Source organism: Streptomyces regalis (assembly GCF_001509475.1).
Classification (GTDB): Bacteria; Actinomycetota; Actinomycetes; order Streptomycetales; family Streptomycetaceae; genus Streptomyces; species Streptomyces regalis.
This window is the reverse complement of sequence record NZ_LLZG01000025.1, coordinates 56638-167652: the sequence shown is the minus strand read 5'-3', so window position 1 is coordinate 167652 and position 111015 is coordinate 56638. Positions and strand designations below refer to the sequence as shown.

Sequence of the window (111015 nt, the reverse complement as noted above, 5' to 3'; positions counted from 1 at the left end):
GACGAGCATGACCTTGCGCCGGTCGGCCCGGTCGGCGAGCAGGCCGCCCGTGACCAGACCGACCAGCAGCGACAGGCCCAGCACCAGGCTCATCAGGCCCACTTGGACCGACGATCCGGTCAGCGTGTAGATCTGCAGGCTGGCCGCCACCGAGGTGAGGTGCGTGCCGACCATGGAGATCGCCTGGGTGGCGAACACCAGCCTGAAGTCCTTGCCGGCGCGCAACGGCGCTACGTCGACGACCACTTCTCCCAGCTTCACGCGCGCCCCTGACCCTGTGCGGGGACGACGTACGGCGCGACGCTGCGGAGCTTCTCGCAGGTCTCCTCCAGCTCCCGGGCCGGGGTCGAGCCGGCGAGGATGCCGGCGCCGGCCCGCAGCCAGGTGCGGCCGTCCTCCTCGAAGATGCTGCGCAGCACCAGGGCCGCATCGAGGGCTCCGTCGCTGCCGGCCCGCAGCACCGCCCCGCTGTAGATGCCGCGCGGTTCCTTCTCCAGCCGGGCGATGCAGTCGTACGCCGGGGCCTTGGGGATCCCGGAGGCGGTCACGGCGGGGAACACCGCCCGCAGGGCGTCCCAGGCGGTGGCGGACTCGGCCAGCAGGCCGTGCACGCTGGAGCCGAGGTGCTGCACGCTGCCGCGTCGGCGGACGCTGAGCAGGTCGCGTACCGAGACCGTGCCCGGCCGGCAGACGGTGGCCATCTCCTCCTCCGCGAGCTTGACCGACAGCACGTGTTCGGAGATCTCCTTGGGATCGGCGAGGAGTTCGGCGCGCAGGCGCTCGTCCTCCTGCTCGCCGAAGCCGTGTGCACGGGTGCCGGCGAGCGGCTGGGTGACGACCTCGCCGTCCGCGCCGACCTCGGCGACGGTCTCGGGGCTGAAGCCGGCGACCCGCCGCCCGCCGAAGTTCAACAGGAAGGAGCGGGCGGGGGTGTTGTGCGAGCGGCCGTGGACGTAGGTGGCGACGAAGTCGACCGGGAAGGGCACGTCGACGGAGCGCGAGAGGATGACCTTCTGCAGGTCGGACGTCCGTATCTCCTCGATGGCCTGGGCCACCATGTCGGGGTAACGGCCGCCGGTGTCCGACACGTCGATGGGGCGGGGTACGGCGGTGCGGTGCGCGTCGGCGCGTTCGAGTAACCCGGTCAGCGCCTCCAGCGTCTCCTGGTCCGCGCTGCGGATCAGGGCGCCTTGCTGACCGAGTCTCACTTCGCTGTGCGGGACCAGCAGATGGAGCAGGTTGTCCTCGCCCGCCCGGTCGGGGCGGTCGGCGTGCAGATGAGAGAACTCGAACGCCATCCAGCCGTAGGCGTTCCAGCCCTCTACGGCCATCCGGTCCAGTTCCTCGTGGACTTGGCGCAGTGGATGCGGCCCGAGGGGGGCTGCGCTCTCTTCGGTGAGCCATCGGCGGCGGATTTCGGAGCGGTCGACCTGGATCTCGCCGAGCACTCCTCCGGCGAACCAGAGGTCGCCGTTCTGTTCGTAGATCACGTACTGGTCGAACAAGCCCGACTCCGCCAGTTGCGCCGCCAACTGGACGGGGTCTCCCGGCAGTTCCGTCTCCGCGCTCCGATAACGCAGCAAGGACCTACCTCCCTGGACTTAGGTTAACCTAACCTAATTCACGACAGACCCTAGCCCCCACGGCGCGGCGCCGTCCAGATCACCCCTCCAGGCTTGACCCCGATGCATGATTAGGCAAGCCTTTCCTAAACAGCAGGCGGGAGTTGAGCATGCTCGACGGGTGGGTGCCCTGGCCGGAGCCGTTGGCCGAGAAGTACCGCGCAGAGGGCTACTGGGAAGGCCGGCCGCTGGACCGGCTGCTGCGGGAGAGCGCCGAGCGCGCGCCCCGGCGGACCGCGCTCGTGGACGCCGGCGGCAACCGGTGGACGTACGCCGAACTCGACCTGCGCGCCGACCGCATGGCCGCGGGGCTGCGGCGGCTCGGCATCGGCGACGGCGACCGCGTGGTCGTCCAACTGCCCAACACCGACGCCTTCGTGGTGCTCTTCTTCGCGCTGCTGAGGGCGGGTGCGATACCCGTGCTCACCCTGCCCGCGCATCGCGAGAGCGAGATCGTGCATGTCGCCGAGGTGTCCGGCGCCATGGCGTACGCGATCCCGGATCTGCACGACGGCTTCGACCACCGCGTACTCGCCCGGGCCCTGCGCAAGGCGGTACCCGGCGTAGAGCATGTGCTGGTGGCGGGCGACGCCGCGGAGTTCACCGCGCTCGCCGACCTCGACGCCGCCCCGGTCCCGCTGCCCGAAGCCGACCCCGGTGACGTGGCCGTACTGCTGCTGTCCGGCGGCACGACCGGCAAGCCCAAGCTCATCCCGCGCACCCACGACGACTACGTGTACAACGTCCGCGCGAGTGCCGAGGTGTGCGGCTTCGACGGCGACACCGTCTATCTGGTGGTGCTGCCGACCGCGCACAACTTCGCCCTCGCCTGCCCCGGTCTGCTCGGCACGCTGATGGCGGGCGGCACCGTCGTGCTCTCCCCCACGCCCAGCCCCGAGGACGCCTTCGCGCTGATCGAGCGCGAGAGGGTCACCGCCACCGCCGTGGTCCCGCCGATCGCGCTGCTGTGGCTGGACGCGGTGGAGTGGGAGGAGGCCGACCTGTCCTCGCTGAGCCTGCTCCAGGTCGGCGGATCCAAGCTGGGCGCCGAGCCCGCCGCCCGGGTAGAACCGGCCCTCGGCTGCACGCTCCAGCAGGTCTTCGGCATGGCCGAGGGCCTGCTCAACTACACCTGGCTCGACGATCCGCCCGAGCTGGTCATCGGCACCCAGGGCCGCCCGCTGTCCCCCGCCGACGAACTCCGCGTGGTCGACGAGGACGATGACGACGTACCACCCGGCGAGCGCGGCGAGTTGCTCACCCGCGGCCCCTACACCCTGCGCGGCTACTACCGCGCCCCCGAGCACAACTCCCGCGCCTTCACCACCGACGGCTACTACCGCACCGGCGACCTCGTCCGGGTCCTGCCCTCCGGGCATCTGGTCGTCGAAGGCCGGGCCAAGGACCAGATCAACCGGGGCGGCGACAAGATCTCCGCCGAGGAGCTGGAGAACCACATCCTCGCCCACCCCGGCGTGCACGACGCGGCCGTGGTCGGCATGCCCGACGAGACGATGGGCGAGCGTACCTGCGCCTACCTCGTCCCGCGCGAACAGGCCCCGGCCCAGCAGGAGTTGGCCGCTTTCCTCACCGAGCGAGGGGTCGCCGCGTATAAGCTCCCCGACCGGGTGGAGGTCGTCGAGGCTTTTCCACGGACCTCGGTAGGCAAGATCGACAAGAAGGCGCTCGGCCGACTGATCGCCGATCGCCTCCGCGCGGAGGGCATTGGTGGCAACTGAGGCCGGTACGGCCCCTCTTGTACAGACGAACAAGACGAACAAGCAGTCCCCCAGGCGCCGGAACTCGACCCGCACTCTGGCCGTGCTCGGCGCCCTGCTCCTGCTGCTGACCGCCGTCATGCTCAGCCTCGCGGTCGGCTCGCGCGCCCTGGCGCCGTCCGTCGTGGTCGACGCGCTGCTGCACGACGACGGGTCGACCGCGGCCTCGGTGATCTGGGACGTCCGCGTGCCGCGCACCCTGGCCGGCATCGCGGCCGGCGCCGCGCTCGGCGTCGCGGGCGCGCTCATCCAGGCGCTCACCCGCAACCCGCTGGCCGATCCGGGACTGCTCGGCATCAACGCGGGCGCCGCCACCGGAGTGGTGCTGTCCCTCACCGCGCTGGGCATCACAAGCCTGTGGGCGTCGGTGTGGTTCGCCATGGTGGGCGCGGTGGTGGCGGGCCTACTGGTGTACTCGCTGGCCTCGGGCGGTCGCGGCGGCGCCACTCCGGAGCGGCTCGCCCTCGGCGGTGCGGTGGTCGCCGCCGTGTTCACCGGCATCAGCCAGACGCTGATGCTGCTCGACGCCCAGGCCCTGGACCAACTGCGGTTCTGGAGCGTGGGTTCGCTCGCCCGGGCCGACAGCGAGACCCTGACGACGATCACACCGTTCGTCGTGGTGGGCCTGGTGCTCGCACTGGCACTGGTCCGGCCGCTGAACGCGCTCGCGCTGGGCGACGACGGCGCCCGGGCGCTGGGCGCGCATGTGGACCGGACCCGCTTCCTCGGCCTCGCGGCCATGACGCTGCTGTGCGGCGCGGCGACCTCGGCCGTCGGGCCGCTGGTCTTCGTCGGCCTCGCCGTCCCGCACATCGCCCGCATGATCGCCGGCGCCGACCAGCGCTGGACACTGCCGCTGTCCATGCTGCTGGCGCCCGCCCTGCTGCTCTTCGCGGACGTCCTCGGCCGGGTCGCCGTACGCCCCGACGAACTCGACGCGGGCGTGGTCACCGCGGTGGTCGGCGCACCGGTGTTCATCGCCCTGGTCCGCTACCGCAGGGCGGTGACGTCATGACGACCCAGGCGCCGGCCGGCACCGGTCCGCGTACCCGTTCACATGTCGTACGGAGCCGCTCGCACCGCTTCTCCCTACGGGTGGACGTGCGCGCCATGACGGTCTGCGTGCTGGTGCCGGCCGCCACCGCCGCAATCGGCGTCCTCGCGCTCGGCACCGGCGAGTACACGATCACCCCGGCGGACGTGGTCCGCACGCTCCTGGGCAACGGCAGCCCGCGCACCGACTTCGTGATCAACGACCTCAGACTGCCCCGCCTGATCACCGGCATCCTGGTCGGCGCGGCGCTCGGCCTGAGCGGCGCCCTCTTCCAGAGCCTGACCCGCAATCCGCTGGGCAGCCCGGACATCGTGGGCTTCACCTACGGCTCGGCCACCGGGGGCCTGCTGATCGTCCTGCTCGTCGGCGGCACCGGCGGGCAGATCGCCGTCGGGGCGGTGGGCGGTGGCCTCGCGACCGCGGTGCTCGTGTACGTGCTGGCGTGGCGGCAGGGTATTCACGGCTACCGGCTGGTGCTGGTCGGGATCGGGGTGAGCGCCCTGCTCCAGGGGGTCAACGCCTATCTCCTGGCCAAGGCCCGGTTCACCCAGGCCGCGCAGGCGATGGTGTGGCTCAACGGCAGCCTCAACGGCCGGGGTTGGCAGGACGTCCGCCCGGCCGCCCTGGGCCTGCTCGTGGTGCTGCCGCTGGTGGCGCTCGCCGCGAGCCGGCTGAAGATCCTGGAGATGGGCGACGACGTGGCGGGCGGGCTCGGGGTGCCGGTCCAGCGCACCCGGCTGGTGATCCTGGTGCTGGCCACGGCGGCCTGCGCGGTGGCCACCGCCGCGGCCGGCCCGATCCCGTTCGTGGCTCTCATCGCCCCCCAGCTGGCCCGCCGCCTCACCCGGGCGCCCGGGCCCAACCTCCTCGCGGCCACCTGCACCGGAGCATTCCTCGTGGTCACCGCCGACTTCGCGTCCCAACGCATCCATGATTCGGCCCAGTTGCCGGTCGGCGTGGTGACCGCGGTCGTCGGCGGGGTGTACCTGGGGCTGCTGCTGCGCAGGCAGCGGCGGGTGGGGCGGATCTGACGTCAGTGTCCGTGGCCGGGCTCGTCCTCGCCCGAGTGCGCGTCCGAGGGCGCGTCCGTGGTAGCGGTCGCCGCTCCGGCCCGGACGGTGAACGCCGCCGTGTGCACCTCGCCTTGGTGCTTGAAGTCGAGGAACAGGCGGTACATGCCGCTGCTCGGTGCCGTGGCCATGAACGAGATCTCCGGGCCGGGCTTCGTCGTGCCGTCGCCGGGTTCGCCGTTGGGGTGGACATGGAGGTACGCGAGGTCGCCGGAGCGCAGGGCGACCAGGTGGCCGTAGGCGCCGAGGTAGGGCTGGAGGTTCGTGACGGGGCGGCCGTCTCGCGAGACCTTCAGCTTCAGCTCGCTCTCCTTGCCCGGGAGCAGGCCGCCGTCCAGACGGACCTCGTAGCCGTGGATCTTCGCGGTGGAATTCGGTGCGGGCAGCTTCTGCGGCTCGTAGGAGCCTGCGGCCGCGAGATCCGCCCCGAGCGTGAGGTTCTCGGCGCCCTTCTCGGCCGGGGTGAAGTCGGCGAAGACGCGGTAACCGCCCGCGCGGGGCAGCTCGACGGGGATGCTCCAGGTGCCGTCGGCGGCGCGGGTGGGGTGCAGGTGGCGGTAGGTGACCAGGTCGTGTGAGGCCACGATGAGGTGCAGTTCCTTCTCGTGCTCGCGCTGGTATGCGGTGACGGCTCGGCCGCCGCTGTCGCGGATGACGAAGCTCAGGTCGGAGCGGGTCCCGGCGGTGACGCTCGGGGTCCTCAGGTCGAGGGTGTAGCCGTCCTCGGAGATCTGCAGGCCGCCGGCCGGCTTCGTCTCGTGCCCGCCGTGGCCGCCGCCTCCCTCCGTTTTCGGTGCCGGCTCGCTGTGGCTGTCGTGGCGGGCGGGCGCGGGGTCCTCGACCACGGGGTCGAAGCCCGTGCCCACGCCGTACGCGGTGCCGAAGGTCGCGGCCAGTGCGGCGGCGAACGCGGTGATCTTCAGTCCGGCATGCATGGTGGTCTCCTGCGGGTCAGGTCTTCGATACGGGGCTCTCGATACGAGCTCTCATGCGGGCTCTCCATGCGAGGCTCTCAATGCAGCTCACCATACCCCTGGGGGGTATGAAGTCAACCCCACTCCGGCGCTTGCGTTCGGTACCCCATAGGGGTATACAGGACTCCAGCAAGGATACCCCCGCCCCGTATCAGGGGATCGCTCGGGGTCGCCCTGAACCCGGACTCCGCAGGAGGAACCCATGTCCACCACCACCTACGCCGTCTCGGGCATGAGCTGCGCGCACTGCAAGGCCACGCTCACCAAGGTCATCGGCGAGCTGGACGGCGTCACCGAGGTCGGTGTCGATCTCGCGAGCGGCCAGGTCACCGTCACCAGCGCCACCGAGCCCGACGACGCCCTGATCGCCGAGGTCGTCGACGAGGCCGGCTACGAGCTGACCGGCCGCGCAGCCTGACCCGCCCCCCGAACCGCCCGTGCCCGGCCGCCCCGGGCTCCGGGCCCACCCCGCACAGGAGCAGCGATGACCACCACCGCGTCCCAGCCCACCACCGAGGTAGAGCTCGCCATCGGCGGCATGACCTGCGCCTCGTGCGCGGCACGCATCGAGAAGAAGCTGAACCGCATGGACGGGGTGAACGCCACCGTCAACTACGCCACCGAGAAGGCGAAGGTCAGCTACGGCAGTGACGTCTCCGTCCAGGACCTGATCGCCACCGTCGAGGCGACCGGGTACACAGCAGAGGAACCCGCGCCTCCGGTGCGGGACGCGACCGAGAGCCGGGACGAGGACGACGGACTACGGCCGCTGCGGCAGCGGTTGGTCACCGCCGTGACGCTGGCCGTCCCCGTCATCGCGATGGCCATGATCCCCGCCCTGCAGTTCGAGTACTGGCAGTGGCTGTCGCTCACCCTGGCCGCGCCCGTCGTGACGTATGCCGCCTGGCCCTTCCACCGGGCGGCGTTCACCAATCTGCGGCACGGTGCGGCCACCATGGACACGCTGATCTCGGTCGGTACGTCGGCCGCGTTCCTGTGGTCGCTGTGGGCGCTGTTCCTCGGCACCGCGGGCGAGCCGGGCATGACGCACCCCTTCGAGCTGACGATCTCCCGCAGTGACGGCGCCGGGAACATCTACCTGGAGGCGGCGGCCGGCGTCACCGCGTTCATCCTGGCCGGCCGCTACTTCGAAGCCCGCTCCAAGCGCAAGGCGGGCGCGGCCCTGAAGGCCCTGCTGGAGCTGGGCGCCAAGGACGTCACCGTCCTGCGCGCGAACGGCACCGAACAGACCGTCCCCGTCACGGAGTTGAAGGTCGGCGACCGGTTCCTGGTGCGTCCCGGCGAGAAGATCGCCACCGACGGGACGGTCGTCGAGGGCTCCTCCGCGGTGGACGCCTCGATGCTCACCGGCGAGTCCGTGCCGGTCGAGGTGGCCCAGGGCGACCCGGTCACCGGCGCCACGATCAACGCGGGCGGCCGGCTCGTCGTCGAGGCCACCCGCGTGGGCGCCGACACCCAACTCGCCCGGATGGCCAAGCTGGTGGAGGACGCGCAGAACGGCAAGGCCGCGGCACAGCGGCTCGCGGACCGCATCTCCGCCGTCTTCGTGCCGATTGTGATCGCCCTCGCGCTGGGCACCCTCGGCTTCTGGCTCGGCAACGGGGCCGGGCCGGCCGCCGCCTTCACCGCCGCGGTCGCCGTACTGATCATCGCCTGCCCGTGCGCCCTGGGCCTGGCCACGCCGACCGCACTGATGGTCGGCACCGGTCGTGGCGCCCAGCTCGGCATCCTGATCAAGGGTCCGGAGGTGGTGGAGTCCACGCGCAAGGTCGACACGATCGTCCTCGACAAGACGGGCACCGTGACCACCGGCCGGATGACCCTGCTGGCCGTGCACACCACCGACGACACCGACGAGGCCGAAGTCCTGCGGCTCGCGGGCGCGTTGGAGCATTCCTCCGAGCACCCGATCGCGCGTGCCGTGGCCGACGGGGCGCTGGAGAAGCTGGGTTCGCTGCCGACGCCGGAGGACTTCGCGAACGTGCCCGGCCTCGGGGTACAGGGCGTCGTGGACGGCCACGCGGTGCTCGTGGGCCGGGAGCGACTGCTCGCCGACTGGGCCATGGAGCTGCCGGAGGAGCTCCGACAGGCCAAGTCCGAGGCCGAGGCGTCCGGTCGTACCGCCATCGCGGTCGCCTGGGACGGTGAGGCACGGGCGGTCCTGGAGGTCGCCGACGCGGTGAAGGAGACCAGCCCGGAGGCGATCCGTCGGCTGCGTACCCTCGGCCTCACGCCGATCCTGCTGACCGGCGACAACAAGGCCGTCGCCCACGCCGTCGCCCGCGAGGTCGGCATCGCACCCGAGGACGTCATCGCCGAGGTGCTGCCGCAGGACAAGGCCGAGGTCGTCAAGCGGCTGCAGGGCGAGGGCCGTTCGGTCGCGATGGTCGGCGACGGTGTCAACGACGCGGCCGCCCTGGCCCAGGCCGACCTGGGTCTGGCAATGGGCACCGGCACGGACGCCGCGATCGAGGCCGGCGACCTCACCCTGGTGCGCGGCGACCTGCGCGCCGCCGCCGACGCCATCCGGCTCGCCCGCCGGACGCTCGGCACCATACGGTCGAACCTGTTCTGGGCCTTCGCCTACAACGTCGCCGCCCTGCCGCTCGCCGCGGCCGGACTGCTCAACCCGATGATCGCCGGCGCGGCCATGGCGTTCTCCTCGGTCTTCGTCGTCGCCAACTCGCTGCGCCTGCGGTCGTTCCGGGCGGGGAGCTGATTCCTGAGGGGGGCACCGCTCAAGCGGCGCCCCCCTTTGCCTCTCGGCGGGTATCTCAGCCGAACGCCTTCACGGCCTGGTAGTAGGTCCACGCCGTGCTGTTGCAGGCGGTCTTCGTCCCGCCGCTATAGGTGGCGCACACGCGCTTGAGGTCCTCGTAGAAGGCGCTGTCGAGGCGGGACTTGTTGGCGTCGAAGGCACCCAGCGCCTTGTAGTTGCGGTAGCCGAAGTCGTGCCGGGCGCAGGACGTGGCGAAGGGGAAGCCGAAGGGGTTGTCGGGCGAGGAGGAGCAGTAGTCCGTGGACCAGTCGAACGCGTACGCGGCCCAGGCGGACTGATGGGCGCGGGCGGCGACCCAGGCGTTGTAGCTGGACACGCTGGTCTGGGTCCAACTGGCCAGTACCTGGGGCTTGTCGGCGGGAGCGGCGTCGGCGGCCGGGGCGGTGGCGACGACGGCCGCGAGGGAGAGGGCTGAAGCGGCAAGACCGGTGACGAGTGCGCGGCGCATTCCACACCTCCATGAGGCTGCGGCCCGCCCGTCGGGCCGCAGGTTCATGACAAGATGATGGACACCCGAACGGCCCTTTCACACCGCATGCGGCCTAATGCCCCCTTAACTCTTGGACATGCCAGGAGATCGGCGGATGAACCCGGCGGGGCGCCGCCGAGAGCCGTTCTCCGAGCATTCATGGCGCCCTCACGTCACGGCAGTTGAGCCCGCCCGCGGTCGAACTAGCTTCTACTGGTCACGATCCGACACGAGTGAGGTTTCGATGTCCGCACGGCACGCCCTCGCCGGCCTGGCGCTGGCCACGCTGCTCGCCTCTCCGACGGCCGCTCACGCCACGCCGTACGCCGGCTCCGGCGTACCGCCGCAGAAGACCCACTTCGGCCTCCAGGCCCACCGCGGCGGCATCGGCATGACGACCGAGTCGACCCTGGAGGGCTTCGGCAAGGCGCTGCGCCTCGGGGTCTCCGCCCTTGAGCTGGACACCCAGGTCACCAAGGACGAGAAGGTCGTCGTCACGCACGACCGGCAGGTCAGCGTACAGAAGTGCAAGGACACCGGACCGGTCACACCGGATGACCCGATGTACCCGTATGTCGGCAAGTACATCAAAGATCTGACGCTTGATCAGATCAAGACGATGGACTGCGGTTACCAGCGGCTGCCCGGCTTCCCCGATCAGGAGCAGATCAAGGGCGCCCGGATGGTCGAACTCAGGGACGTCCTGAACCTGGTGAAGGGCTACCGCGCGAAGGGCGTGACGCTCAACATCGAGACCAAGGTCGAGGCGGGCGCGCCCGAACAGACCGCCCCGCGGGAGCTGTTCGTGCGCCGGGTGTTCGAGGAGATCCGCCGCTCGGGCATCGAGCGCCAGGTCACCATCCAGTCCTTCGACTGGGGCGCGTTGAAGGCGATGCACAAGCTGGCGCCGAGGTGGCCGCTGGTCGCGCTCACCAACCACGACTTCCTCCAGGTCGGCAAGCCCGGCGCCTCCCCGTGGCTCGGCGGGATCGACGCCGACGACTACGACGGCGACTTCGTGAAGGCCGCCGCCACCGTCCCCGGCGTCAGGGCCCTCTCCCCCAACTACGGCTTCCCGCAGAGCGGCAAGGTCGGCGACCCGGGCTTCCGCTTCTACCCCGACCGGACGATGATCCGCGAGGCCCACGCACGCGGCCTGAAGGTCGTCCCGTGGACCTGCGACGACCCGGCCACGATCGAGGCGCTGATGGACCTGGGCGTCGACGGCATCATCACCAACTACCCCGATCGGGTAAGGCAGATCATGGCCGACCGCGGCATGCGCCTGCCCAAGCCGTACTACCCGCGCTAGGGCCTGTCCGGCGGATCAGGCTGGCTGCAAGGGACGGCACCTCATCAACGCAGGTGAGCGGGGCCTGGTGCGTCCAGCTGCAAGGCGGAGGAGGGCGCCGACGCGGAGCGTCGGCAACCGACGACAACGCCGCAGATGGGCGTGCCAGGCCCCGCGACGCCGGCATGATCCGCCGGACAGGCCCTAAGCCGCCCGGCTCTCAGCCGCCCCCTCCCTCCTGACGTCCACGGCCGTGACCGCCAGCGCCAGCGGCCCCGGAGCGAGGAACGCGAGCGGCATCAGCATCCAGGCGCACAGGGCGGCGGTCGCCACCGCGAGCAGCACCAGACCGCTGCCGCCCACATCCTGTACGGCGTCCCGGGCGGCCTCGCGCGCCGCCGCACGCCAGTCGGTGAGCGACGCGGGGCGGGCGCAGGCCCTGAGGCCCACGACCAGGGCGGCCGCCCCGATGGCACCGGCCACCACCGCGAACAGCGGCGCCCCCGGCAGCCCGGCCCCGGCCAGCGCCAGATCGGCGGCGAACAGCAGCGCGCCCGCGAGGGCGACGGCGCCTGCCGCGAGATCTCCGGCCCGCAGCCGTCGCCGTAGCAGCTCGAAATATCGCCCGGCGGTGGCCGGTTGCCCCTCCCCCGCGCCCCGCAGCACCGCGCACGCGGTCGACAGCGCGGCCGGGACCGTCACCACGGGCAGGCACACCACCGCTGTCGCGAGGCCGACGCTCAGCATGTCGGCGAACAGGGTCATCCGCGGCCCGAAGACCTCGCCCGGCTCACGCGAAGACACGTCACGCATCCCGCTCACCCCTTGAGTCCGGAGCTGGCCATGCCCTCCACCAGCAGGCGCTGGAAGGCGAGGAAGAACAGCACGATCGGCAGCAGCGCGATCACGGACATCGCGAACATCGGGCCGAACGCCGAGGTGCTGGAGGCGTCCACGAAGGAGCGCAGCGCGAGGGTCAGCGTGAACTTGTCCGGATCGAAGAGGTAGATCAGCTGGGTGAAGAAGTCGTTCCACGTCCAGATGAAGGTGAAGATCGCGGTCGTGATCAGCGCGGGGCGGGTGAGCGGCAGCACCACCTTGAAGAAGCTGCGGAAGGGGCCGCAGCCGTCGATGCGGGCCGCCTCCTCCAGCTCGCGCGGCAGTCCGCGCATGAACTGCACGATGAGGAAGACGAAGAAGGCTTCCGTGGCGAGGAACTTCGGCAGGATCAGCGGCCAGTAGGTGTTCACCAGGCCGAGCTGGTTGAAGATGATGTACTGCGGGATCAGCACCGCGTGGTGCGGCAGCATGATCGTCGCGATCATGAAGGCGAACAGCGGTCCGCGGAAACGGAAACGCAGGCGTGCGAAGGCGTACGCGGCGAGCGAGCAGCTGATGACGTTGCCGAGGACCGCGCCGCCCGCGATCAGCAGCGAGTTGGACAGCAGTCGCCAGATGGACACGTCGTTCACGCCGTCCAGGGCGGTGGAGTAGTTCGACCACTCCAGGTGGCTGGGCAGCAGGTCGAAGCTCGCGATGACCTCATCGGCGGGCTTGAGCGAAGTCGCCAGCAGCCAGGCCAGCGGGTACAGCATGACCAGCAGTGCGGTCAGGGAGCCGACATGCAGGGCGATCCGGCCCCAGGCAACCGGCTTACGGACAACCGGAGTTGTGGTGATGGTCATCGCTCCCCCTCGGAGGCGTAGAAGACCCAGGAGCGCGAGGTGCGGAACAGCACCGCCGTGACGCCGCCGATGACGAGCAGCAGCACCCAGGCCATGGCGGAGGCGTAGCCCATGTGGGAGGCGACGAAGCCGCGGTCGTAGAGGTAGAGGGTGTAGACGAGGGTCGAGTCGGCGGGGCCGCCCTTGCCGGCGCTGAGCGCGAAAGCGGGCGTGAAGACCTGGAAGGCCTGGATGGTCTGGAGCACGAGGTTGAAGAACAGCACCGGGGACAGCATCGGCACCGTGACGGACAGGAACTGCCGCAATTTCCCCGCTCCGTCGACCGCCGCAGCCTCGTACAGCTCGCCCGGGATCTGCTGCAGGCCGGCCAGGAAGATGACCATCGGCGCCCCGAACTGCCACACCGTCAGCAGTGCCACGGCGAGCAGCGCCCAGCCGGGCTTGTTGACCCAGCCGCCGGTGCCGAGCAGGTTGTCGACCGTGCCGCCGTCATTGAAGACCGCTCGCCAGACGAGGGCGATGGACATGGAGGCGCCCAGCAGTGAAGGGGCGTAGAACGCCGACCGGTAGAAGCCCTTGCCGCGTTTCATGGACTTCAGGGCGAGCGCGACGACTAGGGCGAGCGCGAGTTGCAGGGGCACGGCGATGACGACGTACGTCAGCGTGGTCAGCACCGATCGCCAGTAGCGCGGGTCCTCGGTGAACATCTGGACGTAGTTGCGCAGGCCCACCCAGCGCGGCGGGTTGAACAGGTCGTAGTCGGTGAAGGACAGGTACAGCGACACGGCCATCGGGAGCAGCGTCAGGACGATCGCGCCGAGCACCCACGGGGACAGGAACACCCAGGCGGGGCCCTGGCTTTCACGCTTGGGGCGACGCTTCGGGGCTGTGCTGGTTCCCGGTTTCCTGGCGGCGGGCGCGGGGATGTCGGTGGTGGTCATGACCTCAGCTCCGCCTTCGCCTCGGTGACGTAGTTCTCGGCCGCCTCGCGCGGCGACATGCGCTCGTAGGACACCTGGTCGTAGTCGCGCTGGAAGGTGGCCTGCAGGGCGTTGTCGCCCGAGGGCGGGGCCTGCGGCGGGTCCTTGAGGGAGCCCTCCAGCAAGGCCTGGTAGTCGGCGATCGTCCGGTCGAAGTCCTTGAGTTGCGGCTCGATCGCCTCGCGGACGGACTCGTTGACGGGGATGCCGCGGGTGGCGCCGAGGATCTTCGCCGCCTGCTGGTCGTTGATGAGGAAGTCGACGAGCTGTGCGGCCTCCTTCGGATGACCGGTGTTGGCTCCGACGCCCAGGAACATCGACGGCTTGAAGTACTGACCGGGGGTGCCGTCCTCGCCGGACGGCATCGGTGCGAGCGCGACGCCGCTCGGTATGAGAGCGAGGAAACCGCTGGCCGGGGCGTCCCAGTTGGCGTCGGCCGTGGCCTCGCCGCGCCCGAGCGGGGTGTTCTCGACGGAGCCGTCGAGCTGGGTGGTCTGCTCGGCGGGCGAGACGACTCCCGCGCGCCGGAGTTCGTCGGTGAAGGTCCACCAGCGGGTCAGGTCGTCGGCGGTGAAGCCGAGCCCGCCGTCCTCGGTGTAGAGGGACTTGCCCTGGCCGCGCAGCCAGACCTCGAAGCAGTCCTCGCTCTGGCCGGGGTCGGTGGCGCCGGGCTTACCGGTCTTCTTCGCCAGGGCCCGCATGGCGTCGGCCCACGCGCTCCAGGTCCAGCTCCTGCCCGGCAGCGGCACGCCGGATGCCTTCCACGCCTTGACGTCATAGGCGACGGTCTCCGTGCCACGGCCCTGGGGGATGGCGTACTGCGTGTCGTCCAGCCGGCCGGTGGAGAGCAGACCCGGGTCGATCTCACCGGTGCGCAGTACGGCCTTCTGCCTGGCGAGATCGAGCAGGACGCCGCCGGAGGCGTACTGGTCGATCTGCCGGTAGTCGAGCTGCATCACGTCGGGGGCGTCGCCGCCGGCGGCCTGAGTGGCGAGCTTCTGCTTGTAGGCCTCGTACGCCGAGAACGACGTCTGCACCTGGATGTTCGGGTGCTGTTTCTCGAACAGGGCGACGGCCTGCTCGGTGCGCTCCGCGCGGTCGGGGTTGCCCCACCACGTGTAGCGCAGCACGACCTTGCCGCCGCCGACCGACTCCCCGGATCCGCCGCAGCCCGCCAGCATCGCGCAGAGCGCTAGTGCGGCGGCCGACGCGCAGAACCCCTTTGTCCTGTGTCCGGGCATGCCGAGGTCACCTCTTCTCTCCTCGAAACCTTCTGTTGGCCCCCCTCGGCCCCCCTTGACCTGTTACTCGCCGCCGTACGGCAGCGTCGTCCCCGGCAGGTTGTACTCGTCCCGGCGGCCGCACATGCCGAAGCCGCCGAGCCTGGTGGGGGCGGCCTCGTACGCGGTCGCGTCGGAGAGATACGCCGGTTCGCCCGCCTCCAGCGCATCGAGCTGGGCGCCCGTGCGCTCGACGGTGGCCAGCGCACCCGCCCGCCACAACTCCCGCCAGTTCGGCACCTTCGCACGCACGAGGCGGGCGGCGGCGCGCTGGAATTCGAGATACGGGCCGCTGTCACCGACGACGAGCGCCTCGCGCAGGGCGAGATACCCCTCTACGGCGAGATCCCTGCGCCGGCGTGCTGCAGCCGCCGTCTCCGCTCCCGTACCGGGCGGGATCGCCGCAGCCGCCACGTACTTGTCGGGGTCGGCGAGCACCTCGGGCGGGAAGGTGAAGACGGCGTCCCCGGCCTCGGGCAGCCCGCTGTTCTGCATCAGCACCGTGATGCGCAGGTCGCCGCCCTGGACCATACGGTGCACGGTCCCGGGCACGAACCAGGCGATGGAGCCCGGCTCCAGGGGAATGTCCCGGTAGCCGTCGGGGCTCAGCGTCTGCACGGCACCCCGGCCGCCGGTGACGACGTACGCCTCCGTGCACACCAGGTGCAGATGCGGGCTGCCACCGCACACACCGTCGGCGGCCTCCCAGTCGTAGGCGCTGAGGTGGGACAGGCCTACGGCGCCGGGCAGCGGGTGGGGAAGGTTCGGCTTCACCACGGCAGCCCCTCCAGGTGCGCGGCCACCCGCTCCCGGTCCCAGGCGCCGTCGGCGAAGACGACGCGGTACCGGTAGGCGAAGGACTCGCCCGGCGGCAGCTCGAACTCCTCGAAGAACGCCCAGGAGAACGCCACCGTCGGGATCGGCTCGGAGCGTACGAACCAGTGGGACTCGTGGATCGCGGCGTTCCCGTCGAGGTTCTCGGGCGCGTGCGCGAAGACGAGCGTGGAGTGCCCGTCGATGTCGTCGTGCTCGGTGGTGAAGGCCAGCCACGGGCCCTGCGTGCCCATCAGCTTGCCCGCGTCCGCGCCGGCTCCCCCGTCGAGGTCGGGGCCGAAGGCGGTGCCGCCGGTGAAGTCCCGGGGTCCGCGCCACTGGAGTCCGGTGTAGCCGGCCATCTCGCGGCCGGCGGTGGTGGGCGAGCCGAAGGCCAGTGGCTCGGCACGGAGGTTGGTGAGCCGGATCGACCAGTCCAGGGCCCAGGCACCGGCCGCCTCGTCCACCGAGTGGACGGTCAGTCCGCGCACCTCGCTCGCCCACTCCTCGCCGCCGTTCTCCACCCAGGTGAGCTCCTCGGTGAAGGCGAGCCGGTCGTCCTCGGCCGCGAAGTCGGCGAAGCCGTCGTGCCGCATGGAGCCGACCCGCTCGGGCAGGGCGAGGTAACCCTCGCCGTGCACATAGCAGTTGCCGCCCCAGAAGTTCTGCCCGGACAGATGGCTCGCCGTCATCTGCAGGCCCTTGTGCCAGCGGTGGTCGCTGGGCCGGTAGCCGGTCACGGTGTGCCCGGCCAGGGTGCGCACGGGGTGGGCGTAGGGCTTGCGGGACTCGAAGGGCTCCGGGTCGGGGCGGTAGACGTAGCGGAGGATCTCCGTGCCGTTGGCCGCCTCGACGGCGATGTGGTCGCCGTGGACGTGGGTGACGCGGATGGTCATGCGCGCTCCTTGGGGGCCCAGTGGGGGTGGTCGCCGTGCATGGCCGGGTAGAAGGGGTCACCGGGCGCGATCTCGCCCGCGAGCACCGGCCGGCCTGTGAACGCGGCCTTGTAGAGGGCTACCGCGAAGTCGAGGGTGACCCGGGCGTCGGGGCCGCTGCCGGGCGGTCGGACACCGTTGTCGTAGGCGTCGAGGAGGGCGCCGAGCTGCGCCGTGTGCGAGCTGGGCAGGTCCGCCGAAGGAGTGCGCCAGGCGGTGGCGCGCTCGGAGGGGACGTGCGGGGCCGGGGTGTAGACCCAGTCGTCGTTGCGGTGGCCGTACAGGTGGGTGAGCTCGACCGTCGCGTCGGCGCAGTCGATACGGATGCGGCTCACCTCGTGCGGGGAGAGCACGCTGTTGACGACGGTGGCGAGGGCGCCGTTCTCGAACCGCACGAGGGCCGTCGAGACGTCCTCGCTCTCGGTGTCGTGGACCAGGCGCGCGGCCATGGCCCGGATCTCCGCCCACGGGCCGAGCAGATGCAGCAGCAGGTCGAACTGGTGGATGCCGTGCCCCATCGTCGGCCCGCCGCCCTCGGTGGCCCACCGCCCGCGCCACGGCACCGCGTAGTACGCGGCGTCACGGTGCCAGGTCGTCTGGCAGTGCGCGACCAGCGGGGCCCCCAGCTCACCGCCGGCGATCAGCTCACGGGCATGCACGGCCCCGGAGCCGTACCGGTGCTGGAAGACCACGGACGCGTACGCGCCCGACGCCTCCTCGGCCGCCGCGATGTCGTCGTACTCGGCGAGCGACAGACACAGCGGCTTCTCGCACAGCACCCAGGCGCCCGCCTTGAGCGCGGCGACCGTCTGCTCCCGGTGCAGCGACGGCGGCGTACCGATCAGGACCAGGTCGGGGCGTACGGCGTCCAGCATGTCGCCCGTCGAGGTGTACCCGGCGACGTCCTCGCCCGCGAGCTCCCGGAAGGCGTCCAGCCGGGCCTGGTCCACGTCGACCGCGGCGACCAGCTCCACCCGGTCGGCGTGGTGTCTCAGGGCGGGGAGATGGCTGCCGCTGACGATGGCGCCGGTGCCGATCACGGCGACGCGACGGCGGGCGGTGCTTGGGGACATGCAGTTCTCCTCGGACGGCCGGCGGACAGCCCGCTTCAGAAAGCGCTTGCACTTCGAGGCGACCCTAGGCAGGGACCGAATGTCAGGACAACCCCTCTGCGGCGACATGAGCAAAGCCTGACCCGTTCGGCTCGGCCCACGTTCCGCACGCTCCCCTTCTCGACCGCCGCTCAAACGAACGAAGATCACCGAAGGGTCCGGAGCCGAGCCGTGCTTCAACTCGGGCTCGGTGAGCGGCCGTTGACAGGGTGCGGGATCCGCGTCACGGTGATGACTCGTCGTGCCCAGGAGGTCACCCATGGCAGCAGCCGGCACCGATACCGATTTACTGATCGTTTCAGAATGAGGTTCGGAGGCGGCGGAGGCATATGAGGCTGCAGGCCAGTTCGAGCAGGCCCTGGTGGAGATCGGCGCGTCGTTCGTAGCGGGTGCGGAGCCGTTTGAACTGGTGCAGCCAGGCGAAGGCGCGCTCGACCACCCAGCGCACCTTGCCCAGTCCGGAGCCGTGGGCGACGCCGCGTCGGGCGATCAGGGGTTTGATGCCGCGCTTCCACAGCAGGCGGCGGTACTTGTCGAAGTCGTAGCCCCGGTCGGGGTGGCGACGGCGCCGTTCGGCGACCGGCATCGACCGCAGTCAGGTCTCCAGCGAGTTCACCGAACACGCCAAGGAGGAGATGCAGCACGCAATACGGGCCGCGGAACGGGTCTCGCAACTCGGCGGAGATCCAATCGTGATCTCCACCTACCAGGACATCATCCGGTGGCTGGGAAACTCCGACCCGACCATCCGGTGGCTCATGGATTCGATCCTCGAGGAAGAAGAGGAACACGCCGACGACATCATCTACCTCCTCGGCAGCTGATCATGCCCTGACGCCGATGAGTCCGGGCGAGGACGCATCCGGCACGCGGCCCGCTGCAGGCGGCGACCTCCCAGAGACGCGCTGTCGGCACCCCCACACTCCCCTCGGCTCCATCGGGCGTTCGCCAACCTCGTACACCCCAGGCTTGATGGCGGCGGACGGACGCGCAGACCGGTACAGCAACTCGCAGGCGGGACGTCAGCGTTCCCGGCGTGAGGTGAGCGTGAACTGGGCGCCGTCGGGGTCACGCAGCACGGCCTCCTGCTCGCCCTCCCCCAGGACGCTGCCACCATGCTTCTCCGCGGCCCGGGCGCACTGGCCCACATCGTCCACGGCGAAGTGAACCTGCCAGTGCGGCCGGACCGAGGGATCGGGCGGCGTCTCCACCGAGCCCGACTCGATGCGGGCCACGATGTCTCCTCGGCTGCGCAGTAGCACTTCGCCTCCCGCGTACTCGACCTCGCAGCAGCCGGGCAGTCCCGAGGCCCAGTCCAGGATCTCGCCGTAGAAGATGGCGGCGTCGAAGGCGTCACGGGTGTGGAGAGTGATGAACGTCGGTGCCGCCTGCCGCCACGCCTCCCACTCGGTGACGAGTTTGCCCTGCCATATCCCGAAGGTGGCCCCGTCGCGGTCGGCGAGCAGTGCAGCTCGTCCGGGAGGGAAGGAGAGCGGCCCGACTGCCACGGTGCCGCCGCGCTCCTGGGTGCGGGCCGCGGCCTCGTCCGCGTTCTTCACGGCGAAGTAGGGTGTCCAGGCCGCAGCCATCTGCCACATGGTGGCCACCGCTGCGATCCCCGCGACGGGCACCCCGTCCGCCAGCGCGGTCCGGAAATGGTCGCCCAGTCTGGCCTTGCGGCATCGCCAGCCCAGCACGGACCCGTAGAAGTCCTGCATGGCGTCGAGGTCGCGGCTGGTCAGGCTCACCCAACACGGCGCGCCGAACACGGAATGTGTGAAGACGACGTCCGCCGCGTCGGCGGAGTGTGCCGTGCCGTGATTCATGGCCATCGTGTCCTGGTCGTACGCCGGCAACCACTGCTCTCTACTTCAGTGTCCAACCCAAGTTCCAGTCCTGCACATCGCCTGGCGCCAGAGGAGCGCCTGTGGCGAGGTTCGCGGCTGCCACCCGCCCGGCGCACACCGCTCGTCCGGGGCATGTCGTTGGTACTGCTGTGGCAGCACAGCGACACAGCACAGGCGCGCAGTACACGAAGTTGCGGGCACAGCTGCAGCATGTCCTGGCGCGCAGCGAGTCGGCGTTCATGGTGCGCCTGGGCGTTTCCGCTGATGAGAACGGTGTGAACGGGCGATCATCGGCGGCCCAGTCGCCCGGTTCGGCGGGGATGGGCACGATGGAGAGTGACCGAATGGCCCACTCTCGCGGAGGTGAACCGCGATGACGCTGCCCGTACGACACCGGCCCGGCAGCCTGCTGGAGAGGTCGTTCCCCGGCTTCGGATGGGGTGAACCCATCGCCGCCGAGTTCGAGGATCTGTTCGAGCGCATGAACCGGCTGCTGCAAGGCGCCACCGCCGCTCCCGCCGCACTGGCCTGGTCGCCCGCGGCGGACATGCGGGAGACCGACGACGCCTACGTGATCGAGGCGGACCTGCCTGGCGTCAAGCGGGACGACATCGACATCGAGATGAGCGAGCGGGAGCTGCGCATCACGGGGGAGTACAAGGAGCGGGAGCGTGAGGGCGTCCTGCGCCGCAGTACCCGCCGCACCGGCCGTTTCGAGTACCAGGCCCTCCTGCCCGCCGATGTCAGGTCCGAGGAGGTCAGCGCCGGCCTGCACGACGGCGTGCTGACCATCACCGTGCCCAAGGCGCAGGCCACCAAGCCGCGGCACATCGAGATCACCGAGTCCTGACCCGCCCGGTGTGTGCCGCAGGGCCGTCGCACGGCAGGGCCCGCGTCTGGGCGCGGCTCTCCCACCTGCCGTGTGGCGGCCGAAACGCCGTACAGGAAGGTGTCGATACGAAGATGCTGATGCCCCACGTCAGGACAGCTGCCGCGGCACTTCGCACCTACCGGTCCGCATGGGCCGCTCTGCTGCGAGATCCGGTGAGCGCGCTCAGCTACCGTCGGCTCGACGACGCCGCCTACACACTCTGCGTCCTCATGGGACAACGCAACGCCGCCGACGCCGCGGCACAGGCCGAAAGTCTTCTCGCCCGCGCCTCGGCGGAGAAGGACAGGCACCGGGCTGAACAGGCGAGGACCGTCATTCGCTGACGTCCATGCTGGGCTCAAGGCCGGTCACCAAGGACACAGAGACCCAGGCCCCGGAGCTGGCCAGCGTTCGGCGAGTGGTGCTGGCTCGTCTACACCGTCCACGGCGATGTGATCGAAGTGCTGGATGTCGGCTGTGCACGGTGAGCCCAGACCCACTCCGGCATGGTTCCCCCAGGCCAGGGCGGCGGCCTTCCGCTTGTCCTCCGTTGCGGCGGCCCCAGCCACGACACACACGGATGTCACGGCGTATTGGGTCGGGACTCGTAGCGCAGGCTGTGGAACCGGCCGTTCTCCTCGCGCCCGGCAGGATCGCCGCCCAGCGCCCGCACCGCCGCGATTGCATACTGTCGTTCCCGCTCGTCCGTGAAGCGGCGCTGGGGATAGGTACGGGTGATATCGAGGGTGGTGCACAGACCGTGCGTGACCAGTGCCCGGACGACCGGGTGGTACGACACCGTCCGCAGCACGAACGCGCTGACCCATACCGGCCGCCGGGCGCAGTCCAACAGTGCCGTGAACGTTCGGTCGGTGATATAGCTGCCGCCGCCCGTCAGCGTGATGAGGCCGACCTCGGCGAGCGCGCGCCGCAGCCTGGGGCTGGGTGGGCCCTGTTCCAGGTCGTCGGTGAAGGCGGCGTCCAGGAGCCCCACCTCGAGCGCGTAGTGCACGGCGGGTGCAGCGATGTCCAGGCCGAAGACCGGCACTGCGTCCGGTCGGCGGCGCTCGGTGTAGAACTCCTTGTCCTGAGCCGCCAGTTCCGCCGTCGACATCGTTTGGCGAGCAGGGGAGGTGTACCGCTCGTACAGCTCCGCCAGCGTGATGTGGTGGTTGAGCAGCGCGGCGTTGATCCCGTACGAGCAGCACACGTCAAGCACCGCCGACCTGTGGGGGCGGCCGTCGTCGAGGGCGGCCCGTTCGGCTGCGGTCTGCCGGAAGACTGGCTGGGCATGGTGCGGGATCTCGTACTCCAGCGGAGCCAGCCGCCCGAAGTATGCGCGGGGGTCCGGGCTGTTGTAGATGTCGTCGAATCGCGACTTGCCGTTCGCCACGCTGTCGGTGCCGCCACAGTCCGACCCGGCCATGCCGTACTCCTCCTCGAACGCATCTGCAGCTCCATCGTGTCTCGCCTCCTGTGTCCCGGGATGTCCGCCACACAGGGGGCATGCACAGCTGCACTCGGTCACTCCGCGCCGCGGCTGCAAGGGCGACTGCGGAGGGTCTCGCTGCAGTAACCGTCGGCCGGACTGCGGACGCCGGGCAGCACCATGGTGGTCGGCCTGGCCCGTTGGACCGCTTGGTCGCCCACGTCATCGGGAATCTCTTGTCCGCAGCGCCTGCACCCCGTGCCCCAAGGGGCAGCCAGTACGCCGATCAAGTCTCGATCACTGCGTCGCAGTCTGGGCAGACCACGGACACGTACTGCGCGGGGTACCAGGGCGTCCCGCCATCCTCGGTGGTCAAGGGGCCTGCTTCCATGGCGAAGGTGTCCTTCCCGCACAGGGTTCGCGGCCCCGTGGCGGCGGGCTCCCCGGGAGCGGTGGGCGCCGCGTGCACCTTGCGGACGTGCTGTCCCTGGGTGCCCGGTATCCCAGGGGAGGGGTGCGCGGGCGCCGGATTGTCGAGCTCGTACACGACAACGATGGTGCCCATGTACCCACCATAGGAGCAGGACGGGCGGATCCCCCTGCAGCCTTGAGGCCGGGTGGCTGTGATCGGCGGGCGCCGCTCTCACGCCTGACCCGTGCGCGGCGGCGATCCGGGGCCGTCCGCCGGCTCGAGCCTGGCCACCTCGAATTCCACCCGAATGTCGTCAGCCAGTCGCAGCGCCCCCAGGAACGCGGTGTAGGGCTTGATCCCCCAGGTGGACTGCGTCACGGTTGCCCAGCCGCGCAATGGCCCGGCGTTGTTTCCCTTGCCGTGCACCGTCACGGGGTGGGTGCGTCCCTTGATAGTGAGCTCACCGGTGATCTCGAAGGACTGCGGGGTACCCGTGATACGGGTGGAACGGAAGGTGATCGTGGGGTGCTCCGCGGTGTGCAGCAGGGCCGTGCCCTCCAGCGTCCGTTTGATCTCGGCCCGGTCGGCGTCGGTGAGTGCCTTCAGCCCGCCGGTTCCTTCCCGGACCTCCAGCGAGCCCGTCTGGACCGTCACATTCACCGAGGACCTGTCAGGGTCACCGACATCCACTACGGCCTCGCCGGACCATCGGGTGGCTTCGATCGTGAGATCGTGGCCCGCGCGGCGTCCCAGTCCGGCACGGCCGGTCTTGATCAAGAGGCGGCCGGTCGACGGCCCGAGTCGGTACGTTCCGTCTGTCAGCGTCACAGCGCCGAGGGTACGGGCGGATCCGGCATACGGCGTCGACGCGGTCTGGTCGGCGTGTCCCCTATGGGGCGAGCTGGGCCGACCGCACGTCGCTGGTGGAAGAACGGCGATGTCGCCTGCTGCGAGTGCACCGGCTACCGCGTCTCCTGTCCGGCACATCCCGGGGAAGCAGGTGACACGGGTGGGCTACACGGAGGCGGGAGTCGTCGAGATTTCCAGTCGGACCGGCCGAGGGCAAAGGGATCGTCCATTCAGCCGCTGCCCGTCAACACGAGATCGGCCACCGCCTTGGGATCGTCGGACATCGGCGAGTGCCCGCAGCCCTTCAGACTGACGTGATGTGCTTGCGGCAGCCGCCGCGCACTCGTCGGGCCTGGTGCGGAGGCGTCAGCAGGTCATGCGTGCCCCACGCGATCGTGACGGGCACCTTGGGGCGAAGCTCGTCAGCCGATACGTGCGGACCGCCCGCCGTGTCGCCTCGAATCCCGGCGAGCGAGCCAAGTTGTGCAGCGCGTCGCGGGCGGCGGGTACGGGGATGGCCCACGGCCGCGCGGCAAGTTGCCAGAACGCGAGCGTGCGCCCCACTGGATTGCCCGCCACCAGGTGAGTACGACGACGGTCGACTGCGCGCGCCAACATGCCCGCCAACCGAAGCGAGCCGGTCGTGTAGACAGCTTCCGGTCGAGTCCACAGGCCGACCGGGGAGAGTGCCGTGGCGCTGCCGACGGCGTCGGCACGGCCATTTCGATCGCGACAGCACCGCCGAGCGAGTTCCCCACCACCGGTAGGTGCCCGAGGCCAGCGGCACGGAGCCAGGCAGTGACTGCTTCGGCCGGCGCCCCAACCGTGGGGGTCGTCCCCTGCGGAAGTGGAGGGCTGTCACCGAAGTCAGGCAGGTCGACGGACACAACCTCGCGCTCGCGGGAGAGGCGGTCAACAACCGGGCCCCACCCCTCCCGATCCAGTTGCTGGATCACCACGAGCACCGGCCCGCCGCCCCGGCTTCTGTGCGCAAGCTCCATGCCCAGACGCCGGTAGATGCCGGGGAGTCCGCAGCGGAGCCCGGCGGGTCAGTCCCTTTGTGTCCCAGCCCGGTCGTTCGCGCGGCCCGATGGGGGCCAGGTCCCAGTCAATGACGCAGGGCGCTGGGTCGGTCAGCTGAGCAGCGAGCGGGGCCGTGAGTTCAGGATGGTCTCGGCCTCGTCACTGATCTGGCGGACCACGTCCGCGGCGGGGCGGATGGCATCGACGAGGGCCGCTGACTGACCGTAGAGGATCATGCTCGTGTCGGGGTCGGGTGGGGAGTCGAAGGGGTTGACGTCTTCCGGGGGTGCGAATTCCTCTTTGCGGTCCCGCAGCGTTGCTTCCCGCTCCGCCCACTCATCGGTGAATCGGTTGCGACGCATGCGTGCGCCGATCGCCGACGGCCAGGGCAGTCCCGACACGATGTCGTAGGCCCGCGTCCATACGGTGTCGCTGCCGTCGCTCTCGATGATCAGGCGCTTGTGGATGTCGTGCACCTCGACCGCTTCGGGCGTGGCGAGGAACGCCGTGCCCAGCCAGGCTCCGTCCGCGCCGGCGGTGAGGACTGCCGCGAGCGTTCGGCCGTCGGCGATGCCGCCCGCGGCCAGTACGGGAATGTCGGGGTACCGCTTTACGACCCCGGCCAGGAACGGCAGCAGCCCCATCGTCCCGGTATGGCCGCCGGCCTCGGTGCCTTGTGCGACGAGGACGTCCGCTCCTGCAGCGACGGCCATCTCCGCATCGTCGTAGGTCTGGATCTGGCACATCACCCGGGCGCCTGCGTCCTTGGCCCGGGCGAGCCACGGCCGGGGGTCGACGAACGACAGTGCGACGACCTCTGGTCGCTGCTCCAACGTGGCGTCGAACAGCGGCTCGGTGAAGGGGAGGAATGGCGTGATGAAGCCGACTCCGAACGGCCGGTCGGTCGTGGCGCGGATGGTTGCGATCTCCGTGCGGATCCATTCCGGCCCTTTCCAGGGATGCGTTCCGCCGAAGGAGCCGAGCCCGCCGGCGGCGGACACCGCGGCGGCGAGTGTCCCGCCGCTGTGCAGGCCCATGGGGGCCGCCATCACCGGAGAGGCGAGATCGAACATATCGGTGAATCTCGTATGCAACATGGACTGACGCTAACGGACACAGCGAACCGGACGTGCTTGCAGCGCCGCGAGCGGTCGGCCAGGGTCCCGGACGAAGCGGCCCCCGAGACATTCGGGCGGTGGCCGGGCCTCGTCGCGGGGCTGAAGAAGCGGCTTCTCTGCCGCTGACACAAGCGTGTCCTGCCACATGCCGCGTGTATTGGTCGTGCGACCACACTCCAGCTCCCGCACGCGTGCCGAGATAGCGTCGTAGGCGGCGAGAACCACCGGAGTCGGCTGGAGAGCGCAGCTCAGGAAGCCGATCGAGACCCGCAACTTCGGACCAGACCGAGTGGACGACGACCGGCATCCACTATTCCAGGGCCAGATCGACTGAGAAGTTCCCCTGTTCGCCATCTCAACTCACATGGTCGTCGCAGATCACAGGCACCTCTCCGAACCAGATCGGTTGCGACGGGACAACTGTGACCGCGCGCCATCGCTGAGCGTCACAGTGGTGTGACCTCCGGCGATAGGTGGCCAGACGGGACTGGAAGTCCGCTGGTGAGCGGCCGGGCGCTCAACGGTGGTTGGCCATTTTTCTCAGAGATAGGTGGCCAACGCGGTCTCGACTTTGCCCCTGGCAGGTCCCAGCGGTGGGGTCTCCAAGTGACCGCTTTCAAAGGCCGGTTCCACAGCGCGGGGTAGAGGTGCCCGTCAAGGCGTCGGCGGGAGCCACACCTGAGGCAGCCTCAGTCCAGTTGGAAGACTCTGCCCGCTGACTGGCACCAGACCGGCAGGAGCGTCCCCCTGCGCACGAGAGAAATCGACTGGGCCGTCGCTGAACTCCATGTGAGCGAAGGTGATTGAGCCACCGGAGAACTGAGCTTCGTGGAAGCTGGTGTCGCCACCGGAGAACTGGGTTGCGTAGAACATGACCCCGCCGCCGGAGAACTGCGCATGAGCGAACGTGGTTGCGTCAGCGGAGAACTGCGCGCGACCGAAGCTGTCGTCGCCGCCAGAGACCACTGTCTTGGTGAAGTTGACCCAGCGGCCGGAGAACACTGCATCATCGAAGCTGACCTTGCTGCCGGAGAACTGCGCTCACCAAGGTCAACCCCGCCCGGGTGACCTGCTGGCAGAAGCTCTGCAAGCAGGCCGAGGACGAACTCCTCGACCCACGGGCGCTGGCCCTGCCCGACTGGGGGACCCTCATCGCGCTGGCCGACGCGCTCGTTGCAGCCTCCCACGACCACTACCGCGGCTGGGGAGACGTGGTCGTCTTCGCCGCGTGCACTGCCGCACGGATCGGCGAGGTCTCAGGCTGCCGTGTCGGGGACATCGACACCACCCAGTGGATCTGGACCGTACGGCGCCAGACCACACCCGCGCCCGGCGGGCTGACCGACAAGGGCACCAAGGGCAAGCGAGCCCGCAAGGTTCCCAGCGTCGAGGAGATCCGTCCCCTCGCCGCTCAGCGCGTCCTGTCCGCCGGCCCGAATCCCGATGCCCGCCTGTTCACCGGCCCGCGCGGCGGACGCATCTCCACCGCCGTCCCGCGCGACGCCACACACTGGGACGACGTGGTCACCAAGCTCGGCTACGAGCACCTACGCCGCCACGACCTCCGGCACACCGGACTGACCTGGTTCGCCGACGCAGGCGTGCAGGTCCACGTCCTGCGACGCATCGCCGGCCACGGATCCCTGACCACCACCCAACGCTGCCTCCACCCGGGCGTACACAAGATCACGGCCGCCGGGGCGGCGCTCTCCGCACACCTCAGCGTGCTCCGCACACCGCGCTCGCTGCCGAGCCCGATCGTCGTGACCCGCTGACCTGGGTCAAGGGCACTGGTCCCCAACAGATCCCCAAAAATGATCAAGGGCCGGTTTCGGATGCCTCCGAAATCGGCCCTGACCTGCGACTGTCTCCACAGGATTTGAACCTGCGACCCCTTGACCCCCAGTCAAGTGCGCTACCAAGCTGCGCCACGTCCCGGTGCCTGTCGCGCGGTGAACCGCGTGATCACGCATGCAGAACTTTACCCCACGCCGGGGACCGTGCCGAAAAGGGCGCCCGGCGCAGGTTAGGCGGCGCGATGGACAATCGGTGCATGGCCACCACACCGTCAGGACGGCAGACCGACGCACGGGACCGGGACAGCGAGGGCCGGGCACGCAACGCGCGCCCCCGGGACGGTCTCGGGCGCCCCCTCCCCTACGGCGCGGACGGCGTCGCCCGCCAGCCCGAGGGCGTCGTACGCACCCCGGAGCAGAGTGTCGCCGAGGCGCAGCAGCTGCTGGACGCGGGGAAGCCGTTCCATGCGCACGAGGTCTTCGAGGACGCCTGGAAGACGGGTCCGCAGGAGGAGCGGGCCCTGTGGCGGGGGCTGGCCCAGCTCGCGGTGGGCCTCACCCACTCGGCTCGCGGGAACGTGACGGGCGGGGCGAGGTTGCTGCGGCGCGGGGCCGGGGCTGTGGAGGAGTGGGCGTCGGGTGCCGGGAGGCAGCGGCCGTACGGGATGGATCTCGCGGGGCTGGTCGCGTGGGCGCGGGAGCTGGCGGGGGTCGTGGAGGAGGGCGACGAGACCGTGGACGCGCGGGCGTGGGCGCCGAGACTGAGCGGGCGGTCGTAGAGGGGGCGGGAACGCGGCGCGGGCGGCTCTGCCGCTCAGGGTGTGAGGCACGCGCGGGCGTAGATCGAGGGCGGATCGCGAGCGAGCCTCCCGGCCCCGGTGACACGTCGTCGCGGCAGGCACGCGCGGGCCTCCGGCAAGTGACGAGCCGGACAGTTTCACCGTGACGAGCCGGGCACCTTCACCGGGATCCGCCCACCGCGCAGGGCACGAAACCGCCCCCGCCGCCTCCGGCATGGACGCGGTGTCCGCGTTGTCAGTGGCGTGCGGCAGACTCGGGGCGTGCGAAAGATTCATGTCATCGGTATCGGCGCGGGCGACCCGGAGCAGCTGACGCTGCAGGCGGTCAGGGCGCTGGGGAGTACGGACGTGTTCTTCATCCTCGACAAGGGCGAGGTGAAGTCCGACCTCACGCAGCTGCGCCGGGACATGCTGGACGCGCACATACCCCAGGGGTCGTATCGAGTCGTCGAGGCGCGGGATCCGGAGCGGGACCGGTCGGCGGGGGGTGCCGCGTACTCCCCGGCCGTCGGGGACTGGCGCAGTGCCCGCGCCGGGATCTACGAGCGGCTGATCGCCGAGGAGCTGGGCGAGGGCGAGACCGGCGCCTTCCTGGTGTGGGGTGATCCCGCGCTGTACGACAGCACGCTCGGGATCCTGGAGGAGGTCCTGGCCAAGGGCGCGGTGGACTTCGAGTACGACGTGGTGCCCGGCATCAGCAGTGTCTCGGCTCTCGTCGCCCGGCATCGGACGGGGCTCAACCGGGTCGCCCGGCCCGTGCAGATCACCACGGGCCGACGGCTGGCCGAGGGCTTCCCGGACGGTGTGGACGACGTGGTCGTGATGCTCGACGCCCACCAGGTCTTCCGGCAGTACGCCGACCAGGACATCGACATCTACTGGGGCGCGTACATCGGCACCCCGGACGAGATCCTCGCCTCCGGCCCGATCTCCGAGGCCGCGCCCCGCATCGAGCAGCTGCGCGCCGAGGCCCGGGAGCGCAAGGGCTGGATCATGGACACGTATCTGCTGCGCCGGAATCCGAAGAAGCCGCAGGAACCACAGGAACCGCACGAACCACAGGAACCACAAGCGCCGAAGGTGCAGTAGGCCCAGGGGGCAGGAGAAGGAGGCGTAGGGGCCGCCTCGGGAGCGGGCATCCGCGCGGCACCCGAGCGGACCGTCCCCGCATGCGCCGTCGGGCCGCCGCGGTGATCGTGGCCCCGTGACGCTCGCCGAGGAAACCGCCCCGCCCGCCGCCTCACAGCCACCCGTGCTGGACGCACGCTGACACCGAACCTCACCGACGCGTCGCGACCGCCGCGAGGACGGGCAGCGGACTCGATCCAGCCGCCATCACCCAGGCCGCGACCAGCCCCGAAGGCCTGCACCGGCTGCCGTCGCCCATCGCCGCCCCGATCATCGACGCCTACGCCGACATGATCCAGACCGTCTTCCTGTGGACGGTGCCGGTCGCGGCGCTCGGCTTCGTGGTCGCCCTGTTCCTCAAACAGGTGCCGCTGCGCGACAGTGCGCGCATGGGGTCGACCGACATGGGCGAGGGATTCGCGTCGCCGCACGACGCCAACGCCCAGCGGGTGCTGGAGGCGTCCGTCGGGAAGATCATCGGCAGTCTGGCGCCCGACACCGCCCGCCGGATCATCGCGGACTCCGACACCCGCCTCGACGTGGCCGGCGCCTGGGCGGTGATCCAGGTCGAGCTGCTGACACGCCTGGTCGGCCACGCGAGCGTTCGGCCTGATCGCGGCCCGCCGCCACATGCCTCCGGAAGTGCTTCTTCCGGTCTTCGACCGGATGGTCGAGGAGGGCTACCTCACCCGCGACGGCTCCCTCCTGTCCCACACCGACGCGGGCGCCCGCGAGGCCCAGGTCATCGGCGAGGCATGGGGCGCCTGGCTCGAGGGCCGGGTGCATGAGGACATCGGCCGGCCGCCGGGCACGGACCTGCGCACCGCGGTCCACACGATCGCCAAGCGGCTGCTGGTGGAGGACCTGAGCGCCGGGTTGCCCGGCCGGGCGAAGGAGCCCGCGCTGAGCGGACCGCGCTGACAAGGCTGAGCGGGCCGCGCTGAAAACCTGGTGCGGTGTGCGGCGGTCCGCCGTGATACTCGCCGCATGTCCGCCGCGCCGGTCCGTTTCCGCGACCCCCTCAGCGAGATCTACGAGTTCACCGACTCGGTCCTGGTGCGCTGCCAGCGCTGTGAGGAGATCGCTCACTACGAACGCCACCCCGCCGTCGCCCCGGACGCGCACGGCGCGTCGTACCCGCAGCGGCGTCTGGTCTGCCGGTCCTGCGGGCTGACGCGCAACTCATCGGGGGCAGGGGGCCGGTGTGCGAACCCGGTTCTGTGGCTGCAGACCGAGACCCGGCACGGAGTGGTGTGGGCCTACAACCTCGAGCACCTGGACCTGCTCAGACGGTTCGTGGCCGCCTCGCTACGGGAACGGCCGCCCTGGTACGAGCATGGCCGGAAGATGACCTACGTCGCACGTCTGCCCGCGTGGATCAAGCGCGCCAAGAACCGCGACGAGGTGCTGCGCGCCATCGCCCGGATCCGCGCCTCGGTCGTCACAAGGTGAGGCCCAGCCGCTCCAGCACCCCCGCCACGTCCGGCACGGCGCTCACACCCGCCGGGAGCGGGGGACGCCGTACGACCACGACCGGGAGAGCGAGTTGGCGGGCGGCCGTGAGTTTGGCCGAGGTCGCCTCTCCGCCGCTGGCCTTGGTCACCAGTACGTCGATGCGGTGATCGCGCAGGAGTGCCGTCTCGTCGTCCACCGTGAACGGGCCGCGGGCCAGGAGCACTTCGGTGTGCGGGGGCATCGGTGGCTCGGGCGGGTCGACGGAGCGTACGACGAAGTGCAGGTCCGTCAGGTGGGCGAAGGCCGCCAGGCCCAGGCGGCCGGTGGTCAGGAACACACGGTGGGCGAGGCTCGGCAGCAGGGCCGCGGCCTCGTCGAGCGAAGCGACCTCGTGCCAACGGTCCTCGGGGCCCGGCCGCCACCCCGGGCGGCGCAGGACCACCGCCGGCACACGGCTCGCTGCCGCGGCGCGGACCGCGTTCGCCGTGATCGACTCGGCGAAGGGGTGGGTGGCGTCGACGACGGTGTCGACCTGCTCGGCGCGCAGCCAGTCGGCCAGGCCCTGCGCTCCGCCGAAGCCTCCGATGCGTACGTCCCCCGCGACCGCGCCCGGCCGTGACACGCGCCCCGCGAGCGAGGTGGTGACGCGGACCCCGGGGTGCGCGGTGAGTGCGGCGGCGAGTTCGCGGGCCTCGGTGGTGCCGCCGAGGATCAGGATGTGGCGGGGGGACATGGGGGGGAGCGTACGAGATGCCGTGCGCAGGGCGGCCCCTCGGGTCCGCCGCCTATCCGCCGCCTATCCGCCGCCTATTCAGGCGAACACTATGAACACAACGATCAGATCGTGGTCCCTCACCTCATCGCTCCCTAGCATCGCGGCGCACGGCTCGACGACGCGCCGACGAGAACGAGGAGCAGCGTCTTGGACTGGACGAGAACGCACTCACTGATCCGCAGAACTGTCCCCTCGCCCGAACGGCGGCGGACGACGCTGGCCGCCGTGCTGGCCGGTGCCCTCGCCGTCGGCATCCTCGTCGGCGCCTCGAACGCCCGGGGGGAGACGGCCGGACCCGCGCGCGCCGCATGCCCCGCCGCTCTGGCCGGTGAGGCCGACTGCTACACCGGCCGTGACGCCAACGGTGCGTACTACGCGATCGCCGTGCCCGCCCACTGGAACGGCTCCCTCGTCGTGCACGCCCACGGCGGCCCCGACCTCGGCACGTACTCCGACCCCACCCGCAGCCTCGACGATCTGAGCCGCTGGACGGTCATGGTGAAGGAGGGCTACGCCTGGGCGGGTTCGTCGTACCGCCGGGGCGGCTACGGGACGCGGATGGCCGCCGCCGACACCGAGAGTGTGCGCCGACTGTTCGTCGAGGAGTTCGGCACGCCGCGGCGGACGTATGTGCACGGCCAGTCGTGGGGCGGGAACGTCGCCGCGAAGGTCGTGGAGACCTACGGCAGACGGCAGGGGACGTACGACGGGGCGCTGCTCACCAACGGCGTCCTCGCCGGTGGCTCACGTGGCTACGACTACCGGGTCGACCTGCGCGTCGTCTACCAGTACTACTGCCGCAACCACCCCCGCCCGACCGAGCCGCAGTACCCGCTGTGGCAAGGGCTGCGCGCCGACTCGACCATGACGACCGCCGGGCTGCGCGCCCGGCTGCAGGAGTGCACCGGGTATGCGTCGGCGCCCGCTGAGCGGTCCGCGCTGCAGCAGCGCAATCTCGACGACATCCTGGCGGTCACGAAGATCCCGGAGCGCACGCTGCAGTCGCATCTGCGGTGGGCGACCTTCACGTTCCGGGACATCGTGCACCACCGCCTCGGGGGCCGGAACCCGTTCGGAAACCGGGGCGTTCGGTACTCCGGGTCGCATGACGACGAGGCGCTCAACGCCGGCGTCGAGCGGTTCTCCCCGGACCCGACGGCCGTACGCGATCTGTCCTACGACAGCGATCTCACGGGCAAGGTGTCGATGCCGGTACTCACTCTGCGTGCGATCGGCGACCCGACGGCGTTCGTGGAGCACGAGGCGGCGTACCGGGACACGCTGCGCGGGGCCGGCCGGGCCGGGCATCTGGTGCAGACGTTCACACGGGAGCGCGAGCACAGTGTGCTGAGCGACGCCGAGTCCGCCACCTCCGTGGCGGCCCTGGAGACATGGGTGCGGACGGGTGAGAGGCCCACGGTCCGGTCCGTCGCGGCCTCGTGCGCGGCGTTCGACCGTACCTATGGCACCGGTTGCTTCTACGACCCCGAGTACCGCCCCTCGTCATACGCCTCGCGGGTCGAGGCGCGGCCGGGCGGGCTGCGGTGGCCTGCCATGACGGCGGCTCAGGAGCGGGCCTGGAGCAGGATCGAGGGTGTCGGGATCGCTCCCTGAGCGGCGCCGAGCCGAGCGATGACTATCGTCGTCGCATGGGATCCGTACGTGCCGTCCTCATTGACATCGACGGGGTCCTCACCGTGTCGTGGCAGCCGTTGCCCGGTGCGGTCGAGGCGTTGCGGGAGATCCGCGCGGCCGGGCTCGGGGTCGCGCTGGTCACGAACACGACGTCGCGGACGCGGGCGTCGATCGCCGAGGCGCTGGCGGACTCCTGGTTCCCGGTGTCCGCGCAGGACATCCTGACCGCGCCCGCCGTCACCGCCGCGTATCTCGCCGAGCACTATCCGGGGGCGCGGTGTGCGCTGTTGAACAGCGGGGACATCGCGGAAGACCTGGGCGGAGTCACCGTCGTCGGCGGGGACGAGGGGGACGACGCCGCTCCGGACGTGGTGGTCGTCGGGGGCGCCGGGCCCGAGTTCGACTACGCGGCGCTCAACCGGGCCTTCGGGCATATGCAGCGCGGGGCGCGGCTGGTCGCCATGCACCGGAACCTGTACTGGCGTACCGAGCAGGGGTTGCAGCTGGACACGGGCGCGTTCCTGGTCGGTCTGGAGAAGGCCGCGCGGGTCGAGGCGGAGATCACGGGCAAGCCGTCGGCCGCGTTCTTCGAGGCGGCCCTGGCGCATGTGGGGGTCGGTGCCGAGGAGGCGGTGATGGTGGGCGACGACATCGAGTCCGATGTGCTCGCGGCACAGTCGGCCGGTGTTACGGGCGTGCTGGTCAAGACCGGGAAGTACCTGCCGGAGACCCACCGGGACGCGAGCGGTACGCCCGACCATGTGATCGACTCCTTCGCCGATCTACCCGGCCTGCTGGCGGAACTGCGGGAGTCAGCGCAGCAGTAGCTGGAGGCCGCCCACGACCGTCGCCGCGATGACCAGTTGCTCGAACAACCGCTGGTTGATCCGGTTCACAGCCCATTTGCCGAGCAACGCACCAGGTACGACGAACACCACGAGCGCCGTGTCAAGCAGGAGCGAGGGGCCGTCGATCAGGCCGAGTCCGGCGCTGAAGGGCACCTTGGAGACGTTGACGATCAGGAAGAAGAAGGCGGACGTCCCCAGGAAGCCGAGCTTGCGGAAGCCGGCCGACAGCAGGTACATCGACATCACCGGCCCGCCCGCGTTGGCGACCATGGTGGTGAAGCCGCCCAGGACGCCGTACGAGCGGGCCCTGACCCGGCCGGCGCGGGTGGTGACCGAGTCCGGTTCCTGCTCCTTCTCGGCCGTGCGGCGGCGCCACACCGTCACGGCTGCCATCAGCAGCAGGATCGCGCCGATCGACGTACGGACGATCCCGTCGTCCGCCCACATGAGGAACACCGTGCCGAAGACGACCCCGGCCGCGACCGCCGGGAACAGCCGCCACAGGGTGGGCCAGTGGGCGTGCCGTCGGTAGGTGAGGACGGCGAGCACGTCGCCGGCGATCAGGATCGGCAACAGCACGCCGGTGGAGGCGCGGGCGGGGAGAACGGCGGCGAAGATCGCGAGGCTGACCGTATTGGCCCCGCTCACGGCCGTCTTCGAGAAGCCGACGAGCAGGGCCGCGAAGGCGAGCGCGGCGAACTCCCACCCGGTGATGTGCCAGAGAGTCATCGTGTCCATGCGGAGACCGATGCTATGCGCACCTAACCGATGCCCGTAAGGAGCGTCTCGCCAGTTGGGAGATTGCTAGTGCCTCTCCACCAGCACTGCACTCCCCTGCCCCACTCCCACACACATCGTCGCCAGCCCCCGCTGCGCCCCCGTCCGCCGCATCCGGTGCAGCAGCGTCGTGAGGATGCGTGCGCCCGAGCAGCCCAGCGGATGCCCCAGCGCGATCGCGCCCCCGCTGGGGTTGACCAGGTCGGGATCGATGCCGAGCTGGTCCACGCACGCGAGTGCCTGCGCCGCGAACGCCTCGTTGAACTCGGCCTCCTGGATGTCGCCGATCGTCCAGTCGGCGCGGGCCAGGACCTTGCGGGTGGCGGGGACGGGGCCGATGCCCATCACGTCGGGGTGGACGCCCGCCGAAGCGCCTGCGACATAGCGGCCGAGGGACTCCAGGCCGAGTTCGTTGAGGGCTTCTTCGCTGACCAGGAGCAGTGCGGCGGCGCCGTCGTTCATCGGTGAGGCGTTGCCCGCCGTGACGGTGCCGCCCTGCCGGAAGACCGGCTTCAGCCGGGAGAGCTTCTCGTACGAGGTGTCCTCGCGGATGCACTCGTCGCTGTCGACCAGTACCCCGTCCGGGCGCCGAACCGGCAGGAGTTCGTCGTCGAAGTGGCCGTTCTTGCGGGCCTCGGCGGCCCGTTGGTGGCTGCGCAGCGCGAACTCGTCCTGCCGCTCGCGGGGGACGCTGTAGCGCTCGGCGACCTCCTCGGCCGTCTCCCCCATGGACAGCAGGCCGTGCAGGTCCTTCATCGCCGGGTTGACCAGACGCCAGCCGAGGCGGGTGTCGGCGGTCTCGATGCGGTGGGGCAGCGCCTCGTCGGGGCGGGGCAGGACGAAGGGAGCGCGGCTCATGGACTCGGAACCGCCGGCGACGACGATGTCGGCCTCGCCCGCCGCGATGGTGCGGGCGGACGTCGTCACCGCCTCCAGGCCGGACGCGCACAGCCGGTTGACCGTCGCGCCCGGCACCGTCTCCGGCAGGCCGGCCAGCAGTGCGGCCATGCGGGCGACGTTGCGGTTGTCCTCGCCGGCCTGGTTGGCGGCGCCCCAGTAGACGTCGTCGACACGCGCCGGGTCGAGTGCGGGCACCTCCGCGACGAGACCCCGGATCACGGTCGCGGCGAGGTCGTCGGGCCGTACCGAAGACAGCGCTCCGCGCAGTTTGCCAAGGGGGGTGCGGCGGGCGGCCGCGAAGTGGACGGGACGCACGACAGGTCTCCTGACCGGCAGTTTGAATCGACACGCATTTAATTAGCACCGCTAGTTTTGGACTATAGACCGACCCGCCGCACCCTGGGAAGATCCCTGGGCACCTTCACCGACGCAGCCGGAGAGGACGAGGAGACATGGCCGACACCCGCGAGCATGTCCTTGCTGGAAGCCGGGGACCGATCGTCGTACGCGAATGGCCGAACCCTCGGCCCCGCTACGTCGCGCTCGTGATCCACGGCTACGGGGAGCACGCCGGCCGGTACGCCGAGGTGGCGGACGTCCTCGTCGAGCACGGGGCGGCCGTGTTCGGGCCGGATCACGTCGGTCACGGGAGGTCGGCGGGCGAGCGCGTGGTGATCGAGGACTTCGAGGAGGTGGTCGCCGACGTGCGCGCCGTCGCGGAGCTGGCCCGGGCCGCGCATCCGGATCTGCCCGTCGTCCTGGTCGGGCACTCCATGGGCGGCCTGATCGCGGCCCGCTACGCGCAGCTCCACGGCGCCGGTCTCGCCGCCCTGGTGCTGTCCGGGCCCGTGATCGGCGACTGGGCGCTGCCCCGGCGGCTGCTCGCCCTCAACGAGATCCCCGACACCCCGATCAGCCCGGCGGCGCTCTCCCGCGACCCCGCGGTGGGTGCGGCGTACGCGGCGGATCCGCTGGTCTGGCACGGCCCGATGAAGCGGCCGACGGTGGAGGCGTTCGCCCGGATGCTGGACACCGTGTCCAAGGGCGGCGGCATCGGGCGCCTGCCGCTGCTGTGGCTGCACGGCGACGAGGACCGTCTGGTCCCGCTCCTCGGCAGCCGTGTCGGCATCGAGGAGCTGCGCGGGGACGAACTGACCGAGCGCGTCTACCCGGGGGCCCGGCACGAGGTCTTCCACGAGACGAACAAGACGGATGTGTTCGCGGATCTGATCCGCTTCCTGGACGGCGTGTTCGCACACTGAGACACATTGCGTTTTGCACCAGTTTGCCCTGGGCACCCGCGCCCGCATGGAGCCGTCGCAGCGCCTGGAGTGATTGCGGCGCCGCACCGCTCCGTACCGGCCAGGACACAGCCAGAAGAAGGAGGAGCTCGGTATGACTGTCGTCAAGAGCACGCTTCCCGAACCGGCTCGCCGGGTCGCCGGGGAGGCCCTGCAGAGCACCCTCGTCGATCTTCTCGGCCTCTCGCTGATCGGGAAGCAGGCGCACTGGAACATCGTGGGGCCGCGGTTCCGCTCGATCCATCTGCAGCTCGACGAAGTGGTGTCGGTGGCCCGCTCGTTCTCCGACACGGTCGCCGAACGCTCCGCGGCGCTCGGCCTGCCGCCCGACGGCCGGCCGGAGACCATCGCCGCGGCCTACACGCTGCCCGGCCCCAAGGAGGGCTGGCTGCGCGACACGGAGGTCGTGCAGCTGGTCGTGGACGCCCTCGCCTCGGCCATAGAGCGGCTGCGCGAACGTATCGACGCGACCGCCGAGCCGGACCCGGTGACGCAGGACCTGCTGATCGGCATCACGAGCGAGCTGGAGAAGCAGCGCTGGATGTTCGACGCCGAGAACTGGCCGCGCGACGAGTGACACGACCGTAGCGAAGGGCCGTACACCGTACGCGCGGAGCCGTACTCGCCAAGGAGGGACACCATGACCGACGCCCTCGAACTCGACGCGCTGTGGCAGGACTTCCACCGCGTGGTGAACATGACCTCGCAGGAGCTGGCCACCTGGCTGCGGGTCAGTGACGCGGACGAGGAGACCGAGCCGCTGCCGGACCAGGCCGGCACACCGACCGGGCAGCATGTCCTCGCGATCCTGCAGAAGCGGCGCACGGACCTCACGGACGACGACATCCAGACGATGTACGACGTCGTGGACACCGTCACCGCCGAGGCGGACCTCGAGAACGAGCCCGAGCCCGAACAGACGTGCCGTCGGCATCAGTTGATGACGATCGGCCACGATCCACTGAAGCCATGAGCGACGACAAGCGCGTCGTACGGGAACTCGTGCGCGCGCACGGACAGACCTTCGCCGAGGAGGCCGGCATCCCGCTGAAGGACACCTCGCAGCCGCTGTACCGGCTGCTGGTGCTGGCGCTTCCGCTCAGTGCCCGGATCCGTGGCTCGATCGCGCTCGACACCGCCCGCGCCCTGTACGAGGCGGAGCTGCGCGATCCACGCCGGATGGCCGACGCCGACTGGCAGGAGCGGGTGGACGCGCTGGGCCGGGGCGGCTACCGGCGCTACGACGAGCGTACGGCCACCCAACTCGGCGACGGCGCCGAGCTGTTGACCGAGCGTTGGGGCGGCGATCTGCGGCGGCTGCGCAAGGAGGCGGACGGTGACGTCGCCGAACTGCGCCGTCTGCTCCAGGAGTTCCCCGGCATGGGTCCGGCCGGCGCCGACATCTTCCTGCGCGAGGCCCAGCGGGTCTGGCCTGAAGTGGCGCCCTACGTCGACGGCAAGGCGCTCTCGGGCGCACAGCGGCTCGGCCTGCCCAAGGACCCGGACCGGCTGGCCGACCTCGCCGGGAACACCGAACCGGCCGTGCTCGCCGCCGCGTTGGTGCGTGCGGCCGTCGACAAGGAGGTGGCCGAAGACAGCCTCCGCCGGGCCGCATGATCGTGAAAGACTGCTCGCACACTTCGTTGGCGAGCACAGGAGGCCTGCGTGACCGGGACCGAGCCGGCCGTATCACGTATCGACACGAGCAGGCCGCATCCGGCCCGGGTGTACGACTGGTTCCTCGGCGGCAAGGACAACTACCCCGTCGACGAGGAACTCGGGCGGCAGATCGCCGCGATGCCGGGTGACGCTCCGCGGCATGCCCGTGCCAACCGCCGGTTCATGGAGCGGGCCACCCGGGTGGTCGTCCGGGAAACGGGGATCCGCCAGTTCCTCGATGTCGGTTCCGGCATCCCGACCGAGCCCAACCTGCACCAGATCGCCCAGTCCGTCGTCCCGGACGCACGGGTGGTGTACGTCGACAACGACCCGATCGTGCTCGCACACGCAGCGGCCCTGCTGCGCGGCACTCCGGAGGGCGTGACCGAGTATGTGCAGGCCGATGCGCGGGAGCCGGAGCGCATCCTCGAACAGGCCGCCACCGTCCTCGACTTCGACCGGCCCGTCGCCCTGTCCCTGATCGCGCTGCTGCACTTCATCGCGGACGACGACGGCGCCCACCGCCTCGTGGACACACTGGTCGGCGCGCTGGCGCCGGGCAGCTGTCTGGTGCTGTCGGCGATGACGGCGGACTTCGACCCGGAGAACGTCCGGCGGGGCATCGCGGCCTACACCGCAAGCGGGGTAACACTCGTGGCGCGTTCGCACGCCGAAATGGGACGCTTGTTCAAGGGACTTGAGCTGCTGGAACCGGGGATCGTCTCCCTGTCGGACTGGCGGCCCGACGCAGGCGAGAGCGAAGCAGATGCGGGCGAGAGCGAAGCGAAGGAAGAACCCGTGTCGCTGTACGGCGCAGTCGGCTTCAAGCGCTGATCCCGCACCGCCCCCGGATCCTCGCCGCACCGACCCCGCGCCCTCGCTCAGCCGAGCAACCACCCTCCGTCCACGCTCAGTTCAACCGCGTTGACCGACTCGTTGCGCAGCAGGAAGTCCACGGCGTCGACCACGTCGGCCATGGTGGCGAGCCGCCCGGTGGGGGTCTCGGTGCGCAGCACGTCGAGCACCTTCTCCGGCTTGGCCTGCCAGTAGGGGCTGTCCCCGACGACACCCGGGTGGACGGCGTTCACCCGGATCGGCGCGAGTTCGACGGCGAGGGTGTTCACCAGGCCGCCGATGCCGGCGTTGACCGTCGCCACCGTCGTCGCGCCCGGGTAGGGCCGTTCCTTCGCCTGCCCGCCGAACAGCACGATCGCGCTGTCGTCGTGCAGCCGGGACACCAGGGTGTGCACGACCTCGGTGTAACCGACGAGTTTGAGGGTGACGAGCCGCAGGGCGGCGTCGATGTCGTACTCGGTGACCTTGTTGTCGTCGCGGGAGACGCCCGCGATGACCAGGTGGTCGACGCGCCCGACATCGGCCAGTGCGGCGGCTATCTCCCCCGGCCGGCCGAGATCGAGGGCGATTCCGCCCGCGCCGAACTCCTTGGCGATGGTGTCGGCACGGTGGCCGTCACGGCCGGTCAGGACGACCTCGTCCCCGCGTCCGGCCCGCATTCGGGCGAACTCCAGGCCGATCCCGGACGTACCGCCCACGACGAGAACACTGCTCATGACTCCAGGACCTCCCTCAGGTACTCCCAGTCCCGTGTGAACCGGTAGGAGTGACGCGACGGCGGCTGCGGCGCCTGTGTCTCCAGCCAACGTAGCGGCCCCTGACCGGCGTTGGCGAACCCGTGCACGCACCCGGCGCCCGCCCAGGCCAGGTCGCCCGGCCCCAGCCGGTACCGCTCTCCGTCGAAGGTGGCGTCCGCGGTCCCCTCGAGGATCAGGTACGTCTCCTCGAAGGGGTGGTCGTGCGTGCCGGCGGCGCCGTCGGGGGCGTACTGCACCATGAACATCGTCGAGGCGACCGCGCCCAGGTCGCTGTCGACCATCATCTTCACGGTGATCCCGCTGTACACGAGCAGCGCGGTCCGCATGCTCGCCGACACCGCGAGCAGGTCCTGGGACTGCTTGCCAGGATCCATCTGGGCGGTTTCGAAGTGGCCGAAGGACCGGGTGCGCGGGTCGCGGACGTCGATGCGGACGGGATCTCTGACCGGCAGCTCGGGCACCGCCTGGGTGTCGTATCCGTAGCGGGCCCGTGGCACCGGGGCGAGCATGTCGGCCCAGCGGCCGGCGATGTCGCCGGCGCCGCGCCATGCGTGCGGGACGCCGGTCGGGAGGAGGCCGTAGTCGCCCTCTTCGAGTAGGTACGCCCCTTCGGGCACATCGAGGATCACGGCCCCGTAGAGCACATGGAAGCTCTCCTCGTACGAGTGCACATGGGCCGGGACGCGGCCGTCGGGCCGTATCCCGCAGAGGCCGAAGCCGGTGTGCACGCTGCCGTCGTCCTCGCCGACCAAGGTCCGCCGCCGGTAGCCGAGTTCGTCGTACGGCGGCTCCGGGACGTCGGCGGTCCGGCGCACAAGGTGTCGGGTCATGCCGCGCTTTTCGCCTCCTTCGCTGCGAGGAGCCGGTCGCGGGACTCCTGGACCAGGCGCCGGGCCCGGTCGACGTCGGCCACGAGCTTCCCGTCGCGCTTGCGGATCACGCCGTCGACGATGACCGTGTCGACGTTGGAGACGTCGGCCGACAGGGTCACCGCGGCCGCCGCGTCGTGCACCGGGGCCACGTTGAGCGCGGTGGCGTCGATGGCGACGATGTCGGCGCGCTTGCCGGGGGTCAGGGTGCCGGTGCGGTGCTCGAGGCCCGCGACGTGCGCGCCGTTCACCGTGGCGATCTCCAGCATCTGGCGTGCCGTCAACATGGTGTCCGGCACGGGGAGATTGGCGTTCCAGCAGTCGGCGTTGACCCGGGCGCGCTCGGCGCCGAAGGCCGCGCGGATCTGGGTGAACATGTCGCCGGGCACGGTGGTGACGACGTCGATGCTCAAGGACGGCCGCAGCCCGTACTCGATGGCCTTCATCACGGGCGGCCAGCCGTGCCCCATCTGCATCTCGACCTGCGGTGCGATCGAGACCGTGCCGCCGCTGTCGGCGACCATCTGCCACTCGTCCTCGTGGAAGTAGCAGCAGTGGACGTAGGTGGTGTCGGAGCCGAGGAGGCCGAGGCCGTGGAGCTGCTTGACCATGCCGAAGCGGCCCGCAAGGCGGCCCATCGCCACATGCACGGTGATCGGGATGTCGAGGTCGCGGGCGAGGGCCCACTCGGCAGTGACGACGTCGTCGGTGCAGAACCCGGGGCCGCGGGTGGCCAGTGCCATGGTCAGCAGGCCGTCGTCGGAGGCGAAGTAGGTGCTGCGGATCCGCCGTACGTCGTCGCCCGGTACCGCGATCTTGCTCTCGAACCAGTAGTCGGCGAGCGAGGTGTTGGCGCTGCCGTAGGCGTACTGGGCGCGGATGCCGGTCTCCGTGAGGGCCTGGATCGCGGCGTCCGGGTGTGCGGGCGTGTTGTTGATGTGCGACCAGTCGACGAGGGTGGTGATGCCGGCGTTCAGGCACTCCAGCGATCCCGCGAGGTTGCCGGCGTACACGTCCTCGGGGGTGTACAGCGGTGCGAAGGTGTCGAGGATGTCGACGAAGTAGTCGTCCAGGGTGGCATCGGGGGCGACATTGCGGATGGGCGCCTCCCAGGTGTGGCGGTGGGTGTCCACGAAGCCGGGGATCACGATCCGGCCGGTCATGTCGAGCACTTCGGCGTCTGCGCTGATCTCCCGGTCCACGGCCGCGATCGTCCCGTCCTCGATGAGGACGTCCCCCTGGGGCAGGTCCCCTATGTCGGGGTCCATCGACAGCACGTGACCGGCTCGCAGGAGTATCCGATGGGTCATCGTTCTTCCTCCCATGGGGTGTTCAGTACGCGGCGAGGTCCCGGACGGCCGCCACGACCTTCTCGACGGTGGGGATGACCTCCTCTTCGAGTGCGTCGGCGAACGGAAGGGGCACGCACTCCCCCGCCACCCGCCTGACCGGCGCGTCCAGCAGGCCGAACCCCTCGTCGGCGACGACCGAGACGAGCGTGCCGCCCCAGCCGCCCTGGTACGGGTTCTCCTCCACGGTGACGAGCCGCGAGGTCCTGCCGAGCGAGGCGAGCACAGTGCTCACGTCCAGCGGCACGAGGAAGCGCAGGTCGACGACCTCGGCCTCGATGCCGTCGCCGGACAGGAGCTCGGCGGCTTTCAGCGCGACCGGCACCATCGAGGCGAGGGCGACGAGCGTGACGTCGGCGCCCTCGCGGACGACGGTGGCGCGACCCAGCTCGACGACGTGGTCCGGCGGCGGAGGCGCGCCCTTGGTGGCGAGCAGCCCCTTGTGCTCGAAGAAGACGACCGGGTCGTCACTGCGGATCGCCGCCGCCATCATGCCGACCACGTCGGCGGGCGTCGCCGGTGCCGCGATCTTCAGGCCGGGGATCGTGAACGCCCAGTTCTCGGTGGCCTGGGAGTGCTGGGCCCCGAAGCCGAGCCCGCCGCCGTTGGCGGTGCGCACGACGAGCGGCACGGTGACCTGACCCCCCGTCATGTACCGCACCTTCGGGATCTCGTTGGCGAGGTAGTCCCAGCAACAGGCCAGGAAGTCGGAGAACATGATCTCGGCGACCGGCCGCATCCCGGTCATCGCGGCACCCATGGCGGCCCCCACTATGGCCTGCTCCGATATGGGCGTGTCCCACACCCGCTCGGGCCCGAACTCCTTCAGCAGCCCGACCGTCGTCTTGAACACCCCGCCCGCCTCTCCGATGTCCTCACCCAGGCACACGACGGCCGGATCGCGCCGCATCTCCCGCGCGATGCCCTCGGCGACCGCCTCCCGGTAGGTGATCACGTCCGCCACGCCGCACCTCCGTCGGCCCATACGTCGGTCAGTGCCTCGCGCGGATCGGGCGGCGGGGCGGCCTTCGCTGCCTCAACGGCCTTCTGTACGGCGGTGGTTGCCCGGTCGTCCGCCTCGTTGACCACGGCCTCCGCCACGCCCATCTCGACGAGCCGCCCGCGCGCCAGGTCCAACGGGTCGCGCTTCAGCCACCGTTCGACCTCCTCGGCCGGACGGTAGGTGGCCGGGTCGGCGCGGCTGTGCCCGAAGTGGCGGTAGGTCTCCGCCTCCAGCAGCGCGGGCCCGTCTCCTGCCCGGGCCCGCCTCGCGAGCCGGGCCACCGCCTCCTGGACGGCGACGACGTCGTTGCCGTCCACCAGCTCACCGGGGATGCCGTACGCGGGCGCCCGATCGGCGGCGGGCCGGGGTACCGCCGTGACGTCGGCGATCGGCGTGTACTCCATGTACAGGTTGTTCTCGCAGACGAACAGCACGGGCAGCTTCCATACGGCGGCCAGGTTGAGGGCCTCGTGGAAGGCGCCGATGTTGGTGGCGCCGTCACCGAAGAAGGCGACCGCGATCTGGTCGGTGCCGCGCAGCCGGGCCGACCAGGCAGCGCCGGCCGCCATCGGGAGGTGTGCGCCGACGATGGCGTAGGAGCCGAGCATGCCGGTGGACGCCTTGGTCAGATGCATGGAGCCGCCCTTGGCCTTGCACAACCCCGTTGCCCGGCTCATGAGTTCGGCGAGGCACTCCTCAGGAGTGGCGCCGCGTGCCATGGCGTGGTGGTGGCCGCGGTAGGTGGCGAAGACGTAGTCGTCGGGGCGCAGGGCGGCGCTCGCGCCGACGGCGATGGCCTCGTGTCCGGCGGCGAGGTAGGTGGTGCCCTTGACGAGGCCCTGCAGGAACAGGTCGTGGGCGGCCTTCTCCGTACGGCGGATGACGGCCATCTGCTCGTAGGCGGCGAGGAGTCCGGCCGGGTCCATCAGCGTGCCCCGTTGCCGCGGGAGGTGTCGAGAGGGGCTTGTGCGCTGCCCGTGTTCAGGTGGGACTGCGACTCGCGGCGGGTGTTGAGCTCGCCGCCCACCGTCCAGTACTTGCGGCCCGCCACCAGCAGTTCCTCCGCCGGGAACTTGGTGATGACCTCGCAGCCGTCGGCGGTGACGACGAGTTCCTCCTCGATGCGGGCGGCGGACCAGCCGTCGGCGGCGGGCCAGTAGGTCTCCAGGGCGAACACCATGCCCTCTTCGAGGACTTCGGGGTGGTCGAGGGAGACCAGTCGGCTGAAGATCGGCTTCTCCCAGATCGACAGGCCGACGCCGTGGCCGTACTGGAGGGCGAAGGCGGCGGTCTCGTCGGCGAAGCCGAACTCCTCGGCGCGCGGCCAGACTTGGACGATGTCGGCGGTGGTGGCGCCAGGTCGGACGAGGGCGATGGCCTGGTCCATGTACGCGCGGCAGCGGACGTAGGCGTCGCGCTGGGCGCTGGAGGCGCTGCCGACGGCGAAGGTGCGGTAGTAGCAGGTGCGGTAGCCGAGGTGGCTGTGCAGGATGTCGAAGAAGGCGGGGTCGCCGGGGCGGATCAGGCGGTCGCTGTAGACGTGCGGGTGGGGTGAACAGCGCTCGCCGGAGATCGCGTTGACACCCTCGACGTACTCGCTGCCGAGGTCGTACAGCACCTTGCTGACGACTCCGACGCACTGGTTCTCGCGCACGCCGGGGCGCAGGTAGCCGTACAGCTCCTCGTACGCCGCGTCGACCATCGAGCAAGCCTGGGTGAGCAGGGCGATCTCGTCGCCGGTCTTGATGCGGCGGGCCTCCAGGAAGACCTGCTGGCCGTCGACGACGTCGATGCCCTCGGCGCGCAGGGCGGTGAGGACCGGCATCTCGGCGACGTCGATGCCGAGCGGCTCGCCGGCCAGCCCGTGTTCGCGCAGCTCGGTGGCGATCTTCGCGGCGACGTCCTGGGCTATGCCCGCGTCCGGGTGGAAGGCGCCGCGGAGTGTGGAGATGCCGGCGCGAGCGCCGGTGGGCGGGCCGTCTTCCTTGCCGTCGCTGTAGTCGAGCCACGGGTTGTAGAGCTGGTGGTGCCGGGCGGCGGAGCCGAAGTCCCAGACGATCGGTTCGCCGCCGCGCACCAGCAGGGCGAAGCGGATCAGCTTGTCCATCGCCCAGGTGCCGATGTGCGTGGCCGTCATGTAGCGGATGTTGGCGAAGTCGAAGCTGAGCACGGCGCCCAGCTCGGAGCGGTTCAGGGTCTCGTGGAGACGGGCCAGCCGCTGCTTGCGCAGCCGGTCCAAGTCGACGCGCTCTTCCCAGTCGACGGCGTTGGGTCCGAATGTGCGGATCGCCATGGCGAACACCCCCGCTTCGGAGTGAACGACCGCCTGCGGCGAGTGTCAAGTGTCACTGAACACGAACCAGACGCCCACGGCCGGTACGTCACCATCATTGCGGTAGCGGTGCGGGGTCGTCGACTCGAAGCAGACCGCGTCGCCGGGACGCATCGTGTACTCGTCGAAACCGAGGGTGAGGATCAGCTCGCCCGAGGTCAGACAGCCGTACTCGGTGCCCGTGTGACGCATGAGGCCGCCGGAGCTGGAGGAGGCGCCGCCGGGCCGGTAGGTCACCTGCAGGAAGTCGACATCGGTGCCGGGGACATGGCCGAGACGCTCCCACACGACACCCGAGTCCAGCTCCAGCACCTCCCGCTCGCCCGGCGTGACCAGCGGGCCGATGCGGCGGCCGGGGTCGGCGGCGAAGGCGGCGAGGGCGTGGAGGACTGTGCCGGGTGCCGCCGTCACCGGGGGCAGGGCGGCGGCCTCCCCGGCGTCGAAGAGCGACTCGACGGAGATGCCGAGGGCGGTCGTGATTGCGTACAGCGTGCTCACGGACGGCTGGCTCTTGCCGGTCTCGATCTGCGAGATCAGGCTGGCCGAGACCCCGACCTCCCTGGCCAGCGCACGCAGACTCATCCCGCGCGCCAGGCGTGTCTGCCGGATGCGCGCGCCGACAGGCGGCACGGTGAGGGGCGACACGGGCGGATCCTCCCTGGCTCTCGCGGGCCACTCGACCTGGAAATGTGCAGCACCATTGAACAACCGAGGGTTGTGGCGCCGCCAGGGGCTCCTGGTCGACGGCGGTCGGGCAACGCCCTGAAGGGGCGCGGGACTGCATCAATATGCGGCTCCGCCACGTGGGCGCGACCAGCCACAAACGAACCCGCAGACGAGGGACGGCAAAACTCGGCACCCCACTATCGCGGCCCTGCCCGCGGAGCACCCCCCACCGGAAACACCGCCCGCACCTCCCAGCCCACGCCGCCCCGCGGCCCGGCGTGCAGTTCGCCGCCCAGTGCGGTCACCCGCTCCTTCAGGCCGACGAGGCCGAAGCCGCCGCCGTGCGCGGCCGCCGGGAGTTGGGTGCCGCCCCGCCCGTCGTCCGCGACCGACACCTCCAGGCGGCCCGCGTCGTCCCGCAGCCGGACCTCGATGTGGGCGGCGTCGGCCGCGTGGCGGCGGATGTTGGTCAGCGCCTCCTGCACGACCCGGAAGGCCGCGGCCTGCACCTCGTGGGGGAGGTCGTCGGACACCGCGGGGTCGCGGCGCAGGCTGACCTGCTGGACCGGGCTCGCGAAGCCCGCCGTCAGATCGGCGATGCCTGCCAGGTCGCCGGCCGGGCGGCGGTCGGCCTCCTCCCCGGTGTCACGCAGCACACCCACCGTGCGGCGCATCGAGGCGAGGGCTTCGGTGGCGGCGCGTTCGATGCCGGCCAGGACCGGGTCGAGCTCCTGTGGCTGGGTCTGCGCCATCATGCGGGCCACCTGCGTCTGCACGAGGATCCCGGTCACATGGTGGGCGACGAAGTCGTGCAGGTCGGCTGCGATGGCCACGCGCTCGGCGCGCCGGGTCTCGCCGACGGCGAGCGTGCGCCGGTAGTCCATGGTGCGCAGGTACACGGCGAGCCCGGCGAAGAGACCGACCAGGCCCAGGCCGGCCAGCATGAAGCCCAGCACGCCGGCGTCCAACGGCCCGAGATACCGAACCGGCAACAGCAGCAGCGCGCCCACGTCGAGGGCGCCGCACCCCCAGGCCCAGCGCGGCGGGCAGTGCCGTACCGCGACGAACAGCAGGCACAGCAGGATCAGGACCTCGCCGGGACCGAAGGTGTTCGCCTTGAAGGTCAGCAGCGAGCCCGCCGAGTAGAGGATCGAGGCGAGGGCGGGCACGGCCGTGCGCACCTGCGGTGTGAGCCATTCGGGCCGCCGCTCGGCCGGCCACAGCACGGCGGCCAGGCCCACGAGCAGCACCGCCAGGGCCGACCAGACGGGGCTCGCCGTCGGCAGGACGCTCGTCCCGTCGGAACCCGCGTAGAGGACGTCGACGACACAGGCGGCGAGCAGGATGCCGACGGCGAAGCCCCGGGCGCAGCCGCGGGGGGAAACGGACTTCATGCCGATCACGGTAGGCGAGGCCGTACGCGGCGGGATCGGCCGATCGGCCGAGGGGCCCACCGCTGACGCCGACCTTATGGCCGAGGCGCGCGCCCGGGCGCGGGGGCGAGGGTGGAGCCGCAACCTCACCACAGACATCAGGAGTACGCGATGCAGCGCAGCAGGTTCCTCGTCGGCGTCGTCGGCGGCGCCACCGCCGTCGTCGCGCTGGGCGGCCTCGGTACGTATCTGCTCTCCGGCACCGAGTCGACCAGCCGTCTGGACGAGTTCAGCACGGCATCGGTGGGCGGCCACCGGGCGCTCGCCGCGAACATCGTCGCGGACCGCACCAAGAGCCTGTTCCATCCGCTGCCCTGGGTCGGCGACAGGCTCACCGGCGTCACCTGCCCGACCGGCCTCAAGGCCGTGGCCGGCGCCACCATCACCTGCACCGGCAAGAAGAGCGACGGCGAGGTCGTCCGTATCCCCGTCCGTGTGACCAAGGCCGACGCGAAGAGCGTCACCTGGAAGTTCGAGCGCTGAGAAGGGCCACGACACACCATGAGCACCGTTCTGGCCGGGTACGGCCTCGTCAAGAAGTACGGCTCCACCACCGCCCTGGCCGGTGTGGACGTCGAGGTCCGCGGGCGTGACTCGCTGGCGATCATGGGCCCGTCAGGGTCCGGCAAGTCGACCCTGCTGCACACCCTCGCCGGGATCATCCGGCCCGACGGAGGCCAAGTGCTGCTGCGCGGCGAGCGCCTCGACAACCTGGGCGAGAACCGGCTGAGCGCGCTGCGCCGCAAGCGGTTCGGGTTCGTCTTCCAGTTCGGCCAGCTGCTGCCGGAGCTGCCCGCCGAGGAGAACGTCGCCCTGCCGCTGATGCTGGAGGGCATGGCGCGGAGGCAGGCCGTCGTCCGCGCCCGCCGCTGGTTCGCGCCGCTGGGCCTGGACGGCCTTGAGCAGCGCCGCCCCGGTCAGCTCTCCGGCGGACAGGCGCAGCGCGTCGCCATCGCCCGCGCCCTGGCCGTCGAGCCGGACGTGGTCTTCGCCGACGAGCCGACCGGCGCCCTCGACCAGCGCACCAGCACCGAAGTGATCCAGCTCCTGACCTCCGCGACCCGGGACACGGGCGCCGCCCTGGTGATGGTCACTCATGACGCCGACGTCGCCGCCCACTGCGACCGCGTCCTCCAGGTCCGGGACGGCCGGATCAGCAACTACAGCCAGTTCACGGTCGCCTGACCCGCCTTCCCCCCGGAGCCCTCCATGCGTTCCCCCGTCCTGCCCCTGACCTGGCACCTGACCAGATCCTCCGGCCGCCGCGGCCTGCAGAGCCACCTCCTGGCGGCCGGGGCCGCGGCCGTCGGCGCGTTCGTGATGCTGGTGATCATCGCCGCCACCCTCGGCGCCGGCACCCGCGCCGACCACACCACCTGGCGCACCCCGGACGCCGTACCGGCCAAGCAGGCCACCGCGGTCCAGGCACTCGCCACGACGTACGTCCGTCACGAGCCCGTCACGGTCGTCTCCCTGGCCCAGCTCTCCGGCCGCAAGCAGACCCCGGCGCCGCCCGGCCTGAGCTCCTTCCCGAAGCAGGGCGAGGTGTACGTGTCCCCCGCCCTGGCCGAGCTGCTGCACAAGCTGCCCGCGAACCAACTCGCCGGCCGTTTCCCGAAGGTGAAGTCCTACGGCACGATCGGCACCGCCGGTCTCGCCTCCCCCGACGAACTCGTCGCCGTCGTCGGCCGGACGCCGACCGACCCGGCCGTCTCGAAGGCCGCCGGGGACACCTCCTCCTGGTTCGACATGGCGCAGATGGAGCGCGCGGAGATCTCCGGGTTCGGCGGCGACACGGCGAGTATGTTCACCGCCGGCGACCAGGGAATCGCCGTCCTGGGTGTCGTCCTGCTCGCGATGCCCGTCGTCGTGCTGTCGGCAGCTGCCGGACGCCTCGGCGCGGCCCGGCGCGAGCAGCGGCTCGCCGCCCTGCGGCTGGCCGGCGCGACCCCGCGCCAGATCATCGCCATGACCGCCCTGGAAGCGGTGGCGCTCGGCGCGGCCGGGGCGCTGACCGGTGCGCTCACGTACGTGGCGTCGCTGCCCGCGCTCGCTCAGGTGCCGTTCGGTGTGGGCACCTGGTACGTCGACACGTTGTGGGTCGGATCGCCCTGGCTGGCGACGGTGGTGGCCGCAGTCACCGCCCTCATCACCGTCAGCGCGGTCTCGATGCTGCGCCAGGTCGCCACCTCGCCCCTCGGCGTCGCCCAGCAGGCCAACCCCCGGCGCACCCGCATGATCCGCCTCGCCTTCTTCGCGGCGGCCCTGGCCGTCATCTTCATGTTCAGCGGCGGGGGCCTGCAGGCGGAGCAGGCCGTCGCCCTGCTCCTGCTGTTCTACGGCGCTTTCTGGCTGTTCGGCCCCTGGGTGGTGGACCGGCTCGGCCGCCTGGTGAGCCGGTTCGCCAAGCGTCCGGCGACCCTGCTGGCCGGCCGTCGGCTCAGCGACGACCCGCGCGGCGCCTGGCGCACCGTCAGCGGACTGGTGCTGGCCGGGTTCGCCGCCGGGTTCTTTGCCGTCAGCCTCCTCGGCGCCGACACATCCCAGTACCGGGGCCAGGTCGCGGTGACCACGGGCCACGCCTTTGAAGCCCGGCACACCGCCGCCGAGGCGCGCACCCTGCTGCACCGGGCGGGCGTGACCGCGACCGTCACCACCGGCCCCACCGACGCCTACGACAACCTCCTCGGCGGCGGATCCGGCGTCATCGCCCACGTCGAGGGCGGCCAGGAGCAGCTGGACACGGCCGTCACCGCCCTCACCCCGCTCGGGGCAGGCCGGTTCCCCTACGGCCAGGACTACGCCGGCGGCTCGGACAAGGCCACCTTCGACCGCCTGGACGCCGTGACCATCGGCACCCTGGCGCTGAGCTTCCTCGTCGCCGCCACCTCCGCCGGCCTGACCGCCGCCGCGAACGTCCTCGACCGACGCCGCGTCTACGGCCTGCTGCGGCTGGCGGGAACCCCGCTGAAGGTGCTGGACCGGGCGCGGGTGCGGGAAACCGTCATTCCCCTGGTCGTCCTGGCCGGCGGCACCACCGCCATGGGGGCCTACGGCTCCTACCAGCTCAACAAGGCGGCCGGCGCCACGATCAACACTTCCGGGGCGATCGAACTCGTCGTCTGTGTCGTCGTCGGCGCGCTCGCCATGTTCGCCGCGATCTCCGGCAGCCGACCGCTGCTGCGGAAGGTGACGGCGGACCCCGCACAGACCGCCGACTGAGAGCCACTGACCGCCGAGGGGCCCACCCACACCTGGCTACACACAGCTGGGCGCGGGCCCCTGCGTGAACCCCGTAAGGCATGATCGGAGCCATGACCCTCCCGCCCCCGCCGGGCGCGCCCATCCGCGTCCTCATCGCCGACGACCAGGAGATGGTCCGCACCGGCTTCCGCTTCTTCCTCGACGCCCAGCCCGACATCACCGTGGTCGCCGAGGCAGCCGACGGCGAGGAGGCGGTGGCGCTGGCCCGGCGGGAGCGGCCGGACGTGTGTCTGCTGGACATCCGGATGCCGAAGCTGGACGGCCTGGCAGCGACACGGCTGCTGGCGGGTCCGGAGGTGGCGGACCCGATGCGGGTGGTCGTGGTGACGACGTTCGACCTCGACGAGTACGTGTACGGGGCGCTGCGCGGCGGCGCGTGCGGGTTCCTGCTGAAGGACTCGGGGCCCACCCTCCTCGCGGAGGCGGTCCGCGCCGCCGCGGCCGGTGACTCGCTGGTCTCGCCGTCGGTCACGGTCCGCCTGCTCAAGCACGTCACCGCCCCGCAGGCCGTCGCCGCCGCCCCGGCGAAGCCCGCCCCGCCCACGGAGCCCCTCACCGACCGCGAGCTCGACGTCGTCCGGCTGGTCGCCCTCGGCCGTACGAACGCCGAGATCGCCGCCGAGCTGTACGTCTCCCTGTCCACGGTCAAGACGCACCTGTCCAGCGTCCAGCTCAAACTGTCCGCCAGGAACCGCGTCGAGATCGCCGCCTGGGCCTGGCAGCACGGGTACGGGCAGCCCGGCGCCTGAGGCGCCGGCACTCCCGACGGCTCACTCGAACGGTCCGGCACCGCTGGTGGGCCGTCGGATCCGGTGGTGCGCTGAGGACACACGTCACGTTCTCAGGAGGCACTCCCGATGACCCGTCGTTCGTCCCGACTCGCCCGCGTCCTCTCCTCGGCCCTGGCGGCAGGCGCGCTCCTGGCCACGTCCGCCTGCTCGGACGACGGCGACCAGGACGGCTCACGGGCCTCGGGCGTCACCGCCTCACCGGTCGCCAGGAAGCAGCCGACCGCCTCTCCCACGCCCACCCTCACCGAGTCCGGCGCGGACGCCGCGCTGATCACCGAGGCGGACATCGAGGACGACTGGACGCAGGTCAAGGACACGGAGGCCGAGAACTGGCACGACAGCCTGCTCATCGGCAAGGTCGACGTCTCCGACTTCCTCACCGCCAAGGCGGACGCCGCCGACTGCCAGCGGCTCATGGACTCGCTCTACGACGACGACCTCCTGGGCAAGCCGTCCGGAGCGAACGCGCTGCGCGGCTTCACGCAGGACAACTCGCGACTGCTGTACCAGGTCGCCTCCTACGACCGGAGCGACCCCCAGGACTCCTTGGACTGGATGGCGAAACTGCCGGACGAGTGCGACCGGTTCACCATGACCGAGGACGGCGAGGAGCGCACCGTCCAGGTCATCGAGACCAAGCTGCCCGACGTGGGCGACGCCCGTGAGGGCCTGCGCGTGACGGTGCAGGGCATGACCGGGGGCGAGGAGGCCACGCTGACGCTGGATGTCGCCGCCGTACGCGTCGGCAACGACGCGATCACCGTCACGGCGGGCGGCCTCGACGGGGACGAGCACGACTCCGTCGAGCAGGCAGTCAAGCAGGGCACCCAGCGTCTGAAGGACGTCCTGGCCGGACGGACGCCCAAGCCGGCTCCGTCCGAGATCGAGTGACGGCCACGGCACTCCCCCTCTCCTGCGCCAACCTCCTTCACCGCTCTGCCGATTCCCGGGACAACGTGATCAACGGAACGGCACAATGGCGGCGATGGCCGGTTTCGGTCGTGCGTGCGAGGAGAGGACGAATCGTGAGTGATGGCCACACCCCGTCGGGCGGGTCGGCGAAGCTGAACACCGGTGTGGCGCACAACGCGCGCGTGTGGAACTACTGGATCGGCGGCAAGGACAACTACGAGGTCGACCAGCAGGTCGGCGAGCACGTCGCCGGGATGTTCCCGATCATCCGGGACATCGCCCGCGCGGACCGCGAGTTCCTCGGCCGGGCGGTGCGCTTCGTGGCCGAGGAGCGGGGCGTACGGCAGTTCCTGGACATCGGCACCGGGCTGCCCACGGCGGAGAACACCCACGAGATCGCCCAGCTCGTCGCGCCCGACTCGCGGATCGTGTACGTCGACAACGACCCGATCGTCCTCGTGCACGCCCGCACGCTGCTCACCGGCACCCGCGAGGGCGTCACCGCCTACATCGACGCCGATGTGCACGACCCGGACGCCATCATCGAACGCGCTGGGCAGACCCTGGACTTCACCGAGCCCGTCGCGGTGATGATGCTCGGTATCCTCAACTTCGTCCTGGACTACGACAAGGCCCGCGAGATCGTGCGGCGCGTCCTGGCCGCGGTCCCCTCCGGCAGCCTCCTGGTCCTGACGCACCCGACCTTCGACTCCGAACTCGGCGGCGAGGGCCAGATCCCCGCGATGAAGTTCTGGAACGAGAACGCCACGCCGCCGATCACGGCCCGCAGCGGCACGGACATCGCCGCCTTCTTCGACGGGCTGGAGCTGCTGGAGCCGGGCATGGTGTCCTGCTCGCAGTGGCGCGCCCCGGGCTCGCCCGCCCCGGTGCCGCAGTACGGCGCGGTGGCCGTGAAACCCTGACGCCCAGCAGGGACCGCCCGGACCGGCGCGGACCGGCCGAGCTCGCCGAGGAGAGCGTATGACCACCCTTGCCGACCCCGTCCCGGGAGGACGTCCCGGTGACGTCGAACGGGCCACCGCGCTGAGCGGTGAGCTGTCCGGGCGGGGCGTGCACGGGATTGTCCTGGCCTACGTCGACACGGCGGGCATCGGCCGGGTGAAGACGATCCCGACGGCGAAGCTCGCCTCGGCGGCGGCGTGGGGCGTCGGGATGTCGCCGGTGTTCGACACCTTCCTGGCGGGCGACTCCATCGTCACCACCGACGTCCTCGGCTCCCCGGACGGCGATCTGCGCCTCTACCCCGACCTGGACCAGCTGGCGGAGCTGTCCGGGCAGCCCGGCTGGGCGTGGGCGCCGGTCGACCGGATCACCCAGGAGGGCGAGCGGCATCCCGCGTGCAGCCGTACCTTCCTGCGCCAGACGGTCCAGGAGGCCACCGACCACCACGGCATCACCTTCATGGCGAGCATCGAGATCGAGTGGGCCGTCGGCCGACCGCCCGGCGCTGACGGCGAGTTCGTGCCGGCGGTGACGGGCCCGGCGTACGGCGCCATCCGCCAGGTCGAGTTGAGCGACTGCACGGCCGATCTGCTGGCGGCGCTCGCGCGGCAGGGCGTGGAGGTGGACCAGCTCCATCCCGAGTACGCGGCAGGGCAGTTCGAGCTCTCCGTGGCCGCGCTCGACCCGGTGGCGGCGGCCGACCGCAGCGTGCTGGTACGGCAGACGATCCGCGCGGTGGCCCAGCGTCACGGGCTCGCGGTGTCCTTCGCCCCCGCGGTCCTCGGGCAGGGCGTCGGCAACGGCGGCCATGTCCACCTCTCCGCGTGGCGCGACGGCGTGAACCTCCACGCGGGCGGTGACCGCCGCCACGGCATGCGCCCCGAGGCCGAGTCCTTCGCGGCCGGCATCCTCGCCCACCTCCCCGCCCTCACGGCGGTGACCGCACCGAGCCCGGCCAGCTATCTGCGCCTCAAACCCTCCCAGTGGGCCGGGGTGTTCACGGCCTGGGGCCGGGAGACGCGCGAGGCCGGTCTGCGCGTCGTCACCGGCACGGCGGGCCACCGTGCCCAGGCGGCCAACCTCGAGGTCAAGCCGGTGGACCTGGCGGCCAACCCGTACCTCGCCCTCGGCTGCCTGATCGCCGCCGGACTGGACGGACTGACGTCGGGCGCGCGGTTGCCGGAGGAGATCACCGGCGATCCGGCACATCTGGGCGCGGAGGAGGCGGCGGCCCGGGGCGTGCGCAGGCTGCCTACCTCGCTGGGCGAGGCCGTCGAGGAGTTCCGCGCGAGCGAGCCGCTGCGTGCCGCGCTGGGCCCGGTCCTCGCCGACGCCGTGATCGCCGTACGACAGGGCGAGCTCACCGCCGTCGCCGGGCTGGACGACGACCAGGTGGCCGCGACGTACCGCTGGAAGTACTGACATGAGCGCCACAGGCCCGGTCCACGAGGCCCTCGCCGCGCTGCCGCTGGTGGACCATCACTGCCACGGGGTCGTCACCGCCGGCCTGGACAGGGACGGCTTCGAGTCGCTGCTCACCGAGGGCGAGCCCTGGCCCGGCATCTCGCCCTTCGACACCCCGGCCGGCGTAGCCGTACGCCGCCACTGCGCACCCCTGCTCGATCTGCCGCGCCACGCCCCCGCCGATGCCTACCTGACCCGGCGTGCGGAGCTCGGCGCGCACGAGGTGAACCGCCGGTTCCTGGCCGCCGCCGGAACCGGGACATTCTGCGTCGACACCGGCTACACCCCGCACCGCATCACCACACCCGCGGAACTGGCGTACACCGCCGACGCGACCGCCTACGAGGTCGTACGGCTGGAAACGATCGCCGAAGCAGTGATGACCGAGGGAGTCGAGCCGGACGCCTACACCACCGCCTTCCGCACGGCCGCCGAGGAAGCCGTACGGCGTCCGGGCGTGGTGGCCGTGAAGTCGGTGGCCGCCTACCGCACCGGCTTCGACCTGGACCCGGCGCGCCCGTCGGCCGCGGAGGTCACCGAGGCGGCCCGGCACTGGTCGGCGGCCGGCGGCCGGCTGACCGACCCGGTCCTCGTACGGCACCTGCTGTGGACGGCGGTCGACCTGGGACTCCCCCTCCAGCTGCACACCGGATTCGGCGACAACGACATCCGCCTGCACCGTGTGGACCCCACCCATCTGACGGACTGGCTGCACCTCACCAAGGGCACGATCCCCGTCCTGCTCCTGCACTGCTGGCCGTACCAGCGCCAGGCCGCCTACCTGGCAGCGGTCTTCGAGCAGGTGTACCTGGACGTGGGCCTCACCCTGCACCATGTCGGCCCCGCCCGGTCCAGGGCGATCCTGGCGGAGGCCCTGGAGATCACCCCGTTCCGCAAGCTGCTGTACAGCTCCGACGCATACGGTCTGGCCGAGTTCTACCGGCTCGGCGCACTGGCGTTCCGCCGCGGCCTGGGCGACCTGCTCCAGGACCGGGTGGACGCCGACGAACTGAGCCTGCCCGACGCGCTGCGGATCGCGGCGTGGGCGGCCGGCGACAACGCCCACCGCCTCTACGGATTCCCCCCACCCGAACCCATTCCCGCCTCTGCCTCTGCTCCCGCCCCCGAATCCCGTCAGCACCGCGACTGAGCGTTCGCAATTCCCGGAAAGTATGATCAAGCAATGTCTGACATGACCGAAACCACGCCCGGCTGGCTGTCCCCCGACGAGCTGGAGATGGCACGCGCCCGCATGCCGATCCTGTACGTCGAGGCCGTGCCCGTGCGCGTCGACGACAGCGGCGAGGTCACCAGCGTCGGCCTCCTACTGCGCATGGGACCGGACGGAACGGTCAGCCGGACCCTGGTCTCCGGCCGCGTGCTGCACCACGAGCGCGTCCGCGACGCCCTCCTGCGCCACCTGGAGAAGGACCTCGGCCCGGTGGCGCTCCCCCGCGTCCCGACCTCCCTGCAGCCGTTCACCGTCGCGGAGTACTTCCCGACGCAGGGCATCACGCCGTACCACGACCCGCGCCAGCACGCGGTCTCCCTCGCCTACGTCGTCCCGGTCACCGGCGACTGCCGCCCCCGCCAGGACGCCCTCGACCTGGTCTGGTTCAGCCCGCAGGAGGCCCTGTCGCCGGCGGTGCAGAGCGAGATGCCGGGCGGGCACGGGGTGCTGCTGAAGCAGGCGCTGGCGCATGTGGGCTGTGTGATCTGACCGGCGAGGAGGGCCGGGGCATGCCCGTCGTCGTGGTCGGCGCCGGGATCGTCGGCGCGTCCGCGGCGTACCACCTGGCGCGCTGTGGAGCGCCCGTGACCCTGATCGACCGGGGAGCCGCACCGGCGACCGGGGTGACCGGCGGCTCCTTCGCGTGGATCGGGGGCTGTGGCGGTGACTGGCCCGGTGGCGCCGAGGATCTGCGGGCTGAGCCTGTCAGCCCGGCATGCATGTCCATCTTGATCAGGCGGATCAGTTCTCCGATCTGCGGCGAAGCGTCGGATGCCGTTTCATCGGCTGCTCTCCCGCATGCGTTCTGCAGCCGTTCGGGGTCGTGGCCCTCGGTGTTCCAGACTCGTTCGATGGATCGATGCCCCAGGTCGTGGCTTCCCCCGCGACTTGCGTGCCGATGACCATGATCCGTCGACGGCCCTCGCTCTTGAACTTCACGCGGTTGGTCTGGACACCGGGCCCGAGGACGAGTTCACCAGCCCCGACCGCTTACCAATCAGTGCACGCCGACTGCAGTCCCCAAGCCAACGTCGCCGAGCGCTCTCCCCAGTTGGAGGAGGAGTCGCTTGCGTCATCGCCGACGGGACGTCCGGGAGGCACGTCCAAGGCCGCCAGTGGGTCAAGAAGTCGGTTCGCCAGGGCTGGTCACGGCGTGAGATCTCGCGGCCCTGCGCCTGAGCTCGCGGATGGTGTCCTGCCATTGCCAGGAATCACTGGGAGGTCGTCGCCGGCCACGACCGCGCGTTCGTGGGCGTGCCGGCACAGCGGCGAGTGGCCCTTGCGCTGCCGTGACATGCGGTTCGGTCGGACGTGGGAGAGTCGACCGTGTGCCGGGAATGAAGGCACAAGGAACGCTGGGGCATTGGGGAGGTGACGGTGAGCGGAAGACCAAGGTTGTGGGTGGCCGGTGCTCTGTTGGGGGTCACTGCTTCGGTGCTGACCTGCGGGCTGGCCGTGGTCGCGGCGGTGCTCGTTCCGATGTGGTGGCCTCATCCGGCGGTGGCCGTCGTGGCGACGCTGTCGCTCCTCGGCGCGGGATTCGCGCTGATCTCCGTGTGTTTCATCCGTCTTGATCCTTGGCACCTAGGGGTGGCCGCGATCGCGGAGTGTCTGCTGGCCGTGGGGTTGCTGGCGTTTCTCGACCAGGCCATCCTCGATGTGTGGGGCAAGCCGCAGGAGACCGTCGTCACCAAGGTCGTCCGGCATGAGAGGAACGCGCCGACGGGGAAGGTCACCAGGTCCTGGTGGGAGTGCTCGCTGGAGGGACTCGACGGTACGGAACTGCGGCGGAGCCTCAGGGAGTCGGACTTCATCCCAGTGGCGAAGGCATGCCCCGCCGATGCGGAGGTAGGAGACCGGCTCGTGGTGTACGCGGTGTCCGGCGACTTCGCCAGACCGCAGACGAACGCGCCTGTCGGGGGTGTCTGGCTGGTGATCGCGTTCACCGCCACCGCCACGGTGGTAGCGGCGACGTTCACGTCCATCGGAATGACTCGCGCGGGTGCGCCGAAAGCGGAGCGGATATCGCGTCTCCTACGGGGCCGGGAAGACGATTCACCGCCGGCCCGCATCTGAGACGGACGGCACAGCCGGTCAGTCCCCGTCGTCGACCCACCGCACGCCGCATCGTCGGCATCTGCCGCCCCACCATGGGGGTAATCCCAGTCGTGCTCGGTGACGACGTCGCTGTCGGTCTCGCCGCACCGGCCGCAGGTCTGTGCGAAGTCACAGGGCGTGGCCCTGCGGTAGTACGTGGCATAGTCCGGCCGCTGCCCCTCCGGGAGGCCGTCCACCGCGACGAGGCGGTTCTCGTGCCGGACCCACGCGCATTCGTGGCCGCACCGGATGCAGGCCACGACCTTTCGGCACGCAGGATCCGTCGGCGTCTCGCGCCCGTACTCGTGCACGACTCCGGACCGCTGGAGGCGATCGCAGTGCGCACACCGCCACTCGTCGCCGCGTGTACGTGCGCCCCCGCACGGCAGAAAAAGCCCGACCCCTTCGCCAAGGTACCGATACAACCGGACGGCCTCGAGGGCGCGCATTCGGCTAGGTAGGGTCGCAGCACACCGACCAGGAGAGGGCATTGCATGGCCAGCGAGATCGTGATTGCTCAGACGACCATCGACGACGAGAACAAGGCGAAGGCGCTGGCGCACGGCGCGGTTGAGAGCCGACTGGCGGCTTGCGCCCACATCGACCAGCCGTTCACAGCGGTCTACCGCTGGAAGGGTGCCATCGAGACCGCCACGGAATGGCGCATCTCATACAAGACGACCACGGACCGACTGCCGGAACTTGAAGCGTGGGTGGCCGGGGAACACAGCTACGAGGTGCCGGAGTGGATTACCCTCCCCATCACCGGCGGGTCTGAGGCTTACTTGTCGTGGGTGGTCGACGAGTCGGCAGCGCAGTAGCCCTTGGGTGAGCGTCGGGCCGGGCTTGCGCCACGGACGCTCACGTTCGGCCGTTGCAGGCCGGATCAGGCAGCGAACTGCATCAGATGGTGGGCGAGTTCGCGCTCGCTTTCCGGTAGCCCGGCAGCGATGGCCTGGGCACGCTCTCTGCCCATGGTGTTCGGTCGAGCTTCTGCGGCGGCCGCGAACTGGCGTGACACATAGACCCCCTGGTCGACCTCGTCGCCGTGCTCGACCTCGGTTCTGCTCGTCGCCCTGAGCCCGCGCCAGGACCTGCCGAACTACTACGGCGGCTTGGCCTCCCCGCCCCCCACCCCGACGTCCGGATGATCACAGGCGGCCGGCCCCGTCGCGGTCGGACGCACCCGCTCCCGACGCCGAGGGTGCGGCAGAACCCGGACGGGACGCGGTGTGGGAGAGCCGGTAGGAGCGTACGATCGCGACCGCGCACGCGGCGATGAGTGCGGCGGCCCAACCACCCAGATCACGAATGGGCCGTATCCAGGACGCTCCGGCTTCCACACCGCGCGGCGGCACCCGCCCCTTCGGGTCGTACACGACAGCGAGCGCGTCACCCGGGCGGGTGGTCTGCCCGCAGCCCCGCCAGATGCGGACGCTGAGCGGGACGCCATCCCGGTCGGCCACCGAGCAGAGATAGCGGCCACGGCCGGAGCCGACCGCTGCCCCGCCCTCCACCGATGTCACCATCGCCGACTCCACGCGTCCCCGCTCCGCCAGGACCACGCCCGCAGCCGCCTGGGGCGTCTGGAGCGCCAGGCACACTCCGAGGACGGCGACGATGCCGATCAGTGCCCGTCCGGCCCGCACCACGCTGAGATAGAGAGCGAGCGCGGCGGCACACACCAGGCCGGCTTCGCCGTGCGCCATCCCGGGAACTCCGTACCAGGCACCGGCGATCGCGGTGCCGACGATGGCGCCCGCCGCGAGCACTCCGGCGAGGAGCCCTTCCCCGGTCAGCCACCACGGCGGCAGGCCGACGAACTCCGCCGGCCCCCAGACCACGGCCCGGACGTGGTCCATAAGATGCGGCTCCTGCGCGGGCGGGGGTAGGGGTGGTCGGCGCATGTGCGTATCCACTCCCGGCGTTCTTCCGTAGTCGCTCGGCATCCGTCTGCCGTCTCACATCCTGGCGGCGCGGACCGATGATCCGCATTTCCCAGTGCCGGACACACACGCATGGCCCGCGCTGCCGGGATGAAGCAGTGAGGCCACGTCGCCTTCACGATTCGCTTGCATTATGCAAAACGTGGTGGGAGAGAAAAAGACGCGCCCCCCGATTGGATATCACCCGTTCCCCGGACCGTCAGGCGTCGGGTGCGACCGCGACATCCACTGCCCAGCCCAGCGGGTGCAGCTCCTGATCGTCCAGCGCCGGGGCCAGCGGCTCTCCCCCTGCCTCGTTGAACGCGGTCAGCGCCTCGATGAGCGCCAGCCGCTGCGTCGGGGTGAGCCGTTCGACGATCGCGGCAATCTCGGAGCGGCGCCGGGCGGTGACGTCCTCGACGGTGCGCCGGCCCTCCTCGGTGAGCTGGAGCAGGGTCTCGCGGCGGTTTTCGGGGTTGGTCTGCCGGTCGGCGAGCCCGGCGGCGATCAGCCGGTCGACCATGCGCATCGCCGTCGAGGGCGCGACCTGGAGCAGGTCGGCGAGCGCGACGAGTTTGGTGGCGCCGCGTGTGGACAGCACGACCAGCATCCGGAACTGCGGCAGGGTCACCCGTTCCTCCACCGCGGCCAGTGAGCGGGCGGAGACCGCCACCAGCAGGCGCGACGCGGTCAGCACCGCACGGGTGACCGCATCGACGTCGTCCGTGGCCTCGAGGCGGGTCTCATGCTCCGGCATACATCCTTTCTATCGTGCCGAAGCCCCTGCTCACTCACTCAGCACGGGCAGATTTCCCTGTTCATGACCATCAACATGACCGTGGTAGCGCAGCAGGAGCATCGCTGCGTCGTCGTGGGCCGGACCGGCGACATGCTGGACCAGGTCCTCGCGCAGCGTCTGCAGGGCGTGGTGCGCGTCCGGATCCTTCAGTAAGTGCGCGCGCTCGGCGAGCGGGTAGAACCGGCCGCGGTCGTCGCGCGCCTCGGTGACGCCATCGGTGTACAGCAGCAGTTGCTCGCCGCGCGCGAAGTCCACCCGGAAGGGCTTGGGGCCCTGGGCCCCAAGCGCACCCAGGCCGAGGGGCCGTACTTGCCAATCGGCAAGTACGGCCCGATGAACTCCCATTCTGCGTCCGTCAGTTGCACGCGCGTCACGCCAGCAGATCTACCGCTCCAAACCCCACCGCGAGGGCGAGGGCCCGTCGACCACGAAGCCGACGACGACCCACGCCACCATGGCCCACGAGATGAACAGTGGCGGCGTCATACCGCGGCGGTCCAGCCACAGCACAGTCAGGCCGATCAGGAGAAGCGGCGGTCCGAAACTGAACACCGAATACCACCACGCGACGGTGGCGTCACTCATCTCGGGGTAGTCCCCCAAGTTCCAGACCCCGTCAAACCATGTTCCAGCATGGTCCGGGGCTGCTTCGACGAGGCTGCCCAGCATGTGCCCAACTCCGGCGAGTTCGTCTTCAACCGCTCGCCCGGCAAGGTCGGCCCCACCGACCGCCAGCGAGCTGGGTGTTCTGCCCAGGGAGGTTTTGGCCGGCCTGTGCTGGTGGCCAGTTGGGTTGAGATTCCCCATCGGTCACACTGAGTCAGTGTCGGCGGGTAGGTGACGGGTCCGCACCCAATACGAGCGAGCCGCCACCGTCAACGCGCATCCGTACACCGCGAATGCGGCCATGCCGATCCAAGTGACTAGGAGCGCGTCCTGCGGCGAGTGGAAATCGCCGCTCCGTATCGTCACCACGTCCATCGTGGCCAACGTCGCGTAGCCGAGGCCGAACACACCGTACGGGGCGAGGGTGGCGGCACCGATCAGGGCCGGTGCCAGGGGAAGTCGGCGTGGGACGCGACGACCGTGCAGGAACGGCGTCCAGCGGGGGAAAACCTGACCCCAGGGGCGGACGAGGCCCCACAGCAGGAAGACGCCGAGTGCGGCCAGCAGCATGGTGGCATCCAGGCCCCAGGACTCCAAGGTGAGCCAGATCCCCGAGGCACCGTTGCGCTTGGAGATCGCGCGCATCTCCGCGCCGGATATGCCGGCGAAGGTGCCGCCGAAGGCCCAGATCTGTTTCATCGCCGCATACGGGAGGAAGGCAACCGTGCCGGCACACGCGGCGAACTGAACGAGCCGGGGCGCGGCAGAGCGCGCCGGGACAGCGGCCGCGACGAGTAGGGGCCGATCGGAGCGGGCGGTGACCGCGAGCAGGAGCGCCCCGGCTGCCGCCAGCGCGTGGTTCGCAGCGCAGGCCCAACTGTCCACGCCCTGGCCGAACATCAGCGTGATCACATCCATGAGCAGGCCGAACGCGGCGAGCCCGGCCAGGCCGCACACCGTCCACAGCAGCGCCCGCAGCGCGGGCCGCAGCCCGTATCGGGATACCGCCGCACAGGTCAGCGCCGCCAGCGTCCCCACTGCCGTGACCGCCCACCCTGACGCAGACGGTCCCAGGATGCCGACCTGGTGGAACAGGTGAGTCCCGTTCAGTGCGCAGACCAGCCCGAATCCGGCGTACACCATTGCCCAGAGCAGCGCTGTCCAGTCCACTCGGCGCCACGGCTGCCGCCCCCACGTGCGCCGAGGCTCCTTCGTCCGTAGATCAGTGGTCATGTTCTGAACGTCGCATCGACGGGCTCGGCGCGGCGTCGCCCGCTTGAACGACCTTCCTCCGCCGCCCGAGGGAGCACCGGGTAGACCCAGGTATGCCTCACATAGCGTGATGCATCAACCGGCCGTACTCGGTGGGGGGCTTCTGGGAAGAAGTCGTGGAAATCAGCGTGCATTGCCCCACCGGCCGCCTGCGCGTCGAATCCCTCGACCAGGGTCCAGTCGACGTACTCCCGCCTCACAAGCCGGGCTGGTACGCAGCAGCGATGGCATCGACCGCTCTCTCGCTATCGCGGCCGATATGCCCAGGCCACAGCCTCAGAGCAGGAAGCCCTCCGACGACGGCTACAACAGGGGTGAACGACTCCGCCCAACCGTCTGAACTTCCGCTCAGCTGGGTCTCACAGCCGGCCGCCCAAGCGGCTCCCCTCCCGCAGGGACAACCCGGGGTCACCACGTCACCTGCACACCAGGCACTGTGTCACCGCGCGTCAAAATCGCAAGCAACCGTGCAGTGCTAGAGAGGAGCGGGACCTTGGCCGGAAGCCGTGCCATCAGCGTTCTCCGCGCGCCCGACCGCCACCCGCAGCGTCACCGCAGCCACAACTCCCGCAACCAGCCCCCAGGTCAGGGCGGCCGGGACGCCACCACCGATGCTGGCCGACAGGTACATCAGATCCCAGCGCACGCCCGATCCGTCCAAGGCCACCCGCACCAGCTGGCTCACCAGCAGCCCGAGGACGGTCACGCAGACCGCGCCCGCCGCCATCGCCGGGACAGTGGCTCGGGTGAGCAGTCCGGGCAACCGCCGCAGGGCCCACCACACCAGCACGAGCAGCATCATGTCGGCCACCCGGTACAGCAGCCAGTCGCCGAGCGGGGCGCCCGCCGGCCCCGCCCAGGCACCGAGGAGCAGCCACTGGCGCAGGAGGTCGCCCGGTTCGGCGAACAGCCCGCCGTCCGGGGAAACCGTCTGGATGGCGGCGGCGACCGGCTGATACGAGAGGACCATCAGGGACAGTGCGATCACCGCGGTCCCGGTGGTGGCGGCCAGGCGGGCTCCGCGCGCCGGGACGATCTCCTGCGGCAGCGGACCGGCACCCTTGGCGGTGACCCGCGCCGCGAGCACCGTCCCCGCCGCCGCGACCAACGCGGTCACCACCAGGATCTGCCGACCCGAGGAGATCACACTGGCCAGCTGCGGCAGGAAGCGGTAACTGCCGTGCCCCTGCGCGGCGATCAGCCACGGTGCCGAGACAGTCACCGCCAGGGTCCCGGCAACCAGGCCCCACGCCCACACCACAAGCAGCGCGGCAAGCATCCGGCCCCGCACCGGCGGCAGCCTTCGGACCAGAAGCAACGCCCCGGGCACGAAGAACGCGAAGACCGCAACGAACCGGATCTGCAGCGCGGTCGCGTACAGCGCGAGGTAGCGAGAGCCATCGGTCCCGGCCGTGTCCCCGATCCCGCCCGACGCCCCGGCGCTGTACCGAACCGCGGCCGGAGGGTCGTACGACCAGGGTGTGAGCCAGTGTTCGAGCTCAGCGGCGGCCCGGCCGCCCAGCGCGCCGGAGGCACCCGGCAGATGCAGTGCGTGTGCACTCGTCCCCGCCCACCACAGAAGCGCCGTAAGCAGCACTCCTCCGATCAGTGCTGGTATCGCCGCCCGCCGGTATGTCATGCGTTTCCCCCGCCTTGTCGCGCATCCCTTGAATCCCCTGGTCGGGTGGAGACTACGGGGCACTGATCACATACGGATCACGGTCGTACGCCGGCTTGCCCGGACGACGAGGACGACGACGCGAGCTCGACATCGAGGACGACCAGCCAGCCCTCGCCGGCGGTTCCGCCCTTCGCGCGGCCGGCATCGGCTGAGCCACCCCAGCGACAAAGCGGAGACGCACACTGGTCGTTCGAGGAAGCCTTCCAGGCAGCGAAGAACGAGGCCGGGCTCGACCACTACCAAGTCCGTCACTATCCGGCCTGGTACCGGCACATCACCCTCGCCATGGCCCCCAGGCCATGTGGCCGCCCTCCGGCCCTCCACCGGCGAAAAGGGGGGGCACCGAGGCGACCTGATCCGGCTGAGTCTGAAACGAGATCCGCCGCCTGCTGAGCAAATTCGTCCACACCGTGCGGCACGAGACTGAGCACATCCTGAACTGGTCGCACTGGCGACGACGCCACCAGTACCGAGCCCGCCTCAGCCACTACCGCCACCGCGGTCACCAACCGCCATAACCGCCGTGCAGTCTAGAAGTACGCATCGCACAGAAAGAGGTAGTACCGACGTGCCCGATTCCAGCCCCCTCGAGCTGATCCGCCTTTCGGACGAGGAGCAGAGCGTCTCCCTGCGTCAGTGGCCGAGTCGAGCTGTATCTCAACGCGCATGACCTCGGCAGCTGGGCCGAGGTTCTGGAGTCTGTCGCGGCCGGAAGGAAGGCTACCTGGCTGGAGAGCGGACGCTCCCCGCGGATCATGATCGACCCCACGGAGGAGACCGAGAGCAGGTGCACGGAGGTGAGCGCTTGCGACGTCACCGGCTCGCAGGTCTTCGTCACCGTGCCCATCGTGAATCAGCCCGATTGGGGCGCCCACCGCCAGCTGCTTGCGGCGGTCAGAAGCCGATTCCAGCTGGAGCAGTGAGAGGGCTGGGGATGGTGGCCCCTCCCGGACCTTCTGCTTCGTGCCCCTACGTCCGATCCGGGCATGCAGTGCCTCCAGCCCGGCCGCCCAGCGATGCACCTCGTATCACCGGATCCCGCCCCAAACTCGTCGTCTCTGCGTTCACCGACGCGCTGCACCGTCTGCAGCCACGCGGCACCGGACACAAACCGGGCAGGATGGCGCTGTATGTGCTGGTCCAGCAGGGGAAGATCCTTTACATCGGGTCCTCCAACTTCCCCGGCTACAAGATCGCCCAGGCCAACGAGATCGCCGCCCGGCACGGCGGCACCATCGGCCTCGTCAGCGAACAGTGCCTGTACAACCTCCACGAGCGCCGCGCCGAGATGGAGGTCATCCCGGCCGCGCAGGACTACGGGCTCGACGTCATCCCCTGGTCGCCGCTGCACGGCGGGCTGCTCGGCGGCGTCATCAAGATCAAGAAGGAGGTCGAGGGCGGACGGCGCGGCTCCGGGCGAGCCGCCGCCTCCCTCGCCGACCTGGCGGTACGGGCGAAGATCCAGGCGTACGAGACCTGCTCGACAAGCGCGGACTGGAGCCCGGCGAGGTCGCCCTGGCCTGGCCGCTCACATGACCGGGCGTGACCGGCCCGATCGTCGGCCCGCGCACCGCCGAAAGGCTCCAGTCCGCGATGCGAGCCGAACTGGCGCTGTCGTACGAGCTCCTCACTTCCCTCGACAAGATCTTCCCCGGCCCAGGGCCGTCTCCGGAGGCGTTCGCCTGGTAACCCGGGGGCCTCTTCACCGCTCCGCCGACGCCACATTCGCCGCCACCGGGAACGCCAGCCCGTTCGCGGCGCACGGCGTCAGCCTCCCCATGACCTTCGAGGCGACGGTCTCCCGCTCGGGCTCGGGGATCTCCGGGAGCGGTGCCGCGCCCAGAAACGCCTCGACCCAGGCATGGGCGGAGCTGCAGCGGACCGTGCGGGTGGCCCGGGTCACCCGCACGTTCCGGAACCCCGCCTCAGTGAGCAGGCGGTGGAGTTCCGCCGGGTCGGCCAGGTCGAAGATCGCGTGCAGGAACCGTACCGCCGGACCGGGTGAGGTGAGCGTCTCCGCGAAAGCGGACTCGAAGGGGTGGAATCCCGGCGACCGGTCGTCGCACCAGACGCTCAGCGCAACCCGGCCGCCCGGGGCCATCACCCGGTGCAGTTCGCGCAGGGCCGTCAGCCGGTCGGGGAAGAACTGCAGTCCCTGCTGGCAGAACGCGACGTCGAAGGCGCCGGCCGGCAGTCCGGTGTCCAGCGCGTCGGCCTGCTTCCAGGTGATCGGCGTACCGTTCGCCGGGGCGTGCCGGCGGGCCAGCCGCAGCATGTCCGGGTTCAGGTCGATGCCCGTCACGCTGCCCGTCGGCGCCACCAGGGCGGCTGCCTTGCGGGCCACGACACCGGTTCCGCAGGCCAGGTCGAGCACCCGCTCACCCGGTCGTGGGCCGACGAGTTCGACCAGCGTCTGTGCCCAGGGCTCGAAGAGCAGGGGGACGAGGTGCCGCTCGTAGTTCTCGGCGGTCGTGGACTTCTCCCAGGGAGCCTCGATCCGTGAGGTCATGGCGTCCGCTCCTCTCCCTGAATACCGAGTACCGCTCAATCCCGGAGGGCTGATCGCTGCGGTCGGTTCACTCTTCGAGAGTCGACCAGGCGGCAGGAGCGGACAAGGACAGTCCGTGAACCCCGGCGGTTCAAAAACAGAACTGGTCGTTCCTCCTGCCCGGACCGACACTGGTGACGTGCGGAGTTACGGCCAGTTCTGCCCCATCGCGCGAGGTTCCGGGCTCATCGCCGAGCGCTGGACCCCGATCATTCTGCGCAACGTGCTGCTGGGCTGCCGTACCTTCAACGAGATCGCGGCCGGTGCCCCCGGCCTGTCACGCGCGCTGCTGGTCCGGCGGTTGCGGGAGCTGGAGCACGCCGGGGTCGTCGCGGTCCGCCCCAAGCCGGACGGGCGCGGCTCGTACTACCTGCCCACCCCGGCGGGCCGGGAGCTGTGGCCAGTGCTCCAGGCGCTCGGCGACTGGGCGGAGCGCTGGATGGACGTCACCGCCGAGGACGCCGATCCGGACCTGGTGGTGTGGTCCTGGTGTCAGTCGTCGCTGCGCCGCGAGCTGCTGCCCGAGCGGCGGGTGGTGGTGCGGTTCGAGTTCTCGGCCGACGGCTCCGGGTCCCCGGGCGTCCCGGCGCGCGTGTGGCTGCTCCTCGAACAGGGCCGGGGTGAGGTCTGCGGGTTCGACCCCGGCTTCGGTGACGACCTGGTGGTCACCGTCACCGACCCGCTGGCGTTCGCGGGCTGGCACCTCGGCCTCCTCGAGTGGTCCACGGCGCTCAAGTCCGGTGCGATCCGGGTGCAGGGCCCGCGCGACCTGTGCCGGGCGCTGCCGACTTGGAACTCCTACCCGCAGACCCGGGCCCGCCACCGTGCCGAACACCGCCGCGCACCAGGCGGTCCGCAGCCGCCGCCCCCGGAAGCGGTGCGTCCCGGCTCGGACGCGCACCGCGACGCGCCCTGGCGCACGGTGCCGCACACCCGGACCCACTCCCCGGCCGTCCCCGGTTTCAGCGGCCGCCTGGTCACCCCGCGCGACGCCGACTACGACGACGTACGTGCCATGTGGAACGGTGCCGTCGACCGCCGCCCGCGCTACCTGGCCCGCTGTCTGTCCCCCTCCGACGCGGCCGCCGCCGTACGGTTCGCCGGGGAGCGGGGACTGGCCGTCACCGTACGGGGCGGCGGGCACGGGGTGGCGGGAAACGCGCTGTGCGACGACGGGCTGGTCGTCGACCTCGGCCCGATGAAGAGCGTGAGCGTCGACCCGGCCCGGCGCACGGCGACCGCAGGGCCCGGCACGCTCTGGGGTGAACTCGACGCCGCTACGCAGGCGTTCGGGCTCGCGGTCACCGGAGGGGTGGTCTCCCACACCGGGCTCTCGGGGCTCACGCTGGGTGGCGGCCTGGGCTGGCTGATGCGCCGCCACGGTCTGACGGTGGACAACCTGACCCGGGCCGAGCTCATCACCGCCGACGGACGACTCCTGACCGCCGACGAGCATGAGGAGCCGGAGCTGTTCTGGGGGCTGCGGGGCGGCGGGAGCGGGCTCGGAGCGGTCACCTCCTTCACGTACCGGCTTCACCCGGTGGGTCCGGAGGTGCTCGCCGGGCCGGTCCTGTGGCCGCTCGAAGACGCCCCTGCCGTGCTGCGCCGCTACCGGGACCACGTCGCCTCCGCACCGCCCGAGGTGGCCACCGTGGTGACGCTGCGCCGCGCGCCCGCCGCCCCCTTCCTGCCGGTCGAGCTGCACCGCCGCCCCGTGTGCATGATCACCATGCTCGCCCTGGCCGAGGGCGATGCGGCGGAGCGGCTGCTGGCCCCGCTGCGCAGCATCGGCCGCCCCCTGCTGGACCTGGTCCGCAGGCGCCCGTACGCCGGGCTGCAGTCGATGACGGATGCGGTCGTCCCGGCCGGCTGGCACTACTACTGGAAGTCGACCGGCCTGCGGGAGCTGAGCGACCCGGTGATCGACACGATGACCGACCACGCCGCCCGGGCCCGTTCCTCGCGCAGCTACGCGATCCTCTTCCACCTCGGCGGGGCGGTCGCCGAGGCCGACCCGGCGGCCACCGCCTTCGCCCACCGGGCCGTGCCCCATCACCTCAACGTCAACGCGGTCTGGCTCCCCCGGCAGCAGGAGTCCCTCGGTGCGCCCGAGCGGGCCTGGGCGCGGGACTTCGTGGCCGCCCTCGCACCGTACGGGGAGGGGGTGTACGTCAACTTCCTCGACCGGGACGACCGGTCCCGGCTGCCCGAGGCGTACGGCGACCGCACCCACGCCCGACTGGCGGAACTGCGCCGCCGCCTCGATCCGGACGGCGTCTTCGGGACCGGGTGAGCGGGCCGCGCACCGTTCACCTGCCGACCGCGGCAGCCAGGGCGAAACGAACATCAACACAAGCGCGCCGACCATGATCCGGTTCCGGGTCTTCGGGTCCACCGCGCCCAGCCTGCGCGTTTCACTTGCCACGGTGACCCCGACGACACCCGGATCATCGTCCGCCGCGAGCGCCCGCGCCCCGGCGCCCAACGGTCCGTATCGACCTCGACGAGGGCATGCAACACCAGGTATTCATGACCGATATCCCCTATATCCCCTACGGCGAAGCCTCGCTGCAACACCTGGACGTCCGCCAGCGCACACACAGGTCGAGGACCGCATCCGCTGCCGAAAGACCACCGGCTCGGGCCGCTTCCCATCCCGCCATTTCCCCCTCAACCAAGCGTGGCTGGAGCTGTCCCTGGCCGCCACCCACCTGCTCGCCTGGCCCCAGACCCTGCTACTGGAAGGAGAGTTGGCCACCGCCGAACGTAAGAAGTTGCCCACCGGCTGCTGCACGCGGCCGCCCGCATGACTCGCGGCGACCGCCGCCTTCGCCTGCGGATCGCCGCGACCTGGCCCTAGCGGCACGAACTCATCAATGCCTTCGCCCGCGTCACGGCACTACCGCGCGGTTCCCCTCGGCCGGGGCATACGGTGCCGTGGCTGGAAATGTAGGGATCTCCGGGATGCGCGGATCGTGGTCCCCGACCTCGCAGATGACCTCGGCCGCGGTGCGTCGCAGGCGCATCTCGTACGACCCCACCGCGTGCTCGGTGGCGTTGGTGACGAACTCGGAGACGGCCAGGACCGCGTCGCTGATCACCTCGCCGTCGAAGCCAAGCTGGTCGAGGGCACAGCGCAGGGCGGCACGAGCTTGAGCTGGGGCGTTGGGAGTGCAGCTGGTCCAACGCCAGACGACACAGGAGGTGGCGCCCAGGGCGCGGCGCGCGGTCATCGACGGCCTCCCCGGGCCGCGTGACGCCCACGTACGACGCGGCGGTGCCGACCGCGTCCAGGACTTACGCAATCGCGCGCTTCCCACAGCGCGAACGGGCCGACGGCCGTGAGGAACGGCAGCAACAGCACAGCGGTGAACAGAATCGGCGCCACGGCAGGGACCTCCCCGGTGATCGCGACTGGGTCGCGACCACCACACCGTGGGCCCATGAAGAGCGGAACCCCTCTCCGACCAGTGCCTTCAAGGACTTTCGCCGCGCCGTACGCATCAATTAGCTGACGGGCATGAAGGGATGCCGCAGCTCGGGCTCAACCGGGCCGAAGCCGGTACGCGGGCTGCCCACGGTCGGGCACCCTCTATCTCAACCGCTCGGTAAGCCCGGCTCCAGCCGTGCCCTGGCAACCCATCGGCAAATCCCTAGGCGAGTGTTTCACCGCTACCCCCGAGGAGACTGAAAGTGGGGGCGTACACGCTGTCGTGTTCCATGTCCGACCAGCACAGCCCGAGCGCGTCCATGAAGGAGACGAAGGGGCCTGCCTCAGCTTTGCGGGCGACGGCGTCGGCGATTCGGTCGGCAGCCTCATCGCTCGACATCGTGGTGCGTAGAGTTTCGAAGGCCGCGGAACGGCGGCGTGCGAGGAAGAAGGCGTAGTCGATCGGCATCCCGTCGATCAGCAGATCGAACAGCTGGGTGAAGAGGTAGTCGGCGACCTTGACCGACACCTTCGAGGAAGTGCCGATCACCGCTCTGGCTCCGCGCTTCAAAAAGGCGGAGGCGATGTCTCGTTCCTCGGAATCCTGCACGGCCGTTTCACAGCCGACCAGGACGATGAGCTTGCCCTTCCAGTCGTGCTCCAGTACGTCCGCCGCTGTGATCGCCTTTTCTTCGTCCAGGCGGAGGAGGGCCTGATCGCCCGAGGCGGTTGCGTGTCCGAAGAACAGCACCACGGCCGCTGGCATACAGGCTTCCAATAGGCCTTTCACGGTGGCTGTTTTGGTTGAGGGCATCTCGGCGATGAGGCCCACCCATCGGAGGCGGTCACGAGCGTGGCTCGCAATCTCCTGACTCCACTCCGTCTGCCGATCCGTCTGAGTGTCGGCCACCAGGATGACCGCCTTGGACCCGCGGGTCATTGACCCGCCTCGTACCAGCGATTGACCTCTAGTCGCCGAACTGACTGCGTTGCCGCCGGTCCACATCGCCGGCCAGGAGACGGGCAGGCGAGAGATCGGGAACTCCATGCCCAGCACGCTGTCCCGGAAAGGCAGGTACTCGAGACCGACGTCCGAGAACGCCACCACCCGATCGGCGCCGACGCGGTCGAGAGCTTCCAGCACGCCGGAGCCGACAGCCTCCTGCAGTAGACGGCCCACTGCCCGTCGGTGGTCGACGATATCCGCACTGCGCAGCTCGGGTTCCCGAACATGGTAGTCGTACCGCAGGTTTCGGATGGCCTGCTTGATGTTGGCGACCATCGCACCGTCCACGGGAGCGGGGGCGATGACACCCGCCTTCTTGCGGGAAGCGCAGGCCGCGTACAGGGTCCAATGAGCGAGATCGAGCGAGAGCTGGTACCAAGGTGTTTCGTTCTCGATCAGAGGGATGACGAAGGGGTTGGCCATCCCAACCCCGGCACGGTGCCGGACCTCGGGCGGCATCCGGTGAACGCGGTCGGCGAAGAGGGCGGCGATGGATCGTGCGGATGCGCCAATGCGCAGCAGGCCCTCCCGCAGACGAGCACGGTGACCGTCCACCGTTTTAGGCGTGGCGCACAGCCAGGCGTCGACGATGGCAGCCAACTCGGGGTATTGGTCCTCCGGGATGCTCGCGCCACTGTCCTGGTGCGGGAAAGTGATCCCGAGATTCTTGAGATGCTGCATGGCGAGGTACTCACCGGTACTGCGCACGATGAGCTCTTCGGCCAACTGTTCGACACTGAGCGGATCGGACGCTGCCCAGGGCGTGAGCCACAGATCATCAGAAGACAGGTCCGCGGGGGTGGCGTCGAGGGCCTCTGCTGTCGTATCCGGCACGCGGCCTCTCAGCAGATTGATCAGGACGCAGATGGACCCCACGCGCGGGTCTGGGACGACGGGGACAGGGGGAAGACGCTCGCCGACGATGTGCTCCCAAGCCTCGCGATAAGCGTCGTTGTAGGGCGACTCGGCCAACTCGTTGCGCAGGATCCGCATGTTGACGTCCTCCAGGCTGCTGGCCGTCCACTCGGTGCGAAGGAAACGCACGCTCGTGCCGCCGATCTGCGCTGCGGGGAGCTCCGCGGCGCCCCGCCCAACCGGAGACCGCACACCGAGGTGTCTCGCCCACTTCACCAGCAGCCTTTTGTCGTCGGTGACGACGTAAATCCGTCGGTAGACCTGGGCATCGACCAGTGATCGGACCTGCTTGGCTGTCGGCCGCCCGATCAGGCAGACTGCGAGCTCACGCCGCTCGCCCTCGGGCTGATTGCCACCCAGGACCCAGAGCCCCTCGTCCGTGGCGAACCCCAGGTAAGGGACGGGGTATCGGTTGGGGACCTGGGCGGTGAAGTTGAGAGGCACCGACGTGGGTTGCAGCAAGCACGAGATCCAGTGGAGATTTCCAGGGCCGAGCGGCGGGTAGATCACGTACGCGAAGGGTGACTCCGCGTACGAGTGCGTCTCGGCACCGTGCAGCAGCCGCTCACCCAGGATTGGTTCGGCGCTGAGGACGAAGTGGTGGGATCCCTTATCCATCTCGCCGGCCAGTAACTGCACCGCGCCTGTGCGCGGTTCCCGCCGCAGTGCCAGCTCGCAGTCCTGGTGCGTGGGACTCAGATCGAGGGCGTACACGCGCGCATCGCCGCGGCAGGCGAGGTTCAGCGATTCGCCCTTCCGAAGGCGGATGCGCTGCTCGGTGATCGAGGCGGTCGGTTGCCAGCCATCGCCGGTGCTGACAGCCATGGTGTTCGGGAATTCCAACAGCACGGGCTCTCCGCTGTGCCCGCGATCCATCACGAGGTCGGGGTGCGCGTGCAGCCCGAATCGATGCGGGGAATCAGGAGGGTGACACTGCTCCGCCCCGGGCTGCCGACGACAACCGCCGCGATGTTGAGCCGGCGCGCGCGATCCGCGTCCAGGAAGAAGTCCGCGGTCTCGAAACCGTCGGGAACCATCGCCATCCGACTCTCGGTGGATGGGAGGATCAGTAGCGGGATGTGGTCGTTGAAGGCGCGAAACCTCAGGCCGATCGGCTGCATCCTGTGCATGTCGGTGGATGAGACGACGATGTCACTGATGAGTTCTTGGCCCAGCGGTAGGAAGACCAGCTGTTGCGTGTCGGGCTTATCCGCACCTCCTTCCACTCAGGCGAGGCCGATCAACTCGAAGGGGTCGTCGTCGTGCAGTCCCTCTGTGGCGACCTGGGCCGTGGCGTCGTCGACGTCCGCGTCGAGCAGAACATCGTCCACGCGCGGTTTCCTCAAGAGAGACTTACGCAGACGCAGCCCGCCGAAGAGGGGTACCCCGTTCTCCACCACCAGGTGCACGAACATGCCGGTCGCCCGCGCGATCTCCAGCCTGCCCCTCACTGCCGCTGCCGTGTTGCTCGCAGGACCGACCGTGGCCGCAGTCCGCATCTCCACCCGCGCGCCGTCCGAGTTGGTGATCAGCACGATGAAGGATTTGGCTCGCAGCACTCGCGTCACCGCCACACTGCCCGGGTCGAGACGGCCGGCGCGGTGCTCGTTCAACATCCAGCGTCGGATACGAGCGGTGTCAGCGACCTCTTCCGCCACGATGTCCTCGGCCCGGAAGATGATGGCTCCGGCCTTGTCGAACCGGTAGGCGATGCCCCCATCCATCATGGCCAAGGCTGTAAAGCCTGGAGCGAGCTCACCGGCCGCCTTGGTCTCCATGACGAACTTGTTCGTGTTCTGCCATTCCAGCGATGGAATGCGAGCCCCCTGGCGCACGGTCAGCTTGCTTGCGCTGGGCGGGATCTCGCCCGATCTGGCCCACAGGGCACCTTTAAGAAGCCCGATGTCGCCGAGCTTCACATTGGTGTTCGGTAGCCAGGTAGCAAGATACTTGTACTGCTGGTACAGGCCCTCGCTGTACATGCGGGCGATGTTCGACCCCAACTTCCCACCCTCATCAACACGTTCGAGACACTCTCACCGTCTCGGCCTTGGCCCGATCGTACGGCCAGAGGCGCATCAACGCGCGGCGGTTACATGATCCGCCGGACAGAACCCAGTGCCAGCAGACGGCCCCCGAGGCGGCGTGTGTCTTCCGCCTCGGCGGCCGCCTGATGCCCGCGCCCACCCCATGGGATGGATGGCGAACCCGTGGCTACGAGGTTCCGGACTCGATGTAGCCCGTCGTCATTTCTCCCGTTACGACATTGGCGCGGAGGTCTTGCGGGGCCGCTCCGCCTCGGCGGCGAGTTGGTGCTGACGGGGCGGAGCGGGGTCGTGCACCGCCCGGCACCGGGCACTCCGGTCTCCGGCACCAGTCGGCGGCTCAAGAAGTGCCGCCTGCTGCGGTTGGCGGCGATTCGGGGCGCGGATCCAATGATGTTCCGCAGGAGATCCCGGGCCCTTCTACGGGCGGAAGCCCTGCGGTGGCACAGGCGCCGGGAGTTGAGACCGGTCGACGCACAGCTCCGTGTGCACGTAGCCGTGGATTCCGTCACTGGAGTCGCTGTCTAACGTGCGCCGCTCGTACGACTCGTCGTCGGCGTCGGTTCCCAGCAGGCGCCGCTCAGGCGCCCGCGGATCTCCTCGGCGACCTCGTCCGCGCCGGTCGAGAAGCATGTGCCACAGGCCTCTCCCAGTGTTGCGGATGTCCTGCGCAGGCCCCGCCGCTACAGCCGCCGCCTGCTGCGCGTCTTCTACCTCGCCGCGCACGTCGCCGCCCGATGCTGCCCGGAATCCAGGCGGTTCTACGAACGCAAGCGAGCAGAAGGCAAGCGGCACACCCAGGCCGTCCTGGCACTCGCACGCCGGCGCCTGAACGTGCTCTGGGCCCTCATCCGCGACGGTCGCACATTCGAAGCCAGCCCACCCGTTGCTGTTGCCGCGGCAGCGTGAAGCCATCACCTGGCGTCACGTCCACTGCTTGACAACCTCATTGGGAATCCTCCCCCGCTGACAGGCCGGGCCGCCCGCAGCGTCGAGGAGCAGCGGGAGCGAGGCGGCCACAGCCGTACGCTCAAGGCCCGGGCGGGCGCCTGATCTTGCACGTCCTTTGCGGCTCTGGCGGAGTTCATCCGCGAGCTCATCGTCACCGGCACCCACGAGGGCCTGGCCGCCGCCCGCGCCCGCGGCCGTACGGGAGGGCGCCCCACCGTCGTCAACGAGGACCTCATCCGCGCGGCCCGCGACATGCTGCCCAACCTGGCCAACAGCGTCACCACCATCGCCAAGATCCTCGGCGTCTCCGGCGGCACGCTCCACAACCACATCCCGGAGCGGAAAGAGCTCCGGAGCTCCCGCGTCCCGCGCCAATTGGAGGGAACCAGCCAGCCGGCCCCCACCGCTCGTTGTGGTGGGGGTCGGAGGCACGGGCTCTGAACGTGACCTTCTATTCGGTGCGCAGGGCCGTGGCGGTTCGGGTCCTGGCTGCCCATCCGGCGGGCGGGAGCGCGCCCAGGGTGGCGATGAGCAGGCCGCCGAGTGCGAGCGGGAGCAGTTCGGCTGCGTGGTAGACGGCGATGACGGAACCGGGGAGGCGGAGCCCCACGCTGTCGCCCATCGCGGGGATGACCCAGCCGTGCAGGGCCGTGCCGAGCGGCACGCCCAGGGTGCCTGCGACCAGTCCGGTGACGACGACCGAGGTGAGGACCATCGCGATGGTCTGCCGGGGGGTCATGCCGAGCGCTTTGTGGACCCCGATCTCCCGGACGCGCTCGCGGGTGTCGAGCAGCACGCCGTTCAGCACGCCGAGGGCGGCGACGGCGACGAGCATCAGCGTGAGGATCGCGGACAGCGCGTTGAGCGTGACGACCATGTCGCCGCCGGCGTCGAGCCCGCCGGCCCGGGCGGTGACCCCCAGTGGTGCCAGGTCCTTGTTCAGTGCGTCGACGTAGCCGGTCACGTCGGTGCCTGACGTGACCGCGATGTGATGGCTCGTCTCCGTCAGGTCGGGATGTGCGGCCGTGAGGGTCGTGGCGTCGGTGAAGACCTGCATGCCGTCGTTGCGGGGGTCGAGGACCTCGCCGACGATCCGGACCGTGACCGGCTCGGCCAGGCCGTTCAGGGTGACGGTGTCGCCGATGCGGGTGCCGGTGGCGGCCAGGAAGGGGGTCGGGACCACGGCCTCGCCGGGCCTGTCGATCCAGCGGCCCGAGACCATCGTGTAGCCGCCCCAGGAGGCGTCGCCGGTGAAGGCGATCACGTTGACGGTGCCGGTCAGGCCGGACACGGTCGCCCGTACCGTCGCGGCGCTGTAGTACTTCCCGGTTCCCGCGGCGGCCTCGATGGCCGCGGCGACTGCAGCGGGATCGGCCTTGGGCTGCTTCTCGGGGCCGGATCCGGGGCCCTGGGGTCCGAAGTCCGGCAAGGGCGCGGGCACGACGGCATCGGCGGCGTCGTGGGCCCTGGCCTTCATCACCTGGCCGAGCGAGGCGCTCATCCCCACGGTGAACGTGACGGCGACGGCACCGAACAGGATCGCCGTGCCCATGGCCAGCGCGCGGGCGGGCCGTGCGAAGGGCCGGGCCAGGCCCAGGGCGACCGGCTGTGGCAACGGCAGCCGTCCGGCCAGGCGGGCCGCCCACCGGCCGCGCCGCGCCGCAGCGGTACGCCCGACGGCGAGCGCATCGACCGTACGCAGCCGCCCGGCCCGCCAGGCACTCGCCCACGCGGTCACCGCGACCAGGCCGAGCACCCCGGCGATCACCGCCAGGTCGACCCAGGGGGCGACGGCCAGGGACGAGGTGCCGTAGACCTCTCCGGTCTCGGCCAGTACGGGGACGGCGAGCAGATGGCCGGCGAGGACACCGAGGGCCGTGCCGACGGCGGCCGGGATCAGCGCCTGGCCCACGTAGGCCCGCACGACCTGGGCCGGGGTGAAGCCGACGGCCTTGAGGATGCCGATGCGGCGCGTTCCCGTGCCGACGGCCGACGCGACGACGTTGCCGACGATGAGCACCGACATGACCAGGCCCAGGGCCCCGAACGCGATGAGGAAGGGGACGTAGACGGCGGTGTCGCGCTCGGCGGTCTTCTTGACGGTGAGCCATGACTGTTCGCCGACGGCCGTTCCCGGCGGCAGGGATTTGGTCACGGCCCTGCCGCCCGCGGTGATCTGCGCGGTGGTGCCCGCGTCGGTGAAGCGGTAGAGCATCTGGTAGCCGCCGCTGCCGGGCGCGGTGAGCGCCGGCATCTGGGACGGAACCACCCAGGCGTCGGCGGTCTGTGTGACCGAGCGGGCCACACCGACCACCGTCAGTGTCGGACCGCTGGACAGATCGGGGAAGGCGATCTGCATGCCCATGGTCGGGATGAGCGAGGAGTCGGCGGACAGCACGATCTCGCCGGAACGCGCGGGCCACCGCCCGTCGAGCAGTGCCACCTCGTCCACGTCCCGGCCGGGGTCGCCCCGGCCGACCACGGTCATCGGCCACCCGGGGCCCGCCCCGTCCGACCGCGGGGTGACCGTCGCCGTACGGAACGGCCCGGCCGCACTGCTCACCCCTTCGGCGTCCTTGGACTTCGACAACTGCCCGGCACTCACCTTGCCCGCGTCGAACTGCATGGACAGATGCGCTCCGTGCTGCCTGGCGAAGGCGTCGTCGAAGGGCGCGCCGGAGACCACGAGCAGCGATCCGCCGAGGACGGAGGCGGCCACCGCCATCATCGTGGCGAGCCCGATCACCAGTGTCTGCACCCGGCGTCGCCCCACCCCCGAGCGCACCACCTTGCCGAGCGCGCTCATCGGACGGCCTCCGAGGCGGTGACCTGCGACCCGACGGCCTGCGACCGGACGTCTTCGGTGATCCGGCCGTCGGCGATGCGGACCGTACGGTTCGTGCAGGACCGGGCCAGAGCCAGGTCGTGGGTGACCACGACGATGGTCTGTCCCTCGGCATTGAGACCGGTGAGGAGCTCGCTGACGTCCTGTCCGGCGGCCGTGTCCAGGGCCCCGGTCGGCTCGTCGGCCAGGAGCAGCGCCGGCCGGTTCATCAACGCCCGGGCCACCGCGACGCGTTGCCGCTCGCCGCCGGACAGCCGCCCCGGGTAGGCGCGGGCATGTCGGTCGATGCCCAGCAGTTCCAGGAGTTCCGCCGCCCGGCGGTCAGCCTCGCCACGTGCCATACCCGCGAGCCGCGCGGGCAGGACGACGTTCTCGGCGACGGTCAGATCGTCGAGCAGGTTGAAGAACTGGAAGACCATGCCGATCTTCGACCGCCGGTACAACGCCGATCCGGCTTCGCCCAGCCGGTCCACCCGCACCCCGTCCACGGTGACGGTCCCCGTATCGGGCCGGTCCAGGCCCGCGATCAGATTGAGCAGCGTGGACTTGCCGCTGCCGGAAGGGCCGAGGACCGCGACGGCCTCGCCGGGCCGCACGGTCAGCGACGCCTCGTGCAGAGCGGGCGGGCCGTCGTCGTAGCGGCGGCTCACCTCGCGCAGTTCGATCACCGGCGTAATCATGAAAGGCTCCTCGGATTCGGGCAGTTGGCTGCGTGAACGCTAGGAGCGGACCCGGCCCGCACGCGTCGCCCGCCCGGACCCATTGCCGTACCGCGCCGGGACGATCCCCGGGAACGTCATCCCTGCGATGTAGGCGGGCGATGTATCCGGTGCGGTGGGAATGACCACCGGGACGGACTCGGCGGGTCCGCGCGACCGCGACAATGAACCGGTGATGGACGCACGTACGACACCGGAGCGGATGCGGGCAGCCGCCCGCCGGACGGTCCGCGACGCCAGGCTTCCGAGCGGTCCACCGCTGCGGCCCACCCGGCGTGCCTGGCAGTTCGACGCGCTGGTGGCACTGGTACTCGGAATCGCCACCGTCTACTACGGCATCGACAACGTCGGCATCGTCGTGGTGCGTGAGATCGCACCCGGCGTGGAGCACGTCATGGAGCGCCCGTCCGGCCCCGGTGGCCTGGCCTTCATGGTCACCCTCGCGGTCATCGCCTCGGGTGCCCTGGCGCTGCGCCGCCGCTACCCGCTCGCCGTGCTGTGCGTCGTGACGGCCGCGACACTGGCGACGCCGCAGAGCGTCCTGCGGCTGACCTTCTACGCGTTCGTCATCGCCGTCTACAGCGCCGCCGTGTACAGCCCGTACCGGGTGGCGACCCTGGCGGCGCTGCCGGTGTCGGTCGTCCTGGTCGGCATCTCGGGGAACTCGGTGACACCAATCGTCCCCAACCAATACATCGCCTTGCTGATCCTGGTACCGATGGCCGTGGCCGCCGTCGGCCTGCGTACCTGGAAACTCAGAACCGACGAAGGCCGTATCCGGCTCTCCGCCCTGGAACGCGAACAGGCCGAGGCGCTGCGCCGGGCCGTCGAGCACGAGCGGGCCAGGATCGCCCGCGAACTGCACGACGTCGTCACGCACAACGTCAGCGTGATGGTCATTCAGGCGGGCGCCGCCCGCAAGATCATGAAGACTTCCCCCGAGCAGGCCGGCGAGGCGCTGCTCGCCGTCGAGGCGGGAGGGCGGGCGGCCATGACCGAGCTGCGCCACGTCATGGGACTGCTCACCATGGCCGACGAGGGCCAGGGGACGAACGAAGGTGCAGACCTGGCCGACACGGCGGCGGAGCTGGCCCCGCAACCCGGCCTGGACCAGCTGGACACGCTCGTCGGACGGGTCCGGGACACCGGACTGCCCGTCGATCTGACCGTGACCGGCCCGCCCCGTCCCCTCTCACCCGGCCTCGAACTCGCCGCCTACCGCGTGGTCCAGGAAGCCCTGACCAACACCGTGAAGCACGCCTCCGGCGCCACCGCCGCCGTGACCGTCGAATACGGCCCGGACCGGCTCCGGGTGGAAGTCACCGACACTGGTGGACGCCCGGGTGTGGGCGCGGCCACCGGAAGCGGCCGGGGCCTGATCGGCCTGCGCGAGCGCCTCGCCGTCTACGACGGAACCCTGAACACCGGTCGACGCCTGACCGGCGGCTACCGTGTCGAAGCGCTGATCCCCCTGGAGGCACCGTGACCGAGCAGCCGCCGAGTGTGCTCCTGGCCGACGACCAGACCCTGGTCCGCACCGGATTCCGGATGATCCTGGGCGCCGACGGCATCGACGTCGTCGCCGAGGCGACCAACGGAGTCGAAGCGGTCGAAGCGGTCCGCCGCACCCGTCCCGACGTGGTCCTGATGGACATCCGGATGCCCGAGATGGACGGCCTGGAGGCCACCCGTCGCATCCTCACCGGCGCCCCCGACGCACCCCGCGTCATCATCCTGACCACCTTCGACCTCGACCGGTACGTCTACGCGGCACTGTCCGCCGGGGCCAGCGGCTTCCTCCTCAAGGACGTCACCCCCGAGCAACTGACCGCGGCCGTCCGCACGGTCCGTACCGGCGACGCTCTCCTCGCGCCCGCCATCACCCGCCGCCTGGTACAGAGGTTCACCCAGCGCGGCAGCGACACCGCCGCCCTCCACCGCGACCTCGCCTCGCTCACCCCGCGCGAACTGGAGGTCCTCGGCCTGCTGGCCCGAGGACTGAGCAACGCCGAACTCGCCACCCGCCTCCACCTGGCCGAAACTACCGTCAAGACGCACGTCGCCCGCATCCTCGCCAAGCTCGGACTCCGTGACCGTGTCCAGGCCGTCATCGTCGCCTACGAGACAGGGTTGGTCAGCGCCGGCGAACGCGAGGCCGCCGAGCAGTCCACCGAGCAGACCTAGACCGAAGCCGAGGCTTGGCCAGCGCTGGCGCTGTTGTGCACGGACCAGGGATCAGCAGTCGGAACCTGCGCCAGTCCCGGTAGTTCACGAAGGCCCCCTCCGCCTGGAAGCCGCCGCAGACCTCCTACCGACAGCGGGTTCACGACGGGTTCGGGCGCACGGCTGTTCGTCTCACTTCTTTGTTCCAGGGGCCGGACGAGGGCCATGGTCACGGACAGCAGGGACGCGCGAAATGTGAGCCTGCACCTACGCCCGGAACGCGTACGACGACAGGAGTACGCCCCGCTCTCCGGACACAGGCCCCCGACCAGCGCAAGAACCCGTTTTCGGCCTTTCCCGGCACGCCCGCGCGGACCGTGCCCTTCCCCGCCCTCAACAGCCCTATGCTTCTACTCGTTTGTAGAAGGCCCACGACAAGACCGGGCCTCACACGCACCCGGGAGAGGACACGCATGGCTTCGATCGACCTGGACAAGGTGCTCGACAAGGCGTGGGCGGACAAGAGCCTGCCCGAGATCCTGGCCGCCCCGGTCGGGGCGCTCAAGGGGGTCTCCGACCGTGACGGCGAGCTGCTTCAGGAGGCGTTCGGGGTCAAGACCATAACCGATCTGGCCGAGTTGAAGTACGTCCGCTGGGCGCAGGCCCTCGCCGCGCTCGACGCGGCCAAGTAACCCTCCCCGCGCACAGCCGTGGTGCCGTGCACCCGCCCCGGTGCGCGGCACCGCACCTGAAAGAAACACACGCACGTTAAAGGAGTGGACGCCACGATGGTGTTCAAACGACTGCTCGGATCGCTCGGCGTGGGCGGACCCACGGTCGACACGGTTCTCGACCCGGGAGCCGCCCGCCCTGGCGGCGCGTTGACCGGCCAGGTCCACCTCAAGGGCGGGGACGCCGACTTCGACATCGAGCACATCACCCTGGAGCTGGTGGCCCGGGTCGAGGCCGAGCACGACGAGGGCGAGAGCGAGGGCGTTGTCACCTTCGACCGGTTCACCGTCGGCGGCGGCTTCCGGCTCGGCGCGGGTCAGCAGCACAGCGTCCCGTTCACCGTGATGCTGCCCTGGGAGACCCCGATCAGCGAGCTGTACGGGCAGGGCCTGGGCATCGTCCTCGGGGTCCGCACCGAGCTGGCGGTGGCCGGCGCGAAGGACAAGGGCGACCTGGACCAGCTGAACATCGGCCCACTGCCCCTGCAGGAGGCGATCCTCGAAGCGCTCGGCCAGCTCGGGTTCGGCTTCAAGTCCGCGGACCTGGAGTACGGCCGCATCGGCGGCACCGGCCAGCAGCTGCCCTTCTACCAGGAGATCGAGCTGACCCCGGCGCCGCAGTACGCGCACCAGGTCAACGAGATCGAGGTGACCTTCCTGGCCAACCCGGGCGGCATGGAGGTCGTCCTGGAGGCCGACAAGCGCGGCGGCTTCTTCTCCTCCGGCCACGACGCGCTGACCCGCTTCACCGTCTCCCACGACGGAGTCGAGCACCAGGACTGGAACAGCATCGTCGACGGCTGGATCCGGCAGCTGGTCGAGCACCGGGCCTCTCACGGCTCGCACGCCCCCTACGGGCACGGCGACCCGTACGCGCACGGCCACGGCCACGGCGGCCACTTCGGCCACGACGATCACCACCACCATGACGGCCACCGTTCCGGCCCCGGTATGGGCACGGCCATCGCTGCGGGGGCGGCCGGTCTCGCGGTCGGGGTCGTCGGCGGGATGGTCGCGGCCGAAGTGGTCGACGAGGTCGGTGACTTCTTCGAGGGCGAGGAGGAGGAAGAGGAAGGCTGACGGGTCCTGGGCGAGCCGATCCGCCGGTCAGCTGCTGACTACGCAGGAAGTGACCGGCGTCCCCCGGCTCGCCCAGTCGGCCGGCTCCAGCCAGGAACCGTCGGCGAAGCGGAGCCGGAAGGTGGCGAACCCGCGCGGCTGGCCCGCCCCTCCATCGATGCGGGCCTGGCCGAGGAGGAGGACCTCGGCGAGAGCCTGGAAGTCGTCGGCCCTGGCGGGCGACAGCCGACGGCGCTGGGACGCTGCCACACAGATCCGGTCACGCACGAACATGACAAGACGCGTTGGGGCGAGCGAGTGGCCGTACCACCGCAGCAGCAGCTGACCGGGGCAGGCTCCAATCGGCACCGATGTACAGCAGCCGGTTGCGGCCCGGCTTCAACCGCCTTTCCCCGCGGATTGTGGATCTCACGCCGGACGAAGGCGCGGGTTCCTCCCCCAGGATCACCGTCGCAGGAACCAGCAGATGGACGGCTCCCGCCTTCCTGATGAACCTCCCAGTTGAACCTCCCGGAAGTAGCCGGAACTTATCCAGCCAACAGCTAGTTTCTACGTTGCTGTAGATATCGAAGGGGCAACGGGCCGCCGTCAGGGCGGACCGGGCCCTTGACCGACCGTATGGAGTTCTCATGGCCCTGTGGGACCGCATCAAGGAGTCCGCGTCGACGATGCAGACGCAGCTCGTGGCGAAGAAGAACGACCTCAAGAGCGGCGCTTTCCGGGACGCCAGCATGGCGATGTGCGCGCTCGTCGCCGCCGCCGACGGCACGATCGATCCTTCCGAGCGCCGACGTGTGGCCCAGCTGATCGCCACCAACGAGGTGCTGCAGAACTTCGACGCCACAGACCTGCAGCGGCGCTTCGAGGACAACCTCAACAAGCTCACCACCGACTTCGACTTCGGCAAGGTGAGCGTGCTGCAGGAGGTCGCCAAGGCGAAGAAGAAGCCCGCCGAGGCGCGCGCCGTGATCCAGATCGGCATCGTCATCGGCGGCGCCGACGGTGACTTCGACAAGACCGAGCAGGCTGTCGTACGGGAGGCGTGCCACATCCTGGAGCTGCCGCCGCACGAGTTCGATCTCTGACCGACTGCGGGGCGTCTGTGCCGGGCAGGGCCGACGGGCGTCGCCCGGCACACTGTCCCCGGGTGACAGCTGGAGTGGTGACCATGGACGCCGGGCCGCCCCGCACGCGCAGTTCACTGCGGCACGTTCGCACCGCCGCGGTCCTGGCCAGCGCCGGGATGCTGGTCAGTATCGTGCTGTCGGCCCTTCCGCAGGAGTCGATCCCGCTGCCGTTCAGCGCGGGGCACCGCAAGGACGGGTACGCAGGCACCACGGGCGTCACCAATGAGGCCGAAGCCGTGTTCCGCCTGGTGGAGCGCGGCGGGCTCCCCGTGGAGAACGCGATCCTCTACCGCAGCAAGGTGACCTTCGAGGACGACCGGATCGACGGCGGCGCGGTCGCCGTGGCGGACCCCGGCAGTGTCCAGCTCGGCGGTGCGATCGAGGTGTTCCGTGACGCCGACGCCGCCCGCACCCGTGCCGAGCGGCTGCGCGCCTCCGCAGCCTGGTCCCCGCTCCACTCCGAGTACGCCTACCTCAACGGCCGGATTCTGCTGCGTGTCTCGCCATATCTGAGCCAGAGCGCGGCCGATGGCTACGCGGCCGCGATCGAGGCCACCGCACTCGCCCGGCCTACGCCGGAACCCAGGACGTCTGACCCGGCCGTCCGGGAACGACACCACCGTCGCCCACTCCCGGTTCGCCGGGACGTGCAGCAGCATCAGCGTGTCCGACTGCATGGTGGTCAGGCCTTTGCCGTACTTGCCGTTGTCGCCGTCGCGGCTGTCGGAGCCGACCACGAGGATGTTCTTCGAGCCCGGGCTGAGGTTGACGGGCCGGTCATCGCCGAGCTTGTTGTCCACGTCGGCGCCCTGAATGTTGCCGTCCAGGTCCCTGTATATACACGCGCCGACCCCGGCGACACCGAGGATCAGCGCCGCGAAGCCCCCGGCGGTCCACGCCAGGATCCGGCCGCGCCGCGTCAGCCGCTCCGCACTCGTCGACCTGCCGTCGGCCGGAGCGCGCCGCCGCCTGCCCGTACCACCCACCGGCGCCCCCTTCACACCCTGGCCGCACCCGACCGGTCAACCACTCATGAGCGTTCGGTGCCCGTGCGCACCGAACGGCGGAACTCTACATACATGTAGATATACGAGCGGAAGGCAGGTGCATCTCACCGCATCCGCAACCGAGAACGCCTGAGCGCATGTCTCCAGGCACGCCCGAGGGCACGACCAACCGAGGAGGACACACGTGAGCAGTAGCGAGGGCACGCGCCCGGCAATCGGACAACCGGCGCGGACGTGGGCCGGCCGGAACCGGGCGGCCAAAGTCAGCGCGCTCTGCGCGCTCGGCGGCGCAGCGTTCCTCGGGAACTTCGCAACAGGCATCGCCTGGATCAACCCCGGCATCTTCGTCGCCCTGGCTGCGCTGTGCGCACTGATCGCCATCCCTATCGGGCACATTGGCCGGTTCCGAGGCCGCCGCCTCGACGACGAAGGCCGCGGGCTCGCCTTGGCCGGCATCCTGACCGGCTGGCTGGTGCTCATCGTCTGCCTGCTCGCGACCCTGGCCTTCGTGGGGCTCATCGCCGGACTGGCCATCCTGGTGGACAACGCCTGATCCGGCGCCCTTGGTTCACAGGGGCGTGGCGGCGTACAGGATGAAGAACATGGTCACCGCGGAGTTCGCGGACGACATCGCGGAGACGGCCGCCCCCGCGGCCGCGCCCCACGCCGCCAGGCCCACGGCGGTGAACACCGAAGGCCAGCTGCGTACGAGGGGAGCCGGGCCGAGCAGGGCCGTCACCCGGCGTGGTACCGGCCCCGGCGCGGCGAGGCCCGCCAGCGTGGCCACCGGAGTACCCCGGGCGACCAGCGCCGCCTTGCCGATCGCGCGCGCCACCGTCCTGCGGCTGCCGACCGCCTGCGCCGCCTCCTCGTCCGCCCACCGTTCCGCCGTGTACGACACGGCCGTCCGCAACGGGCGCAGGAACGGGTTGGCACGCGCGGCCAGTTGGACGGCGAGCAGGAACCGGTGATGCCGGGCGGCCAGGTGCGCCCGCTCATGGGCGAACAGCGCCCGGCGCTCGGCCGGTTCGAGGCAGTCCAGCAGGGCCGTGGTCACCACCACCCGGTTCCGGCGGCCTCCCGGCAGCGCGTACGCGTACGGCACCTCGTCGGGCAGCACCGCCACCTCCGTACCCGGCAGCCCGGCCAGCGCCCGGTGGGCGCGGCGGCGGACCCGGCCGTGCCGCCACAGCGTCCGGCCGCAGGCCACGAGCACCGCGCACAGCGCGGGGATCGCCGCCTTGCCCGCGACCTCGTCGTACGGGACCGCCGCGCGTACCTCCGGATCGGACCAGCCGTCGGGCAGCGGGTTGCCGGGCAGCTGGGCGGTACCCACCACCATCACCAAGCCCAGGCACACGGTGCTGCACGTCGCCATCACCCCGGCCACGCCGGTCAACAGCCTGGTGGCGGTCCGCGGATGCAGATGCTGCTCGGCCAGGCGTGCGATCGGCCATGCCGTTAAGGGCAGCACCAGTGGCAGAAAGACGAAGACCCCCATGAGGTGTCAGTCTTCCCCTTCGCTCCGGGACTGACCCAGCAGTTCGCGCAGCAGCCGCTCGTCATCCGGGCCAAGGCCCGTCACGAAACTGGCCAGAACCGCTTCCCGGTCGCTCTCGGCATCCAGCATTTTGCGCATCTTCCGGGCGGCCAGGCCCGCCTGATCGGAGGCGGGCGTCCAGGAGAAGGACCGGCCCGCGCGCTCCCGGGTGACCGCACCTTTGGCCAGCAGCCGGGTCAGGATCGTGATCACGGTCGTATAGGCGAGGTCCCCGCCGAGCCGGTCCTGCACCCAGCCGGCGGTCACGGGGCCGTCCGCTTCACGGAGCGCCGACAGAACCTGCGCCTCCAGCTCACCCTGCCCCCGCCGCCGGGGACGCTGCCGGTGTTCTGCCACGCCCTGTCTCCCTTCAGCTGCCGCTTGCTTCCCGACGGGACATCGTATAGACGCCCAGGACGCCTCCGTGCCGCGCGACGAGTCTCTCCAGCCCACCACCACAGCATCTACAAAAGTGTAGAAGATAAGCTGCCCGGACACGTCCACCACAGGCAAGGATCGCCGGAAGGGGCACGGAAGACATGGGTGTCATCGCATGGCTGGCACTGGGACTTCTCGCAGGAGCGATCGCCAAGGCGATCCTGCCCGGACGCGACCCGGGCGGCTGCATCGGCACGACCGTCATCGGCATCGCCGGAGCCTTCGTAGGCGGCTGGCTCTCGGCGGAATTCCTCGACCGGCCGGTCCAGCGGGAGTTCTTCGACGCCGCGACCTGGGGCTCGGCGATCGCGGGTGCACTTGTGCTGCTGATCATCTTCCGCCTCCTGTTCGGTAACTCCCGGGACTGAACGACCCCTTCGAAGTGACCGCATCGGACCACCCGCCCGCGTGCCACCCTTCAACATCTTCTACAGGTGTGTAGATTGTTGGTCCGGGTCCGTGCCGCGGGCCTTGACCACACATGCCAAGGAGGAGTTCGCAGTGGGAGTTTCCCTGTCCAAGGGCGGCAACGTCTCGCTCAGCAAGGAGGCACCGGGCCTGACCGCCGTCCTGGTCGGCCTGGGCTGGGACGTGCGCACCACCACCGGCACCGACTACGACCTCGACGCCTCCGCCCTCCTGTGCGACGCGTCCGGCAAGGTCCTGTCCGACCGGCACTTCGTCTTCTACAACAACCTCACCAGCCCGGACGGTTCGGTCGAGCACACCGGCGACAACCTCACCGGCGAGGGCGAGGGCGACGACGAGGTCGTCAAGGTCAATCTCGCGGCCGTGCCCGCCGAGGTCGACAAGATCGTGTTCCCGGTGTCCATCCACGACGCCGAGGGCCGTGGGCAGAGCTTCGGCCAAGTCCGCAACGCCTTCATCCGCGTCGTCAACCAGGCCGGCGGCGCCGAACTCGCCCGCTACGACCTGTCCGAGGACGCCTCCACCGAGACCGCGATGGTCTTCGGCGAGCTGTACCGGGGCGGCGCGGAGTGGAAGTTCCGCGCCGTCGGCCAGGGCTACGCCTCCGGCCTGGCCGGGATCGCCTCGGACTTCGGCGTCAACGTCTGAATTCGCACGGGCCACGCCGTCGGGCCCGCCGCTGAGGAGCAGGCCCGGCGGCCACCTTCCGCAGGGCGGCTGTCCGTCGATGCCGACGCACCGCCCTTCCGTCCCGTCCCGTCAGGAGAGCGAGACCACGTGACCGGCCCGCCCCGCCTGCACCCGGAGGACCGAGCAGACTTCCAAGCGGTGCTGCACCTGGCGCTGAGCACCCCTGACATCCGCAGTGCACTGAACGCCGACCCCACCGGCCAGGCCGCCAACCGCCTGCGCACCACGGCGCTCAAGGCCGCCGACGAGATCACGGCGGCGGCCTCGGACGAATACCAGGAGTACGTCGCCGTGCGCACGGCCGCCCGGCGCAGCCCGCGCCGCCCAGCCGCCGACGGCACCCTGCTGCCCGCCCTCATGGTGCTCACGCCGCCCGTGTCCGCCACGTCCGCCGCGGTCCTGCTCGTCCTGGGCTACCTGCTCCAACTGGCCGATGTACAGGGCACGCTGCCCGGCTCGCTCGTCACCGCCGGCTGGGTACTCGCGCTCGTCGCGGCGGCCGGCACGCTCATCGCCCTCGCCGCGCTGCTGCACACCGCGATACGCCGACGCGGCGGCGCGCCGCACGCCGACCGGCTGGAGCAGACACGCCTGAACTGGCAGCAGGCCCTGCTGGACCGCGGCATGCTGCCCCACCTGCGTCAGTACATCCGGCAGGATCCGCTCCTGGGCCCCGCGCCGCCCGAGCAGCCGCCCCCCGGCGCCCCGCCCGCCGACCCCAACGGCGCCTCCTCGCACACTCATTAGCCCGCACCCCACAGCGCCGCCGCATCCGACGCCCGCACACCCGAAGGAGAAGCACCCCTGATGTCGGTCAACTTGAGCAAGGGCCAGCAGATCAGCCTCAGCAAATCCGACGGCAGCGCCCTGACTGCCGTCCGCATGGACCTGGGCTGGGAGGCCGCACCCCGCAAAGGCCTCCTCGCCAAGCTCACCGGCCCACGCGAGATCGACCTGGACGCCTCCGCCGTACTGTTCGCCTCGGGACAGATCGCGGACGTCGTCTTCTTCCAGCACCTGACCAGCGACGACGGCTCCATCCGGCACACCGGGGACAACCTCACCGGCGGGGCCGGTGCCGGAGGCGACGACGAGAGCATCCTCGTCGACCTGGCCCGCGTTCCCGCCCACGTCGACCAGATCGTCTTCACCGTCAACTCCTTCACCGGCCAGACCTTCACCGAGGTACAGAACGCCTTCTGCCGCCTGGTCGACGAGACCACCGGAGCCGAACTCGCCCGCTACACCCTCACCGGCGGCGGCCACCACACCGCCCAGATCATGGCCAAGGTCCACCGCACCGGCGGCACCTGGCAGATGAAGGCCATCGGCGAGCCCGCCACCGGCCGCACCTTCCAGGACCTGCTGCCCTCCATCGCGCCCCACCTGTAGCCACCGGCCGACCCCCGGGTACAAGTCCGGTCGCTCGCCGCTCTGCGCACCCGGCGCCTGCCGCCTCAGGGGCAGCCCACCAGAGCCCGAGACGCCACCGTCGCCACCCCGACTCCCCGTTTACGCTCGCGCCGTACCCGGCCCGGGCCAACCAGAAGGCAGAACCCGCATGTTCGGACTGAGCGAACTCGCGATCCTCCTCATCGTCGTCATAGTCATCCTCGGCGCCAAGCGCCTCCCCGACCTCGCCCGCTCCGCCGGCAAGTCGGCTCGCATCCTCAAGGCCGAGGCCAAGGCAATGAAGGAGGAACAGGCCGCGGCCACTCAGCAGGCGGAAGAGGCGGCTCCCCGCGTCATCGAGGGCGAGATCATCACCCCCGGCACCGGCATCACGACTGACCCCGCCCGGCACTCCGTACCTCACGCCCGGACGCCGGGTCCCGGGCAGTAATCACCGCAAGGCTGAAGGGACCCGGCCACGGCCGGGACCCAACAGCCAGGGCGCGCCGGTCGGCTCCGGCGGGGTGGGGATCACGGCTACTGGACGGTGAGCATGATGACGTACCGCTTGGCCCACACGCCGGGCGGGAGCCCGAAGTGCCAGGGGGCCGCGTCGAGATGAGGAGCGGGCCTGCTGAGTCCGGGCGGACGATCACGCCGGGGTACTCCTTGGCAACGCCGTCCAATGCCTCGTCGAGCAGAGCCGCGGCGTGGTCCTCCTCGGCCATGGGCGGGCTCCCCGGTCAGCAGCGGATGCGGTGCAGTCCTGTGCGCCGGGCGACGCCAGGCCCGTACGGCCTCGACCTCGCACCCGCGCACCGCGCCCTCCCGGAGGGCATACCGGACTGCGGCCGGAGCTGTGGCACCGCCGACTCCCAGAACTATGCGGCCGTTGGTGGCATGTCTGTTCTCCACCCGGCCGCGCACGACGACGACCGGACAGGGGGCCCGGGCCGCGAGGGAGAGGCTGACCGAGCCGAGCAGGAGTTCCCTGATCGGGCCCCTGCCTCGTACCCCGGTCACGACGGCATCGGCGAGACGCGCCTCGCCCAGCAGGGCCGCCACGGGATCCTCCGGCACCACGCCGGTACTGATCTCCAGCTCTGGCGCGTGCTGCCGGGCACGCTGGGCCGCTCGCGCCACGACACTCTCGGCGAGGTCGTGCTCGGTCACCACATCCGACACGGCGCCGGGAGTGTCCGCCAGGGCCGCACCCTCGTACCGCTCCCACAGCGAGGCGTGCACGATCCGCAGCGGGAGACCGTGACGGGCCGCCTCGTCCACGGCCCAGTCGACGGCGTGGAGGTTGGGCTCCGAGCCATCGACGCCCACAACCAACGGCAGCGCCATGGTTCCCACCGCCTTCAGCGCGCCGGGATGCCCTCTCAATTCTCCCTCCGCTCGCCCGGCGATGCCCGTACAAACCGTCCGGCCGGGCGCAGTCGGGAACGCTGGAATCCGGGTGTAGTGAGCAGTGGGGTGTCGGTATGTGGTGAGCAATCGGCCCTTCTTCCTCGTCGAGACGACCCGCTGGTGTGCGGTGAGCGGCAGGTCCCGGAGGGCCAGACGATGGGGTGACAGCCGTTGACTGCGCACAGCACATGTGATCGCTCTCGGAATCGAGCGCTCCGTCCAGAAATGGTGATCATTTGGCATGTGGGCCCTGTACTCGCTCTACGCGCCTGCCCTACGTTCTTCGTACCGTATTCACCAGGCACTTTCAGGGGGACCGTGCCCATTCAGGACGCCACGCAGGTCACTCGAAACGCATCGCACGCGCAGGCAGCGCAGACCGATGGACGCTTGATGCCGCCCGCCCGGTCCAAGAGCGCCGCCGTCGGCGGCTGGGTCGTCACCATCGCCTTGAATGTCGTCGCTCCGATCATCACGTACAACGCGCTCCGTGATCACGGCTGGAGTGAGTTCGCCGCGCTGCTGGCGAGCGGTGTCTGGCCCGTGCTCGACAACGCCGTGCACCTGCTGTGGCGGCGCCGCCTCGACGAATTCGCCGTCGTCACCCTGGTATTCCTCACGATCACGGCAGTGGTGCCGTTCGTCGGCGGGCACTCGGCGCGCGCTCTGCTGGTCAAGGACTCGGGTGTCACTGGACTGTTCGGCGTGCTGTGTCTGGCGACGCTGCTGGCGCCGCGCCCGCTGATGTTCTATTTCGGCCGCAAGTTCGCCACCGACGGCTCCGCCGGGAGCATTGCATGGTGGAACAGCCTGTGGCAGTTCGAGGGCTTCCGGAAGACCATGGCGACGATGACGGCGGTCTGGGGTGTGGCCTATTGCCTGGAGGCCATGGTCCGGATCGGGCTGGCGTACACGCTGAGCACCGACACGATGGTGATCCTGAGCCCGATCCTGGTCTACGGCGTGTTCGGCGCTCTCGCCGCCTGGACGGCCATGTATGGCAAGCGGGCTCAGCGCAAGGGCGAGGAGAGTGCCGCCGCAGCCTCCGCCCAGGACTGACTGGCCGATCGCTCCCGACAGCAACCATTGCCAGGGCCTGTCCGGCGGATCTTGCCGGGCCGGCGTGCCCAAGGCGGATGAGGCAGTTCTCGACGGGGTCCCGCTCATTAATCACTCGACCGCCCGTCCGACCTGCGGGAAACTCCCCGCGATGACTCAACGAACCGATACGCCTCCCACCTGGGACGAGCGCACGCAGCTGATCACGTTCCTGGACTACGCCCGTGACACGGCGCGAGCCAAGTGCGAGGGCGTGTCCGCACAAGACGCCCGCAGGGCCCCGCTCCCGAACTCACCGCTGATGACCCTGTGCGGGTTGATCAGCCATCTGCGGTGGGTCGAGTATCACTGGGTCCAAGTGATGTTCCTGGGGGAGGAACCAGCGGGTCCGCTCACGCAGGCGAGTGACGACGACCCCGACCCCGAGATGCGGACAGCTGTCGACATCCCGTTGGCCCAGCTTCTGGCCGAATATGAGGAGCAGAGCGACCGCTACCGTCGCCTGCTGTCCGGCCACGACTTGAACTCAAGGGCCGAGCGACCCATCAGCGACGGCCGCCACGTGGACCTCCGCTGGGTGATCCTCCACCTCATCGAAGAGATCTCCCGACACAACGGGCATCTCGACATCGTGCGAGAGCTCGTCGACGGACGGACCGGCGTCTAGGCCCCTTCGGCTGGTCACAAGCGGAGCCAGAGTCTGATCGAAGCGACGGTGACGGTGCCGTGGAAGACGTAGGCACGCTTGTCGAACCTCGTGGCCACAGCCCGGAAGTTCTTGAGGGCATTGGTCGTTCGCTCAACTTCGTTCCTCCTCTTGTAGATCGTCTTGTCGAAGCCGGTGGGCCGGCCGCCCTCGCTGCCCCGGCGCTGGCGGTTGGCCCGCTGGTTCCTGAGTTCGGGGATAGTGTGCTTGATCTGGCGTCGTCGCAGGTAGCGGCGGTTGCGGCGGGAGGAATACGCCTTGTCGCCGCCGAGATGGCCCGGCCGGGTGCGCGGACGCCCGCCATCGAGACGGGCAACTCGGATGTGTTCCATTACGGGGATGAGTTGCGGGGCGTCGCCCCACTGGCCCGGCGTGATCAGCAAGGCCAGCGGGCGGCGTCCGCCTTCACCGGCGAGGTGGATCTTGCAAGTGAGGCCGCCCCGGGAGCGCTGGTGGCCTTCTGGTGCACCGGCGCTGCGGTGCTCAGCGTGGCGCCGCTCGTGCCGATCGGCAGCGTCATCCTGAGCGGCGGCGGTAAGTCGGTCTCCATCTGGGGGCTGGCGGTCTTCGCGCTCTACGGGATGGCCGTCGTGATCGTGGGGCCTACCCGTTCGAGAAAATCAAGCATCTCGACGGCGACTGAACCACAGCACCAACGCCGTGCCCAGCCCTCGGGGCCGGATGGCGTCCGTCCCCGAGGGCTTCTCGCTCGGTCCGGCTGCCGGGCCGAGGTGACACGGCCAGGGGCGGGCGTTCGAGCACCCGCCCCTGGCCACGATCTCCGTCAATGCCGGATGCGGCGGGTCAGCCGGCTCGCCGCTCGACGCCCCAGGCCAGCAGCGCCGCGCCGGTGGCGATCCAGAAGCCCGGTGCGCCCGCCTGTGCGCCCTCCAGGAGGGTCATCGCCGTCGCGATGACCGCCACGGTGGCCGCGGTGGCAATGAGCAGCAGGGACGCCGCTTTTCTTCTCATCTCGCCCTTTCTCGTTCCTTGTTGATCGGCGGGAAACCGCAGCATCGGCCCCGCCACGGGTAGGCGTACGTGCCCCAGGGGTAGCTGGGGAATCCGGTGTTTGACGCGTGCCCCGCCCCGAATCGTCAGGCATTGGCCCCGGTTACGGGCGTTCGTGGCGAGGAGCTGGATCGTGCCCAGGATGACCTCGATCGCAACCGTGACGGCCGCGATCGCCGGCGCGGCGGGGAGGAAGATCACCCCTCGAAGAAGCCGATCGCACCGGTGATGATGTAGAGGTACCAGCCGTAGTCCGCGATCCGCCCTGTCCAACGCTTACTCAGGGTGGCCGTGACACGGATCCTCGACGAGCCGCTCCACCACGAGCTCGGCGACCAGTACTCACCGGTCAGCCTGCCCCACGAGTAGTACCAGGTCCGCTTCTTGTACCAGCGGCCGTCCAGGTCAAGGTGGTTGACCGGGTTGGCCCCGGCGTACTCGTAGGCGTTGCGGCTGCCGCCGAAGGCCGGGTCCGTCGACAGGAAACGGCCGGTCTCCGGGTTGTACAGGCGAACACCCATCAGCAGGGCGCCGGTCGCCGTCTCCGCCGAACGTTGCTCAGCACCGAGCCACCCGTACCGGACGGCCTCGGTCCCGACGCGCCGGTTGCCGTACTCGTCGGCACTCAGCGCGGTCGGCGCGACCGACGTGTCGAGCGGCAGCAGCAGGTTGACGTCCCCGTGCAGGTTGGTGAGTTGGAGGATCACGGCGCCCGATGCCCCCGTAGTCGCCGACAGGCCACCGGCGAGGCCGGCCACTATACGGGCAACGCCACCCGACTGGTCCGTGATCCACCGTGGGCTGTCGGAGACGTCGCCGTAGTGGTTGGTCCGCGAGCCCGTCTGCGTCCAGGTGCCCGAGGCATTGGACTCGGTCGTCCAGCCGCGGAAGCGGCCCGCCGAGTCCAGCATCCAGGTCTGGCGGGAGTCGCCCACCGTCTGCTGCCGGACGAGGTCGTTGGTGTAGTACGCAACCGTCCTCCCGCCGGGCATCGCGGTCGTACGGCCGAACGCGTCGTACGCGTAGCCGCAGGCCATGAGGCGGTTGGCGCTGTCGTGGGTGTGGTGACCGATGTGGCGCCGCCGGTGGTGCAGTCGGCGCCGTTGTCCGCCACCGCCGTGCTCAGCCCGGTGCGGTTGGTGCGCTCGTCGAAGGTGTACGTCCGGGTGGTGCGCACGTTGTCGTACGTGTCCTCGACCCTGGTGAGCCGTCCGATCGCGTCGAAGGTGTGCTCCTGCGACTCGCCCACGCGGGCCCCGCCGGAGTGTGTCGTCCACTCCTCGTGGATGTTCTCCGTGATGGTGTCGGACAACAGGACCGCGCCGTCGGAGTCCCGGGTGTACGTCTTCTGGTGGGGCAGACCGGCCTTCCCTCCGGTCCGGGTCATGGTGTAGCCGCCCGGGAGGGTCTCCTTCACGACCGTGCCGTCGACGTCGTACTGCGCGGTGAAGCTGCCGGCAACCGAGTCGGTCATCGAGGCGGCCGGGCCGCGCGGCTCGGACTCGTGATCGTAGGTGTACGTCACCGTCGACGGGGACGAGTCGGAGACCTTCACCGGCCGGTCGAAGCGGTCGTACTCGGTCGTCGTGACGCCGTTGTCCGCGTCGGTGCAGGAGACACCGAGTTCCCTATCCTCTCGCGGCAGACGCAGCGTAGGGAAGGTGTAGAAGTAGCGACCGATGATCGACCGCTGCGGCCGCACTCCGTCCTCGACCGGCTCCGACAACTGTCCGACGAAGCCGACGTCCCCCCGGTGACCGTTCACGACCTGCGCCACCTGGCCGCCACCCTCACCATCACCGCCGGCGTCCCCCTCACCGTGGTCTCCAAGACCCTGCGCCACTCCACCCTGTCGACCACAGCCAACATCTACAGCCACCTCACCCGGCAAGCTGCCCGCGAAGCCGTCGACACCATCGAGCAGACGCTCACGCGGGCCGAGCAGAATGCCGACCGGCAGGCCCGGCTGAGCAGGCTGCGATCACCACGCGACCACATCCAGCGGCTCCGCGAAGCCCTCAACCGGCACCGCTCCCCCGCCCCGCCCGGCTTCTCCGCCACCGCGAGTTTTCCCCAGATCCGGCCTGCGACCACAGTGCGACCACCAGCCCTCCAGGAACGCGAAAAGCCGCCCTCCCGCAAACGAGAGAACGGCTTCCGACCTGCATCAAAGCTGGTCGGGACGACAGGATTTGAACCTGCGACCCCTTGACCCCCAGTCAAGTGCGCTACCAAGCTGCGCCACGTCCCGGTGCCGTCTGACCTGGGGTTTCCCCTGGCCGAACGCGCATGGAAACAATACCGCACTCGGGTCGGTGGTCGCGCACTCCTTTATCCGGGCATCCGGGAGATCCGCGGCGTCCGGGAGATCCGGGGCGTCCGGGGCGGAGGATCATTTCCCCGTCGGCAGTCCCAACTCGGGGTAGGCGTCCAGCAGGCGCGACGGTGCGGCCTGGCGCCAGGAGTCGGCCAGGATGTCGCGCAGTTCGTCCTCGTCCTCGATCGCGGCGAGCCGGGCCCGCACCCAGGCGAACTGCGCCTCGTGGTCGGCGATCCAGAACTTCTCCGGCTCGGCCAGGACGAGTTCGTTGCGCTCCTCCTTGGGGCAGCGCACCGCGAGGGAGGTCTCGTCCTCGGGCAGCGTGGCGAACATCTTGCCCGCGACCCGGAACGTGGGCATGCTCCAGGCGATCTTCTCCGTCGTGTCCGGCAGAGACAGGGCGATACGGCGTACGTCTTCGGCATCCGGCATGAGAGGCACGGTAGCCGCCGGCACTGACAATCACCTGGTGAGAGGTGCCCCGGTAGACGTATTCATCGGCCCAACTCGGCTCCGGCGCCCCCTGCCCAGCTCCAACGGCGAGTGTTCCAGGCGGCACCGACAATCGGGCGACCGGTCACAGGTACTTGTAATAGATCGTCGTGGGCCGCAGAACTCCGGCCGGGCTCGCCGCGTAGTCGGGGATCACCCCGGCGCGGGTCCAGCCGGCCGAGTCGTACAGGCGCTCGGCGAGGCTGTCGGTCTCGGTGTCCAGGTGGAGGAGGGTGACTCCCGCGCCGATCGCCGCCTCTTCCGCGGTGGTGAGGAGTGTGCGGCCGAGGCCCTGTCCCCGCGCATCGCGGTGCACCATCAGCTTGACCAGCTCGGCCCGGTGGCGACTGTTCGGCTTGTCGGGGAAGTCGAGGCTGACGGTGCCAACGGTTCGCCCGCCCTCCTGCGCCACCCACACGGCCAGCCGCCCGGCGCCGACGCCGGCCGCGCGCTCCTTCCACCAGGCCATGGCCGCCGTAGGGTCCAAGGGCGCGAGGAAGCCGACGGAGGCACCGCTCTCCACGGTGTCCACCAGCAGGTCGACCAACTCCTCCATCCGGTCCAGCAGTTGCTCTTCGCCCAGTCGCGTCACGATCACGGCAGCACCACCGCCAGCGCATACCGCACCGCTCCGGGCCCCGGGCACCGGAACCGCGTCGGCCCCCACACCCGCATCCGCAGACAGTCCCCGGCACCGAGACGGTGCTCGACTTCCTGAACCGTCACGTCGAGCTCCCCTTCCAGCACCCAGATGTGCTGCTCCAACCCCGGTACGGGCGGCCGGTCGTACGCGATGTCGGCGCCCGCGGTGAGCCGTCCCTCGACGAGTTCGGCGCGCAGCCCGGCGTGCGGCGGCGACACCGACCGCCGTACGAAGCCGGAGGCACGGTCCTCCCACACCGGCTGCTCGGCCGCCCTCACCAACAGCGCGGGCTCGGACTCGACCTCGCTGAGCAGTTGGGACATGGTCCGGCCGTAGACGTGGCACAGCCGGTTCAGCAGCGAGGCGGTGGGGCTGATCTCCGCGCGCTCGGCCCGCGACAGGGTCGAGCGGCTGATACCGGTGCGTTCCGCCAACTCGCCGAGGGACCAGCCGTGCTCGGCCCGCAACTCGGCCAGGCGGGCGCCGAGGCGGGTGTCGACCGTGTCCGGGGCTGCACCATCACCTGCCTTCTGTTTCATATCCGGGACGCTATCCCACATATGAAACAGCGGCGTTACGGCAGGCTCACTCCCCCGCCGCCTCCCCGAGCGCCTCCAGCACCGGCCGGATCAACGGATGCTCCTCGGCACCTCGCCGTACGGCCGCGAAGACCCGGCGCGTGGGCGCGACCCCGTCCACGGGTCGTACGACGACGCCCGTGAGGTCCATGCCGCGCAGCGCCGAGCGCGGTACGAGCGCCACTCCCGCGTCGGCCGAGGCGAGGGCGACGACAGCGCGGAAGTCGTCCGAGGAGTGTTCGAGGCGGGGCTGGAAGCCGGCGTTCTCGCAGGCCAGGACGACCACGTCATGGCAGGGGTTGCCGGGGTACGGGCCGATCCACGGGTCCTTGGCCAGCTCGGCCAGCGGGACCTCGGCCGCATCGGCCAAGCGGTGGCTCACCGGGACGACCGCGTCGAAGGGCTCGGCGTACAGCGGTACGTGGGCCAGGCGCGGGTCGTCGGCTGGCGGCGCCCCCCGGTACTCGACGGCCACCGCGATGTCGACCTGCCGGTCCAGCAGCATCGGCAGGCTGGCGTCGCCCTCGGCGTCCTGGACGCGGATGCGGATGCCGGGGGCTGTCCTGGCGAGGCGGGCCACCGCCGGCGCGACGACCTGGGCGATGCCGGTCGCGAAGGAGGCGACGGTGACCGTGCCGGCCGCGCCCGAGCTGTACGCCGCGAGCTCGGCTTCCGCCCGCTCCAGCTGGGCGAGGACCGCGTTGGTGTGGCTGAGCAGGATCTCGCCGGCCGGGGTCAGCCGTACGCCCTTGGCGCCGCGCTCCACCAGGCGGTGGCCCGTCTCCTGTTCCAGAGCCGTGAGCTGCTGGGAGACCGCCGACGGGGTCAGATACAGCGCGGCGGCAGCCGCCGTGACCGTACGGTGGTCGGCCACCGCACGGAGGATGTGGAGCCGCCGCGCTTCGATCATGAGATCGATTATCGCAATATGTCCGGGCCGGCCGGACGTCAGGCTTCCAGTTCCGCCCGGGCCGCGATGAAGGCGTCGACGGCACGGTTGACGTCGTCCGTCGAGTGCGCGGCGGACAGCTGGACACGGATGCGGGCCTGGCCCTGTGGCACGACCGGGTACGAGAAGCCGATCACGTACACGCCCCGCTCCAGCAGCAGCTCCGCCAGCCGGCCCGCCTTGGCCGCGTCGCCGATCATCACGGGCGCGATGGCGTGCTCGCCGGGGAGGATCTCGAAGCCCTCCTCGGTCATCCGGCGGCGGAACAGCGCGGTGTTCTCGTTCAGCCGCACGCGCAGGTCGTCCGCCGACTCCAGCAGGTCGAGAACCTTGAGCGAGGCCGCCGCGATCACCGGGGCCAGCGTGTTGGAGAAGAGGTACGGCCGCGAGCGCTGGCGCAGCAGGGCGACGATCTCGGCGCGGGCCGCCACGTAGCCGCCGGACGCGCCGCCGAGTGCCTTGCCGAGGGTGCCGGTGATGATGTCGACGCGGTCCATGACGCCGTGCAGCTCGGGCGTGCCGCGGCCGCCGGGGCCGACGAAGCCGACGGCGTGCGAGTCGTCGACCATGACCATGGCGTCGTAGCGGTCGGCGAGGTCGCAGATCTCGCGCAGCGGGGCCACATAGCCGTCCATGGAGAAGACGCCGTCGGTGACGATCAGCCGGCGCCTCGCGGACTGTGCCTCCTTCAACTGGCTTTCCAGATCGGCCAGGTCACGGTTGGCGTAGCGGAAGCGGCGGGCCTTGGACAGGCGGATGCCGTCGATGATCGACGCGTGGTTCAGCGCGTCGGAGATCACCGCGTCCTCGGGGCCGAGCAGCGTCTCGAACACGCCGCCGTTGGCGTCGAAGCAGGAGGAGTACAGGATCGTGTCCTCCTGGCCGAGGAAGGCGGACAGCCGCGCCTCCAGCTCCTTGTGCACCTCCTGCGTGCCGCAGATGAAGCGGACCGAGGCCATGCCGTAGCCCCAGCGATCCAGCGCCTCGTGGGCGGCGGCGATCACCTCGGGGTGGTCGGCGAGGCCGAGGTAGTTGTTGGCACAGAAGTTGAGGACCTCGCCGGGGCGGCCGCCCGCGGTGACGCCGACGGTCGCGGACTGCGGGGTGCCGATCACGCGCTCGGGCTTGTGCAGGCCGGCGGCGCGGATCTCGTCGAGGGTGGCGCGCAGGTCGTCGCGCACGGAGTCGAACATCGGAAAGCTCCTGAAGGTGCTTGCGGTGGAGGGGAGTTACGCGGTGAGTTACGCGGTCCAGTCGAGGATGACCTTGCCGCCGCGGCCGCTCGCCGCGTCGGCGAACGCCGCCTCGAAGTCGCGGTAGCCGTACCGGCCGGTGATCACGGGGGCGAGGTCGAGGCCGCCCTCCAGCAGGACGGACATCGCGTACCAGGTCTCGAACATCTCGCGGCCGTAGATGCCCTTGATGGTGATCATCGAGGTGACGATCCGGGCCCAGTCGACCGGGAACTCCTGCGCGGGCAGGCCGAGCATGGCGATACGGCCGCCGTGCGTCATGTTGGCGATCATGTCGCGCATGGCCTCGGCGCGGCCGGACATCTCCAGGCCGATGTCGAAGCCCTCGCGCAGGCCGAGTTCGCGCTGTCCGTCGGCGATGCTCGACTCCGACACGTTCAGCGCAAGGCTCACGCCGATCTTGCGCGCCAGCTCCAGCCGTTCCTCGCTCACGTCGGTGATCACGACGTTGCGCGCACCCGCGTGCCGGGCCACGGCCGCCGCCATCAGGCCGATCGGACCGGCGCCCGTGATCAGGACGTCCTCGCCGACCAGCGGGAACGACAGCGCGGTGTGCACGGCGTTGCCGAACGGGTCGAAGATCGCGGCGATGTCCAGGTCGACGGGCACGCGGTGCACCCAGACGTTGGCGGCAGGCAGGGCGACGTACTCGGCGAAGGCACCGTCGCGGCCGACGCCGAGGCCGATGGTGGCCCGGCACACGTGGCGCCGTCCGGCGAGGCAGTTGCGGCACTTGCCGCAGACGAGATGGCCCTCGCCGCTCACTCGGTCACCCACGGCGATGTCCGCGACGTCACGGCCGGTCCCCACGACCTCGCCGACGAACTCGTGCCCGACCACGAGCGGGGTGCGGATCGCCTGCTGGGCCCAGCCGTCCCAGGACCGTATGTGCAGATCGGTGCCGCAGATCCCGGTGCGCAGCACCTTGATCAGTACGTCGCCGGGTCCCACGGCGGGTTCCGGAACGTCCGCGAGCCAGAGCCCGGGCTCCGCCTTCTCCTTGACCAGCGCCTTCAACGCTACGGCTCCTGAGGGTGAGTCCCGGCTGCGGGCCGCGGGCATGCCGAGGGAACCCGCAACCGGGGAGAGGGGTGGAATCGCGTAGCAATCTGCCGCACCACGGGGCCCCGGTCCATCGAGGATTTCTTAAGCGGCGCCACAGCTTTCCTTCACGCCCTCCCCTTCACGCCCTCCGCGAGCACTCCCTCGCGCTCGCTGTCCACCCTCGAGGTACGCGATCAGCTCCGGAGCCGACGGCGGCACTTCCCGTACGCCGCCTCCCGTACGCCACGACTCGGTCGCCCCGAACCCGGCCGTCACCGCCGAAGGGGTACGAGCGGTCAATTCCCTTGTCCAGCAAGGCACTCGATGCCTACAACGGCAGTCCGTCCGCCGCCCGGCGCTCCAGCCGTACCACCAGCTCCGCCGCCGACGCCTTGATCGTCTCCAACCCGGCCTTCCCCCACGGCCGCGGCTCCACGTCGGCGACGCACACCGTGCCCAGCGCCATCCCGGTGGAGTCGATCAGCGGGGCGCCCAGGTAGGAGCGGATACCGAACTCGTCGACGATCGGGTTCCCCGCGAACCGCGGATAGTCGCGAACGTCCTCCAGGACCAGCGCCTTGTGTCGGACGACCACATGGGGGCAGAACCCATGGTCGCGCTCCATATGGCGGCCCAGCTGCGGCTTGGTGTCATCGGCTCGCGCAAGGCTCACGGCGTGCCGCACATGCAGGCCGGCGAAGAACTGCACGTCCTCGCCGATGAAGTTGACCATCGCGTACGGCGCCCCGGTGAGTGCGGCGAGATGGTCCGCGAAGACGTCGAGGGCCGGGTCCGCGTGCTCTCCCAGGCCCAGTATCAGCAGTCGTTGTGCGCGGGCAGGGGCCTCCTTGTCCTCGGGGGTGAGCAGTAGGCGAGCGATCGGGCGGGGTGGGCCGTAGCTCATGGGCGGATTCCGTCGCTGTGGGCGTAGGTCATATGCGGCTCCGTCCTGGGGTGTGCGGGTGTCACATGTGGGCGCCGTGGCTCGGCGCGTGTGCCGGCGTATGGGCGATGAGGTGCCGTACGAGGGTCAGCAGGGTCTGGACACCGGAGCTGGAGATCCGGGCGTCGCAGCGGACGACGGGGATCTCCGGGTCGAGGTCGATGGCGGCGCGGACCTCCTCGGCGTCGTACCGGTAGGCGCCGTCGAACTCGTTGATCGCGACGATGAATCCGAGGCCCCGCTGTTCGAAGAAGTCGACGGCTGCGAAGCAGTCCTCCAGTCGCCGGGTGTCTGCGAGGATGACCGCGCCGAGCGCGCCCTCCGAGAGCTCGTCCCACATGAACCAGAAGCGTTCCTGTCCGGGCGTGCCGAACAGATACAGGACGTGTTCCGGATCGAGCGTGATGCGGCCGAAGTCCATGGCGACCGTCGTCTCGACCTTGTTCTCGACCCCCTCCAGGCTGTCGGTCGCGGCGCTGACCGTGGTGAGCAGTTCCTCCGTGCTGAGCGGCGCGATCTCGCTCACCGCGCCAACGAAAGTCGTCTTGCCGACCCCGAACCCTCCCGCCACCAAGATCTTCAGTGCGGTGGGGAACGGGTCAGAGCTGTCGTCGTAGTCCATCGAGCACTGCCTCCAGAAGAGCCCGGTCTGTCGGGTTGTGGTGGAACTCGGGGGGCTTGGTGGTGAGCGCCCCGCCGTCGACGAGGTCCGACAGCAGCACCTTGGTGACCACCGCCGGCAGCTTCAGGTGGGCGGCGACCTCGGCGACCGAGACGGGGGCGCGGCACAGGTCGAGCGCCTGTTCGTGCTCGGGGCCCAGGTAGCCGAGGGGGGTCGCCCCGGTGGCCATCACCTGCGACATGAGGTCGAGCGCGACGGTGGGCCGGGTACGGCCGTTGCTGACCGTGAAAGGCCGCACCAGCCGTCCGGCCGCGTCGTCGAGCCAGGGCCCGTCGCCGGCCGCCGTCACGTTCAAGGCCTCATCGCCGGCGGTTCGACGGAGTGCTGGCGGGGTGCGGTCACCAGATAGGGGCGGACGCTCTTGACCAGCATCGCCATCTCGTAGCCCAGCACCGCCGCGTCGGCCTCACGACCGGCCAGCACGGCGAGACAGGTGCCGGAACCGGCCGTGGTCACGAAGAGCAGGGTCGAGTCGAGTTCGACGACGACCTGCCGCACGTCCCCGCCGTCACCGAAGCGGACCCCGGCGCTGCGGCCTAGGGAGTACAGGCCTGAGGCCAGGGCGGCCATGTGGTCGGCGCTGTCCGGGTCGAGGCCGTGAACCGACTTCACGAGCCCGTCGCAGGAGAGGAGTACCGCACTGCTGGTGTGCGGTACGCGCTGTACGAGGCCGCTCATCAGCCAGTCGAGATCGGACACATGGGCGGTCGGCGCTTCGCTCGCCATGATGGATCGACTCCTTGAGGTACGAAGGTCTGCGGGAGCGCTGGGGGTGGGGGTGGTCTTCCAGGCGGACTTCGAGCTGGTCAGGGACGTGGTCATCCGGCTGGTGCGCTCCCGTCGTGCCGGGTGGTGTGGTCGGTGCCGGGCGCGGACCCGGGGTACGTCTCAGTTATGTGGGTCGGGTCCATGGGCGATACGTCCATGGGCGGCCGGGGGGTCACGTCGGTGTGGAGTGCGTCCAGGGAGGTCGGGTGCAGGCGTGTGGGCTGCGGGTGGCCTGTGTCGAGGCTCGTCGGCTCCAGACGGATCGACGCGGGACGCACGGAGTCCAGGCGAGTGGGCTCAGGGGACGTGGGCTCCGGGCGCGTCGGCTCGGGGTCGGGCGACCTCAGGTCAGAGGTCGTGTGTGGCGAGCGCGTGTAGGCGGCTGCGGATGCGGATGTGGTCGGCTGCGCGCTGGGCGTGTGTGCCGAGTCCATGTGGCCCGCGCCCATGTGCCCCGGGACCACGTGGCCGGAGATCATGTGGCCAGACGTCGTGTGGCCCGACACCGTGCGGTCTGACGCCGAGCGGCCTGACGCCGTGTGCGGCGCGTCCATGTGGCCGGCGCCCATGTGCCGCGCATCCATGTGTCCTGCGTCCGTATGCAGCGCATCTGTGTGCCCGCCCCCGTGGCCCGGCTCCCCGCGTCCGGATTCCCCGCGCCCCAACTCCGCGGACCCGTCGGCCATGTGCTCGGCATCCATATGCCTGCCACCCATGTGCCCGGCATCCATATGTCCGGCCCCCACGTGCCTGGCATCCATCCAGCCGGCCTCCACGTGCCCGGCATCCATGTACCCGGCCCCCACATGCCCGGTCTCCACGAGTGCCGCATCCATATGCGCCGACTCCATGTGCTGCTGCGTCTCCGCAAGCCCGACCCCCCGTTGGAAGGCCGCCATCAACCCGGGGTCGTGCCCGGCGAGGTACTCGGATTCCTGGCGCGGGGCGGGGCCGTCGCGGAGTTGGGGGACGATGTGTTCCTGGGCCCGGCGACGGGGCAGTTGGGGCTTGCCCATGGTTCCGCGGACGGTGTTGTTGCGCGGGGTCGGCGGTGTGACGTTGTTCTCCTCGAGGCGCCGGCGTTCGTCGGGCCTGATGCCGGGCACGGCCTCCGCCGGGTTGGCACGCCCCTCGTGGGCGCCGCGTACGGGCAGCGGTGCCGGTCCGCTGCCGTTCGCGCCGGGCGCCGCGCCGCCACCCCTTCCGCCGGTCTGCGGCTCCTGCCGACCCGGCGTCCCCGGTGCCGCCTCGCCCGCACCCCGCAGCTCGCCATGCTGCCCACCCCGCTGCCCGCCCTCCGATGCGGCCGACACGGGCTGCCGCTGCTGCTGGGGCGGCACCGGCACCGACGCCTGCTGCGGACGGGTCTGCGCCGGGGAGTACGGCGGTACGGACGTTCTCGTCGCCTCATGCCGCGGAGTCGGCGACGGTTCCTGCTCCTGCGACCGCGCCGCGCCTGACCGGCCCTCCGATTCCGTCCCCAACAACGCCTGCGGCACCACGAGAACGGCCTGGACACCGCCGTAGATATTGGTCTGCAGGCGCACATGGATGCCGTGCCGCTTGGCGAGCTGTGACACCACGAACAGCCCGATGCGCCCGTCTGCCAGCAGGCTGGCGACGTTGACCTGGTCGGGGTCGGCGAGCAGGGCGTTCATGCGGTTCTGCTCGCCGACGGGCATGCCGAGGCCACGGTCCTCGACCTCCACGGCGAGCCCCGAGGTCACGAGGTTGGCCCGGAGCAGCACTTGAGTGTGCGGGGCGGAGAACACCGTGGCGTTCTCGACGAGTTCGGCCAGCAGGTGGATGACGTCGGCGACGGCGTGCCCGCGCAGGGTGCCGTCGATCGGCGGCACGAGCTTGACCCTGGAGTACTGCTCGACCTCGGCGATGGCCGAGCGCAGCACCTCGGTCATGGAGACGGGGTTGCTCCACTGCCGACGGGAGACGGCGCCGCCGAGCACGGCGAGGTTCTCGGCGTGGCGGCGAATGCGGGTGGCAAGGTGGTCGACGTGGAAGAGGCCCTTGAGCAGGTCGGGGTCCTCGATCTCGTTTTCCAGCTCGTCGAGGATCGAGATCTCGCGGTGCACGAGCGACTGAAGACGCCGGGCGAGGTTGACGAAGACCTCGAGCTTCTGTTCGCTGCCCGCCTGGCTGGAGAGCTGGGAGGCCTGGACGACGGCGGTGACGGCCCCGTCGTGGGCGCGGGCGAGGTCGGCGGCGAGCAGTTCGAAGTCGTCGGCGTCCTCCGGCGGACCGCTGCGCGCCTTGCGCTTCGGCGGCCCGTCGCCGCGCCGCAGTGTTTCGACGACGGTTCGCAGATCGGCCTCGCCGCGCGCGCTGCTGCGCCGCAGGGCGCCGATGCGGTCGCTCACGGACTTGGCGGTGCGGTTGGCGGCCACTGCGGCGATCAGGATGCCCGCGAGGGTCACCGAGACCGCGCCGGCGAGCACGCCCCACAGGGTGAGGCTCGGCCGTGCTCCGGTGGTGCGCACGACGAACAGCACGGCCGCGCAGGCGCTGAGAGCCACCGCGATGGGTGGCAGCACGGCCAGACGCAGCAGTTGGGGCCGTATATGGGTCTCGGGCAGCGCGGGTGCGGTGCGGGCGGACGGGCGCCCGTGCCGCCCGCCCTCACGGCGGTCTGCGCGTGCGGCCGGGGCGCGGAGTTGAGACATCAGGGTCCTCGTACTGGTCCGTCGGTCGGGGCCTGGGGTGTAGGCGCGGGTCTGCGCGGCCCCGGGCATGCGCCATCGCGATGTCGGTCGACAGAGCCGACGAAATTCGGCTCAGTGTCGCCCGACGGACACTGACAGTAGTCGCCTCCGCATCATGTGCGGTGGGCAGTTGACAAAGTCCGACAGGCAGCGTCCCGCTCTGGTATGAGGTCTCGTACGACAGACCGATAACCCGCTCCGCCGTTCGCCCACAAGGAGCAACTGGGCGATCAGACCTGGTCAGAAGTGGTCACGAAGAAAAGTCGAGGGGCGGGGCGCTTCATACGCCCCGCCCCTCGGCGACCCGCCGTTCCCTCGCCCCTGACGGCCCCGGCCGGGACGTTTCAGCGCCCCGCACCCCAAGCCCTTCGACCCCCAGAACGTCACCGCCCGTATCGGCGCACACTGTTCTGCGGGCGCACAGAAGCACTCCCACGCGCCCCGCGCGAACCGCCCCGCAGGGGCGCTCGGAGCCTATGACCGCGCCCACGGTTTCGCTCTGCGTCAGGCAAAAACCGGCCCCGACGCGCACTCGGCAAAACTTCGCCCCGACAGGAAGGGGCATGCCCGCACGAAACCCGCGCCCACCTGCCTCCCCCGTCATCTTCTTCGCAGTCCGGCAAGAGGGCCGCTGGCCTCCCGGCCCGGCATGACTGTTCTCCCCTACAGTCAGCCGATGAGCCGAGCCGGAGTACCCGTGACACTTGCAGAACTGATCAGCCAACTGACCGAGAGGGATGACGGTCTGACCGTCTTCGCCAGCGAGCCCTGGACTGCGCAGAGCGAAGCGACGGCTGTCCCCAACCGGGAAGGCACCAGCCGACCAGACGCAGAGGGCCGCACCTACCTCCTGGAAACCGCCCTGATCCGCGATGTCCTGGAGACCTGGCGTGCGCACCATGACGGGGCCATTCCTTCCCCGCAACAGGCATGCGAGGCAGTCATCCACTACGCCGAGAACGACACATACCTGCACCCGGACGAAGACCTGCCCTGATCACCCCGCCCGGGACTCGCACTCCTGGTGGGCCCACCTTCACGTCGCCCAGGGCTGGGCATTTTCCGCGCAAGCCCCTCCCCACTTGACCAAAGACATGGAGGCACCCCCGGAGGCATACCTCGCCCTGGGCTCTGCCCCCGGACGCGGGTCCCTCCCCGGACGCGCATCTCCTCCCGGACCCGCCCGGACACCCGCGCACACGCCCCACCGCGCACAGGTACCGCCCCCGCTCAGCCGCCCACCGGCCTCACACGTTCAGCCGCCCCGGTCGGGCTACCCGCCCCGGTCCGGCCGTACGTTCCACCGCCACCGCGTCAGGGCCGGTCTCAGCAGCCACCCGCGAGGTGAAGACCGCTCTAGGCGACGACTGCGCCGTCCGGACCCGAAGCGACCGGCGGCCACGCCGACCAGCCCTCGGCGGGCGCCTCTGCCGCCTCACGCCACCACGGAGTCACGGGCGGCACCGAGTCAGGTTCGAAGGGCTCACCGCAGCGCGGGGCCGCCATCGTGACTCCGGCCTTGTGCGTGGCCCGCATCGTCCACTCCCCCGGCTCCGCCCACGGATGCGTCGCCAGGTTGAAGGTGCCCCAGTGGATCGGCAGCATGACGCCCACAGTCGGATCGTCGCCCTGAAGGTCGAGGTGGGCCCGGACGGCCTCGTCCGGCGTCATGTGGATGTCGGGCCAGAAGTCCGAGTAGGCGCCGAGCTGGATCATCGTGGCGTCGAACGGGCCGTGGTCGGCACCGATGTCCTTGAAGCCGTCGAAGTAGCCGGTGTCACCGCTGTGGAAGATCCGGTGCTCGTCCGAGGCGACGACCCAGGACGCCCAGAGTGTGTGCTGTGTGTTGCGCAGTCCGCGGCCGCAGAAGTGGCGGGCCGGGGTGGCGGTCAGGGTGAGTCCGCCGACCTTGGTCGTCTCGTGCCAGTCCAGCTCGCGCAGCCGGTGGGCGGACACACCCCAGTGTTCGAGGTGGGCGCCTACGCCGAGCGGAACGGCGAAGAGCGTGTCCGTGCCGGCCAGTGCCTTGATCGTGGGCAGGTCGAGGTGGTCGTAGTGGTCGTGCGAGATGACGACGACGTCGACCGGGCCGAGCGCGGCGAGCGGCAGGGGCACCGGATGCAGCCGCTTGGGCCCGGCGAAGGGGAAGGGGGAGCAGCGCTCGCCCCACACGGGGTCGAAGAGCACCCGGTGGCCGTCGATCTCCGCGAGGACGCTCGAGTGCCCCATCCAGGTCAGGCGGAGCCCGCCGGCGGGCGGCTTGGCCAGGTCGGCGTAGGTGGTGGGGTGCACCGGCACGGTGCCCTTCGGGGCACGGCGGGGACGGGTGTCCTTGTCGAAGAAGACCTTCGCGAACTCCGTCATCGAGCCCGAGGGTCTGGTCCGGGCGGCGCCTCCGGGGTTCTGGAACACCCCGTCCCGGAAGTGCGGGGATCTGCGGATGCGCGCCATGCGCTCACCGCTCGGGTCCACGCCGAAGGCCTCGGGCCGCAGGGCACGGAGCCCGGAGCTCGGGAAACGGAAACCGGCCACGGTACCTCCAGATGGAGTCGGTGAGAAAGTCCATTATGGTCAGCCCCTCCGACAACCCCGTACGGCCCCCGATCCATTCCGAACGTTGACATGTCCCCGCCCGCACTTCGATACTGACTCATCGTTCAGTAGCCGCGCGCGGCACGCGGCCGCCCTCACCCCCTCCCCCGGAGACCCCATGACCACCCCCCTGCTGTCGCTCACCTGGACCGACCACGTCACCGGCCGCCAGGGCTTCCTGGTCGTCGACCGGCTGGTGCGCGGCGTGTCCAGCGGCGGGCTGCGGATGCGGCCGGGCTGCACGCTGGACGAGGTCACCGGGCTCGCCCTCGGCATGAGCATGAAGGAGGCCCTGCACTACGACCCCGAGGCGCGGTACGTCCCCCTGGGCGGCGCCAAGGGCGGCATCGACTGTGATCCCCGTGATCCGGAGGCGTACGGGCTCCTGGTGCGCTACCTGCGGACCATGCGGCCGTACATCGAGAGTTTCTGGACCACCGGCGAGGACCTCGGTCTCACCCAGGACGTGGTGGACCGGGCGTCCGCCGAGGTCGGGCTCGTCTCGTCCATCCAGGCCGTGTATCCGCTGCTCGACGACGAGGCAGGTGCCCGTCGTCGGCTCGCGGACGCGTTCGCGGTCGAGGTGGACGGCATCGGGCTCGACGAGCTGGTCGGCGGCTGCGGGGTCGCCGAGTCGGTGCTCACGGCGCTGGATCGGGCCGGTGTGCCGTACTGGAGGACGCGCGTCGCTGTACAGGGTCTCGGAACCATGGGCGGGGCCACGGCGCGCTTCCTCACGCGCGCGGGGCTCACGGTCGTGGCCGTCGCCGACATCAAGGGCACCATCGCCAACCCGGCGGGCCTCGACATCGAGAGTCTGCTGGCGGCACGGGACGCGTACGGCACCGTCGACCGCGCAGCGCTGCGTCCAGGCGACCGTGAACTGCCGGGCGACGCCTGGCTGGCGGTCGAGGCGGAGGTGCTGGTGCCGGCAGCCGTCTCGTACGTGATCGACGCCACGAACCAGGGGCGGATCACCGCCCGCTGGATCGCTGAGGCGGCCAACATGCCCGTACGGCCCAAGGCGGAGGAACTGCTGGCCGCGCGGGGTGTCACGGTGCTGCCGGACGTCGTGGTCAACTCGGCCACGAACGCCTGGTGGTGGTGGACGTTGTTCGGCGACATCGGCCCTGATGCGGACGAGGCGTTCGCTCACACACAACGCTCGATGCGCGCCCTCACCGACCGCACACTGGCTCGCGCCGAGGCCGACGGGACGACACCACGGGCCGCCGCGCACGCCATCGCGGCCGACCGGCTGCCGGTGATCGTCGAACGTTTCGGCCGACACCGGTGACGCCCTCAGGAACGGTCACCCGACCGTGACCACAGGAACGGCTCATGACGAGGCTTTAGGGTGACCGCGTGGCAAGAGTGCGGTTGAGCGTGGCGGAGCGGCGCGAGGAGTTGCTGCGGGCCGCCGTCGAGCAGATAGAGGCGCGGGGCGTGTCCGCGGTCAGGATCGCCGACGTGGCTTCGGCGCTCGGGGTGAGCAACGCCCTGGTGCTCTATCACTTCGCCACGAAGGAGAAGCTGGTCGCGGCCGCGTTCGCGCACGCGGCGGAGGGCGACCTGGCCCGTCTGCGCAGGCTCCTCGGCCGTCGTACGACGGCGCTGCGACGGCTGCGGGCGGCAGTGCGCTGGTACGCGCCGACCGGCCAGGCCAAGGGCTGGCGGCTGTGGATCGAGGGCTGGGCGGCGGCGCTGCGCGAGCCCGCGTTGCAGAAGGTCACACGGGACCTCGACCGGCAGTGGAAGGCCGCCATCACCGAGGTCATCGCTCAGGGCGTGGCCGCGGACGAGTTCCGCTGCCCCGACCCCACCGGAACGGCCCTGCGTCTCACGGCCCTCCTCGACGGGCTCGCCGTGCAGCTGACGTCGTACCCGGGCGCGGTGTCACGCGCGCGTGCCCAGGAGTGGGTGGACGAGGCGCTCGCCCGGGAACTGGGGCTGGAGCGGGGGGCGTTGACGGCGTCGGCGCGGTGAGGTCGTCGCTCGCCGAGCGGTCGGTTCGCGACGGCCACGACAGCCGT

109 protein-coding genes, 2 tRNA genes and 10 pseudogenes (1 of these 121 only partly in view) are annotated in these 111015 nt (G+C 70.5%); 57 read left to right on the top strand and 64 right to left on the bottom strand.

Translation table 11 applies throughout. The features are described from left to right. Together entS and ADL12_RS06285 are read right to left on the bottom strand one after the other, a co-directional pair. Positions 1-261: the beginning of an enterobactin transporter EntS gene (entS, locus tag ADL12_RS06290; protein ID WP_079051863.1), read on the bottom strand. Its footprint begins 1035 nt before the window's first position; the window shows 261 of its 1296 coding nt (coding positions 1-261); it begins with the start codon at positions 259-261; its stop codon lies beyond the left edge, outside the window. Continuing rightward, positions 258-1583 (bottom strand): salicylate synthase, encoded by a 1326-nt coding sequence (locus ADL12_RS06285; RefSeq protein ID WP_062699375.1) that lies wholly within the window; start codon positions 1581-1583, stop codon positions 258-260. The genes entS and ADL12_RS06285 overlap by 4 nt, the downstream gene beginning before the upstream one ends. A 149-nt stretch (positions 1584-1732) precedes the next feature. On the opposite strand from ADL12_RS06285, the gene ADL12_RS06280 reads away from it, so the two are divergent. Genes ADL12_RS06280 through ADL12_RS06270 form a run of 3 tightly spaced genes read left to right on the top strand, consistent with a single transcriptional unit; the run spans position 1733 to position 5485 of the window. Next, entirely contained in the window at positions 1733-3361 is a 1629-nt protein-coding gene (locus ADL12_RS06280; protein ID WP_062699373.1) for a (2,3-dihydroxybenzoyl)adenylate synthase, read from the top strand. Continuing rightward, complete coding sequence (locus ADL12_RS06275; RefSeq protein ID WP_062699371.1) at positions 3351-4415, top strand: FecCD family ABC transporter permease; 1065 nt, start codon at positions 3351-3353, stop codon at positions 4413-4415. The genes ADL12_RS06280 and ADL12_RS06275 overlap by 11 nt, the downstream gene beginning before the upstream one ends. Beyond that, on the top strand, positions 4412-5485 hold the full coding sequence (locus tag ADL12_RS06270) for a FecCD family ABC transporter permease (RefSeq protein WP_062699369.1): 1074 nt from the start codon (positions 4412-4414) through the stop codon (positions 5483-5485). Before ADL12_RS06275 ends, ADL12_RS06270 begins: the two co-directional genes overlap by 4 nt. Positions 5486-5487: 2 nt before the next feature. Here the strand turns inward: ADL12_RS06270 and ADL12_RS06265 are convergent, their stop codons facing one another. Then, positions 5488-6459 (bottom strand): hypothetical protein, encoded by a 972-nt coding sequence (locus ADL12_RS06265; RefSeq protein ID WP_062699367.1) that lies wholly within the window; start codon positions 6457-6459, stop codon positions 5488-5490. Positions 6460-6700: 241 nt separating this feature from the next. Between ADL12_RS06265 and ADL12_RS06260 the strand changes: the two genes are divergently transcribed. Then, on the top strand, positions 6701-6916 hold the full coding sequence (locus ADL12_RS06260) for a heavy-metal-associated domain-containing protein (protein WP_062699365.1): 216 nt from the start codon (positions 6701-6703) through the stop codon (positions 6914-6916). A 66-nt stretch (positions 6917-6982) separates the two neighbouring features. Then, positions 6983-9238: a heavy metal translocating P-type ATPase gene (locus ADL12_RS06255; RefSeq protein WP_062699363.1), complete on the top strand. Its 2256-nt coding sequence runs from the start codon at positions 6983-6985 to the stop codon at positions 9236-9238. A gap of 55 nt (positions 9239-9293) precedes the next feature. Here ADL12_RS06255 and ADL12_RS06250 read toward each other — a convergent pair whose 3' ends face one another. Continuing rightward, entirely contained in the window at positions 9294-9746 is a 453-nt protein-coding gene (locus ADL12_RS06250; protein ID WP_062699361.1) for a phospholipase, read from the bottom strand. A gap of 265 nt (positions 9747-10011) precedes the next feature. Between ADL12_RS06250 and ADL12_RS06245 the strand changes: the two genes are divergently transcribed. Next, entirely contained in the window at positions 10012-11079 is a 1068-nt protein-coding gene (locus ADL12_RS06245; RefSeq protein WP_062699359.1) for a glycerophosphodiester phosphodiesterase family protein, read from the top strand. A 183-nt stretch (positions 11080-11262) separates the two neighbouring features. Here the strand turns inward: ADL12_RS06245 and ADL12_RS06240 are convergent, their stop codons facing one another. From ADL12_RS06240 to ADL12_RS06205, 8 genes and pseudogenes are all read right to left on the bottom strand, one after another. Beyond that, positions 11263-11871: a hypothetical protein gene (locus tag ADL12_RS06240; protein ID WP_062699409.1), complete on the bottom strand. Its 609-nt coding sequence runs from the start codon at positions 11869-11871 to the stop codon at positions 11263-11265. A gap of 5 nt (positions 11872-11876) precedes the next feature. Next, the gene (locus tag ADL12_RS06235) at positions 11877-12743 is read right to left on the bottom strand and encodes a carbohydrate ABC transporter permease (RefSeq protein ID WP_208614481.1); all 867 of its coding nucleotides are present in this window, start codon (positions 12741-12743) and stop codon (positions 11877-11879) included. Beyond that, on the bottom strand, positions 12740-13684 hold the full coding sequence (locus ADL12_RS06230; protein WP_062699358.1) for a carbohydrate ABC transporter permease: 945 nt from the start codon (positions 13682-13684) through the stop codon (positions 12740-12742). The genes ADL12_RS06235 and ADL12_RS06230 overlap by 4 nt, the downstream gene beginning before the upstream one ends. Further along, positions 13681-14964 carry an ABC transporter substrate-binding protein gene (locus ADL12_RS06225; protein WP_062699356.1) on the bottom strand — a complete coding sequence of 428 codons (1284 nt, stop codon included), beginning with the start codon at positions 14962-14964 and terminating at the stop codon, positions 13681-13683. Before ADL12_RS06225 ends, ADL12_RS06230 begins: the two co-directional genes overlap by 4 nt. Positions 14965-15027: 63 nt before the next feature. Beyond that, a complete protein-coding gene (locus ADL12_RS06220) occupies positions 15028-15780 on the bottom strand; it encodes a cupin domain-containing protein (RefSeq protein ID WP_062699353.1) in 753 nt (250 codons plus the stop codon). Next, entirely contained in the window at positions 15774-16712 is a 939-nt protein-coding gene (locus ADL12_RS06215) for a DUF6807 domain-containing protein (protein WP_062699351.1), read from the bottom strand. The genes ADL12_RS06220 and ADL12_RS06215 overlap by 7 nt, the downstream gene beginning before the upstream one ends. Further along, on the bottom strand, positions 16709-17824 hold the full coding sequence (locus ADL12_RS06210; RefSeq protein ID WP_062699349.1) for a Gfo/Idh/MocA family protein: 1116 nt from the start codon (positions 17822-17824) through the stop codon (positions 16709-16711). Before ADL12_RS06210 ends, ADL12_RS06215 begins: the two co-directional genes overlap by 4 nt. A 337-nt stretch (positions 17825-18161) precedes the next feature. Further along, positions 18162-18422 (bottom strand): annotated as a pseudogene (locus ADL12_RS06205) (transposase); the annotation flags it as partial. Between the two features lie 76 nt (positions 18423-18498). Here ADL12_RS06205 and ADL12_RS49720 point away from each other — a divergent pair. Beyond that, positions 18499-18687, top strand: a complete 189-nt coding sequence (locus ADL12_RS49720; protein WP_244187790.1) for a hypothetical protein — start codon at positions 18499-18501, stop codon at positions 18685-18687. Between the two features lie 198 nt (positions 18688-18885). Here the strand turns inward: ADL12_RS49720 and ADL12_RS06200 are convergent, their stop codons facing one another. After that, a complete protein-coding gene (locus ADL12_RS06200) occupies positions 18886-19689 on the bottom strand; it encodes a VOC family protein (protein WP_062699405.1) in 804 nt (267 codons plus the stop codon). A 394-nt stretch (positions 19690-20083) separates the two neighbouring features. Here ADL12_RS06200 and ADL12_RS06195 point away from each other — a divergent pair, with 394 nt between their 5' ends. Both ADL12_RS06195 and ADL12_RS06190 read left to right on the top strand, forming a co-directional pair. Beyond that, complete coding sequence (locus ADL12_RS06195) at positions 20084-20560, top strand: Hsp20/alpha crystallin family protein (protein WP_062699345.1); 477 nt, start codon at positions 20084-20086, stop codon at positions 20558-20560. A gap of 113 nt (positions 20561-20673) precedes the next feature. Beyond that, complete coding sequence (locus ADL12_RS06190; protein WP_062699343.1) at positions 20674-20925, top strand: DUF5133 domain-containing protein; 252 nt, start codon at positions 20674-20676, stop codon at positions 20923-20925. Between the two features lie 239 nt (positions 20926-21164). On the opposite strand, the gene ADL12_RS06185 is transcribed toward ADL12_RS06190, so the two are convergent. The 6 genes from ADL12_RS06185 to ADL12_RS06165 all read right to left on the bottom strand — a co-directional run bounded on the left by ADL12_RS06185 (position 21165) and on the right by ADL12_RS06165 (position 26414). Further along, complete coding sequence (locus ADL12_RS06185) at positions 21165-22007, bottom strand: hypothetical protein (protein WP_062699342.1); 843 nt, start codon at positions 22005-22007, stop codon at positions 21165-21167. A gap of 289 nt (positions 22008-22296) precedes the next feature. After that, a complete protein-coding gene (locus ADL12_RS06180) occupies positions 22297-22575 on the bottom strand; it encodes a hypothetical protein (protein WP_062699340.1) in 279 nt (92 codons plus the stop codon). Between the two features lie 78 nt (positions 22576-22653). Beyond that, a complete protein-coding gene (locus ADL12_RS06175) occupies positions 22654-23250 on the bottom strand; it encodes a YceI family protein (protein WP_062699338.1) in 597 nt (198 codons plus the stop codon). A gap of 443 nt (positions 23251-23693) precedes the next feature. Beyond that, positions 23694-24272, bottom strand: coding sequence for an alpha/beta fold hydrolase (locus ADL12_RS58330; protein WP_425265067.1), 579 nt, complete (start codon positions 24270-24272; stop codon positions 23694-23696). Positions 24273-24404: 132 nt separating this feature from the next. Further along, positions 24405-25391: an NAD(P)H-dependent flavin oxidoreductase gene (locus ADL12_RS06170; protein WP_063806618.1), complete on the bottom strand. Its 987-nt coding sequence runs from the start codon at positions 25389-25391 to the stop codon at positions 24405-24407. A gap of 675 nt (positions 25392-26066) precedes the next feature. After that, entirely contained in the window at positions 26067-26414 is a 348-nt protein-coding gene (locus tag ADL12_RS06165; protein WP_062699333.1) for a hypothetical protein, read from the bottom strand. Between the two features lie 29 nt (positions 26415-26443). On the opposite strand from ADL12_RS06165, the pseudogene ADL12_RS06160 reads away from it, so the two are divergent. Further along, positions 26444-27187: pseudogene (locus ADL12_RS06160) on the top strand (tyrosine-type recombinase/integrase); the annotation flags it as partial. 96 nt (positions 27188-27283) lie between these two features. On the opposite strand, the gene ADL12_RS53745 reads toward ADL12_RS06160, so the two are convergent. After that, positions 27284-27343: transfer RNA gene (locus ADL12_RS53745), tRNA-Pro, on the bottom strand. A gap of 122 nt (positions 27344-27465) precedes the next feature. Here ADL12_RS53745 and ADL12_RS06155 point away from each other — a divergent pair. The 4 genes and pseudogenes from ADL12_RS06155 to ADL12_RS06140 all read left to right on the top strand — a co-directional run bounded on the left by ADL12_RS06155 (position 27466) and on the right by ADL12_RS06140 (position 30588). Next, positions 27466-27987 carry a DUF309 domain-containing protein gene (locus tag ADL12_RS06155; protein ID WP_062699331.1) on the top strand — a complete coding sequence of 174 codons (522 nt, stop codon included), beginning with the start codon at positions 27466-27468 and terminating at the stop codon, positions 27985-27987. A 282-nt stretch (positions 27988-28269) separates the two neighbouring features. Beyond that, complete coding sequence (cobF, locus tag ADL12_RS06150; protein WP_062699403.1) at positions 28270-29097, top strand: precorrin-6A synthase (deacetylating); 828 nt, start codon at positions 28270-28272, stop codon at positions 29095-29097. Positions 29098-29271: 174 nt separating this feature from the next. Beyond that, positions 29272-30057 (top strand): annotated as a pseudogene (locus tag ADL12_RS06145) (MFS transporter); the annotation flags it as partial. Positions 30058-30123: 66 nt separating this feature from the next. After that, positions 30124-30588, top strand: a complete 465-nt coding sequence (locus ADL12_RS06140; protein WP_062699329.1) for a hypothetical protein — start codon at positions 30124-30126, stop codon at positions 30586-30588. On the opposite strand, the gene ADL12_RS06135 is transcribed toward ADL12_RS06140, so the two are convergent. Further along, complete coding sequence (locus ADL12_RS06135; RefSeq protein WP_062699327.1) at positions 30578-31324, bottom strand: cobalt-precorrin-6A reductase; 747 nt, start codon at positions 31322-31324, stop codon at positions 30578-30580. The genes ADL12_RS06140 and ADL12_RS06135 overlap by 11 nt on opposite strands. Positions 31325-31513: 189 nt before the next feature. Here ADL12_RS06135 and ADL12_RS06130 point away from each other — a divergent pair, with 189 nt between their 5' ends. Both ADL12_RS06130 and ADL12_RS06125 read left to right on the top strand, forming a co-directional pair. After that, positions 31514-32980 carry a DUF6351 family protein gene (locus tag ADL12_RS06130; protein ID WP_244187788.1) on the top strand — a complete coding sequence of 489 codons (1467 nt, stop codon included), beginning with the start codon at positions 31514-31516 and terminating at the stop codon, positions 32978-32980. Between the two features lie 35 nt (positions 32981-33015). Then, on the top strand, positions 33016-33828 hold the full coding sequence (locus ADL12_RS06125) for an HAD-IIA family hydrolase (protein ID WP_062699325.1): 813 nt from the start codon (positions 33016-33018) through the stop codon (positions 33826-33828). Here ADL12_RS06125 and ADL12_RS06120 read toward each other — a convergent pair. Both ADL12_RS06120 and ADL12_RS06115 read right to left on the bottom strand, forming a co-directional pair. Then, positions 33814-34587 (bottom strand): sulfite exporter TauE/SafE family protein, encoded by a 774-nt coding sequence (locus ADL12_RS06120; RefSeq protein ID WP_062699323.1) that lies wholly within the window; start codon positions 34585-34587, stop codon positions 33814-33816. The two genes, ADL12_RS06125 and ADL12_RS06120, sit on opposite strands and share 15 nt — an antisense overlap. Before the next feature lie 66 nt (positions 34588-34653). Next, positions 34654-35841: a thiolase family protein gene (locus tag ADL12_RS06115; protein WP_062699321.1), complete on the bottom strand. Its 1188-nt coding sequence runs from the start codon at positions 35839-35841 to the stop codon at positions 34654-34656. A gap of 137 nt (positions 35842-35978) precedes the next feature. On the opposite strand from ADL12_RS06115, the gene ADL12_RS06110 reads away from it, so the two are divergent. From ADL12_RS06110 to ADL12_RS06090, 5 genes are all read left to right on the top strand, one after another. Further along, on the top strand, positions 35979-36788 hold the full coding sequence (locus ADL12_RS06110; RefSeq protein WP_062699319.1) for an alpha/beta hydrolase: 810 nt from the start codon (positions 35979-35981) through the stop codon (positions 36786-36788). 133 nt (positions 36789-36921) lie between these two features. After that, entirely contained in the window at positions 36922-37404 is a 483-nt protein-coding gene (locus tag ADL12_RS06105; protein WP_062699317.1) for a Dps family protein, read from the top strand. Between the two features lie 63 nt (positions 37405-37467). Further along, complete coding sequence (locus ADL12_RS06100; RefSeq protein ID WP_062699315.1) at positions 37468-37800, top strand: DUF3140 domain-containing protein; 333 nt, start codon at positions 37468-37470, stop codon at positions 37798-37800. Next, complete coding sequence (locus tag ADL12_RS06095; RefSeq protein WP_062699313.1) at positions 37797-38444, top strand: HhH-GDP family DNA glycosylase; 648 nt, start codon at positions 37797-37799, stop codon at positions 38442-38444. Before ADL12_RS06100 ends, ADL12_RS06095 begins: the two co-directional genes overlap by 4 nt. Before the next feature lie 48 nt (positions 38445-38492). Beyond that, the gene (locus ADL12_RS06090) at positions 38493-39320 is read left to right on the top strand and encodes an SAM-dependent methyltransferase (RefSeq protein ID WP_062699311.1); all 828 of its coding nucleotides are present in this window, start codon (positions 38493-38495) and stop codon (positions 39318-39320) included. A 47-nt stretch (positions 39321-39367) separates the two neighbouring features. On the opposite strand, the gene ADL12_RS06085 is transcribed toward ADL12_RS06090, so the two are convergent. The 8 genes from ADL12_RS06085 to ADL12_RS06050 all read right to left on the bottom strand — a co-directional run bounded on the left by ADL12_RS06085 (position 39368) and on the right by ADL12_RS06050 (position 47712). Beyond that, positions 39368-40057: an SDR family oxidoreductase gene (locus ADL12_RS06085; protein WP_062699309.1), complete on the bottom strand. Its 690-nt coding sequence runs from the start codon at positions 40055-40057 to the stop codon at positions 39368-39370. Next, positions 40054-40929, bottom strand: a complete 876-nt coding sequence (locus ADL12_RS06080) for a cupin domain-containing protein (protein WP_062699307.1) — start codon at positions 40927-40929, stop codon at positions 40054-40056. Before ADL12_RS06080 ends, ADL12_RS06085 begins: the two co-directional genes overlap by 4 nt. Beyond that, positions 40926-42278: an amidohydrolase family protein gene (locus tag ADL12_RS06075; protein WP_062699305.1), complete on the bottom strand. Its 1353-nt coding sequence runs from the start codon at positions 42276-42278 to the stop codon at positions 40926-40928. Before ADL12_RS06075 ends, ADL12_RS06080 begins: the two co-directional genes overlap by 4 nt. Before the next feature lie 22 nt (positions 42279-42300). Beyond that, positions 42301-43281: an alpha-ketoacid dehydrogenase subunit beta gene (locus ADL12_RS06070; RefSeq protein WP_062699303.1), complete on the bottom strand. Its 981-nt coding sequence runs from the start codon at positions 43279-43281 to the stop codon at positions 42301-42303. Continuing rightward, entirely contained in the window at positions 43269-44246 is a 978-nt protein-coding gene (locus tag ADL12_RS06065; protein WP_062699301.1) for a thiamine pyrophosphate-dependent dehydrogenase E1 component subunit alpha, read from the bottom strand. Before ADL12_RS06065 ends, ADL12_RS06070 begins: the two co-directional genes overlap by 13 nt. Next, positions 44246-45613 carry a M24 family metallopeptidase gene (locus ADL12_RS06060; RefSeq protein WP_062699399.1) on the bottom strand — a complete coding sequence of 456 codons (1368 nt, stop codon included), beginning with the start codon at positions 45611-45613 and terminating at the stop codon, positions 44246-44248. Before ADL12_RS06060 ends, ADL12_RS06065 begins: the two co-directional genes overlap by 1 nt. 45 nt (positions 45614-45658) lie before the next feature. Beyond that, positions 45659-46297, bottom strand: coding sequence for a helix-turn-helix domain-containing protein (locus ADL12_RS06055; protein ID WP_062699299.1), 639 nt, complete (start codon positions 46295-46297; stop codon positions 45659-45661). Between the two features lie 218 nt (positions 46298-46515). Continuing rightward, positions 46516-47712, bottom strand: a complete 1197-nt coding sequence (locus tag ADL12_RS06050) for a sensor histidine kinase (RefSeq protein WP_062699297.1) — start codon at positions 47710-47712, stop codon at positions 46516-46518. A 150-nt stretch (positions 47713-47862) separates the two neighbouring features. Here ADL12_RS06050 and ADL12_RS06045 point away from each other — a divergent pair, with 150 nt between their 5' ends. From ADL12_RS06045 to cutA, 12 genes are all read left to right on the top strand, one after another. Further along, positions 47863-48234 (top strand): DUF4333 domain-containing protein, encoded by a 372-nt coding sequence (locus tag ADL12_RS06045; protein ID WP_062699295.1) that lies wholly within the window; start codon positions 47863-47865, stop codon positions 48232-48234. Positions 48235-48252: 18 nt separating this feature from the next. Beyond that, positions 48253-48936, top strand: a complete 684-nt coding sequence (locus ADL12_RS06040) for an ABC transporter ATP-binding protein (protein ID WP_062699293.1) — start codon at positions 48253-48255, stop codon at positions 48934-48936. 24 nt (positions 48937-48960) lie between these two features. Then, positions 48961-50973 (top strand): FtsX-like permease family protein, encoded by a 2013-nt coding sequence (locus ADL12_RS06035; RefSeq protein ID WP_062699291.1) that lies wholly within the window; start codon positions 48961-48963, stop codon positions 50971-50973. Between the two features lie 92 nt (positions 50974-51065). Then, positions 51066-51764, top strand: a complete 699-nt coding sequence (locus tag ADL12_RS06030) for a response regulator transcription factor (RefSeq protein ID WP_062699397.1) — start codon at positions 51066-51068, stop codon at positions 51762-51764. Between the two features lie 108 nt (positions 51765-51872). Beyond that, positions 51873-52697, top strand: coding sequence for a hypothetical protein (locus ADL12_RS06025; protein ID WP_062699288.1), 825 nt, complete (start codon positions 51873-51875; stop codon positions 52695-52697). Between the two features lie 134 nt (positions 52698-52831). Then, positions 52832-53641, top strand: a complete 810-nt coding sequence (locus ADL12_RS06020; protein ID WP_062699286.1) for an SAM-dependent methyltransferase — start codon at positions 52832-52834, stop codon at positions 53639-53641. 58 nt (positions 53642-53699) lie between these two features. Then, on the top strand, positions 53700-55103 hold the full coding sequence (locus tag ADL12_RS06015) for a glutamine synthetase family protein (RefSeq protein WP_062699284.1): 1404 nt from the start codon (positions 53700-53702) through the stop codon (positions 55101-55103). 1 nt (position 55104) lies between these two features. Beyond that, positions 55105-56295: an amidohydrolase family protein gene (locus ADL12_RS06010; protein ID WP_062699282.1), complete on the top strand. Its 1191-nt coding sequence runs from the start codon at positions 55105-55107 to the stop codon at positions 56293-56295. Between the two features lie 42 nt (positions 56296-56337). After that, complete coding sequence (locus tag ADL12_RS06005; RefSeq protein WP_062699280.1) at positions 56338-56865, top strand: NUDIX hydrolase family protein; 528 nt, start codon at positions 56338-56340, stop codon at positions 56863-56865. Positions 56866-56885: 20 nt separating this feature from the next. Further along, positions 56886-57278 (top strand): FAD-dependent oxidoreductase, encoded by a 393-nt coding sequence (locus tag ADL12_RS57645; RefSeq protein WP_279617127.1) that lies wholly within the window; start codon positions 56886-56888, stop codon positions 57276-57278. 475 nt (positions 57279-57753) lie between these two features. Then, on the top strand, positions 57754-58452 hold the full coding sequence (locus tag ADL12_RS06000; RefSeq protein ID WP_159053090.1) for a hypothetical protein: 699 nt from the start codon (positions 57754-57756) through the stop codon (positions 58450-58452). Between the two features lie 515 nt (positions 58453-58967). Further along, positions 58968-59294 carry a divalent-cation tolerance protein CutA gene (gene cutA / locus ADL12_RS05995; RefSeq protein WP_062699276.1) on the top strand — a complete coding sequence of 109 codons (327 nt, stop codon included), beginning with the start codon at positions 58968-58970 and terminating at the stop codon, positions 59292-59294. 330 nt (positions 59295-59624) lie between these two features. Here the strand turns inward: cutA and ADL12_RS05990 are convergent, their stop codons facing one another. The 6 genes and pseudogenes from ADL12_RS05990 to ADL12_RS05965 form a co-directional block, all read right to left on the bottom strand. Further along, positions 59625-60335 (bottom strand): hypothetical protein, encoded by a 711-nt coding sequence (locus ADL12_RS05990; RefSeq protein WP_062699274.1) that lies wholly within the window; start codon positions 60333-60335, stop codon positions 59625-59627. 283 nt (positions 60336-60618) lie between these two features. Beyond that, positions 60619-61155, bottom strand: a complete 537-nt coding sequence (locus ADL12_RS05985) for a MarR family winged helix-turn-helix transcriptional regulator (RefSeq protein ID WP_062699272.1) — start codon at positions 61153-61155, stop codon at positions 60619-60621. Between the two features lie 30 nt (positions 61156-61185). Continuing rightward, positions 61186-61500 (bottom strand): annotated as a pseudogene (locus tag ADL12_RS05980) (SpoIIE family protein phosphatase); the annotation flags it as partial. Positions 61501-61581: 81 nt separating this feature from the next. Further along, on the bottom strand, positions 61582-62004 hold the full coding sequence (locus ADL12_RS05975; RefSeq protein ID WP_341846344.1) for a DUF6463 family protein: 423 nt from the start codon (positions 62002-62004) through the stop codon (positions 61582-61584). Positions 62005-62007: 3 nt separating this feature from the next. Beyond that, positions 62008-63036: a hypothetical protein gene (locus ADL12_RS56140; RefSeq protein ID WP_244187787.1), complete on the bottom strand. Its 1029-nt coding sequence runs from the start codon at positions 63034-63036 to the stop codon at positions 62008-62010. A 514-nt stretch (positions 63037-63550) separates the two neighbouring features. After that, a complete protein-coding gene (locus ADL12_RS05965; RefSeq protein WP_062699265.1) occupies positions 63551-64714 on the bottom strand; it encodes a hypothetical protein in 1164 nt (387 codons plus the stop codon). Between the two features lie 180 nt (positions 64715-64894). Between ADL12_RS05965 and ADL12_RS58325 the strand changes: the two are divergent. The 3 pseudogenes from ADL12_RS58325 to ADL12_RS05960 all read left to right on the top strand — a co-directional run. After that, positions 64895-65149 (top strand): annotated as a pseudogene (locus tag ADL12_RS58325) (hypothetical protein); the annotation flags it as partial. A 242-nt stretch (positions 65150-65391) separates the two neighbouring features. Beyond that, positions 65392-65679: pseudogene (locus ADL12_RS58320) on the top strand (DUF5959 family protein); the annotation flags it as partial. A gap of 200 nt (positions 65680-65879) precedes the next feature. Continuing rightward, positions 65880-66445: pseudogene (locus ADL12_RS05960) on the top strand (aldo/keto reductase); the annotation flags it as partial. Between the two features lie 13 nt (positions 66446-66458). Here ADL12_RS05960 and ADL12_RS05955 read toward each other — a convergent pair. Further along, positions 66459-67265: a class I SAM-dependent methyltransferase gene (locus tag ADL12_RS05955; RefSeq protein ID WP_062699263.1), complete on the bottom strand. Its 807-nt coding sequence runs from the start codon at positions 67263-67265 to the stop codon at positions 66459-66461. Between the two features lie 178 nt (positions 67266-67443). On the opposite strand from ADL12_RS05955, the gene ADL12_RS55425 reads away from it, so the two are divergent. After that, positions 67444-69597: an FAD-binding protein gene (locus tag ADL12_RS55425; protein ID WP_159053089.1), complete on the top strand. Its 2154-nt coding sequence runs from the start codon at positions 67444-67446 to the stop codon at positions 69595-69597. A 598-nt stretch (positions 69598-70195) separates the two neighbouring features. On the opposite strand, the gene ADL12_RS05945 is transcribed toward ADL12_RS55425, so the two are convergent. The 4 genes from ADL12_RS05945 to ADL12_RS05930 form a co-directional block, all read right to left on the bottom strand. Next, the gene (locus ADL12_RS05945; RefSeq protein ID WP_062699261.1) at positions 70196-70537 is read right to left on the bottom strand and encodes an ATP-binding protein; all 342 of its coding nucleotides are present in this window, start codon (positions 70535-70537) and stop codon (positions 70196-70198) included. 420 nt (positions 70538-70957) lie between these two features. Then, complete coding sequence (locus ADL12_RS05940; RefSeq protein WP_062699259.1) at positions 70958-73504, bottom strand: CHAT domain-containing protein; 2547 nt, start codon at positions 73502-73504, stop codon at positions 70958-70960. A 26-nt stretch (positions 73505-73530) separates the two neighbouring features. Further along, the gene (locus tag ADL12_RS05935) at positions 73531-73881 is read right to left on the bottom strand and encodes a hypothetical protein (RefSeq protein ID WP_062699257.1); all 351 of its coding nucleotides are present in this window, start codon (positions 73879-73881) and stop codon (positions 73531-73533) included. After that, positions 73882-74637 (bottom strand): hypothetical protein, encoded by a 756-nt coding sequence (locus tag ADL12_RS05930; protein ID WP_062699255.1) that lies wholly within the window; start codon positions 74635-74637, stop codon positions 73882-73884. Positions 74638-75333: 696 nt separating this feature from the next. Here ADL12_RS05930 and ADL12_RS56135 point away from each other — a divergent pair. Further along, positions 75334-75609: pseudogene (locus tag ADL12_RS56135) on the top strand (IS110 family transposase); the annotation flags it as partial. A gap of 493 nt (positions 75610-76102) precedes the next feature. On the opposite strand, the gene ADL12_RS05920 reads toward ADL12_RS56135, so the two are convergent. Together ADL12_RS05920 and ADL12_RS05915 are read right to left on the bottom strand one after the other, a co-directional pair. Continuing rightward, positions 76103-78457, bottom strand: coding sequence for an ABC transporter permease (locus tag ADL12_RS05920; RefSeq protein ID WP_208614480.1), 2355 nt, complete (start codon positions 78455-78457; stop codon positions 76103-76105). After that, entirely contained in the window at positions 78454-79176 is a 723-nt protein-coding gene (locus ADL12_RS05915; protein ID WP_062699253.1) for an ABC transporter ATP-binding protein, read from the bottom strand. Before ADL12_RS05915 ends, ADL12_RS05920 begins: the two co-directional genes overlap by 4 nt. A 241-nt stretch (positions 79177-79417) precedes the next feature. Between ADL12_RS05915 and ADL12_RS05910 the strand changes: the two genes are divergently transcribed. The 4 genes from ADL12_RS05910 to ADL12_RS05895 all read left to right on the top strand — a co-directional run bounded on the left by ADL12_RS05910 (position 79418) and on the right by ADL12_RS05895 (position 83189). Next, positions 79418-80701 carry a sensor histidine kinase gene (locus tag ADL12_RS05910; protein WP_062699389.1) on the top strand — a complete coding sequence of 428 codons (1284 nt, stop codon included), beginning with the start codon at positions 79418-79420 and terminating at the stop codon, positions 80699-80701. Beyond that, on the top strand, positions 80698-81399 hold the full coding sequence (locus tag ADL12_RS05905) for a response regulator (RefSeq protein ID WP_062699251.1): 702 nt from the start codon (positions 80698-80700) through the stop codon (positions 81397-81399). Before ADL12_RS05910 ends, ADL12_RS05905 begins: the two co-directional genes overlap by 4 nt. A 452-nt stretch (positions 81400-81851) precedes the next feature. Beyond that, positions 81852-82070 (top strand): hypothetical protein, encoded by a 219-nt coding sequence (locus ADL12_RS05900; protein WP_062699249.1) that lies wholly within the window; start codon positions 81852-81854, stop codon positions 82068-82070. 96 nt (positions 82071-82166) lie between these two features. Then, a complete protein-coding gene (locus ADL12_RS05895) occupies positions 82167-83189 on the top strand; it encodes a sporulation protein (protein ID WP_062699247.1) in 1023 nt (340 codons plus the stop codon). A 27-nt stretch (positions 83190-83216) separates the two neighbouring features. Here ADL12_RS05895 and ADL12_RS05890 read toward each other — a convergent pair whose 3' ends face one another. Further along, positions 83217-83537, bottom strand: coding sequence for a hypothetical protein (locus ADL12_RS05890; protein WP_341846343.1), 321 nt, complete (start codon positions 83535-83537; stop codon positions 83217-83219). Positions 83538-83818: 281 nt separating this feature from the next. Here ADL12_RS05890 and ADL12_RS05885 point away from each other — a divergent pair, with 281 nt between their 5' ends. From ADL12_RS05885 to ADL12_RS05875, 3 genes are all read left to right on the top strand, one after another. Then, positions 83819-84274 carry a tellurite resistance TerB family protein gene (locus ADL12_RS05885; protein WP_062699245.1) on the top strand — a complete coding sequence of 152 codons (456 nt, stop codon included), beginning with the start codon at positions 83819-83821 and terminating at the stop codon, positions 84272-84274. Positions 84275-84336: 62 nt separating this feature from the next. Continuing rightward, a complete protein-coding gene (locus tag ADL12_RS58830) occupies positions 84337-85401 on the top strand; it encodes a hypothetical protein (RefSeq protein ID WP_159053088.1) in 1065 nt (354 codons plus the stop codon). Between the two features lie 106 nt (positions 85402-85507). Further along, the gene (locus ADL12_RS05875; protein ID WP_062699241.1) at positions 85508-85876 is read left to right on the top strand and encodes a DUF4190 domain-containing protein; all 369 of its coding nucleotides are present in this window, start codon (positions 85508-85510) and stop codon (positions 85874-85876) included. Positions 85877-85891: 15 nt separating this feature from the next. Here ADL12_RS05875 and ADL12_RS05870 read toward each other — a convergent pair whose 3' ends face one another. Continuing rightward, positions 85892-86824, bottom strand: a complete 933-nt coding sequence (locus ADL12_RS05870; protein ID WP_062699239.1) for a M56 family metallopeptidase — start codon at positions 86822-86824, stop codon at positions 85892-85894. A gap of 6 nt (positions 86825-86830) precedes the next feature. Beyond that, entirely contained in the window at positions 86831-87220 is a 390-nt protein-coding gene (locus ADL12_RS05865; protein WP_062699237.1) for a BlaI/MecI/CopY family transcriptional regulator, read from the bottom strand. A 182-nt stretch (positions 87221-87402) separates the two neighbouring features. Between ADL12_RS05865 and ADL12_RS05860 the strand changes: the two genes are divergently transcribed. The 5 genes from ADL12_RS05860 (at position 87403) to tatA (ending at position 90263) form a co-directional block, all read left to right on the top strand. After that, on the top strand, positions 87403-87669 hold the full coding sequence (locus ADL12_RS05860) for a GlsB/YeaQ/YmgE family stress response membrane protein (protein WP_062699228.1): 267 nt from the start codon (positions 87403-87405) through the stop codon (positions 87667-87669). Between the two features lie 133 nt (positions 87670-87802). After that, positions 87803-88378 carry a TerD family protein gene (locus ADL12_RS05855; protein WP_062699226.1) on the top strand — a complete coding sequence of 192 codons (576 nt, stop codon included), beginning with the start codon at positions 87803-87805 and terminating at the stop codon, positions 88376-88378. A 129-nt stretch (positions 88379-88507) separates the two neighbouring features. After that, positions 88508-89167: a hypothetical protein gene (locus ADL12_RS05850; protein WP_062699224.1), complete on the top strand. Its 660-nt coding sequence runs from the start codon at positions 88508-88510 to the stop codon at positions 89165-89167. A gap of 60 nt (positions 89168-89227) precedes the next feature. Then, the gene (locus ADL12_RS05845) at positions 89228-89812 is read left to right on the top strand and encodes a TerD family protein (protein WP_062699222.1); all 585 of its coding nucleotides are present in this window, start codon (positions 89228-89230) and stop codon (positions 89810-89812) included. 169 nt (positions 89813-89981) lie between these two features. After that, positions 89982-90263, top strand: a complete 282-nt coding sequence (gene tatA, locus ADL12_RS05840) for a Sec-independent protein translocase subunit TatA (protein ID WP_062699220.1) — start codon at positions 89982-89984, stop codon at positions 90261-90263. A gap of 86 nt (positions 90264-90349) precedes the next feature. Here tatA and ADL12_RS05835 read toward each other — a convergent pair whose 3' ends face one another. Further along, positions 90350-91201 carry a universal stress protein gene (locus ADL12_RS05835; protein ID WP_244187786.1) on the bottom strand — a complete coding sequence of 284 codons (852 nt, stop codon included), beginning with the start codon at positions 91199-91201 and terminating at the stop codon, positions 90350-90352. A gap of 342 nt (positions 91202-91543) precedes the next feature. Between ADL12_RS05835 and ADL12_RS05830 the strand changes: the two genes are divergently transcribed. Together ADL12_RS05830 and ADL12_RS05825 are read left to right on the top strand one after the other, a co-directional pair. Beyond that, complete coding sequence (locus ADL12_RS05830; protein ID WP_341846342.1) at positions 91544-92284, top strand: VC0807 family protein; 741 nt, start codon at positions 91544-91546, stop codon at positions 92282-92284. Between the two features lie 151 nt (positions 92285-92435). Further along, positions 92436-92951 (top strand): DinB family protein, encoded by a 516-nt coding sequence (locus ADL12_RS05825; RefSeq protein WP_062699216.1) that lies wholly within the window; start codon positions 92436-92438, stop codon positions 92949-92951. Between the two features lie 14 nt (positions 92952-92965). On the opposite strand, the pseudogene ADL12_RS05820 reads toward ADL12_RS05825, so the two are convergent. From ADL12_RS05820 to ADL12_RS05810, 3 genes and pseudogenes are all read right to left on the bottom strand, one after another. After that, positions 92966-93487: pseudogene (locus tag ADL12_RS05820) on the bottom strand (IS5 family transposase); the annotation flags it as partial. A gap of 307 nt (positions 93488-93794) precedes the next feature. Then, positions 93795-93962: a hypothetical protein gene (locus ADL12_RS53735; RefSeq protein ID WP_159053087.1), complete on the bottom strand. Its 168-nt coding sequence runs from the start codon at positions 93960-93962 to the stop codon at positions 93795-93797. 236 nt (positions 93963-94198) lie between these two features. Next, positions 94199-95038 (bottom strand): RHS repeat-associated core domain-containing protein, encoded by an 840-nt coding sequence (locus ADL12_RS05810; protein ID WP_062699209.1) that lies wholly within the window; start codon positions 95036-95038, stop codon positions 94199-94201. Positions 95039-95065: 27 nt separating this feature from the next. Between ADL12_RS05810 and ADL12_RS56120 the strand changes: the two genes are divergently transcribed. Both ADL12_RS56120 and ADL12_RS49685 read left to right on the top strand, forming a co-directional pair. Continuing rightward, on the top strand, positions 95066-95395 hold the full coding sequence (locus ADL12_RS56120) for a hypothetical protein (RefSeq protein ID WP_244187785.1): 330 nt from the start codon (positions 95066-95068) through the stop codon (positions 95393-95395). Further along, on the top strand, positions 95284-96213 hold the full coding sequence (locus tag ADL12_RS49685) for a tyrosine-type recombinase/integrase (protein ID WP_341846341.1): 930 nt from the start codon (positions 95284-95286) through the stop codon (positions 96211-96213). Before ADL12_RS56120 ends, ADL12_RS49685 begins: the two co-directional genes overlap by 112 nt. Here the strand turns inward: ADL12_RS49685 and ADL12_RS05800 are convergent. The 12 genes and pseudogenes from ADL12_RS05800 to ADL12_RS05745 form a co-directional block, all read right to left on the bottom strand. Further along, positions 96176-96252, bottom strand: a tRNA-Pro gene (locus ADL12_RS05800). The two genes, ADL12_RS49685 and ADL12_RS05800, sit on opposite strands and share 38 nt — an antisense overlap. Before the next feature lie 141 nt (positions 96253-96393). After that, the gene (locus ADL12_RS05795; RefSeq protein WP_062699205.1) at positions 96394-96753 is read right to left on the bottom strand and encodes an MmcQ/YjbR family DNA-binding protein; all 360 of its coding nucleotides are present in this window, start codon (positions 96751-96753) and stop codon (positions 96394-96396) included. 145 nt (positions 96754-96898) lie between these two features. Next, positions 96899-97411 (bottom strand): GNAT family N-acetyltransferase, encoded by a 513-nt coding sequence (locus tag ADL12_RS05790; RefSeq protein ID WP_062699203.1) that lies wholly within the window; start codon positions 97409-97411, stop codon positions 96899-96901. Continuing rightward, the gene (locus ADL12_RS05785; protein WP_062699201.1) at positions 97408-97995 is read right to left on the bottom strand and encodes a helix-turn-helix domain-containing protein; all 588 of its coding nucleotides are present in this window, start codon (positions 97993-97995) and stop codon (positions 97408-97410) included. The genes ADL12_RS05790 and ADL12_RS05785 overlap by 4 nt, the downstream gene beginning before the upstream one ends. Positions 97996-98041: 46 nt before the next feature. Then, a complete protein-coding gene (locus ADL12_RS05780; protein WP_062699199.1) occupies positions 98042-98944 on the bottom strand; it encodes a LysR family transcriptional regulator in 903 nt (300 codons plus the stop codon). A gap of 38 nt (positions 98945-98982) precedes the next feature. Then, positions 98983-100176 (bottom strand): glycine C-acetyltransferase, encoded by a 1194-nt coding sequence (locus ADL12_RS05775; RefSeq protein WP_062699197.1) that lies wholly within the window; start codon positions 100174-100176, stop codon positions 98983-98985. Positions 100177-100224: 48 nt separating this feature from the next. Then, the gene (tdh, locus tag ADL12_RS05770) at positions 100225-101253 is read right to left on the bottom strand and encodes an L-threonine 3-dehydrogenase (RefSeq protein WP_062699195.1); all 1029 of its coding nucleotides are present in this window, start codon (positions 101251-101253) and stop codon (positions 100225-100227) included. Positions 101254-101608: 355 nt separating this feature from the next. Continuing rightward, positions 101609-102184, bottom strand: coding sequence for a GAF domain-containing protein (locus ADL12_RS05765; protein ID WP_062699192.1), 576 nt, complete (start codon positions 102182-102184; stop codon positions 101609-101611). A gap of 61 nt (positions 102185-102245) precedes the next feature. Further along, on the bottom strand, positions 102246-102845 hold the full coding sequence (locus ADL12_RS05760; RefSeq protein ID WP_062699190.1) for a GTP-binding protein: 600 nt from the start codon (positions 102843-102845) through the stop codon (positions 102246-102248). Beyond that, a complete protein-coding gene (locus ADL12_RS05755) occupies positions 102823-103194 on the bottom strand; it encodes a DUF742 domain-containing protein (protein ID WP_062699188.1) in 372 nt (123 codons plus the stop codon). Before ADL12_RS05755 ends, ADL12_RS05760 begins: the two co-directional genes overlap by 23 nt. 2 nt (positions 103195-103196) lie before the next feature. Continuing rightward, complete coding sequence (locus tag ADL12_RS05750) at positions 103197-103631, bottom strand: roadblock/LC7 domain-containing protein (protein ID WP_062699186.1); 435 nt, start codon at positions 103629-103631, stop codon at positions 103197-103199. 1013 nt (positions 103632-104644) lie between these two features. Further along, positions 104645-106351, bottom strand: a pseudogene (locus ADL12_RS05745) (sensor histidine kinase); the annotation flags it as partial. A gap of 736 nt (positions 106352-107087) precedes the next feature. Here ADL12_RS05745 and ADL12_RS05740 point away from each other — a divergent pair. Beyond that, positions 107088-107387 (top strand): hypothetical protein, encoded by a 300-nt coding sequence (locus tag ADL12_RS05740; RefSeq protein WP_062699184.1) that lies wholly within the window; start codon positions 107088-107090, stop codon positions 107385-107387. 359 nt (positions 107388-107746) lie between these two features. Here ADL12_RS05740 and ADL12_RS05735 read toward each other — a convergent pair whose 3' ends face one another. Continuing rightward, a complete protein-coding gene (locus ADL12_RS05735) occupies positions 107747-108922 on the bottom strand; it encodes an MBL fold metallo-hydrolase (RefSeq protein WP_062699183.1) in 1176 nt (391 codons plus the stop codon). Between the two features lie 178 nt (positions 108923-109100). Between ADL12_RS05735 and ADL12_RS05730 the strand changes: the two genes are divergently transcribed. Continuing rightward, positions 109101-110279 carry a Glu/Leu/Phe/Val dehydrogenase dimerization domain-containing protein gene (locus ADL12_RS05730; RefSeq protein WP_062699181.1) on the top strand — a complete coding sequence of 393 codons (1179 nt, stop codon included), beginning with the start codon at positions 109101-109103 and terminating at the stop codon, positions 110277-110279. A gap of 68 nt (positions 110280-110347) precedes the next feature. Then, entirely contained in the window at positions 110348-110968 is a 621-nt protein-coding gene (locus ADL12_RS05725) for a TetR/AcrR family transcriptional regulator (RefSeq protein WP_208614479.1), read from the top strand. The last annotated feature ends 47 nt before the right edge of the window (positions 110969-111015 follow it).

What these genes read in the sequence shown, in the direction of transcription:
- ADL12_RS06095 (WP_062699313.1), top strand. Translation starts at nt 37,797, where the DNA reads ATGAGCGACGACAAGCGCGTCGTACGGGAACTCGTGCGCGCGCACGGA.
- ADL12_RS05825 (WP_062699216.1), top strand. Translation starts at nt 92,436, where the DNA reads ATGACTCAACGAACCGATACGCCTCCCACCTGGGACGAGCGCACGCAG.
- ADL12_RS57645 (WP_279617127.1), top strand. Translation starts at nt 56,886, where the DNA reads ATGCCCGTCGTCGTGGTCGGCGCCGGGATCGTCGGCGCGTCCGCGGCG.
- ADL12_RS06010 (WP_062699282.1), top strand. Translation starts at nt 55,105, where the DNA reads ATGAGCGCCACAGGCCCGGTCCACGAGGCCCTCGCCGCGCTGCCGCTG.
- ADL12_RS06050 (WP_062699297.1), bottom strand. Translation starts at nt 47,712, where the DNA reads ATGAAGTCCGTTTCCCCCCGCGGCTGCGCCCGGGGCTTCGCCGTCGGC.
- ADL12_RS53735 (WP_159053087.1), bottom strand. Translation starts at nt 93,962, where the DNA reads ATGAGAAGAAAAGCGGCGTCCCTGCTGCTCATTGCCACCGCGGCCACC.
- ADL12_RS06015 (WP_062699284.1), top strand. Translation starts at nt 53,700, where the DNA reads ATGACCACCCTTGCCGACCCCGTCCCGGGAGGACGTCCCGGTGACGTC.
- ADL12_RS06045 (WP_062699295.1), top strand. Translation starts at nt 47,863, where the DNA reads ATGCAGCGCAGCAGGTTCCTCGTCGGCGTCGTCGGCGGCGCCACCGCC.
- ADL12_RS06140 (WP_062699329.1), top strand. Translation starts at nt 30,124, where the DNA reads ATGTCCGCCGCGCCGGTCCGTTTCCGCGACCCCCTCAGCGAGATCTAC.
- ADL12_RS06240 (WP_062699409.1), bottom strand. Translation starts at nt 11,871, where the DNA reads ATGCGTGACGTGTCTTCGCGTGAGCCGGGCGAGGTCTTCGGGCCGCGG.
- ADL12_RS05810 (WP_062699209.1), bottom strand. Translation starts at nt 95,038, where the DNA reads ATGGCCTGCGGCTACGCGTACGACGCGTTCGGCCGTACGACCGCGATG.
- ADL12_RS06225 (WP_062699356.1), bottom strand. Translation starts at nt 14,964, where the DNA reads ATGCCCGGACACAGGACAAAGGGGTTCTGCGCGTCGGCCGCCGCACTA.
- ADL12_RS06185 (WP_062699342.1), bottom strand. Translation starts at nt 22,007, where the DNA reads ATGGCCGGGTCGGACTGTGGCGGCACCGACAGCGTGGCGAACGGCAAG.
- ADL12_RS05965 (WP_062699265.1), bottom strand. Translation starts at nt 64,714, where the DNA reads ATGACATACCGGCGGGCGGCGATACCAGCACTGATCGGAGGAGTGCTG.
- ADL12_RS06255 (WP_062699363.1), top strand. Translation starts at nt 6,983, where the DNA reads ATGACCACCACCGCGTCCCAGCCCACCACCGAGGTAGAGCTCGCCATC.
- ADL12_RS05870 (WP_062699239.1), bottom strand. Translation starts at nt 86,824, where the DNA reads ATGGGGGTCTTCGTCTTTCTGCCACTGGTGCTGCCCTTAACGGCATGG.
- ADL12_RS06245 (WP_062699359.1), top strand. Translation starts at nt 10,012, where the DNA reads ATGTCCGCACGGCACGCCCTCGCCGGCCTGGCGCTGGCCACGCTGCTC.
- ADL12_RS05765 (WP_062699192.1), bottom strand. Translation starts at nt 102,184, where the DNA reads ATGAGCTACGGCCCACCCCGCCCGATCGCTCGCCTACTGCTCACCCCC.
- ADL12_RS06135 (WP_062699327.1), bottom strand. Translation starts at nt 31,324, where the DNA reads ATGTCCCCCCGCCACATCCTGATCCTCGGCGGCACCACCGAGGCCCGC.
- ADL12_RS49720 (WP_244187790.1), top strand. Translation starts at nt 18,499, where the DNA reads ATGCAGCACGCAATACGGGCCGCGGAACGGGTCTCGCAACTCGGCGGA.
- ADL12_RS05730 (WP_062699181.1), top strand. Translation starts at nt 109,101, where the DNA reads ATGACCACCCCCCTGCTGTCGCTCACCTGGACCGACCACGTCACCGGC.
- ADL12_RS06195 (WP_062699345.1), top strand. Translation starts at nt 20,084, where the DNA reads ATGACGCTGCCCGTACGACACCGGCCCGGCAGCCTGCTGGAGAGGTCG.
- ADL12_RS05775 (WP_062699197.1), bottom strand. Translation starts at nt 100,176, where the DNA reads ATGTTCGACTCCGTGCGCGACGACCTGCGCGCCACCCTCGACGAGATC.
- ADL12_RS05985 (WP_062699272.1), bottom strand. Translation starts at nt 61,155, where the DNA reads ATGCCGGAGCATGAGACCCGCCTCGAGGCCACGGACGACGTCGATGCG.
- ADL12_RS06170 (WP_063806618.1), bottom strand. Translation starts at nt 25,391, where the DNA reads ATGTTGCATACGAGATTCACCGATATGTTCGATCTCGCCTCTCCGGTG.
- ADL12_RS05780 (WP_062699199.1), bottom strand. Translation starts at nt 98,944, where the DNA reads ATGATCGAAGCGCGGCGGCTCCACATCCTCCGTGCGGTGGCCGACCAC.
- ADL12_RS06180 (WP_062699340.1), bottom strand. Translation starts at nt 22,575, where the DNA reads ATGGGCACCATCGTTGTCGTGTACGAGCTCGACAATCCGGCGCCCGCG.
- ADL12_RS05955 (WP_062699263.1), bottom strand. Translation starts at nt 67,265, where the DNA reads ATGACCTCACGGATCGAGGCTCCCTGGGAGAAGTCCACGACCGCCGAG.
- ADL12_RS06005 (WP_062699280.1), top strand. Translation starts at nt 56,338, where the DNA reads ATGACCGAAACCACGCCCGGCTGGCTGTCCCCCGACGAGCTGGAGATG.
- ADL12_RS05945 (WP_062699261.1), bottom strand. Translation starts at nt 70,537, where the DNA reads ATGACCGCGCGCCGCGCCCTGGGCGCCACCTCCTGTGTCGTCTGGCGT.
- ADL12_RS06030 (WP_062699397.1), top strand. Translation starts at nt 51,066, where the DNA reads ATGACCCTCCCGCCCCCGCCGGGCGCGCCCATCCGCGTCCTCATCGCC.
- ADL12_RS05845 (WP_062699222.1), top strand. Translation starts at nt 89,228, where the DNA reads ATGTCGGTCAACTTGAGCAAGGGCCAGCAGATCAGCCTCAGCAAATCC.
- ADL12_RS05910 (WP_062699389.1), top strand. Translation starts at nt 79,418, where the DNA reads ATGCGGGCAGCCGCCCGCCGGACGGTCCGCGACGCCAGGCTTCCGAGC.
- ADL12_RS58330 (WP_425265067.1), bottom strand. Translation starts at nt 24,272, where the DNA reads ATGGAGCTTGCGCACAGAAGCCGGGGCGGCGGGCCGGTGCTCGTGGTG.
- ADL12_RS05795 (WP_062699205.1), bottom strand. Translation starts at nt 96,753, where the DNA reads ATGCCGGATGCCGAAGACGTACGCCGTATCGCCCTGTCTCTGCCGGAC.
- ADL12_RS05760 (WP_062699190.1), bottom strand. Translation starts at nt 102,845, where the DNA reads ATGGACTACGACGACAGCTCTGACCCGTTCCCCACCGCACTGAAGATC.
- ADL12_RS05920 (WP_208614480.1), bottom strand. Translation starts at nt 78,457, where the DNA reads ATGAGCGCGCTCGGCAAGGTGGTGCGCTCGGGGGTGGGGCGACGCCGG.
- tatA (WP_062699220.1), top strand. Translation starts at nt 89,982, where the DNA reads ATGTTCGGACTGAGCGAACTCGCGATCCTCCTCATCGTCGTCATAGTC.
- ADL12_RS05975 (WP_341846344.1), bottom strand. Translation starts at nt 62,004, where the DNA reads ATGGGGAATCTCAACCCAACTGGCCACCAGCACAGGCCGGCCAAAACC.
- ADL12_RS06155 (WP_062699331.1), top strand. Translation starts at nt 27,466, where the DNA reads ATGGCCACCACACCGTCAGGACGGCAGACCGACGCACGGGACCGGGAC.
- ADL12_RS05990 (WP_062699274.1), bottom strand. Translation starts at nt 60,335, where the DNA reads ATGGACCACGTCCGGGCCGTGGTCTGGGGGCCGGCGGAGTTCGTCGGC.
- ADL12_RS05895 (WP_062699247.1), top strand. Translation starts at nt 82,167, where the DNA reads ATGGTGTTCAAACGACTGCTCGGATCGCTCGGCGTGGGCGGACCCACG.
- ADL12_RS05900 (WP_062699249.1), top strand. Translation starts at nt 81,852, where the DNA reads ATGGCTTCGATCGACCTGGACAAGGTGCTCGACAAGGCGTGGGCGGAC.
- ADL12_RS06035 (WP_062699291.1), top strand. Translation starts at nt 48,961, where the DNA reads ATGCGTTCCCCCGTCCTGCCCCTGACCTGGCACCTGACCAGATCCTCC.
- ADL12_RS06215 (WP_062699351.1), bottom strand. Translation starts at nt 16,712, where the DNA reads ATGACCATCCGCGTCACCCACGTCCACGGCGACCACATCGCCGTCGAG.
- ADL12_RS05785 (WP_062699201.1), bottom strand. Translation starts at nt 97,995, where the DNA reads ATGAAACAGAAGGCAGGTGATGGTGCAGCCCCGGACACGGTCGACACC.
- ADL12_RS06265 (WP_062699367.1), bottom strand. Translation starts at nt 6,459, where the DNA reads ATGCATGCCGGACTGAAGATCACCGCGTTCGCCGCCGCACTGGCCGCG.
- ADL12_RS06280 (WP_062699373.1), top strand. Translation starts at nt 1,733, where the DNA reads ATGCTCGACGGGTGGGTGCCCTGGCCGGAGCCGTTGGCCGAGAAGTAC.
- ADL12_RS06190 (WP_062699343.1), top strand. Translation starts at nt 20,674, where the DNA reads ATGCTGATGCCCCACGTCAGGACAGCTGCCGCGGCACTTCGCACCTAC.
- ADL12_RS06110 (WP_062699319.1), top strand. Translation starts at nt 35,979, where the DNA reads ATGGCCGACACCCGCGAGCATGTCCTTGCTGGAAGCCGGGGACCGATC.
- ADL12_RS06200 (WP_062699405.1), bottom strand. Translation starts at nt 19,689, where the DNA reads ATGAATCACGGCACGGCACACTCCGCCGACGCGGCGGACGTCGTCTTC.
- ADL12_RS05860 (WP_062699228.1), top strand. Translation starts at nt 87,403, where the DNA reads ATGGGTGTCATCGCATGGCTGGCACTGGGACTTCTCGCAGGAGCGATC.
- ADL12_RS06065 (WP_062699301.1), bottom strand. Translation starts at nt 44,246, where the DNA reads ATGGACCCGGCCGGACTCCTCGCCGCCTACGAGCAGATGGCCGTCATC.
- ADL12_RS06060 (WP_062699399.1), bottom strand. Translation starts at nt 45,613, where the DNA reads ATGGCGATCCGCACATTCGGACCCAACGCCGTCGACTGGGAAGAGCGC.
- ADL12_RS06270 (WP_062699369.1), top strand. Translation starts at nt 4,412, where the DNA reads ATGACGACCCAGGCGCCGGCCGGCACCGGTCCGCGTACCCGTTCACAT.
- ADL12_RS06210 (WP_062699349.1), bottom strand. Translation starts at nt 17,824, where the DNA reads ATGTCCCCAAGCACCGCCCGCCGTCGCGTCGCCGTGATCGGCACCGGC.
- ADL12_RS06100 (WP_062699315.1), top strand. Translation starts at nt 37,468, where the DNA reads ATGACCGACGCCCTCGAACTCGACGCGCTGTGGCAGGACTTCCACCGC.
- ADL12_RS05930 (WP_062699255.1), bottom strand. Translation starts at nt 74,637, where the DNA reads ATGTACAGCGAGGGCCTGTACCAGCAGTACAAGTATCTTGCTACCTGG.
- ADL12_RS05915 (WP_062699253.1), bottom strand. Translation starts at nt 79,176, where the DNA reads ATGATTACGCCGGTGATCGAACTGCGCGAGGTGAGCCGCCGCTACGAC.
- ADL12_RS06025 (WP_062699288.1), top strand. Translation starts at nt 51,873, where the DNA reads ATGACCCGTCGTTCGTCCCGACTCGCCCGCGTCCTCTCCTCGGCCCTG.
- ADL12_RS05750 (WP_062699186.1), bottom strand. Translation starts at nt 103,631, where the DNA reads ATGGCGAGCGAAGCGCCGACCGCCCATGTGTCCGATCTCGACTGGCTG.
- cutA (WP_062699276.1), top strand. Translation starts at nt 58,968, where the DNA reads ATGGCCAGCGAGATCGTGATTGCTCAGACGACCATCGACGACGAGAAC.
- ADL12_RS06125 (WP_062699325.1), top strand. Translation starts at nt 33,016, where the DNA reads ATGGGATCCGTACGTGCCGTCCTCATTGACATCGACGGGGTCCTCACC.
- ADL12_RS06080 (WP_062699307.1), bottom strand. Translation starts at nt 40,929, where the DNA reads ATGACCCGACACCTTGTGCGCCGGACCGCCGACGTCCCGGAGCCGCCG.
- ADL12_RS06120 (WP_062699323.1), bottom strand. Translation starts at nt 34,587, where the DNA reads ATGGACACGATGACTCTCTGGCACATCACCGGGTGGGAGTTCGCCGCG.
- ADL12_RS06230 (WP_062699358.1), bottom strand. Translation starts at nt 13,684, where the DNA reads ATGACCACCACCGACATCCCCGCGCCCGCCGCCAGGAAACCGGGAACC.
- ADL12_RS06105 (WP_062699317.1), top strand. Translation starts at nt 36,922, where the DNA reads ATGACTGTCGTCAAGAGCACGCTTCCCGAACCGGCTCGCCGGGTCGCC.
- ADL12_RS06085 (WP_062699309.1), bottom strand. Translation starts at nt 40,057, where the DNA reads ATGAGCAGTGTTCTCGTCGTGGGCGGTACGTCCGGGATCGGCCTGGAG.
- ADL12_RS06075 (WP_062699305.1), bottom strand. Translation starts at nt 42,278, where the DNA reads ATGACCCATCGGATACTCCTGCGAGCCGGTCACGTGCTGTCGATGGAC.
- ADL12_RS06040 (WP_062699293.1), top strand. Translation starts at nt 48,253, where the DNA reads ATGAGCACCGTTCTGGCCGGGTACGGCCTCGTCAAGAAGTACGGCTCC.
- ADL12_RS06260 (WP_062699365.1), top strand. Translation starts at nt 6,701, where the DNA reads ATGTCCACCACCACCTACGCCGTCTCGGGCATGAGCTGCGCGCACTGC.
- ADL12_RS05885 (WP_062699245.1), top strand. Translation starts at nt 83,819, where the DNA reads ATGGCCCTGTGGGACCGCATCAAGGAGTCCGCGTCGACGATGCAGACG.
- ADL12_RS56140 (WP_244187787.1), bottom strand. Translation starts at nt 63,036, where the DNA reads ATGACCACTGATCTACGGACGAAGGAGCCTCGGCGCACGTGGGGGCGG.
- ADL12_RS06235 (WP_208614481.1), bottom strand. Translation starts at nt 12,743, where the DNA reads ATGACCATCACCACAACTCCGGTTGTCCGTAAGCCGGTTGCCTGGGGC.
- ADL12_RS06250 (WP_062699361.1), bottom strand. Translation starts at nt 9,746, where the DNA reads ATGCGCCGCGCACTCGTCACCGGTCTTGCCGCTTCAGCCCTCTCCCTC.